The sequence below is a fragment of the Acetobacter sp. A11-2 genome (assembly GCF_040208445.1).
In the GTDB taxonomy this organism is placed as follows: Bacteria; Pseudomonadota; Alphaproteobacteria; order Acetobacterales; family Acetobacteraceae; genus Acetobacter; species Acetobacter oryzoeni.
Genome location: NZ_CP157843.1, coordinates 730,001 through 841,620, shown reverse-complemented (window position 1 = coordinate 841,620; position 111,620 = coordinate 730,001). Strand labels below are relative to the sequence as shown.

At 51.4% G+C, this 111,620-nt stretch carries 118 protein-coding genes, 1 tRNA gene, 2 rRNA genes, 9 pseudogenes and 1 other annotated feature (2 of these 131 running past the window's edge); of the genes and pseudogenes, 57 read left to right on the top strand and 73 right to left on the bottom strand.

What is annotated here, in order from left to right; all coding sequences use genetic code 11:
• The 4 genes from ABNV41_RS04155 to ABNV41_RS04140 all read right to left on the bottom strand — a co-directional run.
• Positions 1-1,236: the 5' portion of a hypothetical protein gene (locus ABNV41_RS04155; RefSeq protein WP_050819925.1), read on the bottom strand. Its footprint begins 15 nt before the window's first position; the window shows 1,236 of its 1,251 coding nt (coding positions 1-1,236); its start codon is at positions 1,234-1,236; the stop codon falls past the left edge of the window.
• Positions 1,233-1,442: a hypothetical protein gene (locus tag ABNV41_RS04150; protein WP_050819926.1), complete on the bottom strand. Its 210-nt coding sequence runs from the start codon at positions 1,440-1,442 to the stop codon at positions 1,233-1,235. The genes ABNV41_RS04155 and ABNV41_RS04150 overlap by 4 nt, the downstream gene beginning before the upstream one ends.
• Complete coding sequence (locus tag ABNV41_RS04145) at positions 1,443-2,366, bottom strand: hypothetical protein (protein WP_050819927.1); 924 nt, start codon at positions 2,364-2,366, stop codon at positions 1,443-1,445. It lies immediately after the preceding gene.
• A 97-nt stretch (positions 2,367-2,463) separates the two neighbouring features.
• Positions 2,464-2,730, bottom strand: a complete 267-nt coding sequence (locus ABNV41_RS04140; RefSeq protein ID WP_080986804.1) for a hypothetical protein — start codon at positions 2,728-2,730, stop codon at positions 2,464-2,466.
• A gap of 488 nt (positions 2,731-3,218) precedes the next feature.
• On the opposite strand from ABNV41_RS04140, the gene ABNV41_RS04135 reads away from it, so the two are divergent.
• On the top strand, positions 3,219-3,374 hold the full coding sequence (locus tag ABNV41_RS04135) for a hypothetical protein (RefSeq protein ID WP_155467998.1): 156 nt from the start codon (positions 3,219-3,221) through the stop codon (positions 3,372-3,374).
• A 314-nt stretch (positions 3,375-3,688) separates the two neighbouring features.
• Positions 3,689-4,123, top strand: coding sequence for a hypothetical protein (locus ABNV41_RS04130; protein ID WP_155468000.1), 435 nt, complete (start codon positions 3,689-3,691; stop codon positions 4,121-4,123).
• 42 nt (positions 4,124-4,165) lie between these two features.
• On the opposite strand, the gene ABNV41_RS04125 is transcribed toward ABNV41_RS04130, so the two are convergent.
• From ABNV41_RS04125 to ABNV41_RS04115, 3 genes are read right to left on the bottom strand one after another with little or no spacing between them, the layout of a single operon-like run.
• Positions 4,166-4,408, bottom strand: coding sequence for a hypothetical protein (locus tag ABNV41_RS04125; RefSeq protein ID WP_050819931.1), 243 nt, complete (start codon positions 4,406-4,408; stop codon positions 4,166-4,168).
• Positions 4,409-4,452: 44 nt separating this feature from the next.
• Positions 4,453-5,325 carry a BRO family protein gene (locus ABNV41_RS04120; protein WP_050819932.1) on the bottom strand — a complete coding sequence of 291 codons (873 nt, stop codon included), beginning with the start codon at positions 5,323-5,325 and terminating at the stop codon, positions 4,453-4,455.
• A gap of 8 nt (positions 5,326-5,333) precedes the next feature.
• Positions 5,334-5,519 carry an Arc family DNA-binding protein gene (locus ABNV41_RS04115; RefSeq protein ID WP_349935026.1) on the bottom strand — a complete coding sequence of 62 codons (186 nt, stop codon included), beginning with the start codon at positions 5,517-5,519 and terminating at the stop codon, positions 5,334-5,336.
• 12 nt (positions 5,520-5,531) lie between these two features.
• Here ABNV41_RS04115 and ABNV41_RS04110 point away from each other — a divergent pair, with 12 nt between their 5' ends.
• Positions 5,532-5,915 carry an Arc family DNA-binding protein gene (locus tag ABNV41_RS04110; RefSeq protein WP_080986806.1) on the top strand — a complete coding sequence of 128 codons (384 nt, stop codon included), beginning with the start codon at positions 5,532-5,534 and terminating at the stop codon, positions 5,913-5,915.
• Here the strand turns inward: ABNV41_RS04110 and ABNV41_RS04105 are convergent.
• The 3 genes from ABNV41_RS04105 to ABNV41_RS04095 all read right to left on the bottom strand — a co-directional run bounded on the left by ABNV41_RS04105 (position 5,862) and on the right by ABNV41_RS04095 (position 7,727).
• Positions 5,862-6,503, bottom strand: coding sequence for a KilA-N domain-containing protein (locus ABNV41_RS04105; protein WP_050819933.1), 642 nt, complete (start codon positions 6,501-6,503; stop codon positions 5,862-5,864). The genes ABNV41_RS04110 and ABNV41_RS04105 overlap by 54 nt on opposite strands.
• Complete coding sequence (locus ABNV41_RS04100) at positions 6,500-6,844, bottom strand: hypothetical protein (protein WP_050819934.1); 345 nt, start codon at positions 6,842-6,844, stop codon at positions 6,500-6,502. Before ABNV41_RS04100 ends, ABNV41_RS04105 begins: the two co-directional genes overlap by 4 nt.
• A gap of 286 nt (positions 6,845-7,130) precedes the next feature.
• Entirely contained in the window at positions 7,131-7,727 is a 597-nt protein-coding gene (locus ABNV41_RS04095; RefSeq protein ID WP_196332555.1) for a helix-turn-helix transcriptional regulator, read from the bottom strand.
• A 285-nt stretch (positions 7,728-8,012) separates the two neighbouring features.
• Between ABNV41_RS04095 and ABNV41_RS04090 the strand changes: the two genes are divergently transcribed.
• Positions 8,013-8,342 carry a DUF3761 domain-containing protein gene (locus tag ABNV41_RS04090; protein WP_080986808.1) on the top strand — a complete coding sequence of 110 codons (330 nt, stop codon included), beginning with the start codon at positions 8,013-8,015 and terminating at the stop codon, positions 8,340-8,342.
• A 16-nt stretch (positions 8,343-8,358) separates the two neighbouring features.
• Here ABNV41_RS04090 and ABNV41_RS04085 read toward each other — a convergent pair whose 3' ends face one another.
• On the bottom strand, positions 8,359-9,498 hold the full coding sequence (locus tag ABNV41_RS04085) for a hypothetical protein (protein ID WP_050819936.1): 1,140 nt from the start codon (positions 9,496-9,498) through the stop codon (positions 8,359-8,361).
• 58 nt (positions 9,499-9,556) lie between these two features.
• On the bottom strand, positions 9,557-11,881 hold the full coding sequence (locus ABNV41_RS04080; RefSeq protein ID WP_349935025.1) for a hypothetical protein: 2,325 nt from the start codon (positions 11,879-11,881) through the stop codon (positions 9,557-9,559).
• 98 nt (positions 11,882-11,979) lie between these two features.
• On the opposite strand from ABNV41_RS04080, the gene ABNV41_RS04075 reads away from it, so the two are divergent.
• The 4 genes from ABNV41_RS04075 to ABNV41_RS04060 all read left to right on the top strand — a co-directional run bounded on the left by ABNV41_RS04075 (position 11,980) and on the right by ABNV41_RS04060 (position 13,986).
• On the top strand, positions 11,980-12,234 hold the full coding sequence (locus ABNV41_RS04075; RefSeq protein WP_019089490.1) for a type II toxin-antitoxin system HicA family toxin: 255 nt from the start codon (positions 11,980-11,982) through the stop codon (positions 12,232-12,234).
• A complete protein-coding gene (locus ABNV41_RS04070; protein ID WP_019089491.1) occupies positions 12,231-12,575 on the top strand; it encodes a type II toxin-antitoxin system HicB family antitoxin in 345 nt (114 codons plus the stop codon). Before ABNV41_RS04075 ends, ABNV41_RS04070 begins: the two co-directional genes overlap by 4 nt.
• A 442-nt stretch (positions 12,576-13,017) precedes the next feature.
• Complete coding sequence (locus ABNV41_RS04065) at positions 13,018-13,554, top strand: ImmA/IrrE family metallo-endopeptidase (protein ID WP_349935092.1); 537 nt, start codon at positions 13,018-13,020, stop codon at positions 13,552-13,554.
• Positions 13,555-13,986, top strand: a complete 432-nt coding sequence (locus tag ABNV41_RS04060; protein ID WP_349935024.1) for a hypothetical protein — start codon at positions 13,555-13,557, stop codon at positions 13,984-13,986. It begins immediately after the preceding gene.
• A gap of 67 nt (positions 13,987-14,053) precedes the next feature.
• Here ABNV41_RS04060 and ABNV41_RS04055 read toward each other — a convergent pair whose 3' ends face one another.
• The 29 genes from ABNV41_RS04055 to ABNV41_RS03915 form a co-directional block, all read right to left on the bottom strand.
• Positions 14,054-14,560 (bottom strand): hypothetical protein, encoded by a 507-nt coding sequence (locus tag ABNV41_RS04055; protein ID WP_349935023.1) that lies wholly within the window; start codon positions 14,558-14,560, stop codon positions 14,054-14,056.
• Positions 14,544-14,705, bottom strand: coding sequence for a hypothetical protein (locus ABNV41_RS04050; RefSeq protein WP_349935022.1), 162 nt, complete (start codon positions 14,703-14,705; stop codon positions 14,544-14,546). Before ABNV41_RS04050 ends, ABNV41_RS04055 begins: the two co-directional genes overlap by 17 nt.
• A gap of 23 nt (positions 14,706-14,728) precedes the next feature.
• Positions 14,729-15,052 (bottom strand): hypothetical protein, encoded by a 324-nt coding sequence (locus tag ABNV41_RS04045; protein WP_349935021.1) that lies wholly within the window; start codon positions 15,050-15,052, stop codon positions 14,729-14,731.
• Positions 15,049-15,480, bottom strand: coding sequence for a hypothetical protein (locus ABNV41_RS04040; RefSeq protein WP_050819942.1), 432 nt, complete (start codon positions 15,478-15,480; stop codon positions 15,049-15,051). Before ABNV41_RS04040 ends, ABNV41_RS04045 begins: the two co-directional genes overlap by 4 nt.
• A 3-nt stretch (positions 15,481-15,483) precedes the next feature.
• Complete coding sequence (locus tag ABNV41_RS04035; protein WP_349935020.1) at positions 15,484-16,968, bottom strand: phage tail protein; 1,485 nt, start codon at positions 16,966-16,968, stop codon at positions 15,484-15,486.
• Positions 16,968-17,174 (bottom strand): hypothetical protein, encoded by a 207-nt coding sequence (locus ABNV41_RS04030; protein WP_070323746.1) that lies wholly within the window; start codon positions 17,172-17,174, stop codon positions 16,968-16,970. The genes ABNV41_RS04035 and ABNV41_RS04030 overlap by 1 nt, the downstream gene beginning before the upstream one ends.
• A 14-nt stretch (positions 17,175-17,188) precedes the next feature.
• Positions 17,189-18,235 (bottom strand): hypothetical protein, encoded by a 1,047-nt coding sequence (locus tag ABNV41_RS04025; protein WP_349935019.1) that lies wholly within the window; start codon positions 18,233-18,235, stop codon positions 17,189-17,191.
• On the bottom strand, positions 18,235-18,921 hold the full coding sequence (locus tag ABNV41_RS04020; RefSeq protein WP_050819946.1) for a hypothetical protein: 687 nt from the start codon (positions 18,919-18,921) through the stop codon (positions 18,235-18,237). Before ABNV41_RS04020 ends, ABNV41_RS04025 begins: the two co-directional genes overlap by 1 nt.
• A complete protein-coding gene (locus ABNV41_RS04015) occupies positions 18,921-19,109 on the bottom strand; it encodes a hypothetical protein (RefSeq protein WP_050819947.1) in 189 nt (62 codons plus the stop codon). Before ABNV41_RS04015 ends, ABNV41_RS04020 begins: the two co-directional genes overlap by 1 nt.
• Positions 19,109-19,318, bottom strand: a complete 210-nt coding sequence (locus tag ABNV41_RS04010) for a hypothetical protein (RefSeq protein WP_019089333.1) — start codon at positions 19,316-19,318, stop codon at positions 19,109-19,111. The genes ABNV41_RS04015 and ABNV41_RS04010 overlap by 1 nt, the downstream gene beginning before the upstream one ends.
• A complete protein-coding gene (locus ABNV41_RS04005) occupies positions 19,278-19,667 on the bottom strand; it encodes a hypothetical protein (RefSeq protein WP_050819948.1) in 390 nt (129 codons plus the stop codon). The genes ABNV41_RS04010 and ABNV41_RS04005 overlap by 41 nt, the downstream gene beginning before the upstream one ends.
• Positions 19,668-19,673: 6 nt before the next feature.
• Entirely contained in the window at positions 19,674-20,063 is a 390-nt protein-coding gene (locus tag ABNV41_RS04000; protein WP_019089335.1) for a hypothetical protein, read from the bottom strand.
• The gene (locus ABNV41_RS03995) at positions 20,063-20,284 is read right to left on the bottom strand and encodes a hypothetical protein (RefSeq protein WP_349935018.1); all 222 of its coding nucleotides are present in this window, start codon (positions 20,282-20,284) and stop codon (positions 20,063-20,065) included. The genes ABNV41_RS04000 and ABNV41_RS03995 overlap by 1 nt, the downstream gene beginning before the upstream one ends.
• The gene (locus tag ABNV41_RS03990; protein ID WP_349935017.1) at positions 20,284-21,678 is read right to left on the bottom strand and encodes a DUF4043 domain-containing protein; all 1,395 of its coding nucleotides are present in this window, start codon (positions 21,676-21,678) and stop codon (positions 20,284-20,286) included. The genes ABNV41_RS03995 and ABNV41_RS03990 overlap by 1 nt, the downstream gene beginning before the upstream one ends.
• Positions 21,679-21,758: 80 nt before the next feature.
• Positions 21,759-22,403 (bottom strand): phage scaffolding protein, encoded by a 645-nt coding sequence (locus tag ABNV41_RS03985; RefSeq protein ID WP_050819952.1) that lies wholly within the window; start codon positions 22,401-22,403, stop codon positions 21,759-21,761.
• Positions 22,404-22,449: 46 nt separating this feature from the next.
• Complete coding sequence (locus ABNV41_RS03980) at positions 22,450-23,967, bottom strand: phage portal protein (RefSeq protein WP_349935015.1); 1,518 nt, start codon at positions 23,965-23,967, stop codon at positions 22,450-22,452.
• Positions 23,967-25,466, bottom strand: a complete 1,500-nt coding sequence (locus tag ABNV41_RS03975) for a hypothetical protein (protein WP_349935014.1) — start codon at positions 25,464-25,466, stop codon at positions 23,967-23,969. Before ABNV41_RS03975 ends, ABNV41_RS03980 begins: the two co-directional genes overlap by 1 nt.
• The gene (locus tag ABNV41_RS03970; protein ID WP_349935013.1) at positions 25,447-25,911 is read right to left on the bottom strand and encodes a hypothetical protein; all 465 of its coding nucleotides are present in this window, start codon (positions 25,909-25,911) and stop codon (positions 25,447-25,449) included. Before ABNV41_RS03970 ends, ABNV41_RS03975 begins: the two co-directional genes overlap by 20 nt.
• A 136-nt stretch (positions 25,912-26,047) precedes the next feature.
• Positions 26,048-26,416: a hypothetical protein gene (locus ABNV41_RS03965; RefSeq protein ID WP_349935012.1), complete on the bottom strand. Its 369-nt coding sequence runs from the start codon at positions 26,414-26,416 to the stop codon at positions 26,048-26,050.
• Between the two features lie 35 nt (positions 26,417-26,451).
• Positions 26,452-27,006 carry a hypothetical protein gene (locus tag ABNV41_RS03960; RefSeq protein ID WP_349935011.1) on the bottom strand — a complete coding sequence of 185 codons (555 nt, stop codon included), beginning with the start codon at positions 27,004-27,006 and terminating at the stop codon, positions 26,452-26,454.
• An 80-nt stretch (positions 27,007-27,086) separates the two neighbouring features.
• On the bottom strand, positions 27,087-27,260 hold the full coding sequence (locus ABNV41_RS03955; RefSeq protein ID WP_155468008.1) for a hypothetical protein: 174 nt from the start codon (positions 27,258-27,260) through the stop codon (positions 27,087-27,089).
• The gene (locus ABNV41_RS03950; protein WP_155468010.1) at positions 27,257-27,418 is read right to left on the bottom strand and encodes a hypothetical protein; all 162 of its coding nucleotides are present in this window, start codon (positions 27,416-27,418) and stop codon (positions 27,257-27,259) included. Before ABNV41_RS03950 ends, ABNV41_RS03955 begins: the two co-directional genes overlap by 4 nt.
• Positions 27,419-27,761: 343 nt before the next feature.
• Positions 27,762-27,929 (bottom strand): hypothetical protein, encoded by a 168-nt coding sequence (locus tag ABNV41_RS03945; protein WP_349935010.1) that lies wholly within the window; start codon positions 27,927-27,929, stop codon positions 27,762-27,764.
• The gene (locus tag ABNV41_RS03940; RefSeq protein WP_349935009.1) at positions 27,926-28,189 is read right to left on the bottom strand and encodes a hypothetical protein; all 264 of its coding nucleotides are present in this window, start codon (positions 28,187-28,189) and stop codon (positions 27,926-27,928) included. Before ABNV41_RS03940 ends, ABNV41_RS03945 begins: the two co-directional genes overlap by 4 nt.
• Positions 28,190-28,255: 66 nt before the next feature.
• Complete coding sequence (locus ABNV41_RS03935; protein ID WP_349935008.1) at positions 28,256-28,999, bottom strand: hypothetical protein; 744 nt, start codon at positions 28,997-28,999, stop codon at positions 28,256-28,258.
• A gap of 3 nt (positions 29,000-29,002) precedes the next feature.
• The gene (locus tag ABNV41_RS03930; protein WP_349935007.1) at positions 29,003-30,130 is read right to left on the bottom strand and encodes an HNH endonuclease signature motif containing protein; all 1,128 of its coding nucleotides are present in this window, start codon (positions 30,128-30,130) and stop codon (positions 29,003-29,005) included.
• Entirely contained in the window at positions 30,130-30,777 is a 648-nt protein-coding gene (locus ABNV41_RS03925) for an HNH endonuclease (protein ID WP_349935005.1), read from the bottom strand. Before ABNV41_RS03925 ends, ABNV41_RS03930 begins: the two co-directional genes overlap by 1 nt.
• Positions 30,778-30,900: 123 nt before the next feature.
• Positions 30,901-31,323: a hypothetical protein gene (locus ABNV41_RS03920; RefSeq protein ID WP_042788106.1), complete on the bottom strand. Its 423-nt coding sequence runs from the start codon at positions 31,321-31,323 to the stop codon at positions 30,901-30,903.
• Between the two features lie 285 nt (positions 31,324-31,608).
• A complete protein-coding gene (locus ABNV41_RS03915; protein WP_050819964.1) occupies positions 31,609-31,998 on the bottom strand; it encodes a hypothetical protein in 390 nt (129 codons plus the stop codon).
• Positions 31,999-32,096: 98 nt separating this feature from the next.
• Between ABNV41_RS03915 and ABNV41_RS03910 the strand changes: the two genes are divergently transcribed.
• A complete protein-coding gene (locus ABNV41_RS03910) occupies positions 32,097-32,336 on the top strand; it encodes a hypothetical protein (protein WP_019089565.1) in 240 nt (79 codons plus the stop codon).
• Between the two features lie 2 nt (positions 32,337-32,338).
• Here the strand turns inward: ABNV41_RS03910 and ssb are convergent, their stop codons facing one another.
• The 3 genes from ssb to ABNV41_RS03895 form a co-directional block, all read right to left on the bottom strand.
• Positions 32,339-32,803, bottom strand: coding sequence for a single-stranded DNA-binding protein (gene ssb, locus ABNV41_RS03905; protein WP_050819965.1), 465 nt, complete (start codon positions 32,801-32,803; stop codon positions 32,339-32,341).
• A gap of 64 nt (positions 32,804-32,867) precedes the next feature.
• The gene (locus ABNV41_RS03900; protein WP_349935004.1) at positions 32,868-33,305 is read right to left on the bottom strand and encodes a hypothetical protein; all 438 of its coding nucleotides are present in this window, start codon (positions 33,303-33,305) and stop codon (positions 32,868-32,870) included.
• Between the two features lie 442 nt (positions 33,306-33,747).
• Positions 33,748-33,954 (bottom strand): YdaS family helix-turn-helix protein, encoded by a 207-nt coding sequence (locus ABNV41_RS03895; protein ID WP_155468016.1) that lies wholly within the window; start codon positions 33,952-33,954, stop codon positions 33,748-33,750.
• 92 nt (positions 33,955-34,046) lie between these two features.
• Between ABNV41_RS03895 and ABNV41_RS03890 the strand changes: the two genes are divergently transcribed.
• The 16 genes from ABNV41_RS03890 (at position 34,047) to ABNV41_RS03815 (ending at position 42,538) form a co-directional block, all read left to right on the top strand.
• Complete coding sequence (locus ABNV41_RS03890; protein ID WP_050819969.1) at positions 34,047-34,391, top strand: helix-turn-helix domain-containing protein; 345 nt, start codon at positions 34,047-34,049, stop codon at positions 34,389-34,391.
• A 650-nt stretch (positions 34,392-35,041) separates the two neighbouring features.
• Positions 35,042-35,515: a helix-turn-helix transcriptional regulator gene (locus ABNV41_RS03885; RefSeq protein WP_050819970.1), complete on the top strand. Its 474-nt coding sequence runs from the start codon at positions 35,042-35,044 to the stop codon at positions 35,513-35,515.
• Entirely contained in the window at positions 35,512-35,970 is a 459-nt protein-coding gene (locus ABNV41_RS03880; RefSeq protein WP_050819971.1) for a hypothetical protein, read from the top strand. The genes ABNV41_RS03885 and ABNV41_RS03880 overlap by 4 nt, the downstream gene beginning before the upstream one ends.
• A gap of 386 nt (positions 35,971-36,356) precedes the next feature.
• Positions 36,357-37,088 carry a phage antirepressor KilAC domain-containing protein gene (locus ABNV41_RS03875; protein ID WP_349935003.1) on the top strand — a complete coding sequence of 244 codons (732 nt, stop codon included), beginning with the start codon at positions 36,357-36,359 and terminating at the stop codon, positions 37,086-37,088.
• Positions 37,089-37,099: 11 nt separating this feature from the next.
• Positions 37,100-37,411: a hypothetical protein gene (locus ABNV41_RS03870; protein ID WP_050819973.1), complete on the top strand. Its 312-nt coding sequence runs from the start codon at positions 37,100-37,102 to the stop codon at positions 37,409-37,411.
• Positions 37,408-37,698: a hypothetical protein gene (locus ABNV41_RS03865; RefSeq protein WP_155468018.1), complete on the top strand. Its 291-nt coding sequence runs from the start codon at positions 37,408-37,410 to the stop codon at positions 37,696-37,698. Before ABNV41_RS03870 ends, ABNV41_RS03865 begins: the two co-directional genes overlap by 4 nt.
• A complete protein-coding gene (locus ABNV41_RS03860; protein WP_050819975.1) occupies positions 37,698-37,934 on the top strand; it encodes a hypothetical protein in 237 nt (78 codons plus the stop codon). Before ABNV41_RS03865 ends, ABNV41_RS03860 begins: the two co-directional genes overlap by 1 nt.
• Before the next feature lie 78 nt (positions 37,935-38,012).
• The gene (locus ABNV41_RS03855; protein WP_349935002.1) at positions 38,013-38,333 is read left to right on the top strand and encodes a hypothetical protein; all 321 of its coding nucleotides are present in this window, start codon (positions 38,013-38,015) and stop codon (positions 38,331-38,333) included.
• Positions 38,330-38,524 carry a hypothetical protein gene (locus tag ABNV41_RS03850; protein ID WP_050819977.1) on the top strand — a complete coding sequence of 65 codons (195 nt, stop codon included), beginning with the start codon at positions 38,330-38,332 and terminating at the stop codon, positions 38,522-38,524. The genes ABNV41_RS03855 and ABNV41_RS03850 overlap by 4 nt, the downstream gene beginning before the upstream one ends.
• A complete protein-coding gene (locus ABNV41_RS03845; protein ID WP_349934602.1) occupies positions 38,521-38,982 on the top strand; it encodes a hypothetical protein in 462 nt (153 codons plus the stop codon). Before ABNV41_RS03850 ends, ABNV41_RS03845 begins: the two co-directional genes overlap by 4 nt.
• Before the next feature lies 1 nt (position 38,983).
• Complete coding sequence (locus tag ABNV41_RS03840) at positions 38,984-39,790, top strand: hypothetical protein (RefSeq protein WP_349934603.1); 807 nt, start codon at positions 38,984-38,986, stop codon at positions 39,788-39,790.
• Positions 39,787-40,377, top strand: a complete 591-nt coding sequence (locus ABNV41_RS03835) for a 3'-5' exonuclease (RefSeq protein ID WP_349934604.1) — start codon at positions 39,787-39,789, stop codon at positions 40,375-40,377. The genes ABNV41_RS03840 and ABNV41_RS03835 overlap by 4 nt, the downstream gene beginning before the upstream one ends.
• On the top strand, positions 40,374-40,703 hold the full coding sequence (locus ABNV41_RS03830; protein WP_349934605.1) for a hypothetical protein: 330 nt from the start codon (positions 40,374-40,376) through the stop codon (positions 40,701-40,703). The genes ABNV41_RS03835 and ABNV41_RS03830 overlap by 4 nt, the downstream gene beginning before the upstream one ends.
• Complete coding sequence (locus ABNV41_RS03825; RefSeq protein ID WP_050819981.1) at positions 40,700-41,188, top strand: hypothetical protein; 489 nt, start codon at positions 40,700-40,702, stop codon at positions 41,186-41,188. Before ABNV41_RS03830 ends, ABNV41_RS03825 begins: the two co-directional genes overlap by 4 nt.
• Positions 41,181-41,555: a hypothetical protein gene (locus tag ABNV41_RS03820; RefSeq protein WP_230844521.1), complete on the top strand. Its 375-nt coding sequence runs from the start codon at positions 41,181-41,183 to the stop codon at positions 41,553-41,555. Before ABNV41_RS03825 ends, ABNV41_RS03820 begins: the two co-directional genes overlap by 8 nt.
• 290 nt (positions 41,556-41,845) lie before the next feature.
• Positions 41,846-42,538 (top strand): tyrosine-type recombinase/integrase, encoded by a 693-nt coding sequence (locus ABNV41_RS03815; RefSeq protein WP_230844657.1) that lies wholly within the window; start codon positions 41,846-41,848, stop codon positions 42,536-42,538.
• Positions 42,539-43,189: 651 nt separating this feature from the next.
• Here ABNV41_RS03815 and ABNV41_RS03810 read toward each other — a convergent pair.
• The gene (locus ABNV41_RS03810; protein ID WP_003623877.1) at positions 43,190-43,912 is read right to left on the bottom strand and encodes a response regulator transcription factor; all 723 of its coding nucleotides are present in this window, start codon (positions 43,910-43,912) and stop codon (positions 43,190-43,192) included.
• A 146-nt stretch (positions 43,913-44,058) separates the two neighbouring features.
• On the opposite strand from ABNV41_RS03810, the gene ABNV41_RS03805 reads away from it, so the two are divergent.
• A complete protein-coding gene (locus ABNV41_RS03805) occupies positions 44,059-44,574 on the top strand; it encodes a L,D-transpeptidase (RefSeq protein ID WP_196332557.1) in 516 nt (171 codons plus the stop codon).
• Here ABNV41_RS03805 and ABNV41_RS03800 read toward each other — a convergent pair.
• The 3 genes from ABNV41_RS03800 to guaB form a co-directional block, all read right to left on the bottom strand.
• Positions 44,571-46,388: a sodium:proton antiporter gene (locus ABNV41_RS03800; RefSeq protein ID WP_050819983.1), complete on the bottom strand. Its 1,818-nt coding sequence runs from the start codon at positions 46,386-46,388 to the stop codon at positions 44,571-44,573. The genes ABNV41_RS03805 and ABNV41_RS03800 overlap by 4 nt on opposite strands.
• 95 nt (positions 46,389-46,483) lie before the next feature.
• Entirely contained in the window at positions 46,484-47,797 is a 1,314-nt protein-coding gene (locus ABNV41_RS03795; protein ID WP_349935001.1) for an RsmB/NOP family class I SAM-dependent RNA methyltransferase, read from the bottom strand.
• A 9-nt stretch (positions 47,798-47,806) separates the two neighbouring features.
• Entirely contained in the window at positions 47,807-49,285 is a 1,479-nt protein-coding gene (guaB, locus tag ABNV41_RS03790; RefSeq protein ID WP_050819985.1) for an IMP dehydrogenase, read from the bottom strand.
• Positions 49,286-49,498: 213 nt separating this feature from the next.
• On the opposite strand from guaB, the gene ABNV41_RS03785 reads away from it, so the two are divergent.
• From ABNV41_RS03785 to ABNV41_RS03765, 5 genes are read left to right on the top strand one after another with little or no spacing between them, the layout of a single operon-like run.
• On the top strand, positions 49,499-51,160 hold the full coding sequence (locus ABNV41_RS03785; protein ID WP_050819986.1) for an ABC transporter substrate-binding protein: 1,662 nt from the start codon (positions 49,499-49,501) through the stop codon (positions 51,158-51,160).
• Positions 51,157-52,176, top strand: a complete 1,020-nt coding sequence (locus ABNV41_RS03780; RefSeq protein WP_050819987.1) for an ABC transporter permease — start codon at positions 51,157-51,159, stop codon at positions 52,174-52,176. The genes ABNV41_RS03785 and ABNV41_RS03780 overlap by 4 nt, the downstream gene beginning before the upstream one ends.
• A gap of 12 nt (positions 52,177-52,188) precedes the next feature.
• Positions 52,189-53,163 (top strand): ABC transporter permease, encoded by a 975-nt coding sequence (locus ABNV41_RS03775; protein WP_050819988.1) that lies wholly within the window; start codon positions 52,189-52,191, stop codon positions 53,161-53,163.
• Position 53,164: 1 nt separating this feature from the next.
• Positions 53,165-54,196, top strand: coding sequence for an ABC transporter ATP-binding protein (locus ABNV41_RS03770; protein WP_087652163.1), 1,032 nt, complete (start codon positions 53,165-53,167; stop codon positions 54,194-54,196).
• Complete coding sequence (locus tag ABNV41_RS03765) at positions 54,193-55,173, top strand: oligopeptide/dipeptide ABC transporter ATP-binding protein (RefSeq protein WP_349935000.1); 981 nt, start codon at positions 54,193-54,195, stop codon at positions 55,171-55,173. The genes ABNV41_RS03770 and ABNV41_RS03765 overlap by 4 nt, the downstream gene beginning before the upstream one ends.
• Here the strand turns inward: ABNV41_RS03765 and ABNV41_RS03760 are convergent.
• Entirely contained in the window at positions 55,168-56,262 is a 1,095-nt protein-coding gene (locus tag ABNV41_RS03760) for a nitronate monooxygenase family protein (RefSeq protein WP_050819991.1), read from the bottom strand. The genes ABNV41_RS03765 and ABNV41_RS03760 overlap by 6 nt on opposite strands.
• Before the next feature lie 148 nt (positions 56,263-56,410).
• Between ABNV41_RS03760 and ABNV41_RS03755 the strand changes: the two genes are divergently transcribed.
• The 5 genes from ABNV41_RS03755 to ABNV41_RS03735 all read left to right on the top strand — a co-directional run bounded on the left by ABNV41_RS03755 (position 56,411) and on the right by ABNV41_RS03735 (position 64,394).
• Complete coding sequence (locus ABNV41_RS03755; RefSeq protein ID WP_349934999.1) at positions 56,411-57,181, top strand: phosphatase PAP2 family protein; 771 nt, start codon at positions 56,411-56,413, stop codon at positions 57,179-57,181.
• Positions 57,182-57,217: 36 nt separating this feature from the next.
• Entirely contained in the window at positions 57,218-58,048 is an 831-nt protein-coding gene (locus ABNV41_RS03750; protein WP_087652002.1) for a ribonuclease T2 family protein, read from the top strand.
• A gap of 2 nt (positions 58,049-58,050) precedes the next feature.
• Positions 58,051-59,166 carry a purine nucleoside permease gene (locus ABNV41_RS03745; protein ID WP_080986811.1) on the top strand — a complete coding sequence of 372 codons (1,116 nt, stop codon included), beginning with the start codon at positions 58,051-58,053 and terminating at the stop codon, positions 59,164-59,166.
• Between the two features lie 29 nt (positions 59,167-59,195).
• Complete coding sequence (locus tag ABNV41_RS03740; protein ID WP_349934998.1) at positions 59,196-61,685, top strand: phosphocholine-specific phospholipase C; 2,490 nt, start codon at positions 59,196-59,198, stop codon at positions 61,683-61,685.
• A 267-nt stretch (positions 61,686-61,952) separates the two neighbouring features.
• Positions 61,953-64,394, top strand: coding sequence for a TonB-dependent receptor (locus ABNV41_RS03735; RefSeq protein WP_349934997.1), 2,442 nt, complete (start codon positions 61,953-61,955; stop codon positions 64,392-64,394).
• Positions 64,395-64,490: 96 nt separating this feature from the next.
• Here the strand turns inward: ABNV41_RS03735 and ABNV41_RS03730 are convergent.
• The 3 genes and pseudogenes from ABNV41_RS03730 to ABNV41_RS03720 all read right to left on the bottom strand — a co-directional run bounded on the left by ABNV41_RS03730 (position 64,491) and on the right by ABNV41_RS03720 (position 67,064).
• Positions 64,491-65,287, bottom strand: a pseudogene (locus tag ABNV41_RS03730) (IS5 family transposase).
• Between the two features lie 38 nt (positions 65,288-65,325).
• Complete coding sequence (locus tag ABNV41_RS03725) at positions 65,326-65,844, bottom strand: hypothetical protein (protein ID WP_050819997.1); 519 nt, start codon at positions 65,842-65,844, stop codon at positions 65,326-65,328.
• Between the two features lie 23 nt (positions 65,845-65,867).
• Positions 65,868-67,064: a DUF3500 domain-containing protein gene (locus ABNV41_RS03720; RefSeq protein WP_050819998.1), complete on the bottom strand. Its 1,197-nt coding sequence runs from the start codon at positions 67,062-67,064 to the stop codon at positions 65,868-65,870.
• 158 nt (positions 67,065-67,222) lie between these two features.
• Here ABNV41_RS03720 and ABNV41_RS03715 point away from each other — a divergent pair.
• From ABNV41_RS03715 to ABNV41_RS03700, 4 genes and pseudogenes are all read left to right on the top strand, one after another.
• Positions 67,223-68,482: pseudogene (locus ABNV41_RS03715) on the top strand (tannase/feruloyl esterase family alpha/beta hydrolase); the annotation flags it as partial.
• A gap of 81 nt (positions 68,483-68,563) precedes the next feature.
• A complete protein-coding gene (locus ABNV41_RS03710; protein WP_012812390.1) occupies positions 68,564-69,949 on the top strand; it encodes an IS1380-like element IS1380A family transposase in 1,386 nt (461 codons plus the stop codon).
• 261 nt (positions 69,950-70,210) lie between these two features.
• Positions 70,211-71,233: an IS110 family transposase gene (locus ABNV41_RS03705; RefSeq protein ID WP_050818395.1), complete on the top strand. Its 1,023-nt coding sequence runs from the start codon at positions 70,211-70,213 to the stop codon at positions 71,231-71,233.
• Between the two features lie 279 nt (positions 71,234-71,512).
• Positions 71,513-72,367: pseudogene (locus ABNV41_RS03700) on the top strand (Hint domain-containing protein); the annotation flags it as partial.
• Positions 72,368-72,424: 57 nt separating this feature from the next.
• Here ABNV41_RS03700 and ABNV41_RS03695 read toward each other — a convergent pair.
• Positions 72,425-72,745, bottom strand: coding sequence for an antibiotic biosynthesis monooxygenase (locus ABNV41_RS03695; RefSeq protein WP_050820024.1), 321 nt, complete (start codon positions 72,743-72,745; stop codon positions 72,425-72,427).
• 376 nt (positions 72,746-73,121) lie between these two features.
• Between ABNV41_RS03695 and ABNV41_RS03690 the strand changes: the two genes are divergently transcribed.
• Complete coding sequence (locus tag ABNV41_RS03690) at positions 73,122-75,635, top strand: TonB-dependent receptor (RefSeq protein ID WP_349935091.1); 2,514 nt, start codon at positions 73,122-73,124, stop codon at positions 75,633-75,635.
• 88 nt (positions 75,636-75,723) lie between these two features.
• Here the strand turns inward: ABNV41_RS03690 and ABNV41_RS03685 are convergent, their stop codons facing one another.
• A complete protein-coding gene (locus tag ABNV41_RS03685) occupies positions 75,724-76,794 on the bottom strand; it encodes an NAD(P)-dependent alcohol dehydrogenase (RefSeq protein WP_050820025.1) in 1,071 nt (356 codons plus the stop codon).
• A 209-nt stretch (positions 76,795-77,003) separates the two neighbouring features.
• Here ABNV41_RS03685 and ABNV41_RS03680 point away from each other — a divergent pair, with 209 nt between their 5' ends.
• From ABNV41_RS03680 to ABNV41_RS03665, 4 genes are all read left to right on the top strand, one after another.
• Positions 77,004-77,468 (top strand): nuclear transport factor 2 family protein, encoded by a 465-nt coding sequence (locus tag ABNV41_RS03680; RefSeq protein ID WP_050820026.1) that lies wholly within the window; start codon positions 77,004-77,006, stop codon positions 77,466-77,468.
• 230 nt (positions 77,469-77,698) lie between these two features.
• Entirely contained in the window at positions 77,699-78,091 is a 393-nt protein-coding gene (locus ABNV41_RS03675) for a hypothetical protein (RefSeq protein WP_050820027.1), read from the top strand.
• A gap of 57 nt (positions 78,092-78,148) precedes the next feature.
• Positions 78,149-79,519, top strand: a complete 1,371-nt coding sequence (locus ABNV41_RS03670; protein ID WP_050820028.1) for an MFS transporter — start codon at positions 78,149-78,151, stop codon at positions 79,517-79,519.
• Between the two features lie 152 nt (positions 79,520-79,671).
• Positions 79,672-81,045, top strand: a complete 1,374-nt coding sequence (locus ABNV41_RS03665) for an Nramp family divalent metal transporter (protein ID WP_087651986.1) — start codon at positions 79,672-79,674, stop codon at positions 81,043-81,045.
• Positions 81,046-81,064: 19 nt separating this feature from the next.
• On the opposite strand, the gene ABNV41_RS03660 is transcribed toward ABNV41_RS03665, so the two are convergent.
• Entirely contained in the window at positions 81,065-81,646 is a 582-nt protein-coding gene (locus ABNV41_RS03660; protein WP_080986803.1) for a TetR/AcrR family transcriptional regulator, read from the bottom strand.
• A gap of 151 nt (positions 81,647-81,797) precedes the next feature.
• Between ABNV41_RS03660 and ABNV41_RS03655 the strand changes: the two genes are divergently transcribed.
• Both ABNV41_RS03655 and ABNV41_RS03650 read left to right on the top strand, forming a co-directional pair.
• Entirely contained in the window at positions 81,798-82,262 is a 465-nt protein-coding gene (locus tag ABNV41_RS03655; protein WP_349934996.1) for a hypothetical protein, read from the top strand.
• A 79-nt stretch (positions 82,263-82,341) separates the two neighbouring features.
• Positions 82,342-82,833, top strand: a pseudogene (locus tag ABNV41_RS03650) (IS481 family transposase); the annotation flags it as partial.
• 279 nt (positions 82,834-83,112) lie between these two features.
• Here ABNV41_RS03650 and ABNV41_RS03645 read toward each other — a convergent pair.
• The 4 genes and pseudogenes from ABNV41_RS03645 to ABNV41_RS03630 form a co-directional block, all read right to left on the bottom strand.
• Entirely contained in the window at positions 83,113-83,901 is a 789-nt protein-coding gene (locus tag ABNV41_RS03645) for an IS110 family transposase (RefSeq protein ID WP_349934995.1), read from the bottom strand.
• A gap of 40 nt (positions 83,902-83,941) precedes the next feature.
• Positions 83,942-85,152 (bottom strand): IS3 family transposase gene (locus ABNV41_RS03640; protein WP_087652208.1). Its coding sequence is split into 2 segments (ribosomal slippage): positions 83,942-84,867 and positions 84,867-85,152, totalling 1,212 coding nucleotides; the frame shifts between segments, so codons are not numbered across the junction.
• Positions 84,758-84,874: a sequence feature (AL1L pseudoknot), on the bottom strand. Its footprint overlaps the gene before it by 117 nt.
• A gap of 54 nt (positions 85,153-85,206) precedes the next feature.
• A pseudogene (locus tag ABNV41_RS14065) lies at positions 85,207-85,311 on the bottom strand (IS110 family transposase); the annotation flags it as partial.
• A 393-nt stretch (positions 85,312-85,704) separates the two neighbouring features.
• Positions 85,705-87,090, bottom strand: coding sequence for an IS1380-like element IS1380A family transposase (locus ABNV41_RS03630; RefSeq protein WP_012812390.1), 1,386 nt, complete (start codon positions 87,088-87,090; stop codon positions 85,705-85,707).
• Positions 87,091-87,183: 93 nt separating this feature from the next.
• On the opposite strand from ABNV41_RS03630, the pseudogene ABNV41_RS03625 reads away from it, so the two are divergent.
• Positions 87,184-87,693, top strand: a pseudogene (locus tag ABNV41_RS03625) (DDE-type integrase/transposase/recombinase); the annotation flags it as partial.
• Positions 87,694-87,806: 113 nt separating this feature from the next.
• Here ABNV41_RS03625 and ABNV41_RS03620 read toward each other — a convergent pair.
• The 5 genes and pseudogenes from ABNV41_RS03620 to ABNV41_RS03600 form a co-directional block, all read right to left on the bottom strand.
• Positions 87,807-88,602: pseudogene (locus tag ABNV41_RS03620) on the bottom strand (IS5 family transposase).
• A gap of 21 nt (positions 88,603-88,623) precedes the next feature.
• A complete protein-coding gene (locus ABNV41_RS03615) occupies positions 88,624-89,895 on the bottom strand; it encodes an FAD binding domain-containing protein (RefSeq protein WP_349934993.1) in 1,272 nt (423 codons plus the stop codon).
• On the bottom strand, positions 89,892-90,821 hold the full coding sequence (locus tag ABNV41_RS03610) for a molybdopterin cofactor-binding domain-containing protein (RefSeq protein WP_349935090.1): 930 nt from the start codon (positions 90,819-90,821) through the stop codon (positions 89,892-89,894). Before ABNV41_RS03610 ends, ABNV41_RS03615 begins: the two co-directional genes overlap by 4 nt.
• A gap of 78 nt (positions 90,822-90,899) precedes the next feature.
• Positions 90,900-91,559, bottom strand: a pseudogene (locus ABNV41_RS03605) (molybdopterin cofactor-binding domain-containing protein); the annotation flags it as partial.
• Positions 91,560-91,573: 14 nt separating this feature from the next.
• The gene (locus ABNV41_RS03600) at positions 91,574-92,569 is read right to left on the bottom strand and encodes an IS481 family transposase (RefSeq protein ID WP_035366691.1); all 996 of its coding nucleotides are present in this window, start codon (positions 92,567-92,569) and stop codon (positions 91,574-91,576) included.
• Positions 92,570-92,711: 142 nt separating this feature from the next.
• On the opposite strand from ABNV41_RS03600, the gene ABNV41_RS03595 reads away from it, so the two are divergent.
• Complete coding sequence (locus tag ABNV41_RS03595) at positions 92,712-93,962, top strand: IS701-like element IS1452 family transposase (protein ID WP_012812328.1); 1,251 nt, start codon at positions 92,712-92,714, stop codon at positions 93,960-93,962.
• A 115-nt stretch (positions 93,963-94,077) separates the two neighbouring features.
• Here the strand turns inward: ABNV41_RS03595 and ABNV41_RS03590 are convergent, their stop codons facing one another.
• The 6 genes and pseudogenes from ABNV41_RS03590 to ABNV41_RS03565 form a co-directional block, all read right to left on the bottom strand.
• Positions 94,078-95,073 carry an IS481 family transposase gene (locus tag ABNV41_RS03590; protein ID WP_349935084.1) on the bottom strand — a complete coding sequence of 332 codons (996 nt, stop codon included), beginning with the start codon at positions 95,071-95,073 and terminating at the stop codon, positions 94,078-94,080.
• A 226-nt stretch (positions 95,074-95,299) separates the two neighbouring features.
• Positions 95,300-95,566, bottom strand: coding sequence for a cytochrome c (locus ABNV41_RS03585; RefSeq protein ID WP_349934992.1), 267 nt, complete (start codon positions 95,564-95,566; stop codon positions 95,300-95,302).
• Between the two features lie 151 nt (positions 95,567-95,717).
• A pseudogene (locus tag ABNV41_RS03580) lies at positions 95,718-97,318 on the bottom strand (flavin monoamine oxidase family protein).
• Positions 97,319-97,434: 116 nt separating this feature from the next.
• Positions 97,435-98,679, bottom strand: a complete 1,245-nt coding sequence (locus ABNV41_RS03575; protein ID WP_349934991.1) for a M20 family metallo-hydrolase — start codon at positions 98,677-98,679, stop codon at positions 97,435-97,437.
• Positions 98,680-98,714: 35 nt separating this feature from the next.
• Entirely contained in the window at positions 98,715-99,659 is a 945-nt protein-coding gene (locus ABNV41_RS03570; RefSeq protein WP_087651983.1) for a glyoxylate/hydroxypyruvate reductase A, read from the bottom strand.
• Positions 99,660-99,694: 35 nt separating this feature from the next.
• Positions 99,695-100,558, bottom strand: a complete 864-nt coding sequence (locus tag ABNV41_RS03565) for a dimethylarginine dimethylaminohydrolase family protein (protein ID WP_050820030.1) — start codon at positions 100,556-100,558, stop codon at positions 99,695-99,697.
• A gap of 315 nt (positions 100,559-100,873) precedes the next feature.
• Here ABNV41_RS03565 and ABNV41_RS03560 point away from each other — a divergent pair, with 315 nt between their 5' ends.
• The 8 genes from ABNV41_RS03560 (at position 100,874) to ABNV41_RS03525 (ending at position 110,222) form a co-directional block, all read left to right on the top strand.
• Complete coding sequence (locus tag ABNV41_RS03560; protein ID WP_050820031.1) at positions 100,874-101,827, top strand: LysR family transcriptional regulator; 954 nt, start codon at positions 100,874-100,876, stop codon at positions 101,825-101,827.
• Entirely contained in the window at positions 101,827-103,404 is a 1,578-nt protein-coding gene (locus ABNV41_RS03555; protein ID WP_080986819.1) for an ABC transporter substrate-binding protein/permease, read from the top strand. Before ABNV41_RS03560 ends, ABNV41_RS03555 begins: the two co-directional genes overlap by 1 nt.
• A complete protein-coding gene (locus ABNV41_RS03550; protein WP_050820032.1) occupies positions 103,394-104,146 on the top strand; it encodes an amino acid ABC transporter ATP-binding protein in 753 nt (250 codons plus the stop codon). Before ABNV41_RS03555 ends, ABNV41_RS03550 begins: the two co-directional genes overlap by 11 nt.
• A 147-nt stretch (positions 104,147-104,293) precedes the next feature.
• Complete coding sequence (locus tag ABNV41_RS03545; RefSeq protein WP_087651980.1) at positions 104,294-106,567, top strand: TonB-dependent receptor; 2,274 nt, start codon at positions 104,294-104,296, stop codon at positions 106,565-106,567.
• A gap of 29 nt (positions 106,568-106,596) precedes the next feature.
• A complete protein-coding gene (locus tag ABNV41_RS03540; RefSeq protein ID WP_050820034.1) occupies positions 106,597-107,463 on the top strand; it encodes a TIM barrel protein in 867 nt (288 codons plus the stop codon).
• On the top strand, positions 107,463-108,509 hold the full coding sequence (locus ABNV41_RS03535) for an isopenicillin N synthase family oxygenase (RefSeq protein ID WP_050820035.1): 1,047 nt from the start codon (positions 107,463-107,465) through the stop codon (positions 108,507-108,509). The genes ABNV41_RS03540 and ABNV41_RS03535 overlap by 1 nt, the downstream gene beginning before the upstream one ends.
• A gap of 37 nt (positions 108,510-108,546) precedes the next feature.
• Entirely contained in the window at positions 108,547-109,284 is a 738-nt protein-coding gene (locus tag ABNV41_RS03530; RefSeq protein ID WP_050820036.1) for a class II aldolase/adducin family protein, read from the top strand.
• Between the two features lie 434 nt (positions 109,285-109,718).
• The gene (locus tag ABNV41_RS03525) at positions 109,719-110,222 is read left to right on the top strand and encodes a hypothetical protein (RefSeq protein WP_330123975.1); all 504 of its coding nucleotides are present in this window, start codon (positions 109,719-109,721) and stop codon (positions 110,220-110,222) included.
• On the opposite strand, the gene ABNV41_RS03520 is transcribed toward ABNV41_RS03525, so the two are convergent.
• The 3 genes from ABNV41_RS03520 to ABNV41_RS03510 all read right to left on the bottom strand — a co-directional run.
• Positions 110,179-110,255 (bottom strand) — tRNA-Met (locus ABNV41_RS03520). The genes ABNV41_RS03525 and ABNV41_RS03520 overlap by 44 nt on opposite strands.
• A gap of 55 nt (positions 110,256-110,310) precedes the next feature.
• Positions 110,311-110,426, bottom strand: a 5S ribosomal RNA gene (rrf, locus tag ABNV41_RS03515).
• 108 nt (positions 110,427-110,534) lie between these two features.
• Positions 110,535-111,620: ribosomal RNA gene (locus tag ABNV41_RS03510) — 23S ribosomal RNA — on the bottom strand (it continues 1,657 nt past the right edge of the window).

Here is a 111,620-nt window from a genome sequence, read left to right as displayed (position 1 = left end):
CGTCTCGTCCTGCGTCACATCACGGTTGCGCAATGTGATATTCTGCCGAAAACCCGTGCCTTCACCGTAAGATGTCGTCACAGAATCAACGGCATGCGTTCCATCCCATGTGGAATTTGTGCCCGCCAGAGACATGAAATGGCGCGGCTCCAAGCTGATCATTCCCGGTGCTTCGTAAGAAATGACACGCTCATGCGCGACAATCTCATGGTAAAGCTGCTCAGCGCGCGCCTGCACTTCATCCATACGCAAACCCGGAAACTGAAAACTATGCAGGTTCCCGACATCTGAAGCCTTGCGGGCAGAGCCGCCATCGGGGCCGAAATACCATTCCACCTTCGTGCGCTGCCGACTATCCCAAGACAGCACATGCACCATCACACCTTTGGCAATCTGATAATCGCGCCTGAGAGTAAGGCTTTCGCAGGCTGCCCGTATTGCTGCGCCCGCTCCGCTGTCCACATACGCCAGCTTATGAACAACAGCGCCATCAGACGAAGGCGAAAGCATGGGCCTGCACACAAGCGTTGTACCGTCCACATACAGATCAGCCTGTGAACTGTTGGCAATATACCGAGCCAGATCAAAGGCACTACGGAAGCGGTTGCCACTCACACCAGAATGGCGCTTATGTTCCGTCTGCCGAAATTGCCCCTGCATGGCATTGGACAACTTCTTACGACCACGGGCCGAAGGAAGCATTTTCCCTTGCAGGATACCTTCAATATCTAAATCTGCCGTCAGCCCTGCTCGCGCAGCCATATCCTTGAGAATTTCTGGCCCGGTCATGTTCATCCAAGAAGCCAGAACACGCATGTCCAAAAGCCGAGCCAGATAATCTCGACATTCAATGTCCAGCGTGGCCAAGGTCGGTTCATAGGAAACCGTTGTTACCAGCCCCTGAAATATCGTTGTCCACTGCGCACCACCCAGAGCGGCATCCTGCATTTGCAGTGTGATGTCGATTTCCGGCCCCGGTTTGCCGCTGACTGCGTCTTCCTGGTCAAACCATCCTGCGCCACTGCCAGTTCTGGCTGAAGCCGAAAGCTGTCGGTCCACGGCAAACGTCAGCGTCAAGGTATCTGCACGGGAATACCGCGTTCTCATCAGAGAAAACTGCTTTACCTGCGTTTCCTGCCTGATTTTCCCGTCAATCAGAACCCGGCAGCGCGGCGCACGACACCAATTGGCGGCGCTGGAGCCAACAACGGTAACGGCCTGAGTAATGTCGCTCATGATGTATAATCAGGAATGCCCGCATTCTGGGTCTGATCAGGTGTAGGCAGCGTGAGCGTTACAGGCATGGTGAAAGGTGAAAGATCAGGATCAGTCAGCCCGTTCAGTTGCGCAATCCGCCACCATTGTGTGGCATCACCCAATTCGCGGCAGGCCACATGGTATAAAGTGCTATCTGCTGCACTTACTTTAACAGTGTTCACCATCTACGCTGCTGCCGACACAAGCTGCCAACTCCCGCTGCTATCTCCAGCGGTCAAGGTGTTGGCATAGCCGCGGTTAACCAAAGCTCCGCTATCAACAGCGGCACTTTGCAAACCTGCATTGGCCGTAAGCGCCGAAAGGCTAGAGCCATTCTGGATAGAAATTCCCGAAATATTTGCGCCAGATTGCGAAATGGTAGTCATTAAACTGGCGCCAGCAGATTTCAGACCCGTCACAATTGAAGCCACATTATCGGGCACAGAGGCGAGATTGATACCCGCGCCGGATAACCCCTGCACCATGGTCAACTTATCGCTCACAGATGCCAAGGCGCTACCCGCGCCAACCATATTCGCTAAGGGAAAAACCTGCCCAATCACAGCCTGACCTTGTGCAGAAATATTGGAAAGGGCCTGAGCTCCATCACTTAATGCACTTGTAACGTCAGAAAGGGCACTGGCCGCATCATCCCCAATCAGAGATGAGAGCGCTGATGTTGATGTGCTGGTAGAGGTGACAGAAGCAGACTGGCGTTCTAGCTGAATACGATATGGAATGATCGCGCCCTTAAGCGAATAGTCAAAGGCGTATTCAGCAATAATAACCGTTTCATTGATGCCCGGCCCCGTGAATGAAACCGGCTGCCCTGCATCGCGCATCTGGGACAGAAGTTGCGCACGCGCCAATGCATTCGGGCCAGTGAACCGCGCATTCCATGAAAACCGCGCTGGATCGTTTCCTAAGCGGTCAACAATCTTGGTGCCGCCCGGCAGCCAATGCACTTCCAGCCGCTGCTGGCCACCATTGGTCAGAACATCAGGAATTTCCATGCCATACAAAGGCACGCTGCCCAGAGTAACAGGCGCAGTTGTCCCGTAACGTCCAATAGAGCCAATGACGTTTTCAATACTGAGCAGGCTGGCCATGACGCTAACAAAAAAGGCCGCTCCATGCGGAACGGCCTAATCACAAAACGGGCGATGATAGAGACAGAATGGCATAAACCTCGCTAGGGTACAAGCCCTATTGCACGACGCCCTGATTTGAGAACACAGGCCATTTCTGCAACGGCTGCGTGGAAGTGCGCGGCACAAAGGGCCTATGCTTCACGTTGATGTCAGGATCTTCCGCCATCTGCTGCAATTCTGGATCAGAGCGCAGATCCAGAGGCAATGATTTAGCCGTGAAAACAGAATGCGTAGCAAGGTTCTCAACGCGCCCACATACACCTGCCGCCATATCAAAGCTAAATTGCCCGCGAGCATTGGGGGCACTCATCACTCGGCGCATGCAGTGCGCGTCTGTTTCTCCCCAATCACGCCCGTATGGGGTGCCGGGATGGGAACAGGCTGCGAGGGCTAATATGGTGATTATGGGAGTTAAACGGCGCATGCAGGAAGAATCACATTTCCGTACAAAATTATCAATGGTTTAGATGCATTCATCCCTTTCTGGGCTTGCAAATAGAGCATGAAAGATTAACGGTGAACACAAAAGGAACAACAAACCACCGCAGAAAATCAGTGTTTCCCAAAAATCAAGCTTATTTATAGGAAAAAATTTTGCGAATCTGGCCTTGACCCACACCTCGGGTGGCAGGATTATCTCCCCAGATACGAGAAAGGAGCAACCTGGCCGGGCCGCTCCTTTCAATTCCGCAGCGATTGAGCCGCTCGCGGAAATGCTGCTATGTGGATAGCGTGGGCATCTAGCCCCCGCAAGCAGTATCGGTCAAGGGCGGCTTTCTTTAACTTTCTTTTAATGAAAGACCGTTCATTATGGCTAAAAAAGAAACTATCAAGCCTCCTACGAAAAAAGACCTATCAGCCGCCTCAAAGGATTTGAGAAACGGTGACCCTGCAGGCGGTCGCGTACTGTCTGACAAATCTGTTGCAGTCCGGCAGGGCGTGGCGAAGGGTAAGCCAAAAAAGTAATATTCTGCACGCAGCTTTTTGGGAATTCCATAATCCCATTAAACTGCTGGCGGTCTGAGTGAACATCACCAGCACTCAGAGCAACCATGTAGGCACGTTCACTTTCTTTAATCAGAAACCCACATGTCACACATGGTTGCCCTGTTGGGGCTGGAACTTCATCAGACCATTTCCAACCCGCTTCATAATGCGCGCTATCTTCCCATTCTACGAAAACTACGGGGAAAGGATGAGAATTAATCATTCGCTCTCATTAGTACGACTAGATGGGAAAGTACAGCCTTATTTTTCAATCAACAACCGTAGGATTAATAATGAGTAAGTTCCTTATTTCTTATCTACTTCGGGAAACCCACCCCAATGATTTCCATGATATATTTAAAGAAAAGTTAAAAGAATGCAATTGCTCAGAATTTGTAATCGCCGTTGACAATAACAAAGAAGAATTTTTTTGTAAGCTTCCGCATACTACGCTGTGGTGCCAAGGAAACGCCGCAAAAATTGAGAAAGGTGTTTTTGAAATAGCAAATGAGGTGCTAGACGATGCTGTCAAAGCGGGTCAGCTTTCAGCAGGGAGCGCAGATTTAATAAAAAGAAAAGGCGGCCTTTTAGAGAATTTCTCTCTGTCTTTCTTGTCAGATTCTATATCTACATTGCCAATGATGCTTGTAAAAGATGGGACGCGGACAGGTAAAGTATATCCCACTGTCGACATTGATAAATGTCTTGAATATCAAAAAAATATTTAATATTTGCCCCGATTTTTACATCGGGGCCCTTTATCAATTTTCTCAAGCCAAAGCCTTCTGCCCCACACTAGCCCGATCCTCTTCTTCAAGATCGTGCCAGAGTTGCATCAGTGCTTTCCCGGCAGTCCGCAGATACCGCTTCTTCGCATCTGTTTCCCTATCAGAATAGAACGCAGCAGTTCCCAAGTGCATTGCATCAATGATCTGCTGCTTGGTTAAGCGCGCTTCCTTTCTTGTGCTTTCAAAGAATACGCAATCCTTCATGATTTGAAGGGTAGATTCCACACCAGCGTTGCCACCCTCGAAAGGGTGGCTGGCCTTTGCGGCGCTTACGCTGGTGTTTTCGTAAAAGGCTTGCGGGTTGCCTTCCGCGCTTTGCTGCGTTTAGCGATTTCCGTTTTCATCGCCTCAGCACGTGTATGGGCTTCGTATGGTCCAAGGATAGAGCGAAGTTCAGCCAGACCTTCTTGGGTAATCATTGGCTGCCCTACGCCTTCAACGTATCCGGTGCGCTTAACCTCTACGTTTTTTGCCTCCATCAGTCCCGCTTTTACCTTATCGGCATATGCGCACTTACGCCCCGTGACATTGTGCGTATAGATCCAACGCATTTGGCAAAGCTGCTGGATAAACTTCCTTTCCGGCCAACCGCACTGTTGAGCGGCAGAGCGCAGGTTATGCACGCCATCCAAAGAAGCCAGCTTCTTGTATGCGTCAATCTGCGGAGCGGCTTCTGCAAGCTCGGCCCTCTGCCGCGCCACTGTATCCTGCAAGACCCGCATGGCCCGAAGCGCCAACTGTTCTGGCGTTTCTTCTGGAGCCGCCAGCATATAACCGCCGGTCTTTCGAATGGCAGGAAGAATTTCACCAACGACCTTTTCTTCAAAGGCTTCTGCTGTTGGAAGATTGGAGCGCATCACAAGGCGGTAAACATCGCGCTCTGGGATAATCGAAATCCCCCGAAGATTTTTCCCCTGTTCAGTTAACCCCATTTCTAACGATTCGTTATAATTGAGTTTTTTCAATGCCTTACAATGATCATTTAGCGCCTTGCTGGCATTGGTATAACCGAGGGCATCAGTTACCTCATTACCGATAAAATGCGCCTCACCCCGATACTCGAAACCGCGAACAGCATGATTCTCAAAAGAGAAAGCTACGATGTTATTTGAAGTTGAAACTGAAGATGTGTTATTTCCCATCACGACCATCATTCCTTTGTGGTTGACGAGGCACTGGGGGAAAGTTTGGCGACTGCCCCGGTGTCTCGATTGCTTGCCTGTTCAAGCCAAAACAAAACTTCTGCATTCTGGCTTCTCTTGTTCTGCTCTGCTGACTTCTGCACCCACTCTTTGAGATGCGTTGGTAGCCTTAGTCTTAGGTGAGTTGTATCCATACCCTACCTCTTATGACGCAAAATGCGTCATGTGCTTATGGTGTGCCAAAGTGCGTCATTGCAGTCAATAAAAAATTGCGTCATTCATGCGTCATGGCAGATGAAGCTCATTTTCGTTTACGGATTCCACGCGACCTAAAGGAATGGGTCGAGAAGGAAGCCGAGAAAAATCACCGCTCCATCAATGCGGAAATTGTTCACCTGATTGATTCAGCGAAAGGTGAAGCGGAGTTTCATGCAAGCATGGAAGAGCCCTGCATGACGTCCGAGGAATTCGACGAAGCTCTCCAATCTCATGAGCGCGTAGAGACTGCGCTTTCCGAATTGAATAATAGCGATCTCTTACAAATACTCGCTGAGAGACTTCTTGGCCGCCCTCCTCGTTTTCCGCGATAATAGTTCCGCACCAATCTGGGTAGCGTTCATTGTGCGCTCTTGAACAGCTAATGGCTGTGGTTGCCATCCCAGCTCCTTCGGAAGATCAATACCCATTTTCTCTTTAACGGTGGAGACCGCTTTTAATCGCGCTTGCGTCAGGTCCATTCCTTGGCGTTTGTTGAAGGCCAGAGCCGAACCATGCAGGGCGATAGCTTTGCGAAGACGAGTAACCTGGTCGAGCGGCTTGGGTGGTAGATGCGATGCCCCGCCCGCTATCGCTTCCATTTTCTCGCGGGCGGCTTGGTTGACCCATGCGTGAAATTCGGGGCTCAGCTTTTTTGCATAAGCGAAAGCCACCTGCCAGTAAGCCCATGTCCCGCCGCCTTTCCCGGGCTTGGATTTTATAACATGGGAAATTCCCATGTTTTGAGTTTCGCTGATAAACTCTATAAACTTTTCACCATCAACAGAACGCTGCCACTCCGATGGGGAGCTGGACACCGGCTCTCCTGCTGCCTTCCACATATCTGTTAGGCAAAGCATTTCACCAAGAAAGTTGATGGGGTGCTCATTGTAGGTGATGACACCTTTTTGGAGAGCGCTCATGCTGCATCTCCATTACGGAAGGCTTCGCTGATTTGGCGAGAAATGGCATCGCTAGAGATTTTGTCTTTCGCAGACGCGAAGCTTACAATCGCATCGTGGAAAGTAGAGGAGCGGCGATCGAAGCCCTCAGCGTCATCAGGGTCATATTTCCCGGCGCAAAAGGCCATGGCGTTGAGGGCGAGAACTGCTCCCATAGCCATAAAGGGAACATCCTCAATATCTATATCAGACTCCACGCAATGAAGCCCGATGAAGCTGGCTACCTTGAGCAATGCCTCATCGCCGAGGCCAGACCACGGAAGCTTTGCGCTATCCGGTACATTTATGCTATCATTCGTCATAGCGAATATATCCTATTTGCTGCTTGTGGCGGCGGAGAACTGTTTGGCGATAGGCTCCGCTGCCATTTTTTCTTCTAGTATTTTTGCTACCTCTGCGTTCAAAGTATTGACACTCCACATAGCTCTTTTCTCAAGCCATAGCTTGATCTCGGGCTTTACGCGAATGTGCATTTGAACACTAACCGGAGATGGCTTCCGGTATTTATTCATCGTGCCTTTCCTTTATACCTATGAGATAACAAGAACCTCACAGGAATCAAGGTATATTCCATATACCAAATACCGGTCAACTGTCTCCGGTATTTTTTTTCCTACGCGCCTCTCTCCAAGTCCAATATTCATCATGTGTCATGGTGCGCGCGCAGGCGTCATCTTCCGCCTTAGCGTATTCGGCTTTTGCAATTTGTTCTATATCTTTATCTAGGCATTCCGCTAACGGACGCCCCAATCTTCTATCGCGGATAGGATCATGGAATCTTACCCATGACCTCATACCTTGCGCAGCTACGCGAGAAAAACTTACCGGGAACTTCCTCTCGATAATTTTTTCAACCATAAAGAACAGCGCATAAAAAAAGATATCTATCTGCTCTCTTTGATTCGCCTGTTCAAATGGTGTTTCTGTAAGTGGGAGGCCTAAATTAATGCCCTTGATAGCCTCTTGATAGAAGCCGTCGTGCCCAAAATAGGAAAGGCCAAGAAAATTCTTAAGAATTGTTAAATTTTCGCCAGAAGGCCTACTCTTCCCCCTCTCCCAGTCCGTAATAGTGGATTGAGAGACCTTGATAGCTTGCGCAAGTCCAGATTGGGTTAAGCCTTTTTTCTTTCTTGCCTCAATAATGTCTTTAGCCCATTGCGGCTTAAATTTCTCAGGCTTAGTCACAGCTACCTCCAAACGTAAGAGGATTCTTTTATATAACGGAAGACATCGCCGCCATATGGCTAGTTGTCACGCATCCATTTCACTCAAGGCTTTTTGGCCGTGTTTCGTCCCGTTTAATGCCTTAAATAGCCTTCCCCAAAAGATTAGATAAGGAAAAGCAAGGCTTATCTTTTCCACTTAGGGAAATTATCAGAACGTTTGATTTAAGCCTTCCCAATCTGGGAACCTCTCCTGACTCCCCAACCCCTCCTCGTACAGGCAAACTCTGCGGGAAGGGAGATTCGGATGAGAAGATCGATATTTAAGCGGTTACTGGCTGGGGCTTTTGTTGCGTCATTATTCGCCACCCCAGCTCTCGCATTTGATCCATCGACATACCAAGACCAGCAGACACAAACTGCGCCATACCAATACCAAGAGCCGGACGAAAGCCAGCTTGAAGAACACCGCCACTACAGAAACGTAGATGGCCGCACGATCCATTCCCCCGCTCACACTCGCAGTGGGCAAGCCCCATCAGGAGCCACAGCAAAGTGCGGCGATGGCACGTTCAGCTTTAGCCAGCACCATCGGGGCACTTGTTCACGGCACGGGGGTGTAGATCAGTGGTTGTGATAAGGCTTGAGCGATCCTATTCTTGAATAGACATCCCCGCTTTTTCTGCCGCTAAACGCATAGCGCTTGTTATATCTAATTTTGGGTTTGCGTGACACTGAGCAAGGAACCCTATTAAAAGGCGGGGATAATCATTTCCAATTGTGTCAGCATCTATATGCGCAGAAAACATCAATGTCCCTAAAAACACATTATTATGGCTTGTATCGGCGGGCGATAAATTTTTGTGCATATCTATGAATTTGATAAAGCTTTCGCACGAATCTGAAGATGAAATGTCCGATGCAATCAAATTGTGTGCGTTAAAGTTAATAGGTGGTCGCCGCTTTTCATCCGGCAAAATATAAGAAAAATCTCCAGACCTAATGCATCCACGAACCAAATCTGTGCCATTGTCGCTTTGCAAACAAGCTTCAGCACTATTTACATCGTTTTTATTCTCAATGGCAGTTATGCCAATGCGCTTCCCATCAATGGAATCCTGAGATAGCATGTAGGTGCTTTTAGGTTGATATTGCCATGATGAGGGCAAATGGTAGCGGTTGACCACAAATTTTCTTGCCGCTTCTTCTTGCTTTTTATTTAAACGCGCCAAAGCATCATCAGATAACCCTATAGGGATGGCGTCAGATAGTTCGTTAACATACTCATCATATACCATGAGAGGCCAAGGCGCGATTTCCGTGGCAGGGAAAACATCAAATCCGCTCCCTACTCGCTCTCCTTCTGGCCGCAGATCAAAATAAGCATCTGCAAGATTTTTATATTCTGTAGGCGGTCTATCTCCCCATGGATTATTTAAGAAAATCCTTACTTTCCCAGTAACAGCGCCATTTTTTACTGCTAAACGCGCAAGGTAAGCCGCTGTAGCTGCCCAGTCCTCCATGCGCCCACCATCTTCAATCATAACCGAAATTTGGGCGTCAGGAACGCTGGGATTCGTATAGTTTCGTACTGCTTCAATAATCGTAAATGGCAAAACATTACCTGAAAAAACAAGCGGTCTCCCTTCTGTTTGCGGAGCCGCTTGCTCGTTTTGGGGCCGTCCAAGCGAACTGGCATGTTCATTTTTATATTGATTATAAAAATAAAGACTGCCGACTGTAGTAATTGCAACTGCGGCAATTACCGTCCTCCACATAGATTTATCGTCCATATTACGCTCTTTTTTTGCGTTCAAAGGACACTAATACCAAACCCTTGGAGAACAATCATCACCAGCCCGGCACTCCCGGCACCCGTGGTGTTGAAAGTGGGTCTGGCATAGCATTGCTTGCCCGCATTTCGCGGTCATAATCCTTCCTCACCACACTTTGCACATGTCCGGCGATCTGCTTGCCATCTAGGTAAACAGATACATGCGTATCGCCTTCCTGAATTGTTGTAGGTTGATTACGCACTTGCACTGGGGGCGTCCACGCACCTGTCGGAGTTACATTTACCCTGCGAGCAATGCTATTGCTTTGAAGGTAACCTTCATTAATCGTATCTGCTGCAACACCGATAAGCCCCCCACCAAAAGCGCCGACAGCCGTGCCAAGCCCGGGAATGAAAGACCCCGCCGCAGCGCCTGTTGCTGCCCCAGTCGCACCAGACTCAATCAAGCGCCTAACCCAACCCGGCAAGGTATCCATAACCTTCCCAATCATATTGCCGATACCTGTAACCACATTCAGCAACATATAAACATCATTGGCAAACATGCGGATATCGTCAGGATGCTTCTCGGCGAAGTCTGCCATGCCGTTAAAGGTTTGGGTCAGCAGATTGATGGACTTCACAAACGGCCCTTGCGTAATACGGCCTATCGTAAATTCTAGGCGTTCGAAGGAAGTATCCATCGCCAATTGAGCAGCTTTCGGGCCTTTTGCCAGAGCATCAAGCGTCCTAGTCACATCTGTGCGCTTTGCGGCCGCAGCCTGTCGCGCAATATTACCCTCTGCGCCGGTTGCCTCATTGAGCATATCTTGGACATTCATACGCTGGAAATACCCTATCATTTCAGGGCGCGTCCTAAGCAGAGGCGAGATATGCTTCGTAATCCATCCAATCGGATCTTCAGCTAGAGCCTTTTGATCGACAAACTGACCATTACGCGCAATCAACCCAAATTTCTTGTTGCTGAAATACGCAAAATCCTTGTCTCTCATCCGAGTGTGGTTGCCGAGGAATAGATCGTCAAACGACTTAATGGCGGTTGCCGCGCGGTTCGGGTTGACGTCGATGAAGTGGGCAAAGTTCAACATCCCTTCATCAGACATACGCATACCTTCTGCGCCCGCTGATTTGGCAAAAGCCAAAAACTTGTGACCATTCATGAACTGCTTGTTAGCAATATACATTGCCAACGCTGTATTCGTGCTTTTTTCTGCGCGATCGCGCGAAAACTGGCCCGTCTTCTTATCGTAAAACCTATTAGAAAGATCCTGCGCCCGGATAAAGTCTATGCTTTCTCTCATGGCGGCTTCTGGGCTCTTGCCCATAAGAAGAAAAGATTTATCAACCCGGTTTAGAAGGCTGGCAATGTGTGGCGACTCTCCCACTTCGCCCCCAGACAATTGGTACGCTTCCTGTGCAATCCGGGCAGCATCATTAGGCGCAAGAAACGGGTTATCCTTCATGGATTGCTGCGCGATGGCCTGAATAGCCCCCATATTCTGCGCGGCCACAGGGTCGCCACTCATCCCCCGGAATGTCTGGTCATACCCGGCGGCCTGATCAAACCCACTGGCGGCAAAGTGCGCCACACCATGAACGCCCTCGTAAGCTGCCAGAGGGCCCACCCAATGCGGCAGACGTGCTGCGGCTGCTATGGTTGCGCCACGCTCGGCCATATTCGCGGCAGGTGAACCAGATGGCGCGTTAGAGATCGGCTTCCACGGCCCGTAGGTCTGGTTCCCGCCCATCCACTTGCCATCCATGCGCAAGTTTCCCGGATACGGGATAAGCGCGGTGCCCGGGACAGGTTCGCTCTGCGTCCAGTTTGGCCGATAATCAGCCGGATTTTCAACGCGACGAAAGTTGGGGGTATTCCCCATACTATCGCCCTGCCCCGGCAGCGGAATAAGCGCAGTTCCGGTCTGTGGAGGCGGCAATAGCGGAACTGGAGCGCCCGGCACATTCATAGCCGCAGCAGAATACGGAGAAACGTAAGAGCCCCCGGCATCTGTAATAGGAGTGACTGATGGCGGAACGGGAGATGTCGCACGCGCGCGACCAGTTGGCACAGGAGATACGAAGGGCGCAAAGCCTCCAGCACCCTCACCAGACTGCGGAGCAACAGGCGCACGGAACTTAGTAGAAGCCGCAGCAATCGTGCGTGCAGCACGGGCGGCACGCTCCATGTCAGAAGCCATGCCTGCGGTAAGTCGTCGTGCACCGCCCAGAGACGAAACCATGTTGTTGAAGCCCATCTGAGCATCTTTCTGGGCAGTCGCCAGACGCTCCAGCGCGCGGATCATTTCGCCAACAGGGCCAACAACCTGTGTGGCATCAGCGACTAGCGAGACGCCGATTTTATAGGCTTCAACAGTCATCATTCTTTCCTACTGGAGAGCGTCCAGAGTCTCATTTTTTGGGAGTGTTGTGCTATCATTATATGCTTGCATTTTCTTGAATGATAGCATATTATAATATCATGAACCGCAAGCAAGAACGCCTCCTGAAAGCCATCTTCACCAACCCGGTGAGCACAAGCCAGAGCTGGGCAGACATTGAAGCCCTTCTAGTGGCCATTGGCTGCACAGTTATGGAAGGCAACGGTTCTCGCGTGAAGTTCGTCTGCCGCAAGCAGGTTCTGGCAGTTCATCGTCCCCACCCGCGCAAGGAGGCAAAGGCTTACCAAGTCCGCGCTGTGCGGGACTTTTTGACCAACTTAGGAGTAACACCATGAGCGGAATGGCTTATAGAGGCTACCACGCCCGCGTTGAGTTTTCTGCGGAAGATGGCGTTTTTGCCGGCCGCATTGCGGGCATTCAGGATGTCATCACTTTCGAAGGTGAAAGCGTTCCAGAACTGCGGGCTGCGTTTGAGGAAGCTGTTGATGATTATATCAGCACTTGCTCAGAAATCGGTAAAGACCCGCAAAAACCTTACAGCGGCAAAGTCATGCTTCGCCTTTCCCCTGAGGTTCACGCCCGCGCTGCCATTGCAGCAGAACTGCAAGGCATGAGCATGAACCAATGGGCTGAGGCAGCTCTCAATGATGCCTCCCTCAAGACTATCTCTCGATAGAGATAGGCAACCCGCAGGCCCTTCACTTCACGCGAGCTTGAAGTCTGCACAAGGGTTGCGGGGGGGCGCGTGGTCAGGGGCAGCGTCACATTATCCCCAATACTATTATGGGCGATTCCGCTTGCCAAACTGCGGAATTTAAGTGGTAGTTTGAATTTCAGCCGCAATCTCACCACATTAAAAATAGTATGATGGCGCGGTCTCAGGTGTGGGGCTATATGCAGAGAAGGCTCTTGCCTTGATCCATCTTTCTTATATAACCCGCAAAATCTAGAGACCACCGCCTTTGTCAAGGTGTCATTGATCAAGATATCATTGATCCAGCGCGAAAGTGTGTGTCATCGTACCTGCATGGGCATTCTGTAGCCCGCCAACTTTAACCGGGAGGACCGAGCATGTTTTCTTTCTCGATCATCAACCCCCGTGTAAAAGGGGGTAAGTGATGTGCGATTTCACTCGTCCGCAGGAGCCAATCCTTGCAGCTCCTGACTTTGCTAAAGCTCGTAAAGTTGCGGAAGAAACTCTTCAGAGACTTAAGATAATTTATCCTCCGGTTGATCCACGCTTTGTAGCAGAAGCGTTAGGGATTAACGTAAATTATGTTAGGTTCTCATTCCCTACGTCGGAAGAAATATCAGGTTATATTCAACCTGACAAAAACCAAATTGTTGTCAACGAAGAATTGCCAACCAATAGAATACTTTTTACTATTGCACATGAGCTAGGACATTTCTTGCTTCATAAGCGATATGTGAAATCTCATAACTATAATGTTTTTCCAAGGTACAACAATTATCCCAAAGGGAAACCTCCAGAAGAAGTTGAAGCTGACATATTTGCTGCGAACCTATTAGTTCCGTTTTGTATGCTAAAAAAATACGAAAATGTTGCTTCGACTCATGAACTTGCAAAGATGTTTTGTGTCTCGGAGGATGTTATTGTTAATCAGCTCTATTGGCTGAGAGCTACCAGCAGATAAATGACAGAGGATATTCATACTGCTCCTTTTCAAGATCCACGATTGGCCGCAGAAAAGTCAATCGTGGATGATGCTGGTAAATCTCAGAAAAAAACAAACAAAGATGTCTCTCATGATCTTAATAAAGGAATGCGCGAACGCGTAGAACTAGATGGTCGAAGAAAATTTTTTGATTTACGAGAACAATGGTCAGCCGTTATTATAATATGGATTTTTATTCTTATTTTATTTAATATAAGCCTTTCTTTTTTAGTTGGATGGGGATCATTAAACTTTAAAGAATATAAATGGTTTATTACCTCTGTAACGGTTGAAACATTTCTGCAAATCGTCGGTATGGGGTATGTTGCGGTTAAATTTTTATTTTCTGATGGAAAATCAGTAATTCCCTTTGAGAAAACAACATCAGCAACAAAAACAGAAGATAAGTAAAGATTTCTTTATACGCTCTGTAGGCAACGTCCTCTCACGCTAAAGCTTTCTGCCCACACCAGTCCATTCACTCATCCCCTTCCCGCTGGTTAGGCAGAGGTAGCCCACACATCGCACGAACAGCAAGCGCACCAATACGACGCACGATCTTGTGCTCATTCCTAAAGGCCGCCACAGAAAGCTCCGGACGTGGCGGCTGATAGTTTTTCTGCTCCATGCGGCCGAGTTCAAACACTACAGCCTTGATATCGTCAGAACCGATAGAAGCATGCACCACAGGCCCGGCCTCGGATATACGCACGCCGTAGCTCTCGCGCATATCGCCAGTTCGTAACCCCGGATCATCCGGCGTAAATCCCAACCTGATACGCTCATCTATGGTGCTGTCTGCCAGTGGAGCAGTTGGAAGGCCGGGTTCAGGCCCATCCAAATAATGCCCGATCTGCTCTTTCGTATCGCGCTCAATAAGGGCAGCGCCCTCTTCCATGCCACGATGAACGGCCACATCAATGGCAAGCCCCCTTGTCGCCAGATGGCCTATGAATCCCTCAATGGTCTTAAAATTCCGCACCATCTGGCACCTCAATGAACATCATGGCATCCCAATCGAACGTTTCTCCACGCATTTCGCGCAGAGCTACGCAGGCGGCCAACCTGCGCTTATCGCTCCATTTCCCACAAACTTCCCACGGCACCCCATTCTGAACGAGAAACAGCATTTCCCTAAAAATGGGGTGCTCGCTCAGTTTTTTACTGCGGCCTTTTCATCGGCAGAACTGGCATCTTTCTTGCCGTAAAAAATCGGCATAAGCGCAGCTACGCCATCATTGCCGATATCGTTGGCCAGATCCTTCACTTCGTCTTTCGTAATCGGCATCTGCACAGGCACACCATTAATGGCGGTTACAGAGCAGATCATCTGGGCATATCCCAACCATGCTCCGGCAGACTGTGAACTCATCGCAGAGCCTGCGGCCTCAATCAGATCCAGCATACTGCCCGGATCAATTTCTTTCAGGGAAAGAGTTTTGCCTGCTGCCGTTTTAACTTCTGCTGGAATGCTCATGAAATTTTAGTCCGAATTGGAGAGAAGAAGCTGAGGGTCTGATAAACAATCCCCTCTTTTTGCCATGTTCCGCCCGCTGAAAGCGAAAGCCCTACCTGGCTGAACTGCCATTTGGACGTGCTGCCATCTGGCTCGCTGATATACTGGTAAATGGTGCCGGAATTGATCGTGCCGGCAGACCAGAACCCTTCTTCAATGGCTGCAATCAAATCATCAACAGCGCGATTAGCACGGGCAATCGTAAAGCTTCCGCGCCAACCATTCGGTGTTGCAAATTCAATCGGCGTGCTGTTGAGCGGATCTGCGCGCTGGGTTGTAGTTTCCTGATTGGCTGTAAAACCAGTCACGTCCCGTAGATCAATGCGGGTCCCTGCCCAAAGGAGGGTAAGCCGACAGTTCCGGCCGATGCTGTATGGGTTGGTAGCCATTTCTTAGCCCCCAGAAGCCACAGTGACAGTCACACCCTGACCGCCCTGCAAGTTGACGATAAAGTAGCGCAGGATGCCCATGTATTTGACCTTCACATCGGCCTGCACATAACCAAGGGCTGCCCGACTATCCGGGTTGTTGCTGGTGTCGCACACGACCGAATACGGAATGCTACCGTCCGTGCTGCCAAGAACACCCTCGGTCAGCATATTGGACAGGAAACCCAGCAGCGTAGCTTCAATGTTGGTGAACAGATCGGCATTGATCGTCTGGCCGATGTAGGAACCCATACCTGTGGCAAAGGTCTCCGCCAGATAGTTCGTCAGACGTGTGTAATTATCGCCATTTACTGCTGCGGATGTGGAGCAGTTGATGCCACCACGCACAGCCCAATAGTTTCCGCCCGGTGCTGGGTAACAGATCACGTCAATCCCGGCTTCAAACAGGGCCGACAATTCTGCATCAGAATACGAAAGCAGCGTGCCAGAACTTGTCAAACCTGCCTTCTGGCTGCCGATGATCCCGTAAAGCTGCTTGTTCAGCGTTGACTGCTCTGGGGAAAGAGCCGCCAGCAGACCTGCTGCAAATGCAGCGGGAGATACCAGCATATTGCCGTTGGTATCATCATCCCACCAGATCCAGTCACCGTGCATCACCTTCATGGCATAGCTGTCGGCACCTGCTCCGGAAAGCGCAGAAGTGGCGGCTGAAACACTCGTGCCGGATGGTAAGGCTGCAATCATATACAGCCCCTCACCCAACCCGAAATCAATCTGGGCAGAGAACGAGGTTTTATCGGACAACCCGCACAGCAACCCAATGGCGCAACCCTGATTACGCAGCGCATACATGCCCGTGCGAGATGTGCCGTCTGTGCCGATGAAGGATGTTGCTGAAGGAGCGCCGCCGTCTGCACCGCCCGCCAGCGTGACATTGCCAGCAGCAAGGGTCGTGCCGCCTGTAACGACAACCAGAGACGATGCATCGGCATTGATTGCCGCAACAATATCGGCCCACGCCGTGCCCTGATACGTGCTCGTTCCCAACACGCTATGCGTCACAGTCAATGTCCACATAGCTGTGTTAAGCGTGCCCTGAGACAGCGTGGCAGTAATCGCGTTCCCTGCTGTGCCGGTATAGACTGCCGTAATCGTAGCGCCTGAAATCGTGCCGGTGGCAGCCTTATCTGTCCCATCGGTCACACGCACACAACGGAAATCAGAAGCGCCCTGATACACGCATATATTGACGTTCACGCCCATATCTGTGGCCAGCGCCTGCTTAGCACCAAACACGAGCAGATAATCAGGCATGCCGCCAACCACGACTGGCGTATTAACCGGTCCCCACGAGGATGTGCCAACAACACCAATGCGGCTGGATGAAACGCCATTCAGAAGCGTTACAGGCGCTTGGATCTGCACATACACATTCGGAACGGTAAGGGAGGTGGTATTCAGCGCCCCCTGCTGGTAAATTTTCGCCATCACACGCCTCCAACGGGCACAGCAAAACGCCGAATGTCTGCGCCGTGCTTCTTGATTTCATCGGGGTCTGAAATGGTCGCACCTACCGCATAGCCATATCCGGGCTGCGTCACGCGATAGAGCACGCTTCCCTGTGCCTGTGCGGTAAGCGCAACGGCAGCTTTCGCACTCGCCTGAGCGGGTGCGCTTCCCTGTGTATCCGTCATATTGTCTCGCTGATTTAAGCCGGTTGTCCGGCAAGATTGGTGGCCGCGTCCTGCAGGACAACATCGCCAGCCTGATTAAGCATGAGGCCCGCATAGGGCTGCTCAACCGCAAACACGAGGTTCCCGGCGGCATCTTTGTAGAACGTTGCCATATCGTCAGTGCTGATTGCCCCGACATTACCTGGCACATCGCCAAACGGATGAAGTGCCACGCCAACATGGGTGACTGTATGGGCAAGTCCAACACCAAACATCATCTGCGCTGCTGTCTGGGTATTGAGTGTGTCAAACGTGATCTTAAAGCGGAAGTCACGCCGATAAACGCCGCTGGTCTGCATGGCGTCTACATCATTGGCCCCGGCAAACAGCATCAGGGCATTTTGCCCATCCAGTGTGGGCAACCATGACCGCGCAGAAAGCGCCGCGTCCAATGCGCTCCCTAAATTATCACGCGCATTCCCGCCATTTGTGAAAATGGAGACAGTGAAAAGCTGCTCCTGCCTGCGTGTTACGCGCGTGATCTGGCCATATCCTGCGGTAGCCGCTTCCACCAGAGCCGCATTCGGCACAATCACCGTGGCTCCGCTGGTGTAGGCTCCATCAATCAGGCCTGCCAGCGATTGCGCGATAAGCTCCGGGGTATCATCTGATTGCACCGCATATGCCACGCTTGTTTTGTCGGGTATCAGGCCGCTTCGATCTGGAATGACGCGCAACCCTACAACGCCACTGGGCGTAGCCCCGTCTGCAATACTGACAGTGGCCTGATTGCCAGAGGCTGTGAGCGTAACGGTGCAAGGGCTGATTGCACCTTCGCGCCATGGCCAGCCAAGAGGCTCGGCAATCTGGCGGTAAGCCGTTGAATAAGCCGTCACCCCCACATAATCGATGCCATTCTTGATACTACATGCGCCTGTGTAATCAGCATTGTTCAGCCACCCACGCCGCACAATCGTACGCCTGCCAGTCAACGGCAAAACACCCGCACCAATACCGTTGGGATACAGTATCTGCGCTATGGTGTAGGCCAGAGCCTTAGAAATGGTGCCAACATCAGCCATTAAATCTGGTTCACCGAAATCATGAGACGGTTGCCATATTGCGAGGGCTCCACAGCATCAACCGTATATTCCGCGCCCATATCATCGGTAACCGTCATGTAAGGACGCGGCGTAAAGCCGGGAATAATAGGCGCAAGCATCTCAAACTGACCGGAACGCAAATTACCAGGAAGCCCGCTAGAAACACGCTCACCCTTGTTTTTCAGGATAATACTCACCGGCCAACCCGATGCCTCAACAGATCCGGAACCGTCAGTAGATTGACCGTTATATCCATCCTGATAACCGGCAAGATTACAGGCATCGCCAGAACTACCGCCAGTCGCGCCTGATCCGCTCTGGTCCGTAGCTGCAAAACTGACAGTGCGGTTTGTCAGAACGCACACAGCCGGACGGAATGGCTCAAACCGTGCCACGAAATACGTGCCCATAGGTGCAACAAGAATATCACCTGCCTGCACATCAGTCGTATCAAACAACCCGAAAACCGTAGGCTTATCCCAAAGCGGCGGCTTCCTGAATGAGAACGCTGCATCAGAGGCAAAATCAGCAAACAGCGTTGTATGTGCCACACCCATGGGATCAGTCAGGCTTGTAGGCCGATATTGCGTGGTTAACGCACCAACACGCTGTGCTGCTTTGCCATATCCCTTGGCAACTTTGGCCTGTAGGCGTGCCTGATCCATTACTTGCGTTTCGTACGCCGCTGGTTCAGCGCCACAACATCACGATCAATAGAACGCGCCTGCGGTGTTTTCTTGAATTCCCGCATTGTCATTCCTGTCAGATCGGACATGAACCGATCTTCTTTCTTGTCCTGCATCGAGCGCAGATACGCGTTCATGCTGGTCGGGCGTTTTGGGGCTTTTGCCATCACTTCTTCTTCCGAATAACCTTGTTGGCTGCTGCTTTGATCTTGGCTGCAGTAGATGGCGAAAGGTTACCCTTCTTCACTTCCTGCGTAGCCCTCGCCTTGGCGTTGGCCGCGCGCGCTTTCGTATCAATCGGGTAACGCCGCGAGCCGGGCAAAGCGAATGCGCTTTTAGGCAGCCGGTTGCGGCGTGCTGTTGTCAGCTTGGCCATCACCTGCCTCCAGCTTTGCGTGCTCAGCTTCCTGCCGTTCTTCATCCTCGGACGGATGAACATTCGCCGCTGCTAGAGCGACAGACAGCACACCCGATGGGGGCGCAGGAACGCCACGCGCTGCACAGTACGCCGCCTCGCCCTCCATCAACTCAGGCCGCCCGTTCCGTGGGGCCACATTCCCATGATGGTCTGCGATGAAACCTATTTCACAGGGCACGCCAGTCACACGAATGGCACGCCCTTCGCTCCAAGGCGCAGGCTCCCCAGCTTCAACAGAACGGATGTCCACCACAACGCCATTTTCTACCCGCGCCCATCTCTGGGGCGGAACTTTGTTGATTGTCATATTCCCTCAGATCACCACGCGATTTGCAGAACGCAGGCCGGGGCCCGGCGGCACACCAAGAAACTGGCACAATTGCCGCCGCCACCGATTAAACAGGCCCATCCTGTCCTGCACTTCGTTCTTGTTGTGCGTCCACACAGCAGCCTGATCCGTATCCAGATTGTCGCTGGCGGTCAGAATGGCCGTTTCCAAACTGGCAATGTCTTTCACATATTGTCGCACTTGCGCGACTTCGGCATCAGCAAGGTTACGCAGGCGCCATTCATTGAAGCCATATACCCGAAAGAAACGCCAAGACTGCTGGCTGCTGTTGATGCCACCCATTGCGGGATAGCCCATGAAGCGGCGTACCGTTACAAGTTCATCATCCGTCAAAGGGTCGGTTGCATCTGCCATTATGCTGGCTCCAGCGGCGCCCCACGAGAACGCAGCAGTTCTATTTCTGCGGGGCTGCTCACAACCTCTCCTGCGCTCCATTCGAACCGACCTCGATTGAATTCTTCCTCAATGAAGCCGAAAGGCCGCAGAAGTCGCACGGCCTGCACAGGAGCGGGTTTCTTCTCGTCCTGCGCAGGAGGAGCTGCTGGTTTAGCCGCCCCACGCCGCGCTTGGCTCATCAGGCTGTAGCGCCCAGAGATGTTGCGCCAAGGCTTTCAATCACCACGCCACGCTTAAGGTAGCTGTTGGTCGCCGTGGGAATGATCGTTGTATTGGCCGTTAGGTCAGTTGGCAGAGCAAATCCACCAATCCAAGACCAAGACTGCGCAATGATCTGCCCCAGACGATCCAGTGGCGGACGGGTAACCATCAGCACATCATCAATATGCTCCACCTCACCCGGAAGATCGGCATATGCCTGCGCCATGTTGGCATAATCGCCCTCGATCAGCGCACCTGCACCGCAGATGATGGCGCGGTGGATCTGGCCCTGCCCCAGAGATGCCTGCTGCGGGGCTTCCGTGGTCGGAATAAACCGGATACCCAGCAGTTCGAACACCTGACCCGTCCGGTATTCATCAGAACCGTACTGGCCGCGATACAGCAGCTTGAAATCAGGATCGCGGAATAGGCCGAGAAGCTGGGAGTTGTCGAGGAAGCAGTTGAAGCAACCGCCAATCGTCGGAACATTGTTGTTGCGCAGCGCAGCAACCGCCCCCAGCATGGTGTCAATGGTCAGGTAATCACCCGTCACCACGTTACCGTTAGCGTCTTTGGAGCCCGATGCAAGAAGCCCTGCCGTCGTGGCTCGACCATTCGGACGCAGAACCAGAGGTGCAGTTGCAGCAACCACTGCGGCATTCAATGCTGCATCAGTTGTCGCAACATTCTCAGAGAACGTTAACGTGCCAGAAATGCCGCCCGGTGCCTTGCTGACGTTTGTCGCATCCGCAGCAACATTAACCAGCGTATAAGAGCCGGAACCAACGGTAACAGTCATGCCACTGGTTGCAGAAACCGGGATAACCTGCCCCAGGCTATTCATGACGCGCTGGAAACCACGGATATCATCAACCTGAACGGTTGTGCCAGCGGCCGCCAGTGCTGTGGTTACGCGGGTGTTCCCGCCTAGATACCCACCAACACCACCAATAGCGCCACCGAACAAGGAATTACGCGCCAGGCGGTCAAGAGACTGGCGGGCGTTAATACCCAAAACCTGTGCATTTTCGACAAACTGGTTCGCAAGTCCGACACCTTCCGTGACCTGATTGAGGTCCATCGTGTTACCGAACTGCGCAATTTCCAGCGTATACTGTTCCACAGACCATTCCGTGGGAGACATGCCGTTATCGAAATTGCTGTTGGCCGCGGGATTGAGCGGGGTTTCAACCGGAGCCAGCAAACCACGACGGGTATCCGTAATGGTCTGGCCGATACGGGCCGGAAATTCCATGCGGTCAGCAACGGAACGAAAGCCAAGTTTGGATTCAAGGCTCGCTTCAAATGCACGGGCCAGAAAGCCCTGCTGGATAATGGGTTGTAGTGCTGCGGGGAAATCGGCAATTGCCATTTCGTTATCTCACTGTTTGCAGAGTCATTGCTACAGCGCCCGCAGCATCAGCCGCTGGGCGAGACTGCATCAGCAGTCGGTTAGGATGGTGTAAAAAGTTTGGGGTTAAGTCCCGCTGCCTGCGCTTTGGCCGCCACTTCTTCTGGTGTTGCCTTGCGCGCATCAAACGGTTCAGCCTTACCCGGCTTAGGGTCTGGCGCCGTTTTGGTGGTGCCGGTTTTGGTGCCGGGCTCAACGGGTTGAGTGAACAGATAGCCACGGCTCTCTTTCGCTGCGTCCATCACAGCATCCAGTCCTTCGATCTGCCCATTTTCGCCCATCTTGACCTCAGAAAGATCAATCAGCCGCACCACATCATCGGGAGAAACAGCGCCCAGCTTGGTTGCAAGCGCCTTGGCTTCTGCCCGAATGACAGCCTGATCCGCCTGTGTTTTGGACTGTGCAACTGCCGTTTGTGCTTCAGTCTTCGCGGCTTCAACGGCCTGCTGTGCCTCAGCCAGCTTACCTTCAAAGTCGGACTTCTGCTGCGCAAGCTGCCCTTTGAAACCATCACGGGCTTTAATGGCCGCATCACGCTCAGCGCGCACTGCATCCACATCTTCCCGCGCGGCCTTAAGTTCATTGCGCAAAGTCACAATGTCAGCACGCGCACGCGCCAATTCACGCGGCGTGTTAGGATCAGCACCACCGTTCCCAGCATCAGCCGGGTTTGCATTATCGGACATCAGTCCCTCACTTTTTGATTAAAAAAACCGGCATCAGCCGGAAGCGTCAGGCCGTAACCTGATGCGTCTCTGTCTTCCCAACACCCGCCGCCGTGCGCACAGCTTTGGTCGCGGATGCGTCTGCATTCCGGGTTGCTTGTATTGTTGGGTCTTGAAGTTCTGCCTGCACCCGCACCCACTCAGTGGCCGGGTCAGCACAACCAGTCTTGGCGGCGAATATCGAACATGCGCTTTCGTTCGAAAGGATCCCGCCCTTTACCGCTGTCACAAGAGCCTGTGACAACTGCAAAATCTCACTGTCGGTCGCAGGGAAATACGGCGGCCATTCCAGCGCCAGACCAGCATCATCTAGCGTGACACGCTCGCCATCAACCTGAATACCGCCCTCAATGGCCAGAGAGAAATCGCAGATCATCCGATACAGCGAAAGCAACGCGCCTTCGCCATAAGACAGACGCATCCGGTCCGCGAGCCACACGAGTGACTGACACATCATCTCCATGGCCCGGCCAGATTGCGCAGCACTGATCTTATCAGCATGCGCCCTGTTGCCGTGCAGGATTTCCAGAACCAGCGCACGTAATTCGCGCCAGTATTCCATCACCGTACCAGCAGAACTTCCGTTGATCTCCAGCATTTTCGCGCTGGCTTGCTCGGGCAGGATAATCGCCGTTGCTGAGCCACCTTCGCTGGCCGGGGCACCATCGCCGCCCGCAGGGTCGCCACCTACACCAGTAATCACCAACTTAGGATCGGAGCAGTATTTCAGGCCGCGCCCAACCTGCGAAAGTTGATAGTCACCCTCGATAACCGTATCAATCGCACGCTCAAAAGTGCATGGCCCGTCTGGCTCTTGCCCTGGTGGCGCTAGGTTTCGCACCCATACAATCGGCACAAAGCCCAAGCCGTGCGGCGGTCCACTGCGCTCGGTATCCACTTCCGGGTCGGTGCCACTGGTTGCGAGCCACGGCTTGTAAACGCGGCTTTCAGTGCGCGTCCATTCACGCCTATACCAGTAATCGACAGCGTCACTTCCCGCTGGAATGACATACCCCAGAGCACGCACCTGACGGCCCTTAATAAGATACTGGCTGACAACCTGCACCAGATCGCCCTTGGCGTCCCATTCAGGCTCCAGATATGGCGTATCCAGCACAGAAACCGACAAAGCCCCGTCAACCGCCTCAACCAGCAATGCGACAGAGCCGATTGAGCCCTTGAGAATGGCTTCCATTAGAACCGCAGGCAACTGGCACTCTCTCGTAATGCTGGAAAGTGCTTCTGCTATGTCAGGACTATCGCATTTCAGTGTTGGCCAATGCGTTTCACCGAATGTCAGGCTGGCCGCATCCTCAACCACAACGGTGCATAGATGCGAACGCACAGACGGCCTCCGTTGGGAGAGCGGGATATACTCATCGTTATTCCACTCTTTCGAAAACGGATACGGCAACGCGTCATACATCGTGCCGTCACGCACAGCAGACAAACGCAGCAATCTCTGGGCACGTGCAGATACCTGCTGCGGCACCAGAATTGTTTCCTGTAGTTCCTGCCAGTCCATTATCTGCTCAGTGAGAACCGTTTGTTTGTTACGAAGCGGGCTGGTGGTTTGACCACCGGAGCGGGCGCAAAAGTAAGCCCCAAAGCATCGGCAATATCGGGAGAACGTAGGCCACGCTTTTTCATGGCATCCTTGCTTTCCACCAGTAGATTGCCGGAACTGTCCAAACCATACCGAACCGTTGAAAGCTCAGCGGCCAGATCCTCTGCGTTGTCCTTGCTTTCTGCCTGAATGGAGGCGTCACCAGTGCGCAACCAAGCGGCCACCTGCAGCCACAGATAATCGCGCAGCTTTGCGGGCTTGGCATCTTCCGCAACGACCTCATCAGGCGCGCGGCAGGCCACGTTCACATCCACGACCGGCAGCTTCTGCTCACGCAATCGATCAGCAACGCCTGCGCCCACGCCAACAACGTCAACGTAAATGCTGTCAGCGCCCCAGCGGCGAAAAAAATCTGCCGCCATCCCGGCTGTGGCCATCGTATCCTGCTTTGCCCTGATTTCAATTTTCTCAACGCGCGGGCCTTCGCGCAGGACAAATGTTGTTCTGTCGTCACCAAAGCGGGCAACGTCTACACCCAGCCTGCGCTCGTATTTTCCGTTCGCTGGTTCACGCGCAAGCGCAGCTTCTGCCGTTTCCAGCGGGATCAGAACATCGTCGTCTTGCTTGGGGAAATCCCCATCTGCACGCACACGAACAACGTTTGAACCTTCCCCATACTTTCGCACCAGATTGGCGCGATAGCTGGGATCAACCAACGGGCTATCAGAGCAGCGAAAGTGGAGCGCCGTATAAAGCGCCCTGTCCTGCTTCTGAGAACGCGCAAAGAAGCCTGTGTTGCGCGTTGGGTTGCCGACCATAAGCAGGCGCGCACCGTGGGAAGAAAGCGCACCTTCCGCAACCTCGAATATCTCATCAGGGACGCCGCTGGCTTCTTCAATCACGAACATGATTGAGCCACCAGACGATGAACGCTCTACCGCCCTGTTATCATCCGTGATCTGCACGTCAGAAGCATGAAAGCCCTGCAATGCGTCGGGAGATTCCCGGCGGCTTGTGCGGGCAACAGCGTACCACTCAGCGGGCTGGCCCTTGTCGGATATCCTGTCCTGATTGCGGTCAAACAGGTTTGCCAGCCACAATTCTTCCGGCAGGCCATCTGCACGCGCTCGCTCTTCAGACCGACGCCCCCACTTAGAAAGCTCCGCCCAAAGAACGTTGTAAAGCTGCGATGCAGTCGGAGCCGTGCATGGAATGCGACAGTATTCGTAACACTCCAGATGCCACCAGATCGCCGCAGACGTAGAGCCCGACTTGCCGACGCCATGACCTGCCCGCACCGATACCTTGGCACCCGGCGGGGCAATAGCCTCCAGCAACTGACGCTGTTGCGTGGTCGGGTTAAGCCCCAAGCGCTGGCGAGCATACAGAACAGGATCTTTACGCCAGATACCGCGCAGTTTGCGGTAATCAGCAATATCAGCCTGAGTTAGAGCCATCTTCCTGTAATGCCGCGTTGAGCAAGCCGGAAACGCCGCCGCCCTTCACTTCTATCGGGCCGCCATCTGGGCCGCTCAGTTCCTGGCGGGAATTGTTCCCATAAACCTTTGGTCGCAACTTGGAGGCAACCCAGATCCGGGCATCAACCCGCACCTTGATGGCGGGCGCGTCTTCTTTATCTCGCGCCTTATCTGCAATGTCGATGATTTCTTCCGCGAACCAATCAGCAGCAGCCTCGCGTGCATGCGCGTATTGGTTACAAAACCCTTGGTATTCGCGTAGCCATCTAAAAACAGTCAGACGGCAAGGCATATCTTCCTGCTCACAGATAGAGCGTAAACTCTTCCCTTCCGAGATGGCCGCGCAGATCACGTCACCAAGTTCATCACTGTATTTCGTAGGACGCCCCGGTGGCTTTTTAACCGGCCCTTTTTGTCCGGCCATATCCAACACTCCAGAATGAAAAATGCGCTTCCTGCCTTAACGCTGCTAATTTAAGGCGGCACGTTTTACCCATGCCGTTGACCAATACCTACTACACGGGAGCCAACGGTTAGAGAGAACAGGATTGCGATGCGCGCTACATCGTTAAAGGATGGCCGCCCCCGAAACTGTTTTCGAACTGCCGCAACATTGCTTCACGCTGAACACGCCCATCGACTGCAATCAGCAGCGCATTGGAAACACGCCCCGAAACATTCCCACGCATCAAACCAAACCGTGGCCAACACCGGATACGCACATCAGGACGAAGCCCCGTATTCGCGCATTCCATCATCGACAGCGGCAAGTCTGCGCGGTGCCATGTATTTTCTGTTGCAGGCATGATGTCGCAAAGAAGCGACAGGCCGGACACGATGCCAACACACAGAGCATCACGGCGCTTGAAACGCACGATGTCGCCACGCCTGAGTATCTGCATTTTGTCCGGGCAAAGAAAAAGCCGCACTGTGGCGGCTTGTGAACGTAGTTATTGCATTGTGGTTAAACGTATACAGAAACCTCGCTAGGGGTACAAGTCTTTTTATTTTTGCACCGCAGCGACCTATAGAACTCGTTCAACTGGCCCAGCAGCATTGCGCATTGTGCCGATATTTTTCTATGGGCGGACCCTGATGATACGCGCGGAAAGAACATTTCCCCCAACTGCCGAAAACTCAACTCATCCACCAACATCAACCGCAGGATCTGGTTTGCCCGCTCACCCAAAGCTCTGCGCACATCGAACAATCGTCCTGCAGCATTTGCCCGCGTCATGTTCCAAGAAAGATCATCATGCTTCACGGTTGTGTCCGACACATGGTTTTCTGGAAACTCGATGATGCCTTCATACGCGAAGGTATAATCCTGATACCAACGCTCACCTGCGTTTGCATCGTCCTGCGTGATGTCCCCGGCATTGAGCAATGATTGCACAGTTGTCAGCACGCGAGGTGGATTGCCTCGGGTGAAAACAGATTTCGCCGCCCGTTCAGGCGTAGGCCTATTATCCTGCGCATGGGGGATAATGTAGCGTGGTTTTGTTGCGACCTTCTGCATATTACCTACCCAATCCTGCAATAATTTCGAAAAATACCAATGCCAACCAAAGCCCGATCACAATGCGTGGCGGCGTGCGGTCAGTCGCGCACATTATTGACCAGCTCTTTCTGCGCCTCAGTCAAAGGCACACCAGCCCGCACATTCTGCAATGCACAGGCCACATTCCAATCAACCGGCGCTGTGTATGTTTCCACATTGCCTGGTTTTAGAAAATCTGGGAGGTTTTCGCGCCAGTTCGTTTTCTCAGTCACCACATATCCTCGCTGAATAGCATATCAGCAGGACCATGCTTCTTGATGATCTGTCCGGCATTACGCGCGACAAGAAATCCGATGCGCCGATCTACAAACCCGTCCGATGTATTGAAGCCCTGCACAATGTCGATAATATCTGTGCTTTCGATCTTCACACCTTGTTCCCGCATGACCATGAATACGTCATGGTGCCGCTTTGGTCTTGGGGCAGCAAAGACGCGTCTATACTCTTCCCCATCCTCATCGCGCCAATGAACATAAATGGCCGCGCATGTAATTCTGCGCTTTCCCCAATACTTCCGCTTCATCCCTTTCGGGACTTTCATCTGGTGCGTATAGCCCTCGGAAAACTCATACCCTCCAGCGCAAATGCGTGCCGTTCTGCCTTTGGTTATTCTTCCAAAAGCAAAGACCTTTTGCACGATAACGGGCTTGCGTTTGTTGAGCCATTTCATACGCAGATGGAATCACAAACTGCCCAGAAAGTACAGGGAAAACTTACCCTTTCGGCCCCTTCATCCAATCATCCCGAAGCGGCAGGATTTCTTCATCCAGCAACCCCGGCTCTGGCTCATGTATGGGCGGCAGATCGGTGCGTGGTTCCTGTGCTGTTTCGCGCCGGTTTGTCGGCCATTCTTGCCAGCCTATTAGGTCGGGTTTGGTCATGAAATCTCCTTCCAATGAGTGGGCTGAACAGAAGGCTTTCCATCTTCGTTTGACGCCCAACACACTCCATCCGTCCAGCAATCTGGCGGCTCTTGATCCTCAACAAAAGTCCATCCACCAACATCCTCTCCGTTCTCATCCACATAATGCTCGAGCCAAGCGATGATATTATCCTCACCATGCCCGGGAATGCGCGCTTGAATAGCAGTTCCCTCCATTGGAGCAGTATCCATCAGCTTCCATTCGTTCAATTCAGGCATACCCCTAAAATCCCCATATCTTACCGCAGAGTACACCGTAACCACTCATGCGGTCATTTATCGTTCTCATGCTCTAACCACGCTCTCCGTGAAACCTCGTGGCTGTTTCCGGCATATCGCTGCATGTTGCGCCTCTAGGTTCGTAATCAGCGGCTCCAACCATGCCCGCGCTTCCGGGCCTGCCGTTTCGAGCTGACGGCGATACTCGGCAATGCGCTGGCGCAAGCTCGGCTGATCTGTCTGCATCCGCTTCACGGCGTCTTTGGGCTGCACTGGCTGGCGACCCTTCCAAGCGTTGACGGCACGCTCAACGGCAGCGCGTTCCTCTGGCGTGCGGCGCTTGGGGGCTTCCTTCGCGGCCTCGGCCATCTTCACCACCTTGCGGGCTGCGTGAACCTGCCAGCGGATTTTCTCAGCGAACGGCAGCAGGTGGGCGTAAAGCTCAGCCGGTGCAGGCCAGAACTTGCCGCGCTCACCGGAGCGGGCCCATGCCCTACGCGCTTCGGGGCACCACACGGCTGCGGGCAGATCGCCACAAACTTCCACCATCGCATGCGCCTGCTGTTGGGCCCGGGCTTCATCCGGCCCATTCACCACCAACCCGGCCAGCTTTTTCAGCCATGCGGCGATCAGCACAGGGTCGGCAGGCTGGAGCGCAACGCCTGCAACGGCCCGCGCTTCGGCAACACGCTGGGGCGTCAGGTCACGGGCCTGCAATGGCACGCTGTTGCGGACGGCATCGAGTAGCACGCTCAGATCCGGGCTCGGCTGGCGAATGGCTGATGGTGCGAGTGTCGAAATTGCGTTCATCGGTCAAACTCCGGGGATATCGGGCACACCGGCCCATGCGTCAGCCACACGGTCTGCGCGAGATTTCGGGGCATTCCCCACGATGTGGGCAGATGGGATTGTTCCGCTGGCCAAGGCCTGCGTGACGGGGCTGTGAAACCACGCTGGCGGTTTACCCTTCCCGCCAAAGCGCGATTTCTCCCGAACGGTGCCAAGGATGATCTCGGTTGCGGTCTCGAACGAATATCCACGGGCAGACGCATCAGCCAGCCATTGGCGCACACAGTCAGCCCGCACCATCGACCGAGCCGGATTGTTGCCCGTGGCGGCGATCACGTCCTCGGCCAATTCCTGCCACCGGTCGGCAATCGGTTTTTCGGTTTCGGTCGCGCGATTACAACCTACATCTTTACCTTCCTCCCTTCCTCCCTTCCTTCTTTCTGTGACGCGAAAACCGTTTTCGGGATGCGAAAAATCACTTTCGGAATCCGATGCAACATTTTCGGGATGCGAAATGCTTCCGAAAGACTTAGCGAAACCTTCCGAAACTGGAAGTTTTTTAAGTTTTCGGAATGCGAAAAACTCACTCGCAGACATATCTTTTTTAGAACGATTACATCCCCTGCATGCACACACTAAATTGGAAGCATCATCAGACCCCCCTTTAGAAACCGGTGTAACATGATCAATTTCAAGGCTGTCATGACGCTTGCTATAATAAGAAACCTCAGACCCGCAGTAAAAACACCGGCCATTAAAGCGGGCCCATATAGCTTTCCGTTTGCTGCGGTTTTCTTCTGCCTCATCATCCAAGCCAACAAAGCTACGCAAATGATCAGGGATTTCAAAAAAGAGGGACGGCTTTTTAGGTCTCTGCCATTTACAGAAGTTTTTTATGAGGCCAATAGGCTTCTCGCCATCAAGCGCCTCTTTCACCACTCCAATATCGACCATCTCTTGCAGTAATGCTTTTGCATCGACATTATCCGCAGGGAGAATGCGTGCCTTTAGCGTGAAGGGCTTCCACGCGAAAGCGCCTTGATCATCAGCTTCACTCCAAATCCCAATATAGAAAAGGCGTGCTTCTATAGAGAGGGAAATGAATCCCTCATCTGTGTAAAGGCCAGGGTGAACACTACGGATACGAGCCATCAGTTCACCTCACCCAACGTCACTGCCTCAGAATTTACGTGCGCCCAAGCAAGAAACTCAAAAGCAAAGATGTGCCACTTGGGCATTTGCATATCTATTCCTGCCGCCTGAAGGTCAGCAATCTGACGCCTTGTAATGAGGCCATAAGCTGGGCTTTGTTTTGTCATGATCATATGCCGAAATTCTTCAACGGTTTTATGACGCTTCTCAGAGTTACATTCCCAGCATGCCAGTAATAAATTTGGCGGAATATCTGCCCCGCCTCTGCTTCTAGGGTCCATATGGTCAACTGACGCGCAGCAATCGTCATGCAAGCGCAAGCGTTTCCCGCAATACCCGCAAAGCCCCTTCTGCATTTTATGAATCCAGAGGCGAAATTCATGCGTAAAAGAGACGCCTGTCTGCTTATTAGAAAACACCCGCCTTTGACTTGGAATTCGTATCCTTTGATCAAAGAGTGCGTAATCTACATCATAGCTTAAAGATGTTCTGAAATCTTGAGAAAGATGCGAACAATCTTCCTCGCCGCTTTCTAGGCGTGCATGGAGCGCCTTCCACTGGCGGCGTGCGCTTGCTTCCTTTCCAAGATCGCGACTGGAAATCAGCTTTAAATCATTGTACACTGGTGTTATAGCGTGATTAGCCATCGTCTTGCTACTCCAAGATTGTGGTCAGAAGGCCGCTGGTTCGGGGGAGCCGGGCGGCCTTCGTCATGTTAGCAGGGTTGCGCCCCGTTGGGTACGGGGTCGCAGGTGAAAAATTACTGATAATCACGGCAATATCTCCGTAATCGTCACCACTGTTTTTTGCGTGCATATACGTGCCGGAACGTGCCTGATTTCCAGCGTTATATGCGCTGGTCCATCATCCACAACGAAGCCTAGACCGCGCTTGTTTTTGACGCGTTGGCGCGCACCTTCTGTTCGCACCTGAAGCAACTTCGGCGTGGTCAGGCAATCAATAAGGCGTTTAGCACCACCCCAAAGATTATCCATATCAGGCTCATGCACCCCGTGGCGCTCGATCAACACGCGCGCCTTTTGCATAGGCTCTGATATTCTCTGCCCTATAGTGGCATGAGCAACTGCGCGCTGCATTCTGCGCTTTTCACGAGTGGACGTAGCCCAGTGCTGGCAAAGCGTGCGATTAGGGAGCGGATAAGCAAAGGGAAGCTCAAAGTGGATTGTTTTCATTCCACTGGCTCCAACTCATAATACGTTTTCTGACGTATTTTTAAAGCTTTCCAGAAACCCTTGGGGTATGCGCATCTGCCATTCAGGGCATCCGATAGATGGCTAGGTGAGCATCCAATGGCAGTGGCAAAAATACGTTGTGTTCCGTATATCTGCTTAATTCTGCGCTTGATATGCGGAAGAACACCATATCCATCTACCACAGGATTGTTCTGTGTACCAGTCATTCCCCACACTCCCTCGCCAGCCTATCCGCTCGCGCCTGCAATTTATCCGCCTTGATGTTCAGCCATTGGGCAAGCTCTCGGAAATAGAAGGCTCGATTGAGCGCACGGCAGGCACGCCAGCGGGTGATGCGGATGTGCCATTGAAGGAATAGTCGCCCCATTTGCGATCCCATTCTTCACTTTTGGCGCGATACAGGGCGGCTTGATGTTCAGACCGCGCACGCATCTGCGCCAGATGATTTCGGTAAAGCCGTTCTACATTCAAGAAAATGTGCGCTGGAATAACGCTCCATTCTCCATAGAACAGCCGCTTGATTTGCCCTTCCGTCAGCCCAGTCTTACGGGCGATAGAAGCGAACGATTGCTTCAGGCAGGAGCGTTCTCCGGTTGCGTCAACAACCTCACGCAACTGGCCCTGAACCTGCCGTGCAATAGCTTCAGGCGTCATGTCGTGACCCCTTTCTGCTCTCACGAAAAACTTTTCTCTCTCCACGGAATTCATCCCTGCCACATTCACGATTGTTGAGGTCGTGAACTGGAGAAACGATGAAGAAGGAGACTGAATTCGGAACTGTAGAATTCGGGGGCACATACTCCCCCGATTTACTGAATGCCTGCGATGCAGCCCCAGACATCCCGCACGGCACACCGTTCCTCTGGAACGCTATTGTGCGCAGCGCGATCATCTGGGCGCAGCTCAACCCCCACGCCACCATCAGGCAGCGCGTGCTTTTGCTACAGGACGTAGCCGACAAGCTGGGGGTTGATGCGGCGTGCATTGGATAGTCTCAGAACGGAATTTCATCGTCCAGATCGGGATTGCCTTGCGGGCTATCCCATCTACCGGACTGCTGATTGTTCTGGCTGCGGCCCTGCTGTTGGCGCGGGGCATCGCCTGCGTCTTTATTATCCAGCAACACCAACTCGCCACGATAAGCCGCAAGAACGACTTCCGTTGTAAAGCGCTCTACGCCGCCTTGATCCGTCCATTTGCGGGTTTGCAGGGAGCCTTCCAGATAAACCTTGCGGCCTTTGCGCAGGAAACGCTCGGCTACATCTGCCAGACGTTCATTGAAAATAACCACGCGGTGCCATTCCGTGCGTTCGCGTTTTTCGCCAGACGACTTGTCATTCCATGTGTCACTGGTGGCCAGCGAGAAAGACACGATCTTCGCACCGCTCTGGCTCGTGCGCACATCCGGATCTTTGCCCAGATTACCAACAAGCGTGACCTTGTTTACGGAACCAGCCATTACGCGCTCACCACTTTCTGGAATCCGGGAATGCGCCAGTGTTCAAGCCCACGCCATAAACCTTTCATGGCAATCGGGTACCCCGCTGGAAGCGGGCCGCCAAAACCCCTCGAGAATTGTTTTTCTCGCTCTTAATAGGTTGCGGCTTGGCTTTTTCTGGAAACGCTATCTTTCGCGCTTCTGCTGTCCAATTAAATACCGTGGGAACACGAACATTTAATGCCTTGGCTATTTCTTCTGGAGAGGCCTTTTCCTTCATCATGCGCGCAACAATCGCTATGCTTTCGGCGCGCGTGCGTTTGGCCACTTTATTCTTCTGTTTTGTTTGGGAAATTTTCTGGGCTTTTGGCCCCAAATGCATCCCCACAAATCTAACCCGACACCAAAGCGCAGATTTTGGCCACCCTAAAGTTGCAGCGATTGCATCCCAGCTTTCGCCGGCATTGGCCAATGCTTCTAGCTTTGCATCTTCTTCAGACGTCCATGGCTTGGGTTTGCTCATCACACACCCTCCCCGTCTGTACGGGTATGCGTACAAGGCCGCATGACTGGCTGGGTGTCTGGGACTACCGTTTCAGTGCGTGAGGGAGTCGTAACCTCCCCCACGCTTTCACCGTCTTTTGGAGAGGATGAAGTGTTATGAGTGCTGGGAACATCACCACCCGTGAAGGACTGATCCTTCAAATCGCCAACTACTTGGCTCTTGCTGATGGGAAAGAACTTCCCGCCCTCCCCGTCAGAGATGGACGAGTTACCCGAGCTGAAATTGAGGGATGGTTTAAGACTGCTCGCTGCCTCGTTGATGGTCGCACTGCAGGATATATGCCCGGCTAAGTAACCCTCAAACACTGAGGCATCCTCGACTATTTCGGATGCCTCAGGATTAATACGGGAGCGAGAAAGCTCCATGGCATGAGCTAAGGCAGTTTTACGGATATCTTCAATCATCGCGCCGCCTCCTGTGCTGGGGTGCGCTTGAACAGGTCGGGGCGCAGTTCTTCGCGGGGGATGCCGAAGATACGCTCAATAGTGGGACAATGATGTGGGGGGATGCGTTTCCACCCAAGAACGGTTGAGTGGGCGCGGAGACCGAGTTTCGTGGCAACCGCAGCACAGCCACCCGCTCTCTTGAAAAGCTCTTTAGGTTCCATGCCCCAAATGTCGCACACACCGACATTCTCGGTCAATAAAAAATGTCGCTAATACCGACTCGTAATTTTTCATTACATGCGAATGTTCACTTATGAATCATGCGGAAACAATGGGTGCCCGTCTCAGGGCGCTGCGGCGGGCTAAGGGTCTAGTGCAGGCGGCTGCCGCAGAGGCTATTGGAATAAGCCGCAACCATCTTACTGAAATTGAAAACGGGAAAGACCCTGGATTTCAGACATTTTGTGCCCTAGCTGATTTTTATCAGGTTAGCATGGACTACCTTTATCGAGGCATTCCTTCTCCGAACACGTCTGCGCAAACTCTCGATAATGCCGAGGAGGCTGCTTGGCTCGGGCTCTGGCGCGACATGAACGAGAAACAAAGGCGGATGGCGCTTGCCCTGATACAGGCCGCCATCGATACCGATGCTGCTTAACTCCTCGCCAGTGATTCTGTGTGCCCGTACCATGTGGCGAGTATGTCAGAACGAAACGGGAACAGCAAGGTGTAAGCGAAGATAATGATAAGCTTAATGCATTGCGATTCCACTGGATTTTTGAATACCCTCATAATGGTTGATTTTTATGTCAATTGAACGTATTTGTAAGCAGGCAGAACTAACAGGGTTATTGCAACGAGTCTTACCGCTAGCCCATAAACCGGCGCGACGAAGGCTCTTTGTAACAAAGGAGGCAGCAAAAGATTTAGGGGCGCATGGCGCAATTGCAGTCTTAGGCCTACGTCCCCAGGTTAGAGCTAGATTCGAAGAGTGGGTAACTGGCGAACAGATTTTATCCGAGGGAAATAGAAAGCCAGGGTATCTAAAACAGCTAGACGCTCCGCCTCACGAAATATGGGAATTTCGTATATCCACTCCGGTCAAAAAGGTTAGAGCTCTCGGCCGCTTTATGAAGGCTGATGCCTACGTTGTAACTGGCGTATACTTGCGTGATTTTCTCGGCAAGTACGGATCAAAAGAATGGAAGGATGCTGAGCAGCACTGTTTAGATCTGTGGAATACGATTTTTGGAAATATGCCGCCATGGAGCGGCAAAACTTACGCGGATTATGTGACGGAGAATTGTGATGAATTTCGTTTGGGAAGAATTCTCTCCGAAAGAGAACGCGAGCTACGGAGAAGAGCAGGCAAAAGGCGCTGCTCATCGCGCCGTTAGAAAACTCTTTGACCGCCGCATTCTCGAAGGAAAAAATCAGGAGCAAATTGCTGAATCTATCGGAAAAGATCCAGCATGGTTATCGCGCGTTATAAAGGGTCCTGCAAATTGGACTCTAAAAACTCTTGGCGCTCTTACGGTAGCACTAGATGGCGATCTTACTATAGACGTGAGAGCCGTAGAAGATTGCAGGGATCGTGCCCTTAGCAATTATGATGCTTATAAGGACTCGGTAGAAGATTGTCAGATTAACAAATCAATGTCTTTTCCCGTTAGTTATAGCGAAGACCTATCCCAAAACATTAATGAAAAAGGATTAGAGAATTCAGATCCTTCTTTAGAAAAAAGCGCCCCACTTTTATTTGCAGCAGGATTTTCATCGTGACTAATAAACCGTTTGGAATGACCATTTTCTGCGATGATATACGTCAAGAAACTAATGGGAACTTTATTCTTATCGGGGCAAATCCACGCGAAGAAATAATTTTCAATAAGGTAAACAATGCTCACTGCATGATACCTCTATTGGGTTTTTATGTGAAAATTTATATACCAATAGATTTGAAATTTCATTCAATAACTGTTTATGCACGCCAAGAGGATAATGAAACCAAGAAAACTTTGTTTAAAATTGAACACACAAAAGAAAATTTTCCGTCCGCTCCCCCCAAGAGTCACGACAATAAACCTTTTTATGCAAAATTAACATTTGTACAGCGTATTCCTGGAATAATATGTCACCCTAATGGTCTCATTAAGGTTCGAATGACTATTGATGAAGGTAAGCCTATCCCTTTAGGAATTATAATTTATAAATTTGCAGAAAAACAAAATCCTTAATATGATTATTTTATAGCTTATCCCCGGCCTAACCAGCCGGGATTTTTTGCCCAATCCCTGCCCTTTTCTCGCCCAAGCACGGGCAAAGTCACCTGCCAACCTCCTCTTATCTAATAAGAGGACAAGGTCAGATGAAACGCATTTCCTACTACGTGATCGACATTACCAGACAGGCTTTCTCGCTCCTGTCTGTGTCTAGATGGTTCGGTGTAGAGCGCATGATGGCCTACGCTCCACGGCATTAATCTAAGCTCATTTTATCCCGCCCCAAATTCGGAGCGGGATATTTTTTATGTGCCAATGTCGTAATGTGCGACATTTCTTGTTGACAAGATATGTCGGTATAAGCGACATAATAACCCATCACGAACGAAAGGTGATGGGCGATGAACGCTTCTCTCTCAATTCTCGGGACGAAGATACGGCAGGATGCGGAAGGCCGGTTCTGCCTGAACGACTGCCATAAGGCAGCAACCGCTGCGGGCCATGATTATAAGGCTACGCAGGTCGAGCACTTTACGCGCAATGCATCAACGGAAGGCCTCATTCAGGAACTCCTCAAAAATGGGGAATTAGAATTTGAGCCTGTTTCTTCCAAGGCTGGCCGATACGGCGGAACCTACGCGGTAAAAGAACTAGTCTACGCCTACGCCATGTGGATCAGCCCAGCGTTCCACCTCACTGTCATTCGCGCTTTTGACGCACTGGTAACGGGCCAGATCGCTGCGCCCGCACTAAGCGAACAGGAAATTGTCGCACGGGCGTTCCAGATCACAGCACGACAGGTTGAAGAGCTTAAACAGGAAAACGCTATTCTTGCGCCTCAAGCTGAGGTCGCCAGAAAGATCGCAGACAGTGATGGCCTCTACACGCTGAACCTGTCAGCCAAGGCCGCGCAGATGCCCTTGAGCCAGTTCACACGCGCAGCGCATGCAAACGGATTCATCTTTAAGCAGAACGGAAAATGGAACGCCTACTCCGACAAGGTGAAGGCTGGATATTGCTACGTAAAGTTTCACCCATACCGCGACCGTGACGGCGATGAGCGCTTTAGCCCGCAGGTGTTTTTCACACCAAAAGGCATTACGCGCCTCGTCAAAATAACCGGCCAGCACTGAGGGTAAAGCAAATGGAACAGACACAGACGGTCGAGCAGAAGGCTCCCGACATTTACACGCACAATGCCGCGAAAGATAAAAACGCACGCGATCTGATTGATGGTGCGCTGAAGCCTTATGGCGCTCGCATAACCAATGATGGACGCATCCAGAAAGGCAACAAAGAGCCATCTGGGATTTATGTGACTGCTAGCAAGGGTCGTATCCGCTTTCGCTATGAGAATGGCTCAATGGCTATGAGTGGCCCCGTGGAAGCTAAAACTGTAAAGGATTTCGTAGAGAAATATTGGTTTTGGGCCCCGGTAAAAGGGCGCTCAAAATGAAGATGCAAAAGGCCGATTGGCGCGTTCTGGAAAAGGCCAGCAAGCGAGAAATTAGCATTATCGGAGCATTTGGTGACGGGAAACCTGTCGATATAAAATTCGATGGCTTTGATCGCCGCAGCATCATTGAACGCAATATTGCGCGCGGTTTCATCATGCCGGGTGAATACTTCAACAAATACAAAATAACCAAAGCTGGTTCTGATGAATTGGATAGGCATTACCGCGCCATCCAAGAGCGAAAGAAATCACGCGAAGAAAAACGCAAAAAGAAAGGCGCTGCATAATGTCCGGCACAATCCACAAAGACGGCATCCCTGAACGCATCGGAAGTGGTGCGCGGGATGTATGCGACTGGTTGCAGTTTACGGCGCTGGGGAAGTTGTTCTGTCTGGCTGTGTTTTTCTACGGCTTGTTCGCGCTCATCGTTCTCACGGAGCCGGGCCGCAAAATTGCTGAATACCTGATCGAGCTGGTCGTCATGATCGGCTGCAATCTGTTCGGCGCTCCCTACCCCTACTGATGCCGCAATGTTTCCCGCTGTCCGCAGCGGGTTGCATGGCCGCATTGGCCGAATGTTTCTCCACGCTAGGAGTAGAAAATGGCTTACACAAACAAGGCGTACGCAAACGCCGTGCGTGATGGCATGTTTAATACGGATGATGTGCCAGCGCATGTAGCGCGTGAAATCCGCGAATATGAAGCGGCAATAGATCAACACTGCCAGATCATCATGCGCATGCAGCGGGATGAATTTTCAGACCGTGGTTTTGCAGACACGATGATTGATTATTCCGAAGAAGCTATCGGCGATATTGTCTGTGCTATGCGTGAACTGCGCGAAAAGCAGAAGGAAAGCATTAAGTCTGCCGCCCTGTCGCATAATGACGACATGCGCAAAGTTGCGGAGTGTGCGGCATGAGCGCGTGGAATGAACACGAATCGGTCGTGCACTCTCTCATCCTGCAGCATGTCCCAGATGATAAACGCGACATGGCAATGAAGGCACTTTCCAATCTGACACGCGAATACGTGCGGCTGGAATTGCAAAACCGGGACGCCATGGAAGCGGTGAGGCGTGCGCATCCGTTTCGTGCTCTGGAGGCTGCGTGATGGATGCCGTCCTCGCAACCCTCAACAGAGCGCACGCTGATTACATGCGTGAAGCTATGCAGGCGTGGAACAGCCAGATCATCGCATCCAGAGCGAAAGGAGCCAATACAGACGCCTGCGCCCTTGAAGCTATTGGTGCGGCTGAGGATCTGGTGCGTAAGGCAAAGATGGCAGCAGAGCTTCTGCGCTCAGAACTCGCAAAGACGATGCAGCAGGACGGCGTAACAGGTTTTCAGTCTGACAACTGGAAAGCCAGCCTGCGCGAACGGTTGCCGGAGCCAATGGTCACGGATGAAAAGGCGCTTCAAACCGCCCATCCCGAACTTTGGAAGCCCCAGCCGGATAAGTTCCAAACCACAGAAATGAAGAAACTGGCCCGGAAGCAAGATTTGCCCGGCGTCACAATGAGCAATGGCGGCGCTCCCGTTTTGGTTGTTAGCGCCCGGAAGGATGGTTGAAATGAGTAATGCACTGACATCACATGCACCCGTTTTGCAGATCAGCACATTCAATGAGCTGTTCACGTTTTCAAAAATGGCAGCAAACTCAGATCTGATGCCCAAGGACTACAAGGGTAAGCCAGAAAACATCATGATCGCTGTGCAGATGGGTTCTGAACTTGGCCTGGCCCCCATGCAGGCTATCCAGAACATTGCCGTGATCAATGGGCGTCCTAGTGTTTGGGGTGATGCCATGCTGGCGCTTGTGCGTGGATCCGGCAAATGCGCTTCGGTTAAAGAATACTTTGAAGGAGAAGGCGATAACCTTCGCGCTGTATGCGTTGCCAAGCGGATAGATGGTGATGAAGTAATAGGCGATTTCAGTATTGCAGACGCCAAACGAGCGAACCTCTTTGGCAAGCAAGGGCCATGGCAGCAATACACGCGCCGTATGCTTCAAATGCGTGCCCGCGGCTTTGCTCTACGCGATGCTTTCCCAGATGTTCTGCGCGGCCTAATTTCTGGCGAAGAAGCACAGGATATTCCGGCCGAGCCAGTGGATGTAACGCCTAAGCCAGCACAGCAGCGTGTTGCGCCACCAGTTGACCACATCGCCTTATTCCGCACGCGCTTGGAAAAGTGCCCTGATGTTGCGTGCGTAGATAGCCAGTGGAGCCTATGGCAGACCACTATCGCTCGGGCTCAGGAGGCAGGCCGTCCGATCAGTGAAGAAGTGCAGGAAGCTGTGCAGGACATGATCGCTGATCGCCGCGAGGAACTGGACAAGAAAGCTGCCGAATCCCCTGTTGATGGAGTGCCGGCATGATCCTCTTTTTCGATACGGAGACTACAGGCCTCCCCGACCGGTACACTCCCCTCAATTCCGACCGGCAGCCGCATTGCGTGCAGCTTGCGGCCCTATTGACGGAAGACGATGGCACAAAACGCGCAAGCCTGAACCTGATCGTTCATCCTGATGGGTGGACGATACCGGAAGCGGCAGCAAAGGTTCATGGTATTACAACGGAAATGGCTCAGCGTTGCGGTGTGCGTGAAGCGATCGCAGCCGCGGCCTTCTATGATCTGACCAAAAAGGCCGATCTTCTAGTCGCGCACAATATCAAATTCGATGTGCAGATCATCGATATTATGTTTGCGCGTGTGCCGCGTGGCTGGCGTCTGCTGGGCGAGAAGTTCTGCACGATGGATGCAGCCTCCCCGCTGGTGAACCTGCCGCCGACAGAACGCATGATCGCTGCTGGCATCGACAAGCCCAAAGCACCAAAACTGGAAGAATGCATCAAGCACTTCTTCAATGAAACACTCAAAGGCGCACATGATGCCATGGTGGATGTTCGGGCATGCGCTCGTCTGTTCTTCCATCTGCGTGATGTGGAAGGAACTGGAGCATGACCCGGAAACTAAAAATCCTCGGCCCCTACACGCCAGAACATGAGGGGCCTTATGCCTTCAATGGTGAGGTGTGCGTGGTTCATGCTGTTTTGGGGCAGCTTGCTTTCATTAGCAGGCCCGAAAGTAATGAAGGGTTTATTGCTTGCCTGTTGGATATAAAGAACGCCGAGGAAGTCCCGCAGCCGCGTGAATTCTGGATGGCGCTTAGCAATTCTGGTGGGCGCATAACATGCACAAGCCCAGAACAAGCGCATCAGGCGTTTACACCAGAGTATAGAAAAGAAGTAATACACGTCCGCGAAGTGCTGCCGGGAGAAGGCGAATGACCGAAACCCGCGCACCGTTTAACGGGAAGAAGAAAGAGCTCGTGGTGATCGGGTATGTCCCTGCGGGTAAAATTTGGGAAAGCCGTCACCGTGTTGCTCAATATATCTACCGTGAGAAAAGCTTCCCAGAAATTGCAGATGTTGCAGTTTGCTACGCAGATGAAGCAGAAGCTGCGATTGCAAAGTGCAAAGACAGAATTGCAGAACTGGAGGCAAAATTAGCGACTGAAAGCAAACGCAGCTTTAATGCTGGCTACCTGATTGCCTGTTGCAACCTATGCAATACGCATAACGAAGAAAGCATAGCAGCAGATGCAGCAACAAAAGCCCATATCGTGCCGTACAACATACCAGCCGACCGCATGCGAGTGGCAAAGAACACTCTGCACTGCTGGAAGGGTGGCGCGCTTTCCGATGAAGATGCAATCGGTATGATTGTTTGTGCTGTTGCTAGCGCACCATTGAAGGGAGGCGGGAATGGGTGAGACGCTGCCTGATCTTATGACGCTGAAGGATGTGTTGCTTAAGCTAAAAGGTATCGTAGGAAAGACATACCTCTCCCGGCACCTGAAAGACCATCCTGAATACAATGGCCAGCCAACGCACCGGCGCATTGGCGGAAAGATCGTATTCTACCCAGAAGATTTACCACGCCTTATCGAAAGCCTTGAATGTCGCTCAAAATCGTCTCACGCAAAGGAAGGGAAACGCTATACGTCCGCGGAACCGTCGGCGGACAGAGCATATATGAAAGCACAGGCACAAATAACCCGAAGCATGCAGAGGCTTACCGCGCGAAAAGAGAAGCGGAACTCTGGCAAGAAAGTGTTTATGGAAAACGTGCCGTTGTAACATTTGCTTCGGCTGTTGCGGGGTATGAAAAAGCTGCGCCCCGCAGCAAAACAACCCTTCTTCACCTTTCCCGATTACTTAAGCATTTCGGTGATCGAAAGGTATCAAGCATAAATCAGACTGATCTGGATGCAGCTTACGAGGCAATACTGACCAAAGGATCTGCAGCATCCTCTGCCACAAAGATCAGGGCAGTTCTCACACCATTGCGCGCCGTTCTGGAATATGCGGCCGTGCGTGGATGGTGCGATAAGCCAGCATTTGAGCGCCCAAAAGTTGAACAAGTGCGCATGCTGTTTCTGCGGCCAGATGAAGCAATACGTCTAGTGAATGAGGCTGCTCCTCATATCAGGCCCCTACTCGTCTTTCTGATCGGTACAGGTGCGAGAATGTCAGAAGCCCTGGAGCTGGAATGGAAAGATTTAGACCTAGAAGCTGCTCGGTGCGTTGTTTGGCAAAAGCAGGGCAATGAACGCCATATCGACCTACCGCCTGTAGTGGTTCTGGCTCTGAGTGGAATACCATGGAGGACAGGCCGGGTATTTCGTCCAGCCTATAAGCGCCGCGATAAGCAAGGCATAACACGCTGGGCAATTGGTGAGCATTATCACGATACTGAACGCACAGGCGGCGGCCAGATCAAAAGTGCATGGATGGCAGCCTGCAAACGCGCGGGATTTCCCGGGCATGAAAGAACGTGGCAGCCAAAGAATGAACGGTGGCCACGCACTCAATTCGTTCCAGACCTCACACCCCATTGCTTACGCCACACCTTTGCGACATGGCATTACTGCCTACACAAAGACCTGATCGGCCTAAAAGAAGAAGGTGGATGGCAAACCATCACCATGGTGGCCAGATACGCCAAGAAGATGCCTGAGCATTACCGGCCAGCGATTGAGCGTTGGCTGAATTACCGGATGTGGCCAGAAATTACCGATTGCGTGCCATATCCGGGCCAGTTGGTTTATGATGAAGAATAGTGCTTATTTTTCAATAAGTTAGTAACTGGGATTTCCGCCTTCACACGGCGGGGGTCACAGGTTCAATCCCTGTCGCACCCACCACGGTTTTTCCTAGATTTCTGCGGGTTTTAGAGCTTTTGTGCTCATCTCTCATCTTCTAGGTTAGCTCGATTAACTTCCCTTGAAATTAATAATCCATTATTAGAAAAACAGACGACGACATAACCTATTATGTCCATACTGTCAGATTGTTCCAATGGTGAGATTCTCGATACGTTTCGTGCCTAACTAATCTTGGTAATAGCTCATCTGGCGAAGATTTGGAGCTTGTTGGTGATACCTTGGCGCAGGCTATCCAAAACAACCACAAGATTTTAATCTGCCTATCAAATTACAAACAATCAGCGAATTAAAGCATTTGTTTGCCTGTAGCGATGCAGACAATGAGTGTGTCAGGTCGGGTTTTGCTTATTATAAGTAATGTTGAGCCCGCCCTCTATTGAGGCCACTTTCTAAGTCAGCGGGCATTCTGTTCTGCATGCTTAATAAAATAATAAGCGCCATTATAGTGTCTTGAGCAACAAAAAAACCCTCCAAGCTGGAGGGTTTTTTCATATAATTTAAATCACGAAACCGTTAGAAGTTAAAACGACTTCAATTTACCAAAAATCAAACAGCTGTTGTCGCAACTTCTGGTTCAGGGTTAAGGCGATACCCCCCGCCTTCTGTAACCAGCAAAGAAGCGTGAGCTGGATCTGGCTCAATCTTCTGGCGCAGGCGGTAAATGTGGGTTTCCAGCGTATGCGTTGTTACCGCAGCATTATACCCCCACACCTCGTTCAGCAAAACCTGCCGGGGCACTGGGCGCGTTCCTGCACGATAAAGAAACTTCAGAATAGCCGTTTCTTTTTCCGTCAAACGAATGCGACGGTTTTTGGCTGGTTCCTGCAATAGCTTGGCAGAAGGGCGGAACGTATATGGGCCAATGGAAAACACAGCATCTTCACTGTTTTCAAACAGTCTTAGCTGCGCCCGCAATCTGGCCAGAAGTTCTGCAATACGGAAAGGCTTGGCAACGTAATCATTGGCACCAGCATCAAGCCCCTTCACAATATCAGATTCATCATCTGATCCTGTAAGCATGATAACGGGCATACGCAGGCCATCCTTGCGCAGTTCTGCACAAAAATCGCGCCCATCTCCATCTGGCAGGGTTACGTCCAGCAGAATGGCATCACACCGTGCATCTGGTTCCTTCAGCTTCTGGCGGGCTTCGGCCAACGTTGCCGCCTCCAGAACCTGAAATTCTCCATCCAACTGCAACTGCTCTGCCAGTGTTCTGCGAATGACCTGATCGTCATCTACAACCAAAATTGGGCGCGCACCCGTCATGGAACATCGTCTCCTTATGTCAGCCCTCTGGCTCGGCTGCCTTGGCCTACTTCTTTATCGATCACACAACGAATCGTATCGAAACCAATTTCCGGCATGATACGTCAACCTCACGCGAAAGCCATAAAGCAGGGGTAAGATTGTTTATGATGATACACGTCTGGCCAACAGTAAACAGCAATATGGATGCACAACTGCATTGCAGACACAAAAGCATGAGCGCCATTATCGGTAAGAATGGCGTAACTCACCATAAGCGCGAAGGAGACCTGTGCACACCGCTAGGCACCTTCTCCCTCAGGCAGGTCTTTTACCGGGCTGATCGGGTTATAAAGCCCCAATCTGCCCTGCCCGTTATTCCATTAAGCCTACAAGATGGCTGGTGCGATGATCCTTCATCATCCAGCTACAACCAGCACATTCAGCTTCCCTCTTCTTTCCGCCATGAAATACTATGGCGTGAAGATGCCGTGTATGATCTGATTGTCGTGATTGGTTACAACGATAGTCCAGCAGAACCCGGCAAAGGTTCTGCCATTTTCATGCACCTGCAACGCCCCAACAAAACGCCAACTGAAGGATGTGTTGCGCTCATAGAAGCCGACTTACGCTTTGTTCTGGCATCTGGCGCTACAGAAATAACTATTCATCCGCCCCGTTAAGCTGGCTTGGCCATCTGTTCTGGCGCAACCAACCCTATTGCCACGTAACCTGGTGTCAGGGTTGGTTGTGGCTCATCCTCAGCCGAAACAATTGTAATGCCTGCACCTTTCTGAAGCACCAGAAATAACAGGAAATGGCTGCTTTCACTCAAAAGGTAGTTCTGGTTGTCTTCGGTTACTTCTATCGCAACAAAATGCCAGCCTTGGCTCACCAGCGCTTCCAGCACGGTAAAATTCCAGGCGGGCTGCCCCAACACCTTTCCGCGCGCTTCCCGGCTAAAACCACGATACTGGTCCAGCCGCGCTATGCCCGGGCTAACCTGATAAACCCTCTGCCGCCCAAAATGTGGTGCCAGATGCGCACAAACCAACCCATTGTAAATGGCATCCGGCGTAGCTGAAATCAGATAATCAGCCGGACGTTCCTCCAAGTTTTCTGTGCCTTCTTCCGATAAAACTTCGGCGCACAAAACAGGCACACCAGCACGCTCGGCTGGATGCAGATCACCCAAGGAACTATCCACCAGCAAAACAGGCGTGCCCACAGCATGCACTGCCATAGCCAACTGAGTGGACCAGTCATTAGCCCCCACAATGGCCAATGCGGGTTGGTTGGAAAGCGTAAGATGCAACCGCCGACCCAGCGGAATAAGAGAAAAACCATGCAAAATCATAGTGGAAGCAATAACGGCAAAAACTGCCGGCATAACCTGAGAAGCTCCGGGGTAACCCGCATCCTGCAAGCGCACACCGGCGGCACCTGCCACTGCGGCCGCCACAATACCACGCGGTGCAATCCACCCCATAAACAGCCGCTCAGCCCGACTAAGGCTGGAACCTATGGTAGCCAACCAAATACCCAGGGGCCGCACTACAAACAGCACAGCCAATGTTAATGCCCCAATAGACCATGACAAACCAGCAAGCTCACTCCGTGTCAGATCAGCCGTGAGCATGATGAACAGGATGGAGACAATCAGCACCACCAGTGCTTCTTTCATCCGTTGGATTTCCGCCATGCCGGGAATACGCAGATTAACCAACGCCATGCCAAATACGGTAGAAGCAATTAACCCTGCACCATCCATGGTTAAGGTGCCTATCACGTACAAAATCAGTGCAAGGCTAAGCAGTATCGGCATTTTCAGGAGGTCGGGCATTAAATCCCGTATGCACAGCCACCGCACACACCATGCCGTGCCAATGCCAAGAGCGATCATCAAGGTCGCACTCATCAGCATATGTGGGATGATGGATACAAAAAATGTGCCAGACCCCTCGCCCGGCTGCATAAGCAGCACTTCAAGCACCAATGTTGCCAGAATGGCGCCTACGGGGTCATTCAGAATGGCTTCCCACCGCAAGAAGGCTGCAATACGGGGTTTGAGCTTAGCATGGCGCAACAAGGGCAGAACAACCGTTGGCCCTGTTACCACAATAATGGCACCAAACAGAAAGGCCGGGCCCCAGCCCATGCGCCCAACGTAATGGGCTGCAATGCTGCCTAAAATTAAATTGATCGGTAATGCCACCAGCGTAAGGCGCAAAACGCCCTCACCGGCTTCTTTTAGCTGACGAAAATCAAGAGCCAGGCCGCCTTCAAACACAATAAGCGCCACCGCCAAAGAGACCATTTGGTGGAAGGCACTACCGGCAACCTCGGAGGGGTGCATGATCTGCAACCCCGGCCCCAAAAGCAAACCTAAAGAAAAAAGCAGGACAATGGCAGGTAACCTAAAACGCCAAGCCGTCCATTGTGCCAGCATACCGCCGCCCAGCACGAGAAAAACAAAAAGGATTACGCTTTCAGTCATGCGGGGCCATTTATCTTATTGGTCTGTAGGACCTGATGAATCAGGCATCAGTATTATGCGTAAGACCAATAAGATGAACAGTTAAAAATATTTTCCTATTCTATACCTGCTTCCGGTTCAGGCGCGGCGCGCTCCATTACGGCGGCAAAAAAGCCATCTGTGCCATCGCGCAGAGGCGTTAAACTGATGGAACTTTCCTTACGCAATGCCTCTGGCATATCTGGGCTATCTGAAGGCACAAGCTTGAAATCAGGATGACGCACCAAAAATGCCGTAACCTGATCCATATTTTCTGCACGAAGCAAAGAACAGGTTGCATACACCATCCGCCCTCCGGCACGCACAAGTGCTGCAGCCCGATCCATAATGGCAGCCTGTTTTTCCAACAGTTCTGTCAGGTCCTGTTCTGTGGTGCGAAAACGTGCATCTGGGTTACGGCGCCACGTGCCCGTGCCACTACATGGAGCATCCACCAACACCCGATCAAAGGATCCGGCGCGACGTTTGGCCCACTTATCTCCGGGAACCAGCAAATGCCGTTCTACATTATGCACGCCCGCGCGCCGCAAGCGTTTAACCGCACCTTCCAACCGGGGTGCAGAAACATCGCATGCAACAATATGGCCTTTGTTTTCCATCATCATGGCCATGGCAAGTGTTTTACCACCAGCACCAGCACAATAATCCAGCACACGCATCTGGGGCTCAACGCCGCTTATGGCCGCAACAAGCTGGCTGCCTTCATCCTGAATTTCCACCAGCCCATCACGGAACGCCACGCTGGTTGTAACCGGCAAACGCGCTGGCAAACGCAACCCCCACGGAGAAAGTTGTGTAGGCTCAGCATGCAGGCCTTCACAGGCCAAACTACGCTGCGCCTCCTTACGGGGGCCGCGCAGAATATTCACCCGCAAATCCAGAGGCGCTGGGGTGGACATGGCGGCAAGTTCATCTTCTAACTTGTCACCAAAAGTTGCTTCCAGATGCGGCAACAGCCAATCGGGCAGTTCCAGCCGAACAGCCCGCGGCATTTCCGGGTTATCCAGAGTTTTACCCGCAAGCGGCGTAAGGATAGAAAGTTCCCCACGCGTTAAAGCGCCTGCGGCAAAGCGCCCCTGCTCGAACATTTCCTCTACTTCGACCATAGAGAAACCATCGAACAACAGGCGCGCCCCGGCCCGGAGCCGGGCAGATGCTACCTGCCCTTTTTGCTCCAGCCACCAGCCAAGCCGACGCCACGTCCGCATAACATCCCATACAAGGCCGGATATGGCTCTGCGGTCTCCGCCGCCCATGTAGCGCCGCTCTCTGAAAAAGCTGTTGGCTACAGCATCGGCGGGTTTGCGCGGGGCGGCTTCCATTGCTGCAAGCAGATCAATGGCGGCCGCAAGCCTGGCTGAAGGTGTCATATGTGGTTATCAATCCCGACGATAATTAGGAGCTTCACGCGTGATGGAAACATCATGCACATGGCTTTCACGCAGGCCAGCACCGGTAATACGGCGGAACTGGGCACCTTCTTGCAGTTCCTTCAGTACATGGGAGCCTGTGTAGCCCATACCGGCTTTAAGACCACCCACCAGCTGATGAATAACCGCAGCCATGCTGCCTTTGTAAGGCACGCGGCCTTCAATACCTTCTGGCACCAGCTTGAGCGCATCCTTGACTTCCTGCTGGAAATACCGGTCAGCCGAACCACGCGCCATGGCGCCAAGGCTGCCCATACCGCGGTAGGATTTATAGGAACGCCCCTGATACAGGAACACCTCACCCGGTGCTTCTTCCGTGCCAGCCAGCAGTGAACCCACCATGACAACATCGGCACCGGCACCAATGGCCTTTACGATGTCACCCGATGTGCGAATACCGCCATCTGCAATGCAGGGAATACCTTTTTCCTTACATGCCAGAGAGGTTTCAAGAACGGCAGAGAACTGAGGCACGCCCACACCAGCCACAATACGCGTGGTGCAAATGGAACCCGGGCCAATGCCAATTTTCACGCAGTCTGCCCCTGCTTCAATAAGGGCATGAGCAGCTTCTGGCGTTGCAACGTTACCAGCCACAATCTGCACATTGGCATCAAAGGCTTTCAGGCGTTCAACTGCGCCCAGAACACCGGCAGAATGGCCATGCGCTGTATCTACCACCAGCACGTCCACGCCAGCTTCAATCAGCATTTTGGCGCGGTTAAAGCCATCTTCGCCCACACCTGTTGCGGCTGCACAACGCAGGCGGCCCAAGCTATCTTTGATAGCCAGCGGGTGGGCAACAGCCTTATCCATATCCTTAACGGTAATGATACCTACGCAGCGGTCTGCATCATCAACCACCAGCAGTTTTTCAATGCGGTGCTTATGCAGCAACTGGCGGGCCGTATCTGCATCCACACCATTTTTAACCGTGATCAGCCGATCCTTGGTCATCAATTCGGAAACAGGCTGGTTGGGATCTACGGCAAAACGGGCATCACGGTTGGTCAGAATACCCACCAACTTCTGCGTGCCGGGTTCAACCACGGGCAGGCCGCTAATGCCGTGGCGATGCATGATATCACGCACTTCGGCCAGTGTCTGATCCGGCCCAACCGTAACCGGATTCACCACCATACCGGATTCAAAGCGTTTAACGCGGCGAACCTGCTCGGCCTGTTCTTCTGGCTTCAGGTTTTTATGGATCACCCCAAGGCCACCCTGCTGGGCCATGGCAATTGCCATCTGGTCTTCCGTAACCGTATCCATAGCGGCGGAAACCAGCGGAATGTTCAGTTCAATAGAGCGTGTGAGATGCGTGCGAACGGTTGTCTGGCTGGGCACAACGTCAGATGCAGCCGGCACAACCAGCACATCGTCAAACGCCAGAGCTTCCGTAACACGGCTATAGGGAGAAGAGGTCATGCTGCGGGCACCCTTGCTGAAATACAAAAAGGCAGGTTACCCTGAAGCATACGCTACGCCGCAGGTCACCCGACCATTGGCGCTCCCTCTTATGATGATGCACGCATAAAGGCAAGCATTACACGCGCCTTCTGTCTGTTTTTTTAATGTGAATGTAAAAAAGCAGAGCTTGAAAGTTTGAAACACACCCGCATACAGGCCATAACACGGTGGATGAAACGTGTTCTTCCTTTCCTATGCGGTTTTATGCTGGCCCCTGCTGCTGCGCATGCCGTAGAAGCCCCGCAAAAGGGAGGCACGCTGCGCATTCTGGTTTCCAGTGCAGTTGGCACGCTTGACCCGCAGATATCCTACGTTGGCCTGACCAAATTTTTTGAAACACCTGTTTACGATACGCTTTTAACTTATCCAAAATTTGCAGGCACAGGCGCGCAACCTGTTATTCCAAATCTGGCAGTAAACGTTCCCCTGCCAGAAGATAACGGGCTAACCTACAGGCTCACTCTGCGTAACGGCATTCATTTTTCCAATGGGCAGCTTTTAACCCTAGCAGATGTTGTTGCTTCTTTCCGTCGTATTTTTGCTGCAGGCAGCCCCACTGCCGGGCCATATTACAGCGCCATTAAAGGTGCTGATGCCTGCCTGAAAGACCCTGCCCATTGCACTTTGGCCGAGGGTATTGAAACGGATGTTGCAACCAACACCATTACATTCCATCTCAGCCGCCCAGACCCTGAATTTCTGGAGCATCTGGCATGGTTTCACGCCTCTATTCTACCTGCCAATACACCTGCCCATGATATGGGAAACACTGCACCTCCGGGGACCGGGCCTTACCAAATAACAGATTACAACCCCACAACGCATATGCGTTTTGAACGCAATCCTTATTTTCATGAATGGTCACACAACGCACAGCCTGCGGGATTTCCTGACCACATGGAAGTGACATTTGGGCTGGAACCAGAATCTGCTGTAACCGCGGTAGAAAACGATCAAGCCGACCTGATGTATGAAAATGTTCCGCTAGACCGATTAGGCGAAGTTGGCAGCAAATATGCGGATCAGGTGCATATCTTCACCCCCCTGCTGTATTACTACGCAACGCTGAATGTAAATGAACCGCCGTTTACATCCTTCAAGGTGCGGCAGGCACTCAATTACGCGGTCAATCGGCATGCAATGGTGATTTATGATGGGGGTAGCGCGGTTGCATCTCCGCAATGCCAGCTTCTGCCAGAAGGCACCCCGGGGTATGAACGTTTTTGTGCCTATACTGCAGGAGCCTCTCCACAAAACCCTGCACCAGAATGGGTAAAACCCGACATGGAAAAAGCCCGCCAGCTTGTGCAGGAAAGTGGCACAAAAGGTATGCGGGTTACTATAGTCACCCCTTCCGGCGGCAAATCAGACAATACCGCGCTTGAATTACGCAGCGTATTGGAAAATCTGGGCTACAAGGCTTCGGTTCATAGCATCAGCCCTGCCGTCCATTTTACGTTTGTGCAGAATTCAGACAACCATGTGCAAATTTCCATCAGTGGGTGGAATGCTGATTATCCCTCAGCTGCCAGCTTTCTGGATACACTGTTTGCATGTTCCAATTTTCATCCCCATTCCGATAACTCACCTAATATGTCCGGCTTTTGTGACCCGCATATTGATGACATGATGCACCATGCTGCCCAGCTTACCTTAACAGATCGCGCAGCCAGCAATGCCATGTGGGCACAAGCTGATAAAGCGCTGATGGCACAGGCCCCTGCAGTGCCTTTGGTGCAGACCAAAAGAGTTGTGCTGGTTTCTAAACGCACACGAAATGTCATAATTACGCTTAATGATGAAATCCTGCTTTCTCAGCTACAGGTTCCATGACTGATCCCGCCCCCTCTCCTGCGCAAGACACCAAACCACCTGGCCCGTGGCGCATGGCGCTGCGGTCCCTCCGCCACAATCGCTCAGCGCTGATATCTTTGGCTGTTTTGGTATTGCTAGCTGCGGCTAGCCTGCTTGCACCCTATTACGCACGCTATGTTGCGCATACAGATCCGTTTGTCTCCAACGTGGCAGGTTCCATCATGATGGAGGGGAAGGAAGTGGATATCATGCAGCCCAATGATAACCCACTACATCTTGGCCTAAGCCCCATTGGCCCCACATGGCACGGAAGCTATATGCTGGGGGCTGATAGTCAGGGGCGTGATGTTGCAGCGCGGCTATTATATGGTGGGCAGAACTCTCTGCTCATTTCATTCTGTTCTGCTGTTCTGTGCCTCATAATGGCTGCGGTTGTGGGCATAGCGGCGGGTTTTTGCGGTGGCATTGTCGATACCATTCTCTCCCGCATGATGGATATCATGTGGTCTGTTCCCGTGTATCTGTTTGCTATTTCTCTTTCTATTGTCACGGTCAGCGATGGGCTGCATCTGGGGCCGTTTGTTATTGAATCTGATAACCTGCTTCTGCCTATCTGCATTATCGCGCTGGTTTATATCCCTTATGCGGCACGCCCCATTCGGGGCCGTGTCATGGCATTGCGGGAGGCTGAATTTGTTATGGCTGCACGCTGCCTTGGCGTACCCCGCTGGCGCATTGTGCTCCGCGATATTCTCCCCAACGTCACATCCACCCTTGTTGTGCTTGGGCCGCTGATCATGGCGATGTCGCTGTTGGCAGAAAGCGCGCTCTCGTTTCTATCCATTGGGGTGCAAGCCCCTGCGGCATCTTGGGGCACGCTGATTCAGGATGGTGAAGGTCTTATTTATACGCGCCCCATGGTGGCTATTGCTCCGGGCTTGGCCATTATTGCCGTAGTGCTGGCCCTGAACATTCTGGGCGATGGCCTGCGAGATGCGCTGGATGTGCGTGATGCCAGCCACCGTGAACAATAGGAGGCCCAACGCATGTTGATGGCCGCCCTCCGCCGCTTGGGACAAACAGTTTTCGTACTGTTTGGTATTTCTGCGCTAGTGTTTGCTGTGTTTTTTGCCACACCGGGCGCAGACCCTACCGCCCGTATTGCTGGTAAAAACGCATCGCCCCAAACCATGCAGAAAGTACGGCAGGAATACGGGTTTGATCGCCCTTTGCCCGTTCAATATGCCATCATGATGAAAAAGTTGTTCATCACGCAGGATCTGGCCTCTTACGCAGATAGAGGCGAACTGGTGGTGCCCGAAATTACACGCGCAGCCCCGGTGACAGTTTCCTTGGTGTGTGGTGCAGCCGTGATCTGGGTTGTGTTTTCCATTGCCATGGGCACTTTGGCTGCTGCGCTGAAAGGCACATGGATTGACCGTACACTGATGATGCTCGGGTTAGTTGGTATTTCCATACCCGTTTTCTGGCTTGGGCAAGTCGCAAACCTGATTACGCAGAACCGTTACCACGATACATGGCTTTTTTCCTGGGTGCCGGCTCTGGGCTATGTGCCACTTACACAAAACCCTTGGGGCTGGTTTAAGGCCTTGGTTATTCCGTGGGTTGTTTTGGCTGTTTTGTTTATTGGCGTTTACAGCCGGGTGCTGCGGGCTGATCTTGTCGCGCTCTCTGGTGAAGATTTTATACGCACAGCCCGCGCCAAGGGGCTTTCTCCTTCCCGTATTCTTATACGGCACGGGCTGCGCACCGCTATGGTCACCTTTGTATCCCTATTCGGCATGGATTTTGCCCAGTTGGTCGGAGGGGGCGCTTTGCTGACAGAAGTGGTTTTTGGCCTGCCCGGTGTTGGGCGCCTCACCTATCAGGCCCTTACCAATCTGGACTTACCCCTTATTATGGCTACCGTCATGTATTCTGCAGTATTTGTTGTGCTGGCAAATGCGGCAGTTGATATGATCTACCTTCTGCTTGACCCCCGAGTGCGCGATGCCCGCTGACATGCCTCCCAAAGCCCTGCTGGATGTGCGCGATCTACGGGTGAGCTTTCCGGCCCGTGGGCAGATGATTCCAATTGTGGATGGTGTTTCCTTCACCTTGAACCATCAGGAAATTCTGGGGCTGGTAGGTGAATCTGGGTCCGGCAAATCTGTTACGGCTTTGGCGCTTATGGGCTTGATTGATACCCCCGGTGTGCAAGTAACAGGTTCTGTCTGCTTTCGGGGGCAGGAACTGGTAGGGATACCGCAAAAAAAGCTGCGGCGCCTGCGTGGCAAAGAAATTGCCATGATCTTTCAGGACCCCATGACTGCCTTTACACCCGTTTACACAATAGGCTGGCAGATTGATGAGCAGATACGCGCCCACGAACGTGTTTCTCGCAAACAAGCCCGTGCCCGCACTGTAAAACTACTGGGTGATATGGGCGTGCCAGATCCTGAACGCACAGCTAATCGCTATCCGCACCAGCTATCAGGGGGATTGCGTCAGCGCGCCATGATTGCCATGGCCCTTTCGTGCAATCCTTCGCTTCTGATTGCAGATGAACCCACCACTGCGCTGGATGTTACGGTACAGGCACAGATACTGGAACTGATACGCAGCCTGCGAGATACGCACCACTCATCCATTTTACTTATTACGCATGACATGGGGGTGGTGGCAGAAACTTGCGATAACACCATGGTGCTCTATTCTGGCCGTGTTGCAGAATATGGGCCGACATCTGCCTTGTTTGTATCCCCTTCTCACCCTTATACAGCCGGGCTTCTGGCTTCTATTCCACCATTGGATGGTCCTCGGCCATTGCGTTTGCCTGCTATTGCAGGTTCTCCCCCACTTCCACAAAACCGCCCGATAGGATGTGCTTTTGCACCACGTTGCCAGTACGCGCATACAGCCTGCACAACAGCATTACCGCCTTACGTCCAAACGGGCCCAGACCATTTTGCAGCCTGTGTTCTCCCGCAGGAAGGTAAACCTTTGCCACCACGCCTGAGCGATGCAACTGCACAGGAACATCTCCGGCCATGAAAACGTCTGCAACATTATCTCCCATTCTGGAGGTGCGCGATCTGTATAAAACATATCGCCTACCCCGCAGGCAGGAACTGAAGGCTGTAGATGGTGTTTCCTTTTCCGTTCACTCAGGGGAAGTGCTGGGCATTGTGGGTGAATCTGGGTGTGGAAAATCATCCTTAGGTCGCTGCCTACTCAGGCTGACACCAGCCACAAGCGGCCAAATTGTGTTTGAAGGGCGTGATATCACGCATCTGCCCGAACGCACTTTGCGCCCTTTACGCCAACGCATGCAGATGGTTTTTCAGGATTCCTACGCCAGCCTGAACCCTCGCCGAAGAATAGGAGACTTGCTGGCCGAACCGCTTAAGGTTCACCCCGATGCCAAAGGCCGAAAGCGTTCCTCTGCCAAAATCACGGCACGTTTGCACGAACTTATGCAACTGGTGAACCTGCCCACCACTGCACTAGCACGGTATCCGCATGAATTTTCTGGGGGCCAACGCCAACGCATTAACATTGCACGTGCATTAGCTCTTTCTCCCCGGCTGATTGTTGCTGATGAACCTGTATCTGCTTTGGATGTTTCGGTTCAGGCCCAGATCATCAACCTGTTTGCTGACTTACAAAAACAACTTGGGCTTACCTATATTTTTGTAGCCCATGATCTGGCTGTTGTACGCCAGATATCAAACCGGGTGGCTGTCATGTATCTGGGGCGCATTGTAGAAATTGGTGATACCGATAGCGTGCTGCATACACCAGCGCACCCTTATACAGCCGCTCTTACTGCTGCCATCCCTCGGCCTGTTACAGGGCTGGCACGCCCAGTGCCTTTGCAGGGGGATGTGCCCAGCCCCATTAACCGCCCAAGTGGCTGCCGTTTTTATACACGCTGCCCCTATGTGCAAACACGCTGCAAGCAGGAAGATCCTGCTTTACGCCCCATTCGTCACAATGGGCATGAAGTCGCTTGCCATTTTCCGTTATGAGCCGCCGCGTCCACAGTGCATTGTAACAGATAAGGCTGCATTTACTTTTTCTACCACTGTACGAATTTCATCCTGTAAAACATGTGCCAACTCTATGAAAGAAACATCTCGTATCAGCCTAAGCCCTTGCCCGGCCCACAAAGACATGTTTTCAGCGTTTCCATCACGCGCAGCCTTCTTGCGTAATGCTTGAGTTAAGGCATTCTGGATAGGATAAGGAAGCGGCTGGGAACTTCCATATTCTTCAATAAATTGATTACGTATGCCGCGCGCAAACCTACCTGAAAAAACATTGGTTAATACAGTGCTCTCGGCAGGCAAGTGCTGAGCAAGGGTCTTTCTATACGCCGGGGCCAAAACTGCATCAGAACAACCAAGAAATGCCGTGCCCATCTGCACAGCCTGTGCACCCATACTTATGGCCGCCACTATACCTTCTCCATCCATAATGCCCCCGGCAGCAATAACTGGAATTGAGATCTCTTTTACAATCTCTCGCACCAAGGGAAGTAACCCAACGCCATTTTTACCATCAGAGAGAAAGCTTCCGCGGTGGCCTCCTGCTTCTATTCCTTGGGCACACACGGCATCTGCTCCAACATCTGCCCATGCACGTGCCTCTGCACTGGTGGTTGCTGTGCCACATACAAGAATGCCTTGTACATGCAACTTGGAAACCTGTTCCTGTGTAAGAATACCAAATGTAAAACTTGCAACAGGCGGCTTGGCGTGAAGCAGAACCTCAAATTGTTCATGAAAAGATGGAGCGTATTGCTGAGGCAAAATAAAATCTAATTCCATTACTTCGTAGATATGACGCAAAAATAAAATATCTTCTGCAGAAAGCTGATACTCTGGCAGGTGATCAATAATAAAAAGATTAATGTTAAAAGCTGCTGTTGTTTCAGATTTAATCTGGCGGAGAGACGTCTCAATTTCTGCTGGAGACATCATGCCTGCACCAAGAGAGCCTAAAAAACCTGCATTACTGGCGGCAACAACCATCTCAGCAGTGCTTATTCCTGCCATAGGAGCCTGAACAACTGGTAAGGCAATCCCTAACTGCTCAACAAATGTGTCATTTGGCATCTGTTTATCTTTCTATTCTTTTTTGCAGCATGGCACTGTATTTTACAAAACATATTCTTCACGATCTTCATGCAATCGTCACAGTTTAAACTGTTAAATGCAGGTAACTTATGCGCCAGTATGACGATTGATGTGGGAATAAGTTACTATGCGTTTTCGTAACGCCTTTTTTTATGCCGCAAGCCTTTCCTTAGCGAGCAGCCTTTTTGGATACACCGCACAGGCACAACAGTTTACCCTACCTGATGGGCGCGCATTTTTGCCCCCACCACCACAGGCTGAAGAACCCGCGCAACAGGCAGATTTGCGGGCTTTTGAAAAAACACGAGGGTTGAAAGATAAAGCGCGCTGGAAATTGGCCCAGAATGACGCCAACCTTAACCCATCCCACGTCATCAAAGATTTTTCATGCGCCGCTGGGTTTGAGCTGGATCCGGCCAAACTCCCCGCAATGGTCAATCTTCTTACCTCGCTCGCACAACCTGTAGAGCAAGATGTTTCAAACGAAAAAGACTTCTGGAAGCGGCGCAGGCCGTTTGTTGGAACAAATAAAGACATCTGCACAGCACATTCAGATGGGCTTGATAACAGCTATGCCTATCCCTCTGGCCATACAACGTGGGGATGGCTCACGGCATCCATTCTTGCCAGCGCTCTGCCAGATCGTGCAACACAGATCATGCAGCGTGGCCGTATATTTGGTGAAAGCCGTATTGTCTGCGGTGTACATTGGAAAAGCGACGTACAAGCTGGCTACATGAACGGAAGCGCCATGTTTGTGGCTCTTCAGGAACAACCCGCATTTACGCAGCAAATGGCAAAAGTTCGCCAGGAACTGCTTGCTTTGCGTAACGCAAAAACAGAACCAGACGCAAACGCGTGCGCTGTAGAGCAGCAAGCAGCGCAAGACGTTTTTTAATAATCTATATTTTCTGTTTTCGGGATCTGGATATTCATGAGTTGCCGCTTACCTGCGTTGCCTTTCCTGCTGCTTTTGGCACTGGCAGGTTGCGCACAGCATTCCTTGCCAATCACTTCTGAAGCACCAGATCATCTCGCTATTCAGGCCCCGCGCCATGGAGATTTCAAGCATTATACGCTGGCGCTTACGTGGCAGCCGGGATTTTGCCTTCTGCACGGCCAAAACACATGCAAATCAGACCAGCCTCAAACGCCGCTTATCGGTTTGCATGGTTTGTGGGCCTCTCGCCCATCTGATCTGATCAAAAACCATCAGGATGTGACAATCTGGTGGAAGAAAGGTTGTAGCATCTATGCGGATGCAGCCCCTATGCCCACGGTGCCAGCCTTAAGTTCTGGCCTATCTACACGACTTTCCAGCATTGTGGCGCATCTTCCGTCTGATCTGGTCGCGCATGAATACACCAAACATGCGAGTTGCTTTGGCATGAACGCCGAACAATTTTTTACTGTAGCCGCCACATTGCGCGACAGGTTTGCAGCTTTACCAGCATCTACCCAGATAACGGCCAAAGCAGGACAGGTTATTTCCAAATCCGAACTGCAAACACTTATACAAACCGATACAGGGCCTTTGCTAGAAAAAGGCTTGCAGTTTCAATGCAACAAAGATTCAACAGGGCGCATGGTTTTAGCGCAACTATGGTTTACGCTTAAGCCTGAAAAACTTGGTGAGTTCCCTCACGCCTCATCCTTTACAAGCAGCCCGTGGGAACAAGATAACTGCCCTACGCATTTTCTGCTGCCAAATTGGGATACTATAAAAGGAACAGCAAGTTCCATCCCAACAAAGGCTGCACTTTGAAAATGCAAAACTCTTTTCCTAACAAAAATGGCATCCGGTCCTTAATTTCTGCCGGAATTACGTTTTCTCTCCTCGCTTCTTTTATGGGGACGATTTTACCTGCAAAAGCAGAGGAACAGAAAATTCCGGTTAGGGTGGTTGTTGTCACCACTTTTGAACTCGGCCAGGATACCGGCGATACTCCGGGCGAATTTCAGAATTGGGTAGAAAAACTGCCCCTTAATCAAGAAATTTCTGCCCCCGCTACAGATCATGGCGTTATGCGCTATAATCCAAATCTTCAGGTTCTGGGTGTAGTCGCAGGAGAAGGCCCGGAACATATGGCCTCTGCCATGACCAGCCTTGTGCTTGATCCAAGATTTGACCTACGCAAAGCCTATTTTATTCTGGCTGGTATTGGCGGCATAAACCCCAATTTTGGCTCCGCCGGATCTGCCGTATGGGCGCGATACGCCGTGAATGGCGGCCTAGCCCATATGATTGATGCCCGTGAAATGCCCAAAGACTGGCAAGATGAACTGGTGCCCATTCAAGGTGCTGGCCCCAACATTCATCCCCTACCCGCTCTACATTCCCAGTGGGGTGATATGGTTTATACACTTAACCTCAATTTGGTTGCATGGGCATACCAACTTACGCGCTCACTGCCCTTAACAGATACGCCTGCCCTGCAAGCCAACCGTCGCCGATACAAGGGATACCCACACGCGCAAATGCCTCCACAGGTCATGGTGGGAGATACCTTGGCATCTGAAACCTTCTGGGTTGGCAAGCGGATGAATGCGTGGGCTGAACGCTGGGTAAAATATTGGACCGAAAACCAAGGCGTTTTTGCAACAACGGCAGAAGAAGAAATTGGCATGCTGCAGGCTCTTTCCCTGCAAGCACGTGCTGGCCGTGTTGATATGAACCGTATTCTGGTTTTGCGTGCTGGTAGTAATTTTGACATGCCCCCACCGGGACAAACGGCAGCAAATTTGCTTAAGGCTGAAACTGAAGAATCTGGTTTTTCCGGGTTTCTACCTGCTCTGGATGCTGCGTACCGGGCTGGAAGTGTTGTTGTAAAAGAAATAGCGACGCACTGGGACCATTACGAAAATACCATTCCCTCTCATTAGACGTTTTACGTATCTGACAGGATCGAGACATGACGACACGTCGTAATTTTCTGAAATATGCGTTCCTTTCCGGGGCTGCTGGTTCGGCGGGTATGTTGCCTTCCGCCATCAGCAGGGCATTTGCCATTTCCCCCGATCCGGGAACGACATATCAGGATGCAGAACATATTGTCATTCTGATGCAGGAAAACCGGTCGTTCGATCATTTATATGGTACATTACAGGGTGTGCGTGGGTTTAACGACCCACGAGCCATGCGGCAGCCCAACGGCAACCCGGTATTTGTGCAATCCAGCACAGAAGGGCAAACCTATGTACCTTGGCGCCTGAACATCCACGATACACGCATTACATGGATGGGTTCCATCCCCCACTCGCGTGAAAGCCAGGTGGATGCGTGGAACAACGGACACCATGACCGGTGGGTGGACGTTAAAAAATCTCATTACAAGAAATACGAACATTACCCCATGACCATGGGATATTATACACGCGAAGACCTGCCGTTTTACTACGCATTGGCAGATGCTTTTACTGTTTGTGATCAAAATTACTGCGGTGTGATGACAAGCACCTGCCCAAACCGACTGGTGTTCTGGACCGGTACAGTGCGTGATAAACAAAGCACAGATTCCACAGTTTACATGCGCAACCCGGAAATTCTGAAATCTGGCCTAACATGGACAACATTTCCTGAAAGACTGGAACAAATTGGCGTTTCATGGAAAGTCTACCAAAATGAAACAGACCAGGTTGGCGGCTTGGATGAAAAAGAGCGCGCTTGGCTTTCTAACTTTGCCTTGAATATCTTAGAATGCTTTGAAAAATATAATACTTCAGCAAACCCCAGATTTCATGAATGGGTAGATGAACGCATAAAAGCCTGTTCAAAACATATTGAAAAACTTCAGACAGAAGAAAGACTTGTTTCGGAAAAACGTGAGGAACAATTAGCTGAAGCCAATGCTTTGCTAGCGGTTCTCAAACGCCGCCGTGATACCGCTACTAGAACGGTAGAACAACTTACTCCGGCAGAACGCAGCCTGTTTGAACGCGCTTTTGTAACCAACAAAGCAGACAAAAATTATAGAACACTTGAAACACTAACATTTTCTGATGGCCCCAATACGCGCCATATGGATGCCCCCAAAGGAGATATCCTTTACCAATTCCGTAAGGATGTGAAGGATGGCCAACTCCCCACCGTTTCGTGGTTAGCCGCGCCGGAACATTTCTCTGATCACCCAGCTTCACCTTGGTATGGCGCATGGTTTGTATCAGAAGTTATGGATATTCTGACAGAAAACCCGGAAGTCTGGAAAAAAACCATTTTCATTATGACTTATGATGAAAATGACGGCTACTTTGACCATTGCTGCTCCTTCACCGCACCAGACCCTAAGCGCCCGGAAACTGGCAAATCTTCCACCAGCATTGGGCCAGATGGTCTGGAATACACTTACGCCAAAGATGAAGAAGTTATGGCCGTGCCATCTGCATTGGCCCGTAGCGGCCCTATTGGTCTGGGCTTTCGGGTTCCCATGGTTATTGCATCTCCATGGAGCCGTGGCGGATGGGTTAATTCTCAACTGTTCGAGCACAGCTCTACTCTTCAGTTTCTTGAAAAGTTTATTGAAGGTAAGTTTGGTAAAAAGATTACCGAAACAAATATTTCTCCATGGCGCCGTGCCATTAGTGGGGATCTGACATCCTGCTTCCGCCCCTATGATGGCACAGCCCCGCAGCTTCCGTTTATTGAAAGAGACAAGCATCTGGAAGTTATTGAAGATGCACGCTACCGGCCTATGCCCAGTGGCTTTAAATCTCTTGAAGAAACAGAAATTACGCAGATCAAAAATAATCCTAGGCAGATACAGCAATATGTAAAACAGGAACCAGGAACACGCCCTGCCTGCGCCCTACCCTACGAACTGTATTGTGATGGCGGCCTAGACGCAGATGGACAAACCATAACCTTACATTTGCAAGCGGGTACCAAAGTACACAAACATCTTTCATCTGGCGCACCTTTTAATGTTTATAGCCATAACATACGGCAAGAAGGTGGCATGCGCTCCAGCACCTACGCTGTAGCTGCCGGAGATAATATGGCTGTTAATATTGATAGTGGTTTATCTGATAATAATATTTATAATGTATCCGTTCATGCTCCCAATGGTTTCTACCGCAAATTCACCGGGCGTAAGAACGGCATAAAGCTTTTGGCTGAATGTAAATATATGCCGTCCGGCAAGGAAAGCATTCTTCTCTGCCTAAAAAATATGGGTCACGAGCCATTGGAAATTCACTGCAATGTGCCAGAACATCCATCTTTGCATATTCTGCACGTTCCCGCTCACGGCAGCATTAAGCAGGAAATATCTCTTGCACACTCCAGCATGTGGTATGATTTAACGCTGACAACACCTAAGGAACCTGAGTTTTCTTATGTTTTTGCCGGACACGTTGATAATGGGCACCATAGCATTACAGACCCAGCAATGGGGCTGATACAGTAAGTTATAGTTCATTCTTCTATAGAAATTTATATCTTAGGGCGTTTGCATATTCAGCCATGCAAACGCCCTTATTTTTTGTAAGGCTTCAAAGCACAAGAACAATTTCAATCACACATAATGTTACAAAATAATGACATATAAATATTTATATTATATTACATATTAAAAATACAAATAACAAAACCTTCACACCCAAACCACAACAATACCATTTAGAAACGGACCTGTTCTCAACAACTGGTCTTCAATTCACTAAAAGGTCTTTCTATGCCTTCCTGCTTCCGAAAGTCTCTCGTATGCACGACGCTTGTCGGAATTGCCATTCCCTATGCATGGGAAGCAAATATTCCTACAGCCAAGGCAGAAACCTCTACAGTAAAGGCATCTCAGCACGCAAAAGCGGCGCCCAAAAAAGCTACTGTTACACTGCCTTCCATGATGGGCGCGACAGCTCCAACAGATCAGGCCGCAGAAAAACTGGAAGTACATGGTGGGCGCCATCGTGCTGTAGGTGGCGGCCTTATGATTAAGGAAGATGCCCCTAAATCTCGCTCTACTGTTACAGCGGAATATATTGCAAAGCAGGCTGCCGGCCTAAACCCCATGCAGCTTATTGAATCTCTGCCCGGCGTAAACACCACATCCACAGACCCAATGGGGCTTTCGGGTGGGCATATGAGTATGCGAGGCCTGACAGAAAACCAGATTGGTTTTGAACTTGAAGGCTTTCCTATTAACGATATCGGCAACTATGCCGTGTATCCGCAAGAAATTGTTGATCCAGAAAATTTAAGAACGATTAATGTAGAACAGGGCTCTGCAGATCTGGATAGCCCTCACCTTAATGCAACGGGCGGCGCTGTTAACATGTATCTGCGCAACCCCAAGGATAAACTGGGCGGCCAGATTGTTGGTTCTTACGGCAACTATAATGCACGCCGTATTTTCGGACGGCTGGACACAGGATACGTTGGCAATACAAATGTAAAAGGCTTTGTCTCATTTTCCGATGCAACTGAACATTCCTGGCGTGGGCCAGGCGGGCAGAACAAAATGCACGGTGAAACAAAATGGATGAGTGAATGGGGACAAGGCAATATCGTTTCCTTCTCTCTGGTTGGCAACCAGTCTACCGGCGTTTTGTTTCCCACCACGTATATGGATACATGGCAGCAAAAAGGTATCCATAACGCCTATGAATCAAAATGGGACCCTAAAAACCCCAGCAAAAACTATTACCAACTGCACCGTAATCCGTTCACCAACATTTATGCCAGCGCACCTTCTACCTTTACGCTTACAGACAACCTCACCTTAACGGAAACACCTTATTTTTGGTACGGTAATGGCAATGGTGGCGGCGCTTACAGTGAAAGCCTGACCTCTCAGCAATATGGGAATGAAACACTTACGGGTTCTATTGGTCCATATAATGCCTCCAACACCAAATCTCTGCTGCTATATAATCCGTCCAATACCCAAACCTACCGCCCGGGGTCTGTAACCAAGCTGACCTTGCACACAGGCATTAACCGGCTAACTGTTGGGTATTGGTTTGAGTATTCAAAGCAGCTTCAGACCGGTCCATTTAGCTTGGTTGATAATGAGACAGGCAAACCGGACGATCTGCTAGGTGGTGGGCAAAACCTTATTCTTTCCAATGGTGTAACTGCTCAGTATCGTGATACGCTGACACAAACGCGCATCCACACCATGTTTATTGTAGATAGTCTTTCCCTACTTAATAACCGCCTTAACTTGGAAGCCGGCCTGAAATATGCCGTAGTAAACCGCCAAGGCCATAACTTTCTGCCCGATACATCCACTGGCCCATACATAAACGGTTCCTGGCAGCAGCCTTTGCCTGCCGCTTCTATCCGCTACAAAATTAATAATGAAAACCAGCTTTTTGCATCTTCCACCACAAACTTCCGCATTCCGATGAATACATCCCTGTATGATTCAGGAACTTTTACGCCTGGTGTGGGGTATTCTACGCGCGCCAATGCGAACATGAAGCCGGAAATCTCAATTTCGGAAGAATTCGGATGGCGGTATCAGGGCCCAACAATCATGAGCTCTGTTTCTTATTTCCATTACAACTTCACCAACCGTCTTTATCAGCAAACTGTTGTTATGCCGAACGGCAACTATTATAGCCGCAGCTTTAATGGCGGGAATTCTCATGCCGATGGTGTTGATTTTGAAATTGGCACACGGCCTATTCTGTACCACATCCGCCCGTATTTCTCAGCCGAATACATCAATGCACGAACAGATAGTAACGTTGCAGCTGGCAGCGGTGGAGATTTTGTTTTTAGTAAAGGCAAATTTGCGCCCCAGACACCCAAATATCAATTTGCCCTTAATCTTGATTACGATGATGGGCATCTATTTGGTGGATACAGCCTGAAATACGTTGCCAAACAGTATTCAACCTTTGTGAATGATCAGCACATTCCCGGCTATCTGACCATGAACATCAATGTAGGCTATCGCTTTCCTGATATGGGGGTTTTCAAGGCTCCAACTCTCAAGCTGAACCTGCGTAACATTACAGACAGACATTACTTGGGCTACGTAAATGGCACCGCCGCAAATGCTCTGGCCACTACCGGTATGTATGGCACCAGCATTAAAGGCGGAAGCAGCACATTTTCTATTGCAGCACCCTTTATGGTTATGGGTGGAGCAAGCGTAGACTTTTAATATAGCATTATAACACTTGGGATATCCTGCTGATATTTTGCGCTCTGCACCTAAAAATGCAGGATATCCCTTTCTATAAAGAGCACCTAGGGCCTGTTAGGGCTTGATCCAGTCTGCTGCGGCAGCGATGTGGATGACCGCGAGGAACGACGTTGCTGTTTTTTCATATCTGGTTGCGACAGCGCGCCACTCCTTGAGGCGAGCCCAGAGGTTCTCAACGAGATGCCGACACCGATAGGCCCATTTGGGGCAGGCGACCGGGCCATCGCGTCGTTTCGCGGGAATGGCTGGCCGTGCTCCCATGTCCCATATCCGTTCACGCATGGCGTTCGACGCGTAGCCCTTGTCCGCTACTACCCACAGGGGAGTGGCGGGAAGGCTGTCGAGCATGGCTGGTGCCAGAGGCAGTTCATGAGCCTGTCCAGGGGCCAGCGCAAAACCGAAGGCTTTTCCATGTCCATCAGCGATCACGCAGACTTTTGTGCCATAGCCGCCGCGAGAGCGGCCAAGTGCTTCACGATGGTCTCGCTCTTCGAAAGAGGCCCCTTTTTTTGGGCTCCCGCCGCTTTGTGGTGAGCCCTGATGTTCGTGCCATCCAGAAAAGTCATTCCGAATGCCACTCCCTGTTGTTCCTGAACCAGTGCGAGCAGCCGCTCCCATACGCCGAGCTTCGCCCAGCGGATGAAAAGCTGCGCAGCCCGCCACCACGGACCCAGTTCAGCGGGGATACTCCGCCATTTCGCGCCATTCTCATGACGTCAGAAAATCGCTGCTATCGTCCGCCGCAGATCATGTGGCGGCGTCTTGCCCCTCGGGCGAACCTCCTCAATCAGAGGTTCCCAGATCGCCCATGTCTCGTCCGTAAAGGTGCCTGTTCTGTCCCCTTCTTCCATCCCTACAATATGGGAAGAAATTCAAGATCTAACAGGCCCTAATGATCAACACTAAAGTCCAGATCATAAACAGCCTGATTGAATGATCGTTTTTGGCTCTGTATATGAATGGCTGCATCATGCGGAAGCAGCACATTTACCAAATAAACAGTATCTGGTCCTGCTCCCTGATTATTATATCTCAACTGATGTTTCCCAGGCTCAAGAACAGCATGCACCCTAAGGCGCAAGCTTATCGTGCCACTTCCTGTACGTAGTTCTTCAACACTCGGAAATACATAGTCTCTCAATTTGAGGGAAAGATACGCATGATCCAGCATTAAAGACACCTGGCTTACGGCATGGTGAGCATACTGCTGCTGTTCATGAACAGAAAGTTTACCATCTCCATTTGCATCAATTTGGCGCAGAACTTGAGATGCTACATCCACTCCGGGCGTAAGACGCAAAACAACGTCTATTTCTTGCCTCGAAACATCAATAACTGTGGCCTGCAAATATTCATCCAGACGATGCGCCCATGCCGGAACCACAAAAGCTGTGAGTCCTGCCAGCATAAGCAAGAAGGATAATTTTGGTTTCACTGCGCAGTATACCGGCTGCCGTAATTATTGGTGGGGTCACGATACACCGTGTGCACATGCATGGTTGGGTCATCCCCTACCCCTTGCGGTGAAAACTCAATTAGCAGACGTGGCCCCTGAATACGATAATAGGATGACCCATTGCGGTCCGGCGCATGTGTTGTTGGGCCGCTCCAGGCAAACCATGTATCGTTCAGGCCTTCCCTAATCTCCTTTAGCCGAGGTGCCGCATAGGTATCATTAATAATACCCGCCCATTCTCCAATCACTGCCATAAGCAGTTCTTTCTGAATGGCTGTAAGCGCAGAGCCTTTTATACCTTCGGGAACAATGGTTTCACCATCATGGCCCGGCCCCTGCACCAGATCTTCTACTTTGTAGGGTAAAATGGCTTGCTGACGTTGCTTTGCATCCAGCGCATCCAGCAGCGTAAAAGCACGGTCATTCTCCCCAGCCAGAACACGTACCACTTTGCCATTGGCTGTATAAACAGCGGGCTGCGCACCTGTTAAGGTAGGTGTCATTGCCCCATGCTCACCATCAATAACAATATTCAAACCAAGGTGATGCCCACCAAACTGGATCATCCACGGCTTTGTTTCTGATGGGTCACCAAAAATAGCTATGGTGTAAACTGCCTTGCCTGAAGCAAAAGGCGTTCCGCTATCGGCCAATGCCTGATCAGCCCCCATGATATCCAGAACCTTCTGGTAACCTTTAGGGCTTAGAACCGTCTGCAATAAATGCAGCGCGGCAGTCTGCTGAATGGCTGTGAGTTGCCCCATTTGCAAACCGGGGCGCAGCACATCACTAACCGGAAAGTTAGACCATACTGATGCACCATAACGTTCACCAACAAAACCACCCGGCGGCCCCATACCCGGCCCTCGCACTGTTGGTTGATGTGCTTGCGCATCTGTTACGGGCTGCACAGGCTGATTTGGAGCACTCCGCCGAAAACGCGCAAGTGTTGCAAACTTCTGTATAGTAAAAGGCAACTCTACAGCTGCACGTTTCTGCGCATCTAAAGTGGACAGAAAAGACTGCGCAGCAATAACCACAGCATGGGTCTGCTGGGCCGTTGCTGTTTCATCCGCACGCACCAAAGCGGGTAACACCTGTGGCGCAGAAGTTTGTGCTACTGCAGGCACCACACTTAATAATCCACCAACTATACCAAAAATTTTTCGCATACGTTTTCTGCTTTACCCTTTGGGTCAGATATCATTCTCTTTTATCATCAACACTGCATGGACCTTACTTTTGGCTCAAGAGGGTTTCCTTTTTCCTCTATTCCCGTCCAGAATGTTATCAATCGCCACGCGAGTACCGCTTAAAAGCTGTCTGGCGCATGGTACCCTATTATTGTGTCACCTTTTCTGCAGGTTTTCTCATGCCTTATCCGCACCCACTTTCAGCACTGTTGACGGCATTCCCCCGCCGTTTTTCCCTTTGTATAACGGGAGCTACCTTGGCAACGCTCATGCTTCCGCACATAGCCCATGCCACAAGCTGCGCAGAACTCGCGCATCAAGCTCTGCCAGATACAACATTTACCACTGTGGAAATTGTGCAAGCCGGTAAGTGGCAGCCGCCGCAAAATCAACTTAGCCGCATTATGTCTGCTCCGGGCATGAATGTGGCGGGGCACCCTACACAGGCCCCTAACCCGGCTTTCTGCCGTGTGGCCATGACCCTGCACCCCTCTGCTGATTCACATATCCGCACGGAAGTCTGGCTACCCCTTAAAGGCTGGAATGGTAAATTGTTGGGCGTTGGCAATTTTGGCTGGGCCGGCTCCCTTATGTATTACGGCATGGCAACAGGTGTGGGAGAAGGTTATGCCGTAACCAGCACCGATACCGGGCATGATAGCTCCACCCCGGAAGGCCAAGGTGGCCGCTTTACACTTGGCCACCCAGAAAAACTGATTGATTACGCTTACCGCGCTGATCATTTAATGACCACCACGGCCAAAGCACTCATTGAAGCATTTTATAAAAAACCTGCCATCCATGCTTACTGGATAGGCTGTTCACTTGGTGGCCTTGAAGGACTGATTGAAGCAAAGAGATACCCGCAAGATTACGATGGTATTGTTGCTGGTGCGCCCCCCAACCCGATTGTGAACTTTAATGCCGAGCAACTCTGGGCGGGCTGGATGAGCTATCACAATCCGGCCTTGCGTGTATCACGCGATAAGTTTCGTCTGTTAAACACGGCGGTCATGAACGCCTGCGCTTCACCTGTTGGCAAAAAACAAGGCTTTTTGGATGAGCCAGATAAATGCACATTCACCCCAGATCAGCTTTTGTGCAAAGGGAATGATACCTCATCCTGCCTGACGGCAAATGAAGTTCAGGCTGCCAAAAACATCTATCAGGGGCCGGTAAACCCGCAAACGCATGAGGTGATTTTTCCTGGTCCCGCAAAAGGAAGCGAGGATGGCTTTTCTGCCGATGGCAAAGCCTTTCCTGTTGCGTTGGATCTCTTCAAATATGCAGCTTTCCAGAACCCAAATTGGGATTGGACAACCCTGAAATGGGATACCGATATAGAGGAGGCCACACGCAAAGTTGGCCCGCTTTTGCATGTCGACGCGGAAATCTCACAGAAGGGTTGTACATCGGGTTAGATTATGAAAAAGTCTGTTTTGCACAAAAGAAATTTCCATAATCATCAAGAAAACCCGATGCAGACAGAGTGTAGCGCAGGCGCGTATGAGTTTCCAGCCTCCTGTGGACGGCGTGTTGTGGCCCGTTTTGACGGGGGTCGCATGAGTTCGGATGGGGGCGTCATTCTGGTGAAGCAGGCTGATGACATTCTGGGGCTCAGCCGCCGCTTTGCTGCCTGTTTTCGCGATAAGCGGCATCCCGGCTTTGTGGAATACCGGGTTGAAGACCTTGTCCGTCAGCGGATCATGGGCCTGGCACTGGGCTATGAAGATCTCAATGATCACGATGCCCTGCGGCATGACCTGATCTTTGGTCTGGCCTCGGGTCGTCTGTCAGGAGGCCGGGCAAACTGCGCAGCATTGGCTGGCAAATCTACACTGAACCGGTTGGAGCGCAGTGGGCACAAGGCAGATCGTTACTGTCGGATCATTGCTGATCATGAGGCCCTGGCTACCCTGTTCGTCACGCTCTTCCTTGACCAGCATGAGCACGCACCCGCCCGGATCGTTCTGGATGTGGATGCCACCGATGACCGTATCCATGGCCATCAGGAAGGCCGCGCCTTTCATGGATATTACGGCCATAACTGCTATCTTCCCCTGTATGTCTTCTGCGGGGACCATCTCCTCAGCGCTACCCTGCGCACGGCAGACAGGGACCCGGGGAAGGAAGCACTGGCAGACATCCGCCGGATCGTGGAGCAGATCAGGAGCCGTTGGCCTCGGGTGCGTATCCTGGTGCGTGGGGACAGCGGTTTCGCCCGGGACAGTCTGATGACATGGTGCGAAGACAACCACGTTGACTTCCTGTTCGGGCTTGCAGGCAACACCCGCCTGTATGACCGGATTGCCTCTTTGTCCGCTGAGGTTCGTGACGAAGCCGCCACGACAGGCAGAGCGGCGCGCGGTTTCGCCTCCTTTGACTGGATCACAAAGGACAGCTGGACGCGCCGCAGGCGGGTCGTGGCCAAGGCCGAATGGCGCCACGGCAACCGCTATCATCGCTTCATTGTCACCACCCTACCGCAGGGAATGTCCGACCCCCGCCATCTCTACGAACAGATTTACTGCGCACGCGGGGATATGGAAAACCGCATCAAGGAATGCCAGATGGATCTGTTCTCAGACAGGACCTCGTCCCACACCATCCGGGCCAACCAGCTCCGGCTGTGGTTCTCGGCCGCAGCCTATGTCCTGCTGACCGCTCTGCAAAGACTGGCCCTTGGCCAGACCAGCCTGGAGACGGCGACCTGTGGCACCATACGCGCACGGCTGCTCAAAATCGCGACACGTGTAACGCTCAGCGTCCGTCGGATTGTCCTGTCCATGCCGGACATGTTCCCCTGTCAGCATGAATTCGCCCTCGCTCATGCACGATTGCGAAGGCTCCGGCAGGCCATCTGAAGAAACAGACAGTGCACAGACCACATAGCTTCCACCAACACTGCCTTCTCAGGCCGTGACACCCTCACTGCGTTCAGAACCCGCCGCCAGAAGCAGAATATCGTCAATATTCCAGATCGGGCTCCTGTGGGATGACTGAATTCTACAAAATGACCCGAAATTGCCTCAAGTGTGAGATGGGGTGGTTGCCGTCCTCCCCGCACGGCATCGCAATGTGCCAGAATGGTCGTTGGAAGAAACGACTGCGCGAAAGGACGGCAGATGAAGGATACAGTGATAGGCGTTGATCTGGCAAAGAACATTTTCCAGGTTCATGGAGCTTCGCGTGCGGGCGAGGTGATGTTTCGCAAAAAGCTGCGTCGTCAGCAGTTTATGCAGTTCATGGCCACGCAGCCGCCTGCTCTGGTCGTTCTTGAAGCGTGCGGGAGCGCGCATTACTGGGCTCGCGAACTGGCAGGAGCTGGTCACGAGGTCAGACTGATCGCTCCGCAGTATGTGAAGCCTTTCGTGAAGCGCCAGAAGAACGATGCTGCTGATGCGGAAGCGATCGTCATTGCGGCCCGGCAGCCGGAAATGCGCTTTGTCGAACCACGCACTGAAGCGCAGCAGGCGCGTGGCGTTCTTTTCCGGGCCCGGCAGCGTCTGGTGCACCAGCGCACGGAACTGGTGAATGCCCTGCGTGCCGTTCTGTATGAATTCGGTCTCGTCGTGCCACAGGGGATTGCGCATATCAGACACATTGAAACCATGCTGGATGAGGCGGTTCTGCCAGAGGCTGTGAAGCAGGAATGCCTTGATCTGCTGCGACAGATTTCGGAGCAGAGTGTGCGGATTGATGTCAGAACAAAGAAGATCAGGATGCTTGCCCAGGAAAGTGAAAACACCTGCAGATTGCAGAGCATGCCTGGAGTGGGTCCTCTGACCGCTCTTGCGATTGAAGCTTTTGCGCCTGACCTGCAGAGCTTCCGGCGCGGGCGCGACTTTGCTGCGTGGCTGGGGCTGGTGCCCCGTCAGTTCTCATCTGGCGGAAAGGAAAGGCTGGGGAAGATATCAAAAGCCGGGCAGGCTGATATCCGCAGGCTTCTCATCATGGGCGCCATGACCCAGGTGAACTGGGCCAGCCGTAAGGCCCCTGCACCGGGAAGCTGGCTGGCACGGATGCTGGCCCGCAAGCCCCGTATGCTGGTAGCCATTGCGCTGGCCAACAGGATGGCACGAGCCATCTGGGCCATGGCAACAAAACAGGAGGATTATCGGGATCCGGCCCTGTCCCTGGCAGCCTGAGCGATGGCTCGGCTCCCGCGGATGGAACCGGTAGGGGTGTGAGAGGGCGATGACCTGAATGGGCGCATGATCGTTTGATCCGGATCGGAAAAACCAGTGGATTTCTCTGTGCTTTAAAGCACGCCTGTGAGATTTGGATCTGATCCGCTGATCACCATACCGGCCAGTGGCTTCTGAAAGGCCACATCAACAGGCCTTACAGAAGACCGCACACGATCACACGTCAATATTGGTCAGAAAACTCTTGCATAACGGACGGTAACCACAGAAGAAATCCGCGTCAAAGATGCCATTGCAGATGGTGTGCCTTACAAGGACATGCTGATTACGCCAGAGCATTGCCTGTTCTTTGAAGGCAAGTTTGTGCCTGCACGTATGCTTGTGAATGGTATCTCCATCTTCTACGATAAATCCATCACGTCTTACGATTATTATCACGTGGAAACAGAGCAACATTCTGTTATTCGCGCTGATGGAATGCTGACAGAAAGCTACATGGACACAGGCAACCGCCGCTCCTTCCGTCAGGAAGGCTCTGTTGTCATGCTAGGTGGCAAAATAGGCACATGGGAAGAAGATGCCGCAGCCCCACTGTGTGTTGATCGGGCTTTTGTAGAGCCTCTTTTCCGCAAACTGGAATATAGGGGCAACAACGTTATTGGCCATGAAGTTCTAGCGCTTCCGTTAGAACAAACCAATGACGCCAACCTGCACCTGCTGACACAAACAGGCGCAGTTATTCGCCCGATGCGCCACAACGGTCAGCAATACAGCTTCATGCTGCCTGCTGGCACACAGTCTGTTCGCATTGTCTCACGCGCCAGCCGTCCGGCTGATGTGATTGGGCCATTTGTGGATGATCGCCGCCATATGGGTGTGGCTATTGCAGATATCCATCTGCTTTCCGCCAAACAGCAGCATAACATCACCACACATCTTCAGGCCGAAAAACCAGAAGGCTGGCACGCAACAGATTGGACTGATTGCGCATGGACCAATGGTAACGCCCAACTACCGCTTGATGAACAACTGCTTAACGGCAAAATGGGCATTCTTTCCCTGACCATTCGCGCCGCTGGCCCCTATCTGATTGATGATCAGACAGCAGCGGAAACAAAAGTACTCTCCGCTTAAAAGAAACGCATCTCTCTCTTATAGATAAAAATATAAGAGAGAGATTTCTTTTGCCTTTTAGGCACTTACATCCTGCAGAACTGTAAATCCTTCAAAAACTGGTGGCCCTGCTGTAAGCGCCTTACCCTGCCCTGCTCCGGCATGCGCCTGACGAAACTGCTCAGACTGTGTCCAACCGACAAAAGCATCATAAGATGCCCATACGGTATGAGACGCGTAGAGCCTTCCGCCTTCTTTTTCCGGCCCTTTAAGGAACTGAAAGCTGATAAAACCGGGAACGGTTTTCAACAGCACTTCTCGGTCTAGCCAACGACGCTGAAAAGCCTCTTCATTTTCTGGGGGCACCAGAAAGCGGTTCATGGCAATATATTGCGGCATATACTGTTCCTTTTCTATTTATATATTGATACTGCGCACGCAAGCATGCGCAACTTTCCTCAGCTATTATCTCCCCCGAACACCAGACAGACCAGAAAGTTTATTAAAACACGCTTATGCGTGTTCTTATGCAAGATCCGTACCTATGAAAGCACGAGTGCCTGATATTTGGTTTTCTATGCAACTCAGCACACGTTCAACGGTTTGCATCCACCAAGGTACGTTTTTGCAGATGTTGCAAATACACAACAAAGCAACAGTTTACCCCACAATAATACAAAAAATGTGTTGAAATTATTAATTCACCCATGTGAACGTGACTTTAAGAATTCTATACGATTTTTAGGAGCTTATTGTGCGTTCACCTCGTTCGATCATGGCTCGTCCAACTGGCATCACACATCCCCTGCTTTTAGGAACAACCTCCGTATTCTGCTTATTGGCTGAGCCAACTCACGCCCAAAATGCCAGTAGCTCCTTACCCAAACAGCACCAGACTACACAAAAGAAAGCCCCCTCATCCGCCCAGGCCCGGCAATTAACAGTATCCGATCCTCACCCCACAGCAGCACAACCCGTAGCAGGCGGCACCGAAGCCGTTATCGTGACCGGCACCCGTGAAATTGGCAAAAAAGCACGAGACAGTATCTCGCCAGTAGATATCATTACGGCACGCCAACTTTCTGAAACAGGAATGCCCTCTCTGCGGGAGGCATTAACCCAACTGGCCCCTTCTTTAACCATGCCAACCAGTGGGTATGATGCAGGTGCCCTTACATCGGCTTTCAGCCTACGTGGGCTTAGCCCGAATGAAACACTGGTGCTGGTAGATGGCAAACGGCGGCACACCACAGCCAATATTTATGCAGACCCCGGCCCCCAACAGGGCAGCACGCCCGTTGATGTAGACATGATCCCACTTGCTGCCATTGATCATGTTGAAATCCTGCGAGATGGCGCGTCCGCTCAATACGGATCAGACGCTGTGGCGGGTGTGGTAAACATTATCCTGAAAAAGCAGGATCACGGTTTTCATGCGCAGTCTCTTACAGGCATCACAGCCTCGAAAGATGGGTTTGAGCAAGGCATCTATATGGATGGCGGCGCAAAACTGACGGATCGCGGTTACATTCATGTAAGTGGTGACTACGTGCATGAAGATCACACGTATCGCAGCGCGCCAGACCTGCGCACGAACACAAAAATCAACAAACTTCTGGGCCAACCTGAACAAACGCGTGAAACCGTGGCTATAAAAGCCGGGTATCATATCTTAGATAATCTGGAGGCGTATGCTGTAGCCACCTATGCACACCGGCACGCTGAATCCTTCCAGAACTACCGTACGGCCAGTTCTTTAGATAACTACCCGGCTTACGCGGCCATTTATCCAAATGGCTATTCCCCAGTCATGACAATGGACGAAAACGACTGGGAAGTGACCGCAGGCTTACGTGGTGAAATTGACAACTGGCACTGGGATCTCTCATCCGTTTATGGGCGTGATTACGACCAGATTGGCATTGCCAATTCAGCCAACCTTGCCCTTTCAACAGCAACCGGGCGTACACCCACAAAGTTTGATGCTCAAGGCTACAATAATGAGCAATGGAGCAATACGTTCGATCTCAGCAAAGCTTTTCATATACCCGGCTGGCCGTATGCCATAAACGTGGCAGGCGGCGCATCTTACCGTTACGAAAGTTATAGCATTGGCACGGGTTCGGCTGATTCCACTTATAGCAGTGGCTCAGACGCATTGCAGGGCACAGTGGCCGCCAATGCTGGCAATTACAGCCGAGATGTTATTGGTGGTTATATTGATGTTGCCACCCACCTTGCCAAAAATGTGCAACTTGATCTGGCCGGCCGCTACGAACACTATACGGATGTGGGTGATACAGAAACCGGCAAAGCTGCGCTGCGGTATGCCCCACTACCGTGGCTTGGCCTACGCGCAACCATATCAAACGGTTTTCATGCCCCCACACTGGCGCAGGAATATTATAGTGCTGTTGCAGTTTCCCCCACGGCGGCACGTGGCATTATTGCTGCCAATTCCCCCGGCGCGCGTGCAAATGGCGCCAATGCGCTTAAACCAGAACGCTCCACCAACGTTTCTGGCGGTATTGTGCTGGAACCCGTCAAACGGCTTCATATCACCGCAGATGTTTACCAGATAAACCTGCGCGATCAGATCCTGCCGGGCGGCAACGTATATGGCACAGATGCCCTTTCTGCCTTGCAGATGAACGGATTTACACTTCCGAACGATGCTGCCACATGGGGCAGTTCTCTTTCCACACACTGGTTTGCAAACGTGGCCAGCACGCGCACACAAGGGTTGGATATTACCGCCTCATACCCAACGGAATTAAGCCCCACAATAGGCCGTATTGACTGGGATGTTGGTATTAACCTGAACCGCACACGCCTAACACATCAGAGTGCTGCAGCAGATGGCACACCGCTGCTTACTGCCCAAAGCATTGCCTACATCACCACAGCCTATCCGCGTAGCAAAATGATCTGGGGTGGCCGCTTTACCAGCAGTAATGGCAAATGGACCGTAGGCGTGCATGAAATACGCTGGGGGCAAACCACATCCGAACTCACGGATTATACAGGACCAACCAATAGTGCTAGCGTAAGCGCTTACTCTTTTACGCAATTTCACAACACGCCAAAATTCGTAACCAATCTGGACATTACCTATCGGGTTATGCCGCAACTGTCTTTTACGCTTGGAGCGAACAACCTGTTTAATGCCCTGCCCTCACGCGTGCCAGATAGCAACCGTTACCTTGGCGTACCTCAGTATTACATGAGCACATCACAACTGGGTATCAATGGTGGCTTTTACTATCTGAAAGCAGATGTAAGATTTTAAAATAACCGCTTAAATAACACATTTACGGGGCCGCAATGGTGTGGCCCCGTAAAAAGTAATATTACACAAAAATTGTAAAATTCCTTTATTAGGCTTCAACACTTTCGGGCATGGTGTCCATATCTATCACAAAGCGGTATTTCACATCGGAACGTAAAACACGTTCATAGGCTTCATTGATCTGATCTGCATGCACAACTTCAATATCACTTGTAATATTGTGCTTACCGCAGAAATCCAGCATCTCCTGCGTTTCCTGAATACCACCAATAGCAGAACCAGCAAGGCTTCTGCGCTTGGCTACAAGGCTGAATGCACCAATGGACATCGGCTTTTCTGGCAGACCAACAAGAACCATATGCCCATCCTGCTTGAGCAGCGCGAGGTAGGCATTAATGTCATGTTCGGCTGAAACGGCATCTAAAATGAAGTCAAACTGGTTGGCTTCTGCTGCCATTGCCTCTGCATCACGCGAAATAACTACGCGATGTGCACCCAAACGTTTACCATCTTCCACCTTGCTTGCCGAAGTGGTGAAAAGTGTTACTTCTGCCCCCAATGCCACAGCAAATTTTACGGCCATATGGCCCAAGCCACCTAACCCCACAATACCAACCTTGTGGCCTACGCCCACTTTCCAATGTGATAGCGGAGACCATGTAGTGATGCCCGCGCAAAGCAAAGGTGCAGCCGCAGCCGGATCCAGATTTTCAGGCACACGCAAAACAAAACGTTCATCCACCACGATTGCGCGTGAATATCCACCAAACGTATAGGCATCCGTTTTAGGAAAAGCCGGATCTGGGCTATTGTAAGTCCAGGTTGGTCCGGCATCACAGTACTGCTCCAACCCGGCTTCGCAAGAGGCGCATGTCTGGCACGAATTGACCATACATCCCACACCAACCAGTTCACCCAGCTTAAAACGTGTTACATCTACACCCACGGCAGCAACGCGTCCGATAATTTCATGGCCAGGCACACATGGGTAAGAAGCAGGCCCCCATTCGCTCCGGGCCGTATGAATATCAGAATGGCAGATACCGCAATGCGTGATATCAATCTGCACATCAAGAGGGCCGCAATCACGACGTTGGAAAGTAAAAGGAGCCAGTGGAGTTGTGGCGCTGGAAGCAGCGTAGCCGATGCAGGTAAACATGAAACGTTCCTATTCAGGCTGAAAACAGATTTCAGATCACCTGCTCAAACTAACAGAACCTACCCGCCTTATGTAACCATATCGGCTTCACCTCTGCGTTGCTCTTTTTAACATGCACCCTGCATGATGCCTTGTTTTTTCATCAATATTGCTCAGGAAACGTCATCCTACAGCAACGTTACATACTCAATCACATAAGGAATATGTCTATGTCACGCCCACCCTTTCCGCCTTTTGATATTGAGAGCGCAACACGCAAAGTCCGTCTTGCTGAAGATGCCTGGAACTCCCAAAACCCAGATCAGGTGGCGCAGGCCTATACTGTGAACAGCCAATGGCGCAACCGAACAGAATTTATCCATGGGCGTGATGAAATTGTAGATTTTCTGAAACGCAAATGGCGCACAGAACATGATTACCGTCTGATCAAAGAGCTCTGGGGATTTCGTCAAAACCGTATGGCTGTTCGCTTTGCCTATGAATGGCATGATGATGCAGGACAATGGTTTCGGTCTTACGGCAATGAAATGTGGGAGTTTGATCCCGATGGGCTTATGCGCCGCCGTTTTGCTGCCATCAATGATTTGCCTATCGAAGCAGAAAGCAGATTGTTTCATTGGCCCCAAGGACGGCGCCCAGATGAGCATCCAGGACTTTCCGATCTAGGGCTGTAACACCATAAAGAGCAAGCGCTTGCCAGACAGCATATGACTAGCTGGCAAGCTGGTTTTCTCACGCCCCATCATAATCAAACCTTAGGCTTGCCTGTCGTAAATCAAGTAGACAGATAGTTCGTAAAAAACCTACACTGAGTAAGTGAGATACCACACAAGATAGATAATCTGTATTGATGCAACGCAATGGATTATACTGAGAATACATAGATAAGGAGATATATTACAGAATGAAAATTATCAGAACTGCTGTAGTCACAGCTCTTATTACTATCACGAGCGCCTGTACATCCACCAGCAATACCTCCATAAAACATACAACACTTACGGAAGTTAACCAGAATATTCATGATGGCGTGACGACTGCATCCCAAGTGTATCAGATTTACGGAGAACCGGGGCAGAAAGGCTATGAAAATGGTTATGATTTCTGGGTTTATAGTTTTACAGCTGGTAGAGAAGATGGACTCTCAATAGCTCAGGATGTGGTTGGTCTGGGCATGCTGGGAGAAAAAACAAATAACAAAAGCAAAACGCTTACCATCGTCTTTAACAATGGCATCGTGTTAAACCATAGCTTCTCCACCTCAAATTTTAGTTCCAGTAGTGGATTAAGGCAGTAACTTCTGTCTATTTTCTCTTAAAATCCAAGGCGGGATATCCATTCCATTGACAAAAACATGAATAATCAGCCTGTTTCCGATACGCAACGCCGCCTGGTTATGCTCTGTGCTGTTTTAGGAATTGTGTTAGGTGGGTTGGATGGTGCCATTGCCAACATTGCCCTGCCAACTATTGCCCGAGATCTTTCGTGCACCGAAACGCTAACTGTCTGGATCGTTAACGGATATCAGCTTGCTGTTGCTGTCAGTTTATTGCCTGCTGCTGCATTGGCTGAATCTCTGGGTCTTAAAAGAGTATATGGTTTTGGGTTAGCATTATTTACTGCGGCTTCTCTGGCATGTGCACTTTCGGGGTCTATTGGCCTTCTTGTTGGTTCACGCGTTTTGCAAGGCATTGGTGGTGCCTGCATGGCTGCGTTAAGCGGTGCACTTGTTAGAAGTGTGTACCCACGAGAACTTTTGCATAAGGCATTCGCAATAATTGCTCTTGCCGTTGCCATTTCTGCAGCAACCGGCCCCACATTGGCCGCTGCAGTTTTATCTGTTGCCACTTGGCCTTGGTTATTCCTTATCAATCTGCCAATCGGCCTTATAGCTGTCCCTCTTTTTCTACGAGTTGCACCACATAGCCCGCGCCGTTCATTTGCTTTTGATTGGATGGGCGCTTTATTAAATGTTGGTGCTCTGGGGCTGGGTGTTCTTGGTGTTGATGCGTTGGGGCAAAAAGAAGCCAGATGGGGAGGAATTGAAATCGGAGCAGGCTTTCTGTGCGCCATTATGCTGTATATGCAGCAACGCCACCAGAAGGCCCCTATGCTTCCCCTTGATCTTCTGGCCATTCCTCTATTCTCGCTCTCCATCCTCACATCTGTTTGTGCGTATGCAGCACAAATTCTGGCTTATGTTGCGCTGCCATTTCTGTTTCAAACCGTTATGCATCAATCTGCAGTTACAACAGGTTTGCTTGTTACGCCTTGGCCACTACTTGTTGCCGTAGCAGCACCCTTTGCCGGGCGGCTAGCTGCCCGCCACCCCGCTTCTGTTTTAAGCAGCATTGGGCTGACTATTCTGGCAGCCGGATTAAGCATGTTGAGTATTATGCCTGCGCACCCATCCTTCTTGGATGTTGCTTGGCGTATGGGGCTATGCGGTATTGGGTTTGGTTTCTATCAAACGCCCAACAATCTTACAGTCATGACCTCCGGCCCAACAACGCGCAGTGGTGCTGCCAGTGGTATGCTGGCTGTTGCACGCACAATGGGTTGGGCACTGGGGTCCGCCTTTGTTGCATTGGTTTTTGGTTTGTCTGAAGGCGGTTCCGGGGCTGTTCATTGTCTTGAACTGGCAACAGGTTTTGCCCTTACCGGAGCTATTCTTAGCGTTTCACGCCGTGTTGTACGTGATGAACAGAAAAACATGAAGCATTGAGAAACAAAGAAAAAAGATATCCATCAGTTTTCTGCAGCTTACACCGTTCTGCCAACGCATGTTTTCACGGCATGCAGCTTACACAGAAATTCCACGCACTTTAATTATATACATATTGCATATTTTAATCAGGCACAGTTTAGTCTGAATTTATGCCCCAAGACTCGCAAGCTCCTGCGCCTCCGTTCTCTTCAAAAAAATCTGCATGGCGTTTTGCCAAAACAGCAGATGCAGGCGGCCAAAGTCTGCCAGAAGTTTTTGCCAGCATTAAACTCCCTGCAGCAAATACATCATGGCTCAAGCGCTTTTTAGCGTTTGTTGGGCCGGGCTACATGGTTTCTGTTGGATATATGGACCCCGGCAACTGGGCGACCGACTTACAAGGCGGTGCCCAGTTTGGATATACCCTGCTTGCTGTTATTCTACTTTCAAACCTGATGGCAATTCTCCTTCAGGCTCTATCAGCCAGACTAGGCATTGCAACAGGTCGTGATCTAGCCCAAGCTTGCCGAGATCATTTTCCACCCGCCATCAATATTGTTCTTTGGTTAGCCTGTGAACTTTCCATTATTGCATGTGATCTAGCCGAAGTAATTGGTACAGCCATAGCGCTACAACTGCTACTTGGCATTCCAATCTTAGGTGGTGCCATTATCTCGGTTCTTGATGCTTTTCTTGTGCTTGTTTTGATGAATCGCGGTTTCCGATATCTGGAAGCATTTATTATTGCATTACTCAGCATTATTGCCATTTGTTTTGGTGTGCAAATGATAGCTGCAGCCCCACCTCTTGCCCAATTAGTAAAAGGCTTTATTCCTTCACCTGAAATCATAACCAATAGTCAGATGCTCTACATTGCAATCGGCATTGTTGGGGCTACGGTTATGCCACATAATCTATATCTTCATTCCTCTATCGTGCAGACACGTGCATTCGAACACACATTATCCGGCCGTAAGGAGGCCATTCGCTGGGCAACGTGGGATAGCACAATTGCTCTTATGCTGGCTTTGTTTATTAACGCGGCCATTCTTATTGTTGCCGCAGCTGCTTTTCATACAACAGGCCATCAAAATGTTGCAGAAATTGAAGATGCTTACCGCCTGCTCTCCCCTGTTCTTGGGTTAGGCATTGCATCCACCTTATTTGCCGTTGCCCTTCTGGCTGCTGGCACTAATTCAACCGTAACCGGCACATTGGCCGGGCAAATTATTATGGAAGGCTTTTTGCGGTTAAAAATACCGCACTGGATGCAACGGCTGCTCACACGTGGTCTTGCCATTATTCCTGTCATAATGGTGACAGCTCTTTACGGTAACAAGGGTATTGGAAACCTGCTGATGCTCAGCCAGGTTATCCTATCCATCCAACTTCCTTTTGCGGTTATCCCTTTAATTCTGTTTGTATCTGACAACAAGAAAATGGGTGAACTTGTTATTTCTCGTAAAACAACCATCCTGGCCTGGGGTGTTGCTGGTATTATTCTGGTTCTTAATTTCAAACTTTTGTATGATACTTTTTTCTGAAAACAATTTATAATTGCACTCACAAAACCTGATCTACAATTTTCCTAATCCATAAATCTGTAATGGGCGCATATGGAATCAGCATCCGGTAATAAAATGCCCCATACAGCAGATCGAGCATAAGCCCTCCTGTTTCTGAAGGCATTCCGAACTGTTCTAGCGCCTCCAGCCCTGCCTTTCTTCTAGGTGCAATCCACCGATCCCAAAAAGCCTGTTCCAGCACAGAAGTGGATTGAGCAGCTGCAACCATATGCCGCAAAAGTTTCCGTCTTGGTTCGTCTAGCGCATGGCTAAGATCTTCAAGTGCAAAAATAAGTGTCTGCTTAACATCCTGTCCGGCGCGATAGGCAATGCGTGGTGTCAATTCTGACAAGAATGCATCCATCACCACGGCTGCAGCACTGTTCCAGCGGCGATAAAGCGTTGTTTTGGCCACACCTGAATGGCTTGCGATAGCTTCCATCGTCACGCGCTCCGGCCCCAAGTCATATGCAAGCTTCAGGGCTGCGCTACGCGCTGCCTCGGTTGCTGCTTCACTGCGCTTGCGCCCGCTCCCTGCTACAGCAGCTTTTGAGGCATGAGATGGATTGCGAGTGTTCAAAATAGATCTCCAGTGCGTCCTTAAGGAAATTGCCACTATCCAGCATTTTTCGCAACGATCCGTATCGTTTCTTGACTACGATACGGATCGTATCGTAATTATCTTTTCATTCCGATATCGGTCGGAATCTGAAAAATGCCGGAGCAAGCCTGTGATAGGACAGTCCATTCAGAAATGGGATGCACGCGATAAAGCCACAGGCACTTTCCTGTACCCATCCGACTTGCGGCCAGAACACTGTGTCCACCTCAAGGTACTCAGGGCCGGACGTGCCCATGCCCGCATTCTTGAAATTGATATTCATGCAGCTCAAAAGGCACCGGGGGTTCTGCGCGTTCTCACATCCGCCGATATCCCAGGCCTCAACAGCTTCGGCCTCATCACCCCCGATCAACCTGTTCTTTGCCATGACCGCGTAAGGTTTCCCGGTGATGCAGTTGCTCTTGTAATTGCAGAAAGCGAGCACGAGGCTCAAAAAGCCTGCCAACTTATTCATGTAGAATATGAAGACCTGCCAGCCATACTGGACCCAAAACAGGCTCTGACTCCCGATGCCCCCCAGATCGGACAGAATGGCAATCTCTGCCATGAGGTTAATCTAGCTGTCAGGTTGTGAGACGTCATTGGGATGATGTAGCGTGGGCGATACCGCGTTATGCTTCGTTGTTTTCTTCCGTTTGCAGGGAGACCGAATGATGCTTCAGATCCACCCACAGGCACGCACGACACCGGCTGTCCGGGCTGAGATAGCTCGTTCGTCAGAACCGACATCCGTGCTCGCCAGACGCTACGGGATCAGCGATGAAACAGTCCGCAAGTGGCGCAGGCGTGGTTCGGACGCCTGTCAGGACCGCAGCAGCCGTCCCTGGAGGCTGGCCTGGAAAGCCTCGGAGGAGGAGCGCGCCATTGTCTGTCAGCTTCGGCGTTCTACCGGTTTTGGTCTGGATGATCTGACCTTTGTCTTACGGCATTTCCTGCCGCATCTGAACCGGGACAATATCTGGCGGATACTGAAAGACGCCGGATTGAACAGGCTGCCTCCTGTTCCAAAGGCCGGACCAGTTCGGGGACAGGGAAAGTTCCGCGATTACGATCCCGGTTATGTCCATATCGATGTGAAACATCTGCCAAAATTACAGACAGCAGATGGGGACCGGCGGAAACGTTTTCTGTATGTCGCCATCGACGCGGATTTCTTCTGTGGTTACCGTCCGTTATGCAAGAGTTTTCTGACCAATATTGACGTGTGATCGTGTGCGGTCTTCTGTAAGGCCTGTTGATGTGGCCTTTCAGAAGCCACTGGCCGGTATGGTGATCAGCGGATCAGATCCAAATCTCACAGGCGTGCTTTAAAGCACAGAGAAATCCACTGGTTTTTCCGATCCGGATCAAACGATCATGCGCCCATTCAGGTCATCGCCCTCTCACACCCCTACCGGTTCCATCCGCGGGAGCCGAGCCATCGCTCAGGCTGCCAGGGACAGGGCCGGATCCCGATAATCCTCCTGTTTTGTTGCCATGGCCCAGATGGCTCGTGCCATCCTGTTGGCCAGCGCAATGGCTACCAGCATACGGGGCTTGCGGGCCAGCATCCGTGCCAGCCAGCTTCCCGGTGCAGGGGCCTTACGGCTGGCCCAGTTCACCTGGGTCATGGCGCCCATGATGAGAAGCCTGCGGATATCAGCCTGCCCGGCTTTTGATATCTTCCCCAGCCTTTCCTTTCCGCCAGATGAGAACTGACGGGGCACCAGCCCCAGCCACGCAGCAAAGTCGCGCCCGCGCCGGAAGCTCTGCAGGTCAGGCGCAAAAGCTTCAATCGCAAGAGCGGTCAGAGGACCCACTCCAGGCATGCTCTGCAATCTGCAGGTGTTTTCACTTTCCTGGGCAAGCATCCTGATCTTCTTTGTTCTGACATCAATCCGCACACTCTGCTCCGAAATCTGTCGCAGCAGATCAAGGCATTCCTGCTTCACAGCCTCTGGCAGAACCGCCTCATCCAGCATGGTTTCAATGTGTCTGATATGCGCAATCCCCTGTGGCACGACGAGACCGAATTCATACAGAACGGCACGCAGGGCATTCACCAGTTCCGTGCGCTGGTGCACCAGACGCTGCCGGGCCCGGAAAAGAACGCCACGCGCCTGCTGCGCTTCAGTGCGTGGTTCGACAAAGCGCATTTCCGGCTGCCGGGCCGCAATGACGATCGCTTCCGCATCAGCAGCATCGTTCTTCTGGCGCTTCACGAAAGGCTTCACTGAATTGCCCCGGGTTTTGTGGAGACGTTTTTTATCTGATTTAAGCGGCTAATGCATGTGATTTCTGTTGTGCATAAAAGCGTGCCTCAGCTTCTGCTGGCGGGATGTTTCCAATGGAGGACAGGAGCCGCCGATTATTGAACCAGTCGACCCATTTAAGTGTTGCCAGTTCAACAGCTTCCCTGTTTTTCCATGGCCCCTGCCGATAGATGAGTTCGGTTTTGTAAAGTCCGTTAATGGTCTCTGCCAAGGCGTTATCATAGGAATCCCCAACACTGCCGACAGAAGCAACGAGCCCCGCTTCAGCCAGTCTTTGCGTGTAACGAATGGACACATATTGACAGCCGCGGTCGGAATGGTGGGTCACTTTTCCCTCAGGTCGCCTCTGGCACAGAGCCTGCTCGAGAGCATCCAGCACGAAGTCGGTATGAGCCGTTGAGGAGACGCGCCAACCCACAATAACCCGTGCGAATACATCAATGATGAAGGCCACATAAACAAAGCCCTGCCATGTGGAAACGTAAGTAAAATCCGAAACCCAGAGTCTGTTGGGGGCAGGAGCATGAAACTGGCGCTGCACCAGATCCTGCGGACACGGACGTTGCGGATCAGGCCGTGTGGTTCTGACCCCCTTGCCACGAATGACGCCTTTCAGCCCCATCCGGCGCATCAGCCGCTCTACCGTGCAGCGGGCGACATCCAGACCTTCACGTCTGAGCTGATGCCAGACCTTGCGCGCTCCATAGACGCAGAAATTATTATTCCACACTCTACGGATGTCATCGCACAGTTCTTTGTCTTTCTGGCTGCGCACACACGGATTTTTCTGTCTGGCAACAGTTGCATAATAGGCAGATGGTGCAATCGACAGAACCCTGCAGATTGACCCGACACCATATGTCTGCCGGTGCTCCTCAATGAAGCGTGTCATGGCTTGAAGATGCGGTCGAGCTCCGCCTGGGCAAAATATGCCGACGCCTTACGCAGGATTTCATTGGCCTGCCGCAATTCGCGGTTCTCTCGCTCCAGTTGCCTGATCTTCTCTCGATCAGGCAGGTCACTCACCGCAGGCGCATTGGCACGTTCATGCAGACGGGTCCATTTTGACAGCGTGTCAGGATGAATATCCAGCTTTGGCGCTATCATCATCACTGCAGACCACCGCGAAGGATGGTTCTTCTCTTCCTCCAGAACCATGCGGGCTGCACGGTCACGAAACTCAGGCGGAAAACGCTTCGATTTATTGCTCATGAATTCTTCTTACCTCACGGGTCTTTCTGTCTCCACAAAACCCGGGGCAATTCACACATACTGCGGAGCGATCAGTCTGACCTCGTGACCAGCTCCTGCCAGTTCGCGAGCCCAGTGATGCGCGCTCCCGCACGCTTCAAGAACGACCAGAGCAGGCGGCTGCGTGGCCATGAACTGCATAAACTGCTGACGACGCAGCTTTTTGCGAAACATCACCTCGCCCGCACGCGAAGCTCCATGAACCTGGAAAATGTTCTTTGCCAGATCAACGCCTATCACTGTATCCTTCATCTGCCGTCCTTTCGCGCAGTCGTTTCTTCCAACGACCATTCTGGCACATTGCGATGCCGTGCGGGGAGGACGGCAACCACCCCATCTCACACTTGAGGCAATTTCGGGTCATTTTGTAGAATTCAGTCATCCCACAGGAGCCCGATCTGGAATATTGACGATATTCTGCTTCTGGCGGCGGGTTCTGAACGCAGTGAGGGTGTCACGGCCTGAGAAGGCAGTGTTGGTGGAAGCTATGTGGTCTGTGCACTGTCTGTTTCTTCAGATGGCCTGCCGGAGCCTTCGCAATCGTGCATGAGCGAGGGCGAATTCATGCTGACAGGGGAACATGTCCGGCATGGACAGGACAATCCGACGGACGCTGAGCGTTACACGTGTCGCGATTTTGAGCAGCCGTGCGCGTATGGTGCCACAGGTCGCCGTCTCCAGGCTGGTCTGGCCAAGGGCCAGTCTTTGCAGAGCGGTCAGCAGGACATAGGCTGCGGCCGAGAACCACAGCCGGAGCTGGTTGGCCCGGATGGTGTGGGACGAGGTCCTGTCTGAGAACAGATCCATCTGGCATTCCTTGATGCGGTTTTCCATATCCCCGCGTGCGCAGTAAATCTGTTCGTAGAGATGGCGGGGGTCGGACATTCCCTGCGGTAGGGTGGTGACAATGAAGCGATGATAGCGGTTGCCGTGGCGCCATTCGGCCTTGGCCACGACCCGCCTGCGGCGCGTCCAGCTGTCCTTTGTGATCCAGTCAAAGGAGGCGAAACCGCGCGCAGCTCTGCCTGTCGTGGCGGCTTCGTCACGAACCTCAGCGGACAAAGAGGCAATCCGGTCATACAGGCGGGTGTTGCCTGCAAGCCCGAACAGGAAGTCAACGTGGTTGTCTTCGCACCATGTCATCAGACTGTCCCGGGCGAAACCGCTGTCCCCACGCACCAGGATACGCACCCGGGGCCAACGGCTCCTGATCTGCTCGACGATCCGGCGGATGTCTGCCAGTGCTTCCTTCCCCGGGTCCCTGTCTGCCGTGCGCAGGGTAGCGCTGAGGAGATGGTCCCCGCAGAAGACATACAGGGGAAGATAGCAGTTATGGCCGTAATATCCATGAAAGGCGCGGCCTTCCTGATGGCCATGGATACGGTCATCGGTGGCATCCACATCCAGAACGATCCGGGCGGGTGCGTGCTCATGCTGGTCAAGGAAGAGCGTGACGAACAGGGTAGCCAGGGCCTCATGATCAGCAATGATCCGACAGTAACGATCTGCCTTGTGCCCACTGCGCTCCAACCGGTTCAGTGTAGATTTGCCAGCCAATGCTGCGCAGTTTGCCCGGCCTCCTGACAGACGACCCGAGGCCAGACCAAAGATCAGGTCATGCCGCAGGGCATCGTGATCATTGAGATCTTCATAGCCCAAAGCCAGGCCCATGATCCGCTGACGGACAAGGTCTTCAACCCGGTATTCCACAAAGCCGGGATGCCGCTTATCGCGAAAACAGGCAGCAAAGCGGCGGCTGAGCCCCAGAATGTCATCAGCCTGCTTCACCAGAATGACGCCCCCATCCGAACTCATGCGACCCCCGTCAAAACGGGCCACAACACGCCGTCCACAGGAGGCTGGAAACTCATACGCGCCTGCGCTACACTCTGTCTGCATCGGGTTTTCTTGATGATTATGGAAATTTCTTTTCTACAAAACAGACTTTTTCATAATCTAACCCGATGTACAACCCTTCTGTGAGATTTCCGCGTCGATCGCTGTTCCCGTTCAGTGCACCTGGCTGTTTATGACGCGGAAAATGCGGATAATTCCGTTGATTTCCTCAATGCCGTCAAATCGGCCTTTCCTTTCCGGATCACCCATATCCTGACCGATCGTGGCTCCTGCTTTACAGCGGACGCCTTCGAAAAAGCCTGTCATGACATGGGAATCGACCGACGCCGGACCAAGGCTTACTCCCCTCAGACCAATGGAATGGTGGAACGCTTCAATGGCCGTGTCGCTACAGAAGTACTGCAGGTCTGTGTCTCAAACCATGAAGATCTGGAAATTCTGCTCAGAGGCTTCTGTTTCGCCTACAATCATCGCCCGCAGCGTGTTCTGGGCGGCATCGCTCCCGCCCAATGCATCATCTCATGGCTTGAAAAACATCCCGCGTCACGTAATCAAGACTATATCAAACCGGCTGGTCGTGACATCATGAAACAGGTCGACGAAATCCTTGATTACGCCAATGACGTCTCACAACCTGACAGCTAGGAAACGGGAAATGGCGTAGTTTCTTGATTTTTCGAGTTGTAATGTAAACTATACGAGAAAACATTTTAGTTCTTATACCCAAATATCTTCTGGCAATGGCGGATTAGGGCCTGTTAGGGCTTGATCCAGTCTGCTGCGGCAGCGATGTGGATGACCGCGAGGAACGACGTTGCTGTTTTTTCATATCTGGTTGCGACAGCGCGCCACTCCTTGAGGCGAGCCCAGAGGTTCTCAACGAGATGCCGACACCGATAGGCCCATTTGGGGCAGGCGACCGGGCCATCGCGTCGTTTCGCGGGAATGGCTGGCCGTGCTCCCATGTCCCATATCCGTTCACGCATGGCGTTCGACGCGTAGCCCTTGTCCGCTACTACCCACAGGGGAGTGGCGGGAAGGCTGTCGAGCATGGCTGGTGCCAGAGGCAGTTCATGAGCCTGTCCAGGGGCCAGCGCAAAACCGAAGGCTTTTCCATGTCCATCAGCGATCACGCAGACTTTTGTGCCATAGCCGCCGCGAGAGCGGCCAAGTGCTTCACGATGGTCTCGCTCTTCGAAAGAGGCCCTTTTTTTGGGCTCCCGCCGCTTTGTGGTGAGCCCTGATGTTCGTGCCATCCAGAAAAGTCATTCCGAATGCCACTCCCTGTTGTTCCTGAACCAGTGCGAGCAGCCGCTCCCATACGCCGAGCTTCGCCCAGCGGATGAAAAGCTGCGCAGCCCGCCACCACGGACCCAGTTCAGCGGGGATACTCCGCCATTTCGCGCCATTCTCATGACGTCAGAAAATCGCTGCTATCGTCCGCCGCAGATCATGTGGCGGCGTCTTGCCCCTCGGGCGAACCTCCTCAATCAGAGGTTCCCAGATCGCCCATGTCTCGTCCGTAAAGGTGCCTGTTCTGTCCCCTTCTTCCATCCCTACAATATGGGAAGAAATTCAAGATCTAACAGGCCCTAGGAGATTTCTAGCTACGGCTTTTCTGTAAGCTGTGGTAGAACGAATGTCATCAATCGGTGTAATTTCCGACATAGCTAGTTCAGCCGCAAACTTGAAATGCCTTTCATCGCATTCCTGTGCAGCAAGATACCGATGTGCTTTTGGGCATGACATGGGAACAGGGCCAACAGCGCCGAATGCAAAGCTGATTCTGGCCGGATCGTCAGGAACTAAAACCGTTGCCAGAGAAAGTTTTGAAATTGCCTGCGCTTTGCGAGGGCCTACTTTTGTAAATATTTGTGGCTGACCAATGCATTTTGCAGGAATAACAAATCCGACAATAAGTTCACCAGCCTTACGTTTTGTGCGCCCAACCCCTGTAATAAACTCTGCAACGGGCATCTCCCGGGTTCCATCTGGATGGATCAGCCGGATACGGGCCTGAAGTGCCACGAGAGCCGGAAGACTATCTCCTGCCGGTGAAGCTGTGGCCACATTACCGCCAATGGTGGCCGCATTTCTAACCTGAGGGCTGCCAACACCATAGGCGACATCTCTGAGGATAGGCACAGTGTGCGCAATGATACGATCATGCAGAATGTCCTGCCATCGCATCAGGGCTCCTATTACAAGGTTACCATCTTCCCAGAAAACCTGACGTAGTTCCGGCGCATGCAGCCGATCTAATGAAAAAAGCCGCAGAGAGCCAAGGTTATGGCCTGCGCGCACTATCAGGTCGGTTCCGCCTGCAATCGGGATGAGGTCTGGGTTTTGAGCCAGATAGGCCAGTCCGTCTTGCAAAGACATATCCGCTTTACCGGAAACGGTATCTTTGTGCGGTAGAAGGCAGTCTGTTTGTTCAAGTGCTGTGCGAATTTTAACATATCCCGTGCACCTACAAAGATTTCCCTCCAAGGCATCATCTGGTGCGTCATCAGGGTGCCGTCCGGCCCAAGCCATGACTATTCCCGGCGTGCAGAACCCGCATTGAACACCCCCTTTGCGCGCCAGAGCAGAACAGATTTCAGATCCCTCTGGCGTCTGGGCTAATGCCTCAATGGTAGTAATAGCTGCGCCTTGCAGCGTTTCGGCTGCTTGTAGGCAGGAGCAGACCGGTCGACCATCAACCAGAACGGTGCAGGCTCCGCATTCGCCTTCACCACAGCCAAGCTTGGCGCCAGTCAAATGGAAATCGTCACGAAGAACCTGCAACAGGGTTTTACCCGCATGGGCAATCTGGACGGGTTTACCATTAAGCTGGAATGTGATCATGACAGAATTTCTTCCATGACCGGGAGAATTGCTTCCGGTTTGATTGGAAAGTGCGCGAAGCGATGCCCAACACACCGTGCCAAAGCATTGGCGATAGCCGCAGCGGCGGGTGTGAGCCCAACTTCTGCTATGCCGCGCGCACCGAGAGGATTGGATGCATCGGGATGGTTAATTAGATGGACGCGAACATCTATTGGTACATCTCGGATTGTCGGAAGAATGTATGATGAAAAGCGGTTGTTCAGAACATATCCCTCGCGCTGCACGAGGTCTTCACTTAAAGCGAAGCCAAGCCCCTGTGCCAAACCGCCTTCAATCTGGCCTGTTACACCATCGGGATTGATAACTGTTCCTGCATCTAACCATGTTTCAACTTCTTCCACCGTAACATTGGCGGTTGCAGTATCCAGCGCAATACGCACGGCCTGTATGCCATAAGAATACCCTATGTGCGGGGCGCCAAGTGTCAGTTTTTCTGGAAAAATAGGGGCATAATGTGCTGTTTCTTCAATTACACCACTTTCGCCCGCAGCTATTCTCATGGCTAGTTGTTTTGCTGCCTGCGCTACAGCATTACCTGTTACAACCACGGATCTGGAAGCATTTGTGGACCATGAATTTGTGTTATCTGTTGTACCGATATCAAGCTGGATATCATGGGCATGACACCCCAACCCTGATGCTGCAATCTGCTGAAATGCAGAAAGATTGCCTTCCCCCAAATCTGCCGTGGAGCAATTCAGCCAGAAATGTCCATTCTCGTCTCGGCGTAGGGTCACGCTTGATCCGGGCTCAGCGCCGGCCCCCAACCCGAACCCTTGCCAGACGAATGCAAATCCGGTTGCACGAAACTTACCATCCTGATCTGGATGTACGCTTTTTTGAGAAAGGGCAGATAGTAATGGCCCTTTGCGTGCGGAAGCAATCAGGCGTGGAAGCGTAACATCGTGACGAACAATATGCCCAGCTCCTGCACGATCTCCCCCGCGAAGAAGGTTTTTTTCGCGGAAGTCGATAGGGTTAAGGCCGCATTTGGCGGCCAGTTCATCCATAGCCTGTTCAATGCCCAGAATAACCTGCGGATTGCCAAACCCACGAAAGGCCGAGGCATTTCCTGTATTGGTATGGACGGCCTGACCATGAATACGGCTTGCCTGAAACCGATAAGGCCCGGAGGCGTGTTCGGCAGCCAGAACAAGAACGGCTGGGCCTAACGTCATGTAGGCTCCGGTATCGGCCAGAAGATTGGCCCGGAAGCCGGTCAGTTTCCCGGTGGCATCACATCCCACTTCGACATCTACTTCAAAACGATGCCGTTTAACGGAGTAGCCAATGCTTTCTTCACGTTCATAAACATACCGGGCGGGACGGTCCGTGGCTTGCACCGCTAAAGCCAGATGTGCCTGAACATTCAGGTCTTCTTTACCTCCAAAGGCGCCTCCCATAGGGGGGTGAGACACATAGACTTGCTCAACAGGGATACCGAGAATAGCTGCTATCTGCTTCTGGTCTGCAAAAGGGTTTTGTCCGCCGCAAATAATGGCAATACGCTGCTGATTATCACGATAGGCAATGCCGGCTTCAGGTTCCAGAAAAGCGTGTTCCTGCCGCCCAGTGCTGTAACTCAGATGCACAACATGCGCGGAAGCTGCCAAAGCTGCATCAACATCACCAAACCCTAGCTGTCAGGTTGTGAGACGTCATTGGCGTAATCAAGGATTTCGTCGACCTGTTTCATGATGTCACGACCAGCCGGTTTGATATAGTCTTGATTACGTGACGCGGGATGTTTTTCAAGCCATGAGATGATGCATTGGGCGGGAGCGATGCCGCCCAGAACACGCTGCGGGCGATGATTGTAGGCGAAACAGAAGCCTCTGAGCAGAATTTCCAGATCTTCATGGTTTGAGACACAGACCTGCAGTACTTCTGTAGCGACACGGCCATTGAAGCGTTCCACCATTCCATTGGTCTGAGGGGAGTAAGCCTTGGTCCGGCGTCGGTCGATTCCCATGTCATGACAGGCTTTTTCGAAGGCGTCCGCTGTAAAGCAGGAGCCACGATCGGTCAGGATATGGGTGATCCGGAAAGGAAAGGCCGATTTGACGGCATTGAGGAAATCAACGGAATTATCCGCATTTTCCGCGTCATAAACAGCCAGGTGCACTGAACGGGAACAGCGATCGATGGCGACATACAGAAAACGTTTCCGCCGGTCCCCATCTGCTGTCTGTAATTTTGGCAGATGTTTCACATCGATATGGACATAACCGGGATCGTAATCGCGGAACTTTCCCTGTCCCCGAACTGGTCCGGCCTTTGGAACAGGAGGCAGCCTGTTCAATCCGGCGTCTTTCAGTATCCGCCAGATATTGTCCCGGTTCAGATGCGGCAGGAAATGCCGTAAGACAAAGGTCAGATCATCCAGACCAAAACCGGTAGAACGCCGAAGCTGACAGACAATGGCGCGCTCCTCCTCCGAGGCTTTCCAGGCCAGCCTCCAGGGACGGCTGCTGCGGTCCTGACAGGCGTCCGAACCACGCCTGCGCCACTTGCGGACTGTTTCATCGCTGATCCCGTAGCGTCTGGCGAGCACGGATGTCGGTTCTGACGAACGAGCTATCTCAGCCCGGACAGCCGGTGTCGTGCGTGCCTGTGGGTGGATCTGAAGCATCATTCGGTCTCCCTGCAAACGGAAGAAAACAACGAAGCATAACGCGGTATCGCCCACGCTACATCATCCCAATGACGTCTCACAACCTGACACCTAGCACTACAGTTGCATTTTGTGTTGAGTTCTGAATCTATGGGTAACCATGATTCAGGATATGATGAGTGGCGGTACGTCTGTTGAAGAGACGCTGGAATTATGGGCGCGCTCGCTTCGGTCCGCCAAGGATCGGATGGCGCCGCTGTTCACGCAAAAACGTGTCGTAGATTCGGCCTGTGCTTTTCTTGATGTTTTGATTGGCAATGAACCACGCAAGACGGGATGGATGCGAGCGGAAGCCGCAGGAGATCCTGGTCCATGGCGGCAGCAGGCGCTTCTGGGACGCGGGCACTGGGATGCCGATGCCCTTCGTGACGTCGTCAGGGATTATGTGATTGAGCATCTGGGCACTGAAGAGGGCGTGCTGGTCATTGATGAGACCGGTTTTCTGAAGAAGGGTCAGGCGTCCTGCGGTGTGGGGCGGCAGTATACGGGATCTGCCGGCAAGATCACGAACTGCCAGATTGGTGTGTTTGGCGCTTATGTTTCGGAACGGGGGCATGCCTTTATTGACCGCGCCCTGTATCTCCCGAAAGACTGGACATCAAAGCCTGAGCGTCTGAAGCGGGCCCACGTTCCCGATGACGTGGTGTTTGCAACCAAACCGGCGTTAGCCTCGATGATGATTGAGCGAAGTATTGAGGCCGGTGTGCCGTTCCGCTGGGTTGCAGCAGACAGCGTGTATGGCGTGGGCGACGTAGAACGCACGCTTCGCCGGGCAGGAATTGGATATGTGCTTGGGGTCAAGGGCAATCACTGGTTCGGATCATGGGCAACGGAACCGCTGATTGCCGGAGAGGCGAAAGATATTGCAGCAGGACTGCCAGACCAGGCCTGGCGTCGTCTGTCAGCGGGGCACGGCACAAAAGGTGAGCGACTTTATGACTGGGCGTATCTTCCGCTTGCTGATCTGGATGCTGAAGAATTTGACTGCCCTATAGCCGGACCATGGACACGTGGCCTGTTGATCCGCCGAAACATCGCTGACGGGGACCTTGCCTATTTTACGACCTGGAGCCCGAAAGGGACAACCACGCAGGAACTGGTGAACGTTGAAGGGACGCGCTGGAGGATCGAAGAAGGGTTCGAGACGGCCAAAAACGAATTTGGTCTTGATCATAACGAGACCCGCTCCTGGCATGGTTGGCATCGGCATGTCTCTCTGGTCATGCTGGCCTATGCCGTCATGGCCAGTGTCCGTTACCAGGCAAACTCACTGAAACCGAAAAAAACACAACTCAGAACACGACAGTCCTTGTCCGCTGGTCCATTCAGGAGATCAGGCGCCTCGTCGTAAAACTTGCACAACGCAGACTACCCGTCTCTCACATCCTCAGATGGTCCGTCTTTCGACGAACGCATCAGGCCAGTGCTATCCGCGCTCACTCACGACACAAAATGCAACTGTAGTGCTAGATGTCAGGTTGTGAGACGTCATTGGCGTAATCAAGGATTTCGTCGACCTGTTTCATGATGTCACGACCAGCCGGTTTGATATAGTCTTGATTACGTGACGCGGGATGTTTTTCAAGCCATGAGATGATGCATTGGGCGGGAGCGATGCCGCCCAGAACACGCTGCGGGCGATGATTGTAGGCGAAACAGAAGCCTCTGAGCAGAATTTCCAGATCTTCATGGTTTGAGACACAGACCTGCAGTACTTCTGTAGCGACACGGCCATTGAAGCGTTCCACCATTCCATTGGTCTGAGGGGAGTAAGCCTTGGTCCGGCGTCGGTCGATTCCCATGTCATGACAGGCTTTTTCGAAGGCGTCCGCTGTAAAGCAGGAGCCACGATCGGTCAGGATATGGGTGATCCGGAAAGGAAAGGCCGATTTGACGGCATTGAGGAAATCAACGGAATTATCCGCATTTTCCGCGTCATAAACAGCCAGGTGCACTGAACGGGAACAGCGATCGATGGCGACATACAGAAAACGTTTCCGCCGGTCCCCATCTGCTGTCTGTAATTTTGGCAGATGTTTCACATCGATATGGACATAACCGGGATCGTAATCGCGGAACTTTCCCTGTCCCCGAACTGGTCCGGCCTTTGGAACAGGAGGCAGCCTGTTCAATCCGGCGTCTTTCAGTATCCGCCAGATATTGTCCCGGTTCAGATGCGGCAGGAAATGCCGTAAGACAAAGGTCAGATCATCCAGACCAAAACCGGTAGAACGCCGAAGCTGACAGACAATGGCGCGCTCCTCCTCCGAGGCTTTCCAGGCCAGCCTCCAGGGACGGCTGCTGCGGTCCTGACAGGCGTCCGAACCACGCCTGCGCCACTTGCGGACTGTTTCATCGCTGATCCCGTAGCGTCTGGCGAGCACGGATGTCGGTTCTGACGAACGAGCTATCTCAGCCCGGACAGCCGGTGTCGTGCGTGCCTGTGGGTGGATCTGAAGCATCATTCGGTCTCCCTGCAAACGGAAGAAAACAACGAAGCATAACGCGGTATCGCCCACGCTACATCATCCCAATGACGTCTCACAACCTGACAGCTAGAGTAGAGCAGATCATTACACAATGAAATCATCACTCTATTCAAAAACCAGTCACCAATGCATGTTAAGCTTTAAAAACAACACTCCTCCAAGATCACCAAATCAAATATATTTACTCCCAAAATAAAAATCATTCATATTCTTCGGTTAGATGTGGCCGAATCATCGTAATAGTGTCCGGCTTGATTGCATTTGTATAATGGTTATCAAAATGTGTACGAATGTAATTTATAACATTGGCTATTTGTTGATCATCCAGGGTGACGGCAAACCATGGCATAGCGCCCATGCCGTTAAGCACAACAGATGCAGCATATTCCGCACTCTGTAATTTGGGGTTTTTCGCCAAGGCAGGAAACCGGGCACCAGCACCTTCTGCACCCTTTCCATCTGACATATGGCAACTCTGGCAGATGTGCTTATAAATATCTGCGCCATCTGAAAGAGATTGCGTTTTATCTACTACATTACCAGAGCTATCAGCCCATGCCGTTGTTGATGTAAAAATCAGAAGTAAAAAAAGGGAGTATGAAAAAATGTATTACGCATCAGGCTGCCCCCACTATGCGTTGATGCAAGCGCGTAATAGCATCCAAGGCAGATAAAATGGCACCTTCCTGCCAACATCCAACATAAGAAGCATGCTCGCCTGCCAGCACAATGCGCTTATCTATACTGCAAAGTGTTTTATAGTGTGTTCGCCGTGCTTCCTCTGTCCACATGGAACAACATCCCATAACCCATGGTATCCGGCTCCATGCAAAGCTCACACCGTTTGAAAACTCCTTGTGATATTGAGGATGAATAATACTTCCCTGCTCCAAAGCACGTTCCAGACGTTCTTGGGGAGGCATTCCAACATAGTCATACGCAGGCGTTCCAAACAGATAGCCCCCAGCAATACTGCCGGTCCTTTCCTGAAATACCCATGACTGGGATAGGAAATCTGGCTGATCGGCTGATCTGTAAAGCTGATGCCACCGTAAATCTGCTCATCCTCTTCCCAGAATCTACGATTAAACTCCAGTCCGATTTTAACAGAAGATGCATACGGTACAGCCAGGATTGCAGCTTTCATCGCATCTTCCACCTGCACATCCAGTTGTGAGAGAATGGAAAGAGGAATAGTGCAGATACAATAATCAGCCTGCATCTGTCTGACAGCGCCACCACGTGCCATATCGTTATAAGTAACGGTTACACCCTGTTCATTCTGGGAAATCTTTGTAACTTTACAGTTTAATGTAATGAGATCTTTAACTTGTCGTGCAAAACCCTTGCCAATCTGGTCCATGCCACCAACGGGTTGGAACAGTGTTGTCTGCATATCAATACGTTGGTTAAATGCCATCCAGTCCCACAAACCAGATTTCATGATATCTTTGCGCGCCAACACCTCTGATGGGATAGGTGCACCATTCAAACCGCCACCTTGCGCACGCTCAAAACCACGACGCCATGAACTGACAGTACCTTTTGTATAAGAAAGGTCTGGCGTAAGAGCCCCCCATGATTTCATGGCTTCAATTAAATAATGATGCTCGTCTTCACTGACGATATCGTCCAACTTGTGCTGATTGATTGCCTTGGCGAGAAGTTCTGCCGTAAATCCGTAAAAATCGGCAGAAAACTCCCTGTACCTTACGGATTTACCACCAAAAGTATCACCTGAATGCAGCCACGTGTTATGATTGACCTCAATAAACGGCTCAAGCTCAACCCCAAACTTCCGGCAATAATATAGCAATCCTTGATGGTGACACGGAATACGCCACGGACCCGGATTGAAATAATTCCCGTTTGAAAAACGAACTTTCTGTGACGCGCCCCCCAGTTCCGTTACGGTATCTCCCGCACGCAAGCTGATATTACGGCCACCACTGCGGTTCTGAAACTCCAGAATCTGAACATCATATCCAGCCTTGCGCAGTTCATACGCCGATAACATACCTGCCAGCCCCGCCCCGAGAATCAGAATTCTAGTTCCCTTTTTAGCGCCAGTAAGAGAAGGAGGATGTGTAAAATCAGTTCCGGCGGCATGCCCCATAGTGGTCATGGCTTGATATAGCGCCACACTGCCTGCCAATGCACCAATACGCGTAAGCAATTGCCGCCGTGTAAAAGGGAATGAATGATGAGGTTGTGACATCAAAAAATCCCGTCATTTTTGTATTCAGCGTTACCGAACTCTGCGACAAACATTCCAAAGCATCATATGAAAAATGCAGGGCTTTTACATATATCGCTTTACATGAATATATCTGTTCAAAATACCTGATCTGCCTTCAACACGGCATGCAGCATCACGTTGCTTCCGGCCGTTGCATCTTCCTGCGTTGCACTTTCTGCTTCGTTATGGCTGATACCCTGCCAACATGGCACAAAAATCATGGCGGTTGGCACAACCCTAGAAACATACACAGCATCGTGCCCGGCGCCGGATACAATATCTTGCATGCTATAATTCAGCTCTTTCCCGCTTTCCCGAACACAGGCAACGCAGCGCTTATCAAAATGTACGGCTGGGGAATTCCATGTCGGCGTTATGCTGACCTCCACACCTGCCGCTTGCGCACATTCCTGCATACGGCGCAGGAAATCTTCTTCCATACCCTGCAACGCGTCTTCCGATGGATTCCGCAAATCCACAGTAAAGCGCACTTCCCGCGGAACAACGTTGCTGCTGGCAGGAAACGCCGTGATAATGCCAATGGTGCTTAAACCATCAGGCGCATACGCTTGTGCCACGGCATTCACTTGGTCAATCATACGTGCGGCGGCCAATAAGGCATCCTTACGCATGGGCATGGGGGTTGTGCCTGCATGTGCAGAGCGGCCGCGTACCACAACCTCATACCAGCGCATGCCCTGCACGCCGGTTACAACACCTATGGTGCATTCTTTGGCTTCCAGCACAGGACCCTGTTCAATATGCAGCTCAAAATATGCTGCCGCCGGATGCTGCCCGCAGTGTTCTTCTCCTACAAAGCCACCACGTTCCAGTTCCTGCCGCAACGTTATGCCAGTTGCATCTGTCCTGCTGCTGGCAAATTCCTCTGTAAAAGCACCACCAAAAACACCTGAAGCGAGCATGGGAGGCCTAAAGCGTGCCCCTTCCTCATTTGTCCAGTTCACCACTTCGATTGAATGCCGCGTATGAATGCCTGCATCATGAAGCGCACGCAAAACCGCAATACCGCCCAATACGCCTAAAATGCCATCAAAACGGCCACCTGTAACTTGAGTATCCAGATGGCTGCCCATCATAATGGGAGGCAGATCATTTTGCAGGCCAGCACGACGGGCAAACTGATTACCCATAGAATCATGGGTTACAGTACATCCCAGCGCCTTGCAGGTTTGTTCAAACCATGCCCGAACCTGAAAATCTTCATCCGAAAGAGCAAGCCTACATATGCCACCTTTGGCCGTACCGCCAAAAGCAGCAGTTGTGGTGAGATCATGCCACAGCGCCTGTCCATTCACTGTCAGATCGGCATATTGGCTCATATTCTGCACCTTTTCTGTTTCAGGCTTTTTGGTATTCAATATCCACGCGCAACATCACATAACAAAGCGGGCCGCTCTCCCCGCTCTAGGCATGCCACCACATTCGCTGCGTAACGGGCCTGCATTTCACGTGATGCCTCAGATGCAACATGCGGCGTAAGTATTACGCGTGGGTGCTGCCACAAGGCAGATTCTGCGGGTAATGGTTCGGGCGTAACAACATCCAGCACGGCACCACATAACGTGCCATCATCCAGTGCTTTCAGAAGATCTTTCTGTACAACGTGTTTCCCACGGCCAACATTTACAAATCCTGCACCTTTTGGAAGATGCTGGAAAAAGTCAGAATCAATCAGCCCTTCTGTTGCAGGCGTTGCTGGTAACAGATTTACCAGAACATCCACTTCGGCCAAAAATCCGGGCAGATTCTCTCTACCGCTCCAGACTGTTACGCCTTCCACATCAGAATGCAGACGTTTCCATCCGGAGACACAAAAACCAAACCTGGCCAGATCCTGCGCAACAAAAGCGCCAAGATGCCCAAGGCCCATCACGCCCACTCTGGTTGTATCGGATGTGCGGCTGCATACATTATTGCGCCATATAGCGTGCTGTTGCTGGAGAGCCCATGTGCGAGCCCCCCTGAGAAGACTGATGACTGCCCACAGCACATAATCCGCCATCAGGCGGGCTGTCTGCTCCCCGCCCATACGCACCAAAGGCACATCCTGCGGAAAATCCGGCAAGGAAAGCAGATGATCAACACCTGCTCCTGTGCATATAATGCCTTTCATATGGGCAAGGCATTCCACATGCTCTGGTTCTGGTTTCCAGACCAAGGCATAATCATCAGGCTGCAATTGCCACGCAGGGTCAAACCATGAGCAGATAGGAAGACCAGGCGCAACCGTAGCAAAAGCCTGCCGCCAGCTTTCAAAGACCTCGTGGCCATCTGCGCTGATTACAATACGAGCAGGCATTTGCTATTCCTTTCTTTGTAAAATCCCTAAAGCTTTTACAATGGCTGCCTGCGCAAAGGCATGGTCATGCAATGAATACTGCCGCCACCACGGGAAAACTGATTGAGTTCTGGATCAAGAACTGTCAGCCCTTCAGCGCGCAACATCTGATTGATACGCACGGAGTGACGTGGGCTTACCACCCTGTCTTTCCCCAAGGACAGTACGTTACACCCCATATCCCGCATGGCCTCACGATAGCTTACCGGCAGAATACGGATGCCCTGTTCACGGAACCATTCCAGATCAGCTTCATCCAACACATCCACGGCAGCAATCGCAAGGTTTTCCGCAACCATGCAGAAAATGACATCAAGATGAAGAAAATGCTCTGGAAAGTGAATCATGCGGCAGGTCCAGCCAGCTTCTTCAAACCAGCTGATGAATTCGGCCGCCCCTTTTGCATCCGTCCGGCCGCCACTTACACCAACGGCTAGCAAACCAGGGCGAATGATATGGATATCCCCGCCCTCAATACGCCCTGCGGTACATGTGCGCCAGATTTCATCCGGTGCGTAAAAAGAACGGATTTCTTTTTCCTCTCCTACACGTTCCGGGCGGGAAAGATTTGTAACAACAGTGCCAAATGGTGTGGTTTGTGAACTGTCTCGCGTATAAACTTCGTACGGCATGTTTTCATGCGGCACCAAGAAATGGCAGGACACATCCTCGCTTTTAAGCGTTGAAACCAGTTCATCAAACTGAGTACGCAAGGCGGTGCGATCTATGTTTCCACCATGCGCCATTGTTTGAATAGCAATATCGTTACTTGGAATCCATTCATAATAATCAGGCGGACACAAAAGAACGTCTGCCAGCACGCCGGTTTCGCTGTCTATAAACCACCTGTTTGCAGCCATGTCTTGAAATTCCTCAAGGTATCTGTTTCAAGCACAGACTATCCGAGAGATACTGCAATCCGAATACGAACGGACAAGAGTTCACTTTAGTTTTTTCACAAATATATTCAAATCACCCGGAAAACCGCCTTTCTCCCGCTTTCTGCCTCCGACATGTTGATAATTGTCCGCAGTTCGCTCTTCACAGCCCATGTTTTACACGCCATAATCATTCCTTATAAGAAACAATAGAGCCTTGTTAATCAAGCCAAAGGATCCTCCGACAGTTTCCTCCATCTTTATCCTGACGCCCCACCCAGCAGGAGCATTCAAACCATGATAGGAAGCAGCCATAAAAAACCCCGTCCCAGAAAAAGGCCGCGTGGGTTTCAAGGGCATGTTTCGGAAATAGACCTGCGCCTTCTGCGTGTCTTTCATACTGTGGCAGAACAGGGTGGGTTCAGCGCCGCTGAAATAACCCTGGGGAAAAGCAAGTCTTCTATCAGTCTGGACATTTCAGCCTTAGAAACACGTCTGGGGATCACCCTTTGCCTACGCGGACGAAGTGGCTTTGCACTGACAGATGAAGGGCGTGAGGTGCTGGAGGCAACACATGCGCTTTTTCTTAATCTTGAACAGTTTCGCCAGCAGGTGAACCAAGCCAGCGGTATGTTAAGCGGCACGTTCAACCTGTATGTGCCCGACAACATACAGACCCACGGTGAAACACCGCTTGTAAAAGCCATTCATACATTCACACAAAACCACCCAAGCGTATTTATGAACCTGCATTCTGCTGCAACCAAGGAAGTGGAAGTGGCGGTTATAAACGGGCAGGCTACGGCTGGCATTGCCCTTTACGCCCAGGGAGAGGCCCCTTTAGGCAGCCGTCCACTGGTGGCAGAATCATCTTTCCTGTTCTGCGGCGCCAGGCATCCTCTCTTTCATATGCCTGAAAAAGAAATCACGCTTGATGTGCTCACCAGCCAGCGCATGATCAGCGTTGCCGATGCTGCAACATCCAAAGCATGGGAAGAAATACGCCCGCATTTCACCTACCATGCCAAGGCGGACAAAGTAGATGCACGCGCTCTTCTTATCCTGTCTGGCAGTTACATTGGATTTTTGCCGGAAATTTTTGCAGCACCTCTTGTGGCGCAAAAATTACTACGCCGGATTACCTTTAATGATCTGCACCTTATAACCTGCTGCCATTTTTTGGCTCGCATGTCTCCCGAAACCAGCCTGATGGTCGAAACATTCCGTAATTTACTGGAAGCGTCATATTAATGTCCCGCTTTTTCCCCCATCAGCCACTCATGCAGTGGTTCCAGCATGTTATCGCGCTGCTCGGCATCCTTTTTATGGCTTCAGGCCAGCTGGGATCAGCACGAGCCGAAGAACTTCCTTCGTTTATACATGATGGCACACTGACCATCTGCACCAACCCGACCCTTCCCCCCATGACCTTCGTGAAAGGGCAGGATGTCACACATCCGGAAGGGTTTGATATTGACGTTGCACATTTTCTGGCCACACGCTGGCATGCGCAACTTTCCGTTGTTACCATGGATTTTACAGGATTATTCCCCAGTCTGGGCGCCCAACGTTGTGGCCTGGTCATGAGTGGCATTATCCGCACACCCCCGCGAGAGAAAAGCTTTGATGCGGTTTCCTATCAGGATACGGCGCTGGTGGTGGCAGGACGTGCAAATACTCCTGTTCTGACCAGTATGGATGAGTTGTCTGGCAAGGATGTCGCTGTAGAATCTGGCACAAGCTATGTGACCCGCCTTGGCGTCATAAACGATGCCCTGGTTGCTGCAGGCAAAGCCCCTATGATTATCCAGCAATATCCAACCGAAGAACAGGTTGTACAGCAGGTTCTTATTGGGCGGGTTTTTGCATTTGTCAGCCAGGATGTTGAAATCTTTTTTCGCATGCGGCAGCTTCAGGGCAAACTACACATCCTTCTGACCCCGGATATTCCGGATTACCGACATTTTGCCATTTACCTGCGCCAGAACAAGCAGGATCAGGAACTGCTCCAAACAGCAATCACTGCGCTGGAAACAGATGGAACACTGGCGACACTACGCAACAAATGGTCCATTACCGATCAGTCCACAAAACAAGGGGCAGATGCGTCTTCCTCTGGCTCGATATTTGATTGGAATGCCTTTTTTTCTGCGCTGACATCCCGCGCCTTTCTCCATGGCGCCCTGATTACATTAACCGTGGCCCTCCTTTCTCACATCATCGCCATCACTTTGTCCGTGCCGATTGCCATTGCACTCAACAATCCTCAACGGTCTGTTCTCAAAATTGTTCTGGAAGGATATGTCGCTCTTTTTCGTGCCGCCCCAACATTGTTGCAGCTTCTTTTCATCTGGAACGCTGTGCCGCAGTTTTTCCCCATTTTTCGTGAACAATGGTTTACGCCCTTTTTGGCGACAGTTCTGGCCCTTTCCATCAATGAATCTGCTTATCAGGTGGAAATCAACCGTTCCGCACTCAGCGCCGTAGATCCGGGGCAGGAACTTGGCGCCAGCGCACTTGGACTAAGCCGACGTGATATTTATTGGCGCGTTATTTTTCCGCAAGCATTCCGTATTGCTCTGCCGCCTACCATCAACGAGTTTATCAATCTTCTTAAAATTACATCTCTTGCCTCTGTTATTTCACTGCAAGAACTTCTGGCCGTGACACAAATACAGGTTGCACGGACCTTTGCCTTTACAGAATATTATGCTGCGGCTCTGGTTTATTACCTGGTCATGGTCTTCTTTTTCCTTTTCCTTCAAAAACGGGTTGAACGACGCTTCACCTGGTCTGACCGCAAAAAGGTTGTGTCTAATGCAGCATGAATCCACAACCACCCCCATGATTTCCGTGCGCAGCATGAGCAAACTGTTTGGAGAGTTTGTAGCGCTTGACCGCTTAGACTTTGATGTGGAAAAAGGGGAAAAAATTGTTATTCTGGGGCCATCTGGATCTGGAAAATCTACCCTTATCCGCACATTAAACCGCATTGAGCCCCACGATAGCGGAACGCTTAAAATCAACGGCAAGTTGATTAATGACAAAACAGATCCTATCCAACTCCGCTGTATGGTCGGTATGGTTTTTCAAAACTATAATCTGTTTCCACATTTAAGTGTTTTAGAAAACTGTATTCTGGCCCCCATGCGCGTCCGGCACATGACACGCACTGAGGCCACAGATCTTGCCCGCCGCTATCTCAATCAGGTGGGCATTCCCGATCAGGCAGATAAATACCCTATTCAGCTTTCTGGTGGGCAACAACAACGCGTTGCGATTGCCCGAGCACTATGCATGCAGCCAGAAGTGATGTTATTTGACGAACCTACCGCGGCACTTGATCCCGAAGCGATTGTAGGTGTGGTAAGCATTATAGATGAACTGGCTGAACAGGGTATTACAACAGTATGCGTAACGCATGAAATGGCGTTTAGCCGCCGTATTGCAGACCATATTATCTTTATGGATCAAGGGAAAATTCTGGAAATTACGCCTCCAGAAACTTTTTTTACAGCACCACAAACGGATCGTGCACAAAATTTTCTGAACCAGATGCTCCGTTACTGAACAGCATCTCAATATCAATCAGAAAAAGTATGCTTGAGTCATTCCTAAACGAAGGCGACCCAATTTCATTGTCAAATAGAAATGAAAAGCCGGTTGTCTTCGCGCCCCAGAAACCGGTTCCAATAGGAATGAAACAGGAATACGGGCATGAAATCATCTTTTTTACATCGGTCCTTCCGTTTTCTGGCCGTTGTTCCAGCATATATCTCACTGCCAACCCTGCCCTGCCTGCTTCTGGCATCAACATCTTCTTTGGCTGCTACAGCAACACCCACCGCTAGCACGCAGCCTGCTTCGGCGCATTCTGTCTCTCCTGGACGAAAGCATGCAGTCGTTACGCCACGCCGTAAAAATACCGCCCCACACATGGGTTCTACTGAACAGCTGGAGGTAACACGCTCCCACACACACCGTTATCTGTCCTCCCCTGGCACGGTGAACGTTATGAGTGGCCAGGAACTGCGTGCACTGCGCATTGAAAGCCCAAAGGATATTGCCGCATTTACGCCTGGTGTTACGGCAGTAAACGCCACTTCCGGTTCAACACCCATTTTTTCTATCCGTGGTGTTGGTTTGGATGACTATATCGGCACAAACATGGGGGGAATTGGCATTTATCTGGATGGGCTGCTGGCACCGTATCCGGTATTTTATAATGGCCAAATGCTCGATACAGAAAATGTTGCGGTGGAAAAAGGGCCGCAAGGCTTTGATATGGGGCGTAGCTCTACAGGTGGAACGGTCAATATTCAGTCTGTAAAGCCTTCTGATAAATTCGGAGGTTATGCAGAATGGGGGTATAGCAGCTATAATACAAACCGTGGTCGGTTTGCTGTAAACGTACCCATCACCAACAAAATTTACAATCGCACAGCCTTTAACTACGTAAAGGGTGATGGCTGGCAAAAAGATGTTGGAACCGGTGCACGCTATGGATCGCAGGATCTGCTATCTATCCGCAACCTGACCAAGTTTGTGATAGATGACACTTCCTCCGTATTGTTGAATCTGCATTATACACGAGACAAAGGTACCCCGATGTCTCCGCAAGATCTGGATCCCGTAGATGGTGTAGGGCCACATCCACACGCCAATGCTGTCAATGTCGGAAAAGACCCTGCTAAACGTAATGAAAATGGAGGCGGTGTTTCTGTTGCCTATACCAAAGCCTTCAACTTTGGCACATTCACCTCCACCACCGGCATAGATTTCTACCGCCGTGATGATTACGACAACTACGATGGCACATCCAACGAATATGGTGATTATCGTTGGAATGATACATCCATCGCGCAATCACACGACATGCACCTGCGCATGAATCTTGCAAAAATTCTCCATCTGACCGTAGGTGTTTATGAGTCCTATGATAAAATTGATGGCAGTTACACAAGCTTCCGCAATTCCTTGTCTGCCACACCACCATATTGGCTGAGAGACCAGTTTTCTCAGCAAAACCTGTCTACAGGCCTGTACGTCAACACAGTTACCAATATCACCAAAAAGCTGGATTTCATTGCATCCGGCCGCCTTTCCTACGATGAACGCGGCTTTAATGGTGGCACACACAATGTTCAGACAGGTGAGCAAAGAACCTTTCTGGACACTACTCACGCGTATCATCGTTTTACCGGGCGTGTTGGCCTGCGCTACCAAATTGTACCTGGCACTTACGCTTATGGCACCATTTCCAATGGTTATAAGCCAGGCACATATTTTGCAGGCCCCGTGGCCGCCACATCTGCTCTGGATTACGTAAAGCCTGAAAACCTGATTGCGTATGAAGTTGGGATCAAATCCTCCCTCCTGCATAACAAGCTTGTTGTGGAAGGTTCTTTATTTGACTACGAATATCATAATCGGCAGACACTTTTCTTCGCGCCCATGCCAGATGGATCAAACTCCCTTACACTGGGCACAATTTCCCGGGCACGCACTCGTGGGGGAGAACTCTCCAGCACGCTGCATAATCTCGTCCCCAATCTAGATCTGCGCGGATCATTTGCCTATCTGGATGCTCAGGCCAAAAGCCCTGTAGGTTCCATTAATGGGCTACCGCTAGATCCTCCCGTTACGCATAATTCGCCTTTGCCATTCGCGCCGCGTTTTTCATGGAGCGCCGTTGCCCGTTATGGCATCGACATGGGCCTTTACCGTACAACATTACAAGCCAGCTACACATGGAAAGACAACATGTGGGTTGCTCTGGGGGACCCCAACGCCAAATCCAGCAAGATCAGCTCCCTTGGCCTCCGCATGGAATTCGGCCCCAAAACCGGCAAGTGGACTGCTGCCGTATATGTTGACAATCTGCAGAATAAGCATGGCACAACCTATTCCTTCACCGGCAGTGATGATAACCGCGCCCAGTATATTCAGACACCACGCTGGGTTGGCTGTGACCTACACTACAACTTCTGAATACTACACAAGAAACCGGGAAAGAGCTTATGAAACTTGAACTTTTCCGCACATTGTGGGGGGATAGCCGCCGATGGGATATCCCTCTGGCAGAAGCACGCAAAGCCAGTTTTGTGGGGTTGGAGGCACGTATTCCTCCAACTCATGAAGAGGCTCAGGAATGTGCTGCCATTTTACAGGGAGAAGGCGCTCCCTTCATTGCTATTGCCATGACAGGTGGAGGCGTTATTCCGCGGCAGAGTGCAACAGTGCAGGATCATCTAGATGATCTGCATGATGCCATAGACCGCGCATCGCTTATGAACCCTCGATTTATTAATATTTTAGGAGGAAATGATCGATGGCCTGCTCACAAACAAGCTGAATTCATAGCATCTGCGCAGGAAATATGTCGTGCAGCAAATATGATGTGTTGTTTTGAAACACATCGCTCCCGCATTCTGGCAACACCCTGGATTACACTTGATGTTATCAGGCAACTTCCAGATGTGCTCTTTACTGCTGACATTAGCCATTGGGTTGTTTGCTGTGAACGGTTACTGAATGATCCGGCAGATGATTTCTCCCCTTTCATAAGCCGTGTTCATCACATTCAGGCACGTGTAGGATATGATCAGGGCCCTCAGGCTCCTCATCCAGCAGCTCCTGAATATGCCCCTGCCCTACGCTTCCATCAGCATATCTGGCAAGAGATATGGCAAAGCCAGCGCACGCGCGGATACACCACCACCACAATGACCCCAGAATGTGGGCCTGATGGCTATTTGCATACCTTGCCATTTACCAACATGCCCGTAGCAGACCTCTGGTCACTCAATGTCTGGACGGGCCAGACAGAATACGAACATTTTCAACATGTCATGTCAGATTCTGGCAACAAGAAGGAATTGGGTTGATGTCTGTTTCCAAGACCACTGAAACTTTTACCAGTATTCCGGTTATTGATATCAGCAAATTATATAGCTCTGACCTTGCAGAGCGTAAGGCTGTAGCAGAAAAATTGGGAGATGCGGCCCGTAATGTCGGGTTTCTTTACATTTCCGGCCATAATGTTGGTGCTGATCTGATTGAAGGCGTGCGCAAGGCTGCACGTGATTTTTTTGCCGAACCATTTGAAAAAAAGATGGAATATTACATAGGCACATCTGCCACTCATAAAGGGTTCGTGCCTGAAGGAGAAGAAGTCTATTCTGCTGGACGGCCAGACCATAAGGAAGCCTTTGATATTGGATATGAAGTACCTGCCAACCATCCTCTGGTGCAGGCAGGAACACCCTTGCTGGGGCCCAATAACTGGCCAGATATTCCGGGGTTCCGCTCCGCTGCAGAAGCTTATTACCGCGCTGTTTTTGATCTGGGTCGCACACTCTTCCGCGGGTTTGCCCTCGCATTGGGGTTAAACGAAAACTACTTTGATACAGTTGCAAATTTTCCCCCCTCCAAATTGCGCATGATCCACTATCCTTACGATGCTGATGCACAAGACGCCCCAGGTATTGGCGCCCACACGGATTACGAGTGTTTTACAATTCTGCTGGCGGATAAACCCGGCCTGGAAGTGATGAACGGCAACGGAGACTGGATTGATGCGCCGCCAATTCCGGGTGCATTTGTTGTGAATATTGGTGATATGCTGGAAGTGATGACGGCCGGAGAATTTGTGGCCACAGCACACCGTGTTAGAAAAGTTTCTGAAGAACGTTACTCTTTTCCACTATTTTATGCCTGTGACTATCACACTCAGATTCGCCCACTTCCTGCCTTTGCAAAAAAAGATGATGCTTCTTATGAAACCATAACCATTGGCGAGCACATGTGGGCCCAGGCTCTGCAAACATATCAATATCTGGTTAAAAAGGTTGAAAAGGGCGAACTGCAATTACCAAAAGGAGCACGTAAAACAGCCACTTTTGGGCACTTCAAACGCAACTCTGCCGCCTGAATACAAATTGTAGCAGACCTTTAAGGAGGTTTTACAAATGACAACACAGCAAACAGAACAGGAACTGCGGGAAGACCTGGCAGCCGCCTATCGGCTGATGGCGCATTTCAACATGACTGATCTTGTTTATACCCATCTTTCCGTTCGGCTTCCCAATGCCGGACATCGCTATCTGGTCAACCCGTATGGCCTGCTGTTTGAAGAAATCACAGCAAGCTCTCTGGTGATTGTAGATGCTGATGGCATTCCCCAGCAGGAAACCAGTTGGGCCATAAATCCGGCCGGTTTTGTCATTCACTCCGCCATACATGCCAACCGCCCCGATGCGGCATGTGTCATGCACACGCATACCGTTCCAGGCATGGTGATTGCCGCGCAAGATAGAGGCATTCTGCCACTTAACCAGATTAACATCGAATTTTACGGTGCTGTCGCTTTTCATGCGTACGAAGGTATTGCTGCGGATGATAACCTGAGCGAGCGTGAACGGCTTGTACGCGATCTTGGATCTCGCAATGCCATCATTCTGCAAAACCATGGGCTGTTAACAGTTGGCAGCACTGTAGCGCAAGCATTTTACCGTATGTATTACATGGAACAGGCCTGCAAAATTCAGATTGCCGCTCAATCTACCGGGGTGCCTTTGCATATCCCTTCGGAAGAAAAAATCCTGCGCACCAAAAGCCAGTTTGATACAGACCCCGATCAAGGACAAATGATCTGGAAAGCCCTACGCCGTAAATTGGATAGAGAACAACCCGATTATAAAAAGTGATTTGAAAAATACTTCTTACAGCATAAGCCTTATGCACCTGTTATAATAAAGATCGAATATAACAGTTAAAAACCCCTTCTCCTTTTTATAAAAAAGAAGAAGGGAGAAAATATTCCAGATTTCAACTATCAGATTTTCAGGAAACCTGATGCTTTCAGGACTATGCCGCCGGAAAATCCGCGAAAAAGATTGCCGTGTCCCTTAATCGCGTCTCCCGCCTCAACCCCGAAGCCGCGTGGGTCATACGGGACGTGCCGGACCTGCGGATTATTGATCAGGATCTGTGGGATGCAGTCAAGGCCCGCCAGAAAACCCTTGAAGCCAGCCCGGATATCAGAACCGGTCACAGTCACGACCATTTCCGCGCAAGACGCCGTCCGAAATATCTGCTCTCGGGCTTGCTGAGGTGTGGCTGCTGTCAGGGGGGTTACAGCATGATCTCGAAACACCTGCTTGGCTGTTCGAACGCCCGCAACAAGGGCATCTGCGCCAATCTTCAGAACATCCGGCGCGAGGTTCTGGAAGATCGGGTGAGCAAGGAGAGCCTTGATCAGCAGAGCCTGAAGCTTGAAACCCGCAGGACAGAACTCGAGGCTCTTCTGGCCAGTTCCAAAGCCCCGCCTCCCCTGCTTCACCCGGAGATGGCCTGCGTTTATCGTGAGCAGATCTTCCGCCTGCATGAAGCTCTCAATTCTGAACTGGAGACCCAGCGTCAGGAGGCTGCGGAGATTGTGCGCTCGCTGATTGAAGCCATTATCCTCACGCCGTCTGATGATGGCATGCGGATTGACGTTCGTGGCGATCTGGCCAGCATTCTGACGATTGCGTCTGGAACACAAAAAAGCGCGAACGCTGGTATGCGTTCACGCTTTGATCCAAGATCGCAATTAGGTATGGTTGCGGGGGCAGGATTTGAACCTGCGGCCTTCAGGTTATGAGCCTGACGAGCTACCGGGCTGCTCCACCCCGCGGTTGAAGATGTGTTGAAATTTGTAGGGGTAAGATTTGTATAGGGTGGATTGGAAGACCTGGCGGCGACCGACTTTCCCGTGGCTTAAGCCACAGTATCATAGGCGCTGGGGGTTTTCACGGCCGAGTTCGGGATGGGATCGGGTGGATCTCTCCCCGCCATGGCCACCAGGTCATCCAGTCCACCCTGTAAGGGGTGTGTGGAGGACGGTTGGTTATGAAGAAGTAGGCGTTATATGGATGATTTCTGTGCACGGGCCGTCCTTTTAAGGGGACAGTAAGAGAGTGAGCCTATTGGGTGATTAGGACCAGTTAGCTGCACGTGTTACCACGCTTTCACACCTGGCCTATTAACGTGGTGGTCTACCACGACCCTCAGGGAGACCTAGTTTTGAGGTGGGTTTCCCGCTTAGATGCTTTCAGCGGTTATCCCTTCCATACTTAGCTACCCGGCGGTGCCGCTGGCGCGACAACCGGTGCACCAGAGGTATGTTCATCCCGGTCCTCTCGTACTAGGGACAAATCCTCTCAAGTCTCCAACATCCACGGCAGATAGGGACCGAACTGTCTCACGACGTTCTAAACCCAGCTCACGTACCACTTTAATCGGCGAACAGCCGAACCCTTGGGACCTGCTCCAGCCCCAGGATGTGATGAGCCGACATCGAGGTGCCAAACCTCCCCGTCGATGTGGACTCTTGGGGGAGATCAGCCTGTTATCCCTAGAGTACCTTTTATCCGTTGAGCGATGGCCCTTCCACGCGGGACCACCGGATCACTATGGCCGACTTTCGTCTCTGCTCGAGCTGTCACTCTCGCAGTCAGGCGGGCTTATGCCATTGCACTCAACAGCCGGTTTCCGACCGGCCTGAGCCCACCATCGCGCGCCTCCGTTACACTTTGGGAGGCGACCGCCCCAGTCAAACTGCCCACCATACAGGGTCCCGGATCAGGCTAACTGACCACGGTTAGACATCAGAAAAATTCAGGGTGGTATTTCAAGGATGGCTCCACAGGAACTGGCGCCCCTGCTTCAAAGCCTCCCACCTATCCTACACAGAATGTCTCTGATGCCACTGTAAAGCTGCAGTAAAGGTTCATAGGGTCTTTCCGTCTGACCGCGGATACCCCGCATCTTCACGGGGAATTCAATTTCGCTGAGCCGATGCTGGAGACAGCGGGGAAGTCGTTACGCCATTCGTGCAGGTCGGAACTTACCCGACAAGGAATTTCGCTACCTTAGGACCGTTATAGTTACGGCCGCCGTTTACCGGGGCTTCAATTCAGCGCTCTCACACCTCCTCTTAACCTTCCGGCACCGGGCAGGCGTCAGACCCTATACGTCGTCTTTCGACTTCGCAGAGTCC

What these genes read in the sequence shown, in the direction of transcription:
- ABNV41_RS03895 (WP_155468016.1), bottom strand. Translation starts at nt 33,954, where the DNA reads ATGGAACCTAAAGAGCTTTTCAAGAGAGCGGGTGGCTGTGCTGCGGTT.
- ABNV41_RS04030 (WP_070323746.1), bottom strand. Translation starts at nt 17,174, where the DNA reads ATGACGGATACACAGGGAAGCGCACCCGCTCAGGCGAGTGCGAAAGCT.
- ABNV41_RS03855 (WP_349935002.1), top strand. Translation starts at nt 38,013, where the DNA reads ATGGCTTACACAAACAAGGCGTACGCAAACGCCGTGCGTGATGGCATG.
- ABNV41_RS03670 (WP_050820028.1), top strand. Translation starts at nt 78,149, where the DNA reads ATGAATAATCAGCCTGTTTCCGATACGCAACGCCGCCTGGTTATGCTC.
- ssb (WP_050819965.1), bottom strand. Translation starts at nt 32,803, where the DNA reads ATGGCTGGTTCCGTAAACAAGGTCACGCTTGTTGGTAATCTGGGCAAA.
- ABNV41_RS04145 (WP_050819927.1), bottom strand. Translation starts at nt 2,366, where the DNA reads ATGGCCAGCCTGCTCAGTATTGAAAACGTCATTGGCTCTATTGGACGT.
- ABNV41_RS03975 (WP_349935014.1), bottom strand. Translation starts at nt 25,466, where the DNA reads ATGGCTCTAACTCAGGCTGATATTGCTGATTACCGCAAACTGCGCGGT.
- ABNV41_RS03865 (WP_155468018.1), top strand. Translation starts at nt 37,408, where the DNA reads ATGAAGATGCAAAAGGCCGATTGGCGCGTTCTGGAAAAGGCCAGCAAG.
- ABNV41_RS03595 (WP_012812328.1), top strand. Translation starts at nt 92,712, where the DNA reads ATGATTCAGGATATGATGAGTGGCGGTACGTCTGTTGAAGAGACGCTG.
- ABNV41_RS04140 (WP_080986804.1), bottom strand. Translation starts at nt 2,730, where the DNA reads ATGCGCCGAGTGATGAGTGCCCCCAATGCTCGCGGGCAATTTAGCTTT.
- ABNV41_RS04055 (WP_349935023.1), bottom strand. Translation starts at nt 14,560, where the DNA reads ATGGTGCGGAATTTTAAGACCATTGAGGGATTCATAGGCCATCTGGCG.
- ABNV41_RS03815 (WP_230844657.1), top strand. Translation starts at nt 41,846, where the DNA reads ATGCTGTTTCTGCGGCCAGATGAAGCAATACGTCTAGTGAATGAGGCT.
- ABNV41_RS03630 (WP_012812390.1), bottom strand. Translation starts at nt 87,090, where the DNA reads ATGCAGACAGAGTGTAGCGCAGGCGCGTATGAGTTTCCAGCCTCCTGT.
- ABNV41_RS04025 (WP_349935019.1), bottom strand. Translation starts at nt 18,235, where the DNA reads ATGGCTGATGTTGGCACCATTTCTAAGGCTCTGGCCTACACCATAGCG.
- ABNV41_RS04120 (WP_050819932.1), bottom strand. Translation starts at nt 5,325, where the DNA reads ATGGGAAATAACACATCTTCAGTTTCAACTTCAAATAACATCGTAGCT.
- ABNV41_RS04070 (WP_019089491.1), top strand. Translation starts at nt 12,231, where the DNA reads ATGAGCGGAATGGCTTATAGAGGCTACCACGCCCGCGTTGAGTTTTCT.
- ABNV41_RS03570 (WP_087651983.1), bottom strand. Translation starts at nt 99,659, where the DNA reads ATGCCTGCTCGTATTGTAATCAGCGCAGATGGCCACGAGGTCTTTGAA.
- ABNV41_RS04150 (WP_050819926.1), bottom strand. Translation starts at nt 1,442, where the DNA reads ATGGTGAACACTGTTAAAGTAAGTGCAGCAGATAGCACTTTATACCAT.
- ABNV41_RS03910 (WP_019089565.1), top strand. Translation starts at nt 32,097, where the DNA reads ATGAAGAAGGAGACTGAATTCGGAACTGTAGAATTCGGGGGCACATAC.
- ABNV41_RS03795 (WP_349935001.1), bottom strand. Translation starts at nt 47,797, where the DNA reads ATGACACCTTCAGCCAGGCTTGCGGCCGCCATTGATCTGCTTGCAGCA.
- ABNV41_RS03740 (WP_349934998.1), top strand. Translation starts at nt 59,196, where the DNA reads ATGACGACACGTCGTAATTTTCTGAAATATGCGTTCCTTTCCGGGGCT.
- ABNV41_RS04135 (WP_155467998.1), top strand. Translation starts at nt 3,219, where the DNA reads ATGGCTAAAAAAGAAACTATCAAGCCTCCTACGAAAAAAGACCTATCA.
- ABNV41_RS03565 (WP_050820030.1), bottom strand. Translation starts at nt 100,558, where the DNA reads ATGGCTGCAAACAGGTGGTTTATAGACAGCGAAACCGGCGTGCTGGCA.
- ABNV41_RS04075 (WP_019089490.1), top strand. Translation starts at nt 11,980, where the DNA reads ATGAACCGCAAGCAAGAACGCCTCCTGAAAGCCATCTTCACCAACCCG.
- ABNV41_RS04105 (WP_050819933.1), bottom strand. Translation starts at nt 6,503, where the DNA reads ATGAGCGCTCTCCAAAAAGGTGTCATCACCTACAATGAGCACCCCATC.
- ABNV41_RS04020 (WP_050819946.1), bottom strand. Translation starts at nt 18,921, where the DNA reads ATGGATCAGGCACGCCTACAGGCCAAAGTTGCCAAGGGATATGGCAAA.
- ABNV41_RS03575 (WP_349934991.1), bottom strand. Translation starts at nt 98,679, where the DNA reads ATGAGCCAATATGCCGATCTGACAGTGAATGGACAGGCGCTGTGGCAT.
- ABNV41_RS04110 (WP_080986806.1), top strand. Translation starts at nt 5,532, where the DNA reads ATGACGCAAAATGCGTCATGTGCTTATGGTGTGCCAAAGTGCGTCATT.
- ABNV41_RS03850 (WP_050819977.1), top strand. Translation starts at nt 38,330, where the DNA reads ATGAGCGCGTGGAATGAACACGAATCGGTCGTGCACTCTCTCATCCTG.
- ABNV41_RS03615 (WP_349934993.1), bottom strand. Translation starts at nt 89,895, where the DNA reads ATGATCACATTCCAGCTTAATGGTAAACCCGTCCAGATTGCCCATGCG.
- ABNV41_RS04085 (WP_050819936.1), bottom strand. Translation starts at nt 9,498, where the DNA reads ATGGACGATAAATCTATGTGGAGGACGGTAATTGCCGCAGTTGCAATT.
- ABNV41_RS03945 (WP_349935010.1), bottom strand. Translation starts at nt 27,929, where the DNA reads ATGACCAAACCCGACCTAATAGGCTGGCAAGAATGGCCGACAAACCGG.
- ABNV41_RS03720 (WP_050819998.1), bottom strand. Translation starts at nt 67,064, where the DNA reads ATGCGAAAAATTTTTGGTATAGTTGGTGGATTATTAAGTGTGGTGCCT.
- ABNV41_RS03935 (WP_349935008.1), bottom strand. Translation starts at nt 28,999, where the DNA reads ATGAACGCAATTTCGACACTCGCACCATCAGCCATTCGCCAGCCGAGC.
- ABNV41_RS03745 (WP_080986811.1), top strand. Translation starts at nt 58,051, where the DNA reads ATGCAAAACTCTTTTCCTAACAAAAATGGCATCCGGTCCTTAATTTCT.
- ABNV41_RS03535 (WP_050820035.1), top strand. Translation starts at nt 107,463, where the DNA reads ATGTCTGTTTCCAAGACCACTGAAACTTTTACCAGTATTCCGGTTATT.
- ABNV41_RS03735 (WP_349934997.1), top strand. Translation starts at nt 61,953, where the DNA reads ATGCCTTCCTGCTTCCGAAAGTCTCTCGTATGCACGACGCTTGTCGGA.
- ABNV41_RS03985 (WP_050819952.1), bottom strand. Translation starts at nt 22,403, where the DNA reads ATGTCCGATAATGCAAACCCGGCTGATGCTGGGAACGGTGGTGCTGAT.
- ABNV41_RS03995 (WP_349935018.1), bottom strand. Translation starts at nt 20,284, where the DNA reads ATGAGCCAAGCGCGGCGTGGGGCGGCTAAACCAGCAGCTCCTCCTGCG.
- ABNV41_RS03545 (WP_087651980.1), top strand. Translation starts at nt 104,294, where the DNA reads ATGAAATCATCTTTTTTACATCGGTCCTTCCGTTTTCTGGCCGTTGTT.
- ABNV41_RS03765 (WP_349935000.1), top strand. Translation starts at nt 54,193, where the DNA reads ATGAAAACGTCTGCAACATTATCTCCCATTCTGGAGGTGCGCGATCTG.
- ABNV41_RS03760 (WP_050819991.1), bottom strand. Translation starts at nt 56,262, where the DNA reads ATGCCAAATGACACATTTGTTGAGCAGTTAGGGATTGCCTTACCAGTT.
- ABNV41_RS04065 (WP_349935092.1), top strand. Translation starts at nt 13,018, where the DNA reads ATGTGCGATTTCACTCGTCCGCAGGAGCCAATCCTTGCAGCTCCTGAC.
- ABNV41_RS03940 (WP_349935009.1), bottom strand. Translation starts at nt 28,189, where the DNA reads ATGCCTGAATTGAACGAATGGAAGCTGATGGATACTGCTCCAATGGAG.
- ABNV41_RS03900 (WP_349935004.1), bottom strand. Translation starts at nt 33,305, where the DNA reads ATGAGCAAACCCAAGCCATGGACGTCTGAAGAAGATGCAAAGCTAGAA.
- ABNV41_RS03840 (WP_349934603.1), top strand. Translation starts at nt 38,984, where the DNA reads ATGAGTAATGCACTGACATCACATGCACCCGTTTTGCAGATCAGCACA.
- ABNV41_RS04040 (WP_050819942.1), bottom strand. Translation starts at nt 15,480, where the DNA reads ATGGCTACCAACCCATACAGCATCGGCCGGAACTGTCGGCTTACCCTC.
- ABNV41_RS03960 (WP_349935011.1), bottom strand. Translation starts at nt 27,006, where the DNA reads ATGCAGAAGGTCGCAACAAAACCACGCTACATTATCCCCCATGCGCAG.
- ABNV41_RS04130 (WP_155468000.1), top strand. Translation starts at nt 3,689, where the DNA reads ATGAGTAAGTTCCTTATTTCTTATCTACTTCGGGAAACCCACCCCAAT.
- ABNV41_RS03780 (WP_050819987.1), top strand. Translation starts at nt 51,157, where the DNA reads ATGACTGATCCCGCCCCCTCTCCTGCGCAAGACACCAAACCACCTGGC.
- ABNV41_RS04090 (WP_080986808.1), top strand. Translation starts at nt 8,013, where the DNA reads ATGAGAAGATCGATATTTAAGCGGTTACTGGCTGGGGCTTTTGTTGCG.
- ABNV41_RS04060 (WP_349935024.1), top strand. Translation starts at nt 13,555, where the DNA reads ATGACAGAGGATATTCATACTGCTCCTTTTCAAGATCCACGATTGGCC.
- ABNV41_RS03540 (WP_050820034.1), top strand. Translation starts at nt 106,597, where the DNA reads ATGAAACTTGAACTTTTCCGCACATTGTGGGGGGATAGCCGCCGATGG.
- ABNV41_RS03800 (WP_050819983.1), bottom strand. Translation starts at nt 46,388, where the DNA reads ATGACTGAAAGCGTAATCCTTTTTGTTTTTCTCGTGCTGGGCGGCGGT.
- ABNV41_RS03685 (WP_050820025.1), bottom strand. Translation starts at nt 76,794, where the DNA reads ATGTTTACCTGCATCGGCTACGCTGCTTCCAGCGCCACAACTCCACTG.
- ABNV41_RS03930 (WP_349935007.1), bottom strand. Translation starts at nt 30,130, where the DNA reads ATGGCTCGTATCCGTAGTGTTCACCCTGGCCTTTACACAGATGAGGGA.
- ABNV41_RS03785 (WP_050819986.1), top strand. Translation starts at nt 49,499, where the DNA reads ATGAAACGTGTTCTTCCTTTCCTATGCGGTTTTATGCTGGCCCCTGCT.
- ABNV41_RS03600 (WP_035366691.1), bottom strand. Translation starts at nt 92,569, where the DNA reads ATGCTTCAGATCCACCCACAGGCACGCACGACACCGGCTGTCCGGGCT.
- ABNV41_RS03550 (WP_050820032.1), top strand. Translation starts at nt 103,394, where the DNA reads ATGCAGCATGAATCCACAACCACCCCCATGATTTCCGTGCGCAGCATG.
- ABNV41_RS04000 (WP_019089335.1), bottom strand. Translation starts at nt 20,063, where the DNA reads ATGGCAGATGCAACCGACCCTTTGACGGATGATGAACTTGTAACGGTA.
- ABNV41_RS03725 (WP_050819997.1), bottom strand. Translation starts at nt 65,844, where the DNA reads ATGCTGGCAGGACTCACAGCTTTTGTGGTTCCGGCATGGGCGCATCGT.
- ABNV41_RS03770 (WP_087652163.1), top strand. Translation starts at nt 53,165, where the DNA reads ATGCCTCCCAAAGCCCTGCTGGATGTGCGCGATCTACGGGTGAGCTTT.
- ABNV41_RS04035 (WP_349935020.1), bottom strand. Translation starts at nt 16,968, where the DNA reads ATGGCGAAAATTTACCAGCAGGGGGCGCTGAATACCACCTCCCTTACC.
- ABNV41_RS03775 (WP_050819988.1), top strand. Translation starts at nt 52,189, where the DNA reads ATGTTGATGGCCGCCCTCCGCCGCTTGGGACAAACAGTTTTCGTACTG.
- ABNV41_RS03750 (WP_087652002.1), top strand. Translation starts at nt 57,218, where the DNA reads ATGAGTTGCCGCTTACCTGCGTTGCCTTTCCTGCTGCTTTTGGCACTG.
- ABNV41_RS04045 (WP_349935021.1), bottom strand. Translation starts at nt 15,052, where the DNA reads ATGAGCATTCCAGCAGAAGTTAAAACGGCAGCAGGCAAAACTCTTTCC.
- ABNV41_RS03695 (WP_050820024.1), bottom strand. Translation starts at nt 72,745, where the DNA reads ATGCCGCAATATATTGCCATGAACCGCTTTCTGGTGCCCCCAGAAAAT.
- ABNV41_RS03820 (WP_230844521.1), top strand. Translation starts at nt 41,181, where the DNA reads ATGGGTGAGACGCTGCCTGATCTTATGACGCTGAAGGATGTGTTGCTT.
- ABNV41_RS03830 (WP_349934605.1), top strand. Translation starts at nt 40,374, where the DNA reads ATGACCCGGAAACTAAAAATCCTCGGCCCCTACACGCCAGAACATGAG.
- ABNV41_RS03585 (WP_349934992.1), bottom strand. Translation starts at nt 95,566, where the DNA reads ATGTCAGATGGAAAGGGTGCAGAAGGTGCTGGTGCCCGGTTTCCTGCC.
- ABNV41_RS03690 (WP_349935091.1), top strand. Translation starts at nt 73,122, where the DNA reads ATGGCTCGTCCAACTGGCATCACACATCCCCTGCTTTTAGGAACAACC.
- ABNV41_RS03590 (WP_349935084.1), bottom strand. Translation starts at nt 95,073, where the DNA reads ATGCTTCAGATCCACCCACAGGCACGCACGACACCGGCTGTCCGGGCT.
- ABNV41_RS03525 (WP_330123975.1), top strand. Translation starts at nt 109,719, where the DNA reads ATGATCTCGAAACACCTGCTTGGCTGTTCGAACGCCCGCAACAAGGGC.
- ABNV41_RS03980 (WP_349935015.1), bottom strand. Translation starts at nt 23,967, where the DNA reads ATGGACTGGCAGGAACTACAGGAAACAATTCTGGTGCCGCAGCAGGTA.
- ABNV41_RS03555 (WP_080986819.1), top strand. Translation starts at nt 101,827, where the DNA reads ATGTCCCGCTTTTTCCCCCATCAGCCACTCATGCAGTGGTTCCAGCAT.
- ABNV41_RS03665 (WP_087651986.1), top strand. Translation starts at nt 79,672, where the DNA reads ATGCCCCAAGACTCGCAAGCTCCTGCGCCTCCGTTCTCTTCAAAAAAA.
- ABNV41_RS03805 (WP_196332557.1), top strand. Translation starts at nt 44,059, where the DNA reads ATGATGATACACGTCTGGCCAACAGTAAACAGCAATATGGATGCACAA.
- ABNV41_RS04100 (WP_050819934.1), bottom strand. Translation starts at nt 6,844, where the DNA reads ATGACGAATGATAGCATAAATGTACCGGATAGCGCAAAGCTTCCGTGG.
- ABNV41_RS03870 (WP_050819973.1), top strand. Translation starts at nt 37,100, where the DNA reads ATGGAACAGACACAGACGGTCGAGCAGAAGGCTCCCGACATTTACACG.
- ABNV41_RS03705 (WP_050818395.1), top strand. Translation starts at nt 70,211, where the DNA reads ATGAAGGATACAGTGATAGGCGTTGATCTGGCAAAGAACATTTTCCAG.
- ABNV41_RS03810 (WP_003623877.1), bottom strand. Translation starts at nt 43,912, where the DNA reads ATGACGGGTGCGCGCCCAATTTTGGTTGTAGATGACGATCAGGTCATT.
- ABNV41_RS03825 (WP_050819981.1), top strand. Translation starts at nt 40,700, where the DNA reads ATGACCGAAACCCGCGCACCGTTTAACGGGAAGAAGAAAGAGCTCGTG.
- ABNV41_RS03680 (WP_050820026.1), top strand. Translation starts at nt 77,004, where the DNA reads ATGTCACGCCCACCCTTTCCGCCTTTTGATATTGAGAGCGCAACACGC.
- ABNV41_RS04010 (WP_019089333.1), bottom strand. Translation starts at nt 19,318, where the DNA reads ATGGCCAAGCTGACAACAGCACGCCGCAACCGGCTGCCTAAAAGCGCA.
- ABNV41_RS03990 (WP_349935017.1), bottom strand. Translation starts at nt 21,678, where the DNA reads ATGGCAATTGCCGATTTCCCCGCAGCACTACAACCCATTATCCAGCAG.
- ABNV41_RS04015 (WP_050819947.1), bottom strand. Translation starts at nt 19,109, where the DNA reads ATGGCAAAAGCCCCAAAACGCCCGACCAGCATGAACGCGTATCTGCGC.
- ABNV41_RS03915 (WP_050819964.1), bottom strand. Translation starts at nt 31,998, where the DNA reads ATGACGCCTGAAGCTATTGCACGGCAGGTTCAGGGCCAGTTGCGTGAG.
- guaB (WP_050819985.1), bottom strand. Translation starts at nt 49,285, where the DNA reads ATGACCTCTTCTCCCTATAGCCGTGTTACGGAAGCTCTGGCGTTTGAC.
- ABNV41_RS03890 (WP_050819969.1), top strand. Translation starts at nt 34,047, where the DNA reads ATGAATCATGCGGAAACAATGGGTGCCCGTCTCAGGGCGCTGCGGCGG.
- ABNV41_RS04005 (WP_050819948.1), bottom strand. Translation starts at nt 19,667, where the DNA reads ATGACAATCAACAAAGTTCCGCCCCAGAGATGGGCGCGGGTAGAAAAT.
- ABNV41_RS04115 (WP_349935026.1), bottom strand. Translation starts at nt 5,519, where the DNA reads ATGGATACAACTCACCTAAGACTAAGGCTACCAACGCATCTCAAAGAG.
- ABNV41_RS03675 (WP_050820027.1), top strand. Translation starts at nt 77,699, where the DNA reads ATGAAAATTATCAGAACTGCTGTAGTCACAGCTCTTATTACTATCACG.
- ABNV41_RS03970 (WP_349935013.1), bottom strand. Translation starts at nt 25,911, where the DNA reads ATGGCCGGACAAAAAGGGCCGGTTAAAAAGCCACCGGGGCGTCCTACG.
- ABNV41_RS03885 (WP_050819970.1), top strand. Translation starts at nt 35,042, where the DNA reads ATGAATTTCGTTTGGGAAGAATTCTCTCCGAAAGAGAACGCGAGCTAC.
- ABNV41_RS03835 (WP_349934604.1), top strand. Translation starts at nt 39,787, where the DNA reads ATGATCCTCTTTTTCGATACGGAGACTACAGGCCTCCCCGACCGGTAC.
- ABNV41_RS03530 (WP_050820036.1), top strand. Translation starts at nt 108,547, where the DNA reads ATGACAACACAGCAAACAGAACAGGAACTGCGGGAAGACCTGGCAGCC.
- ABNV41_RS04080 (WP_349935025.1), bottom strand. Translation starts at nt 11,881, where the DNA reads ATGATGACTGTTGAAGCCTATAAAATCGGCGTCTCGCTAGTCGCTGAT.
- ABNV41_RS03920 (WP_042788106.1), bottom strand. Translation starts at nt 31,323, where the DNA reads ATGAAAACAATCCACTTTGAGCTTCCCTTTGCTTATCCGCTCCCTAAT.
- ABNV41_RS03755 (WP_349934999.1), top strand. Translation starts at nt 56,411, where the DNA reads ATGCGTTTTCGTAACGCCTTTTTTTATGCCGCAAGCCTTTCCTTAGCG.
- ABNV41_RS03925 (WP_349935005.1), bottom strand. Translation starts at nt 30,777, where the DNA reads ATGGCTAATCACGCTATAACACCAGTGTACAATGATTTAAAGCTGATT.
- ABNV41_RS03710 (WP_012812390.1), top strand. Translation starts at nt 68,564, where the DNA reads ATGCAGACAGAGTGTAGCGCAGGCGCGTATGAGTTTCCAGCCTCCTGT.
- ABNV41_RS03875 (WP_349935003.1), top strand. Translation starts at nt 36,357, where the DNA reads ATGAACGCTTCTCTCTCAATTCTCGGGACGAAGATACGGCAGGATGCG.
- ABNV41_RS03860 (WP_050819975.1), top strand. Translation starts at nt 37,698, where the DNA reads ATGTCCGGCACAATCCACAAAGACGGCATCCCTGAACGCATCGGAAGT.
- ABNV41_RS03560 (WP_050820031.1), top strand. Translation starts at nt 100,874, where the DNA reads ATGATAGGAAGCAGCCATAAAAAACCCCGTCCCAGAAAAAGGCCGCGT.
- ABNV41_RS04050 (WP_349935022.1), bottom strand. Translation starts at nt 14,705, where the DNA reads ATGCTGTTTCTCGTTCAGAATGGGGTGCCGTGGGAAGTTTGTGGGAAA.